The organism is Geomonas sp. RF6, assembly GCF_021044625.1.
Taxonomy (GTDB): Bacteria; Desulfobacterota; Desulfuromonadia; order Geobacterales; family Geobacteraceae; genus RF6.
In genome coordinates this window covers 2,615,001-2,730,343 of sequence record NZ_CP087999.1, presented here as the reverse complement: position 1 = coordinate 2,730,343, position 115,343 = coordinate 2,615,001, and the positions used below count along the sequence as shown (strand labels likewise).

Below are 115,343 nucleotides of genomic sequence, written 5' to 3'. Positions count from 1 at the left end.
CCTTCCCAGGAGCCGGTTGATCGGTCGATGGCGTAGACCTGGACGCCGCTGACGCCTGCTCCGGTACTACCATCCGAAACGGTGCCGGATATCCTCCCCCCCCTGCTGAGGTAGGCATCCACACCCGCGGTCTCGCTCCCCGCTGTTACCGCCACTGTCGCGGCCGCGCCCTCGGTCTCCTCATCCCCAAACCACCGGGAGATGTACCCGGAGGCGTTGAAGTCCACCTTGTAGTTCCCGCTCGGTACGGAAATAATGGTGTAGGCACCCTGGCTGTCGGTGTAGCCTGAAACGACATAGCTGCTGCCGACGCCAATTGCAGTTATCGCCGCACCTGCGAGAGGTTCATTCGTCTCGCGGTCGAAGACCCGGCCGCTGATTACTCCCCCCTGCTCCAGGGCAAAGTCCATCCCGGTGGTCGCATTCGGCGCCACGACCGCCACGCTCCTGGGCGTAGAGGTTCCAGCTTCCGTGTACCACTGGTCGTAGTACCCCTGCCCATTCATGTAGGTCTGTAGCCGGTATGAGCCGCTCGGGAGACTGTCGATGGAGTAGCGGCCGCTGTCGTCTGTGCATGCGGCGCTCGTCCACAACAGCTCCGCCCCCCTGTAGGCGCCGACGCAGATCGACTGGAGTGGTATTCCCGTCTTCTTGTCAACGATCGTTCCGCTTATGGAGCCCCCCGTGGTGAGTGCTCCGTCGACACCGGCGGTTGTTCCCGGCGCGGCTACTGCGATCGAGGTGCCGGTCCCCTGCTCGTCGGTCCCCCCTGCCCACTGCTCGACGTATCCCGGTGCTGAGAACCTGATCAGGTAGGTTCCGGAGGGGAGCCCGGAGAGGCTGTAAGCTCCGGAGCTGTCGGTGTAAGAGCCGGAAAAATACCCGTGCATGGCGATATCGAAAGCGGAGACGTAGGCATTGGCGATGCCGGCGCCGGAGACCTTGTCCCTGACGGTGCCGGTGATGGTCCCCCCCTGCTTGAGGACATAGTCGGTGCCCGACAACGTCTCCGGTGCAGTGACCGACAGTACGGTCGCGCCGCTCGGCGTGGAGCTTGCGGCGTACCAGCCGGTGCCGTATCCGTAAGAGGTAAAGGAGATCTTGTAGTTCCCCGACGGCAGCCCCGCGAGAGTGTACTGCCCGGAACTGTCGGTGTTCGTCGTGGTGAGCTGCCCGCCGGTGATGGCGTCGATGGCGGAAACGTGGACATCGGGCATGGCGGCACCGGTGCTGCTAGTCACCGTGCCGGTTATCGCCCCCCCTCTCTTGAGCCTGCAGTCGATTCCCCCTGCGACAAGCGGAGCAGTCACGGAAACAGTGGCTGTATCACCCTTCAGGTAGGGGGAGTTGTAAGGTGGCTGGAACTGCACGGTGTATTTCCCGGCGGGTAGCCCCGAAATGAGGTATGCACCTGTACTGTCCGTGAAGACGGAGTAGTAATCCAGTATGGTCACGTTGACACCCTCTACCCCCGCGCCGGAGACGGCGTCGGTAACGGTGCCGGCGATGCTCCCTCCCTTTGTCAGTGCCGCGTCAATACCGCTCTTCGTCCCCGGAGCGGCGACCACAACGGTACGTGCACCGGAGGCGCTGAGACTCCCTCCGTACCACATGGTGGCATAGCCGTTGCCGTAGAAACTGAACTTGTAGATCCCGGCGGGCAATCCGCTGATGAGGAATTCTCCCGTGCTGCTTGTCTCGGCGGAGCCGCGGTACATGCCGGTCGCGGCGTCATAGGCGTTAACGCGGACAAGGGGGGTCCCTGCGCCCGTGACGCTGTCTGTTGCCCGCCCGGAGACGGTGGCGGTGAAGTTGTAGCTCGCCGTCGTGATCGATTCAGCGTACCCGAAGGCGTCGTGCGAGTAGTAGCGCAGCGCGGTGGGGGAGTTGACGGCGATCGGTCCTTCGTATCGTGTGTTCGGCACACAGTCGGGACCGAGACAGTACAAGGTCTCCACGCACCCGCTGCCGGTGCCGTCGTCACAGGAAAGGGTCACCGTCTGGCGCTCGTTGAAGGTGCCGCTCCCGGGGATCGCCGTGGTGACGGGGGGGGCATTGTCGATGGTCCAGTGGGCTACCGTGGCGGACTCTACCCGTTGCCTGCCGGTGCGGAAGGCGCCTGCGACGGCGACGGTATGGCTGCCGGGAGAAAGGTTCCCCAGGTTCAGCTGAGGGACGTCAGCCGGGAGGTCCTCGGAGAAGGTACCGTCGTCGACAGCGAAGCGGTAGGAGAGCAGATCGTCGCCGACGACGGTGATGCTGAACGTCTCGGAATCCCGTGAGACGGGGGACGGTATCCCGACCAGTTCCACCCGTGGCTCCGAGGGATCGAATTCGAAGGCACCGGCATCGACCGCTGCCGGGCCGCCGGCGATACCCGCCACGAACCGTGGAGATCCGGTGATGTCGGTGGAGGGGATGCCGGCAATCGTGCTGTCGCCGGCATCGATGGCGGGGGAGCCGGACATAAGGCCGAAATAGCCATACGCGGAAGCGCTCAGGCGAGGATCCGCCGCCACATTCCCCGCCAGGTCATATCCGACGTAGCTGCCGCCAAAGATGGTGTTTGAGGAGGAAAAGAGGACATTTCGCCTCAGTGGGCGGTTTGCCGACGCATCCATCTCGCTGTAGATGACGGTCTGCCCGTTCCCGCCGGTGATTATGTTGTTGGCGATCTCGCCGCTTCCGGGGTTCCTGCCGAAGGAGATCCCTGCGCCGATGTGAGCGTAGTTATCCGTGATAGTGTTGTGCAGCAGGGTCCCGCCGAGGTCGATCAGTACGCCGCCCCCCCTTTCGCTGCTATTTCCGAAGATCACGTTCTGCACCAGGCGGGATTCTTCGGAGGTGATCAGGTAGGCACCGCCGCCCCCCCACCCCGCGCGGTTGTTGCGGATGATGTTGCCGCGGACGGTGTGTTTACCCTCCGGGCGGGCAAGTGAGATCCCCCCTCCGCGCGATTCGGGCATGAGGTTACTGACTATGAGGTTATCCACCACCTCGCCGCTGCCGCCAAGGAGTGCAATGCCACCACCGCCGTTTCCCCCGCTGCACCCTTCCTGCCTGTTGCCTGAGATGGTGTTGTTGCGGATTATCGGGCTCCCCGAGGCGAAGATCCCCGCGCCGTCGCATGCGGAGTTCCCGGTGATGATGTTGTTGGAGATGATCGGCGAGGCATTTTCTATATAGATCCCTCCGCCGCTCAGCAGCCCCGACTGCGGGCCGCCATTTTGAATGGTGAACCCGGTGAGGACCGAGGTATTCCACTCGCCGGAAGAAAGGGTCACGACGGAGCCTTTGTGGGAGCCGTTTATGAAGGTGGTCCGGGGCCCCTCGCTGCTCTTCAAGGTTATTGCCTTACCCTTGAAGTTGATGCGCTCGCGGTAGAGACCAGGCGCCACGACAATGGTGTCGCCATTGCCAGCGGCGTCGATCGCACCCTGTATCGTGGGGAAGTCCGCAGGAACGGCGCGCGTCACTCCCGCACCGGCGGCGCCTGCGCTTCCAGCCGCGGGAAAGGCAGCTGACAGTACCACGGCAGCCGCCATGAGGATCGGTCTTAAGGAGATAAGTGGGAAGAGCCGCCCCCTCGGGGTGTGGTTCCGATGCATCTGTCCTCCTGGGTCTGCATTGCATTAAAGATGTGGTCATGCCACACATGAGGCGATATCCATTATCACAACGATAGCTAATAAACAATGTATAAAACTGAGACAACAGCCCGAGGGGGGCGGATGGTGAAGAACCGATTTTGTTGACGCATGCATCTTCTCGGTACATATTAAGACATATCATAGATGCATACGGAGGAGCCGATGAGGACCACCATGAACATCGATGACGCACTTCTCGACACCGCATCGAGACTAACGGGGGTAACGGAGAAAACAGCGCTGGTGAAGCTGGGGCTGCAGGCGCTCATAGCGAGGGAGAGCGCCCGAAGGCTCGCTGAGCTGGGGGGTAGCGAGAAAGAGCTTGAAGATATCCCACGCAGGAAGTCTCGATGAACATGGTGCTCGTCGACACATCAGTGTGGATTGATCACCTGCGATCCTCCAATGCCGGTCTGGTGGCACTTCTGGAAGAGGGAACGGTACTCTGCCACCCCTTCGTCGTCGGGGAAGTAGCCTGCGGCAACTTGCGCCAGAGGGAAACGGTTCTCGCACTCCTCAATGCACTGCCGGTCGCTGCCGAGGCGCAACATCACGAGGTCCTTCTGTTTCTGGAGCGCCACCAGCTCTTTGGAAAGGGAGTGGGCCTCATTGACATTCATCTCCTGGCCTCAGCCGCCCTCAGCGGCGCACGGATATGGACTCTGGACCAGAGAGTTGCAGAAGCCGCGGAAACGCTGGGACTTTCATGTAGGCCGGAATAAGCGGAGCGTTTCCGGCAGATGCCTCACCCAAGATTTCACCCTTACGGACTATAGAAAGAGGACAGACAACCAGAATGACCGACACATCTCCCGCAGAACGAGTCGAACAGCTGACTGCCGAAGTCACCCGCCACAATCGCCTCTACTACGAGCTGGACGCGCCGGAAATCACCGACGCCGAGTACGACGCCCTTTTCCGTGAACTCCTCGACCTGGAGGAGCGTTTCCCCGAGCTTGCCCGCCCCGACTCCCCGACAAAGCGGGTCGGCGGGCGCCCGCTGGACAAATTCTCCCAGGTGCGGCACCGCACCCCCATGCTTTCCCTGGAGAACGCTTTCGAGGAAGGGGACATCGGCGACTTCGATGACAGGATCAAGCGCTTCCTGGGCCTTCCCGCGACCGAAGCGATCCCGTACGTGTGCGAGCCGAAGATGGACGGGGTCGCAGTGGAGCTGATCTTCGAAGGGGGCTTCTTCTCGCTCGGCTCGACCCGCGGGGACGGATTCGTCGGCGAAGATGTGACGGAAAATCTGAAGACGGTGCGCGACATCCCGCTGCGCCTCTCCGGCGAGACCCCGCCGGACCTCCTTACGGTGCGCGGCGAGGTCTACCTCCCCCTGGCTCCCTTCAGGAAATTCAACACGGAGCGGGAAGAGGCAGGAGAGCCCCCCTTTGCCAACCCGCGAAATGCGGCCGCCGGCTCCCTGCGGCAGCTCGACTCCCGCATCACGGCAAAGAGGCCACTGCACATCTTCTGCTACGCACCCGCCGAGGTGGAGGGGATCGAATTCGGCTCGCAGAGCGACTTCCTGACCCGGGTACAGCTCCTCGGCGTGCCGGTCAACCCGCTGGCGCGGAAGGTATCCGGCGTATCGGAGGTAGTGGCCTACTATCAGGAGATGATGGAGCGGCGCGACGATCTCGACTACGAGATCGACGGCGTGGTGGTGAAGGTGGATCCCTTTTCCATGCAGCGCGACCTCGGTGAGAAGAGCCGCTCGCCGCGCTGGGCGATCGCCTGGAAATTCCCCCCGCGCCAGGCAACGACGGTCGTGGAGGACATCGTCCCGCAGGTCGGGCGCACCGGCGTCATCACCCCGGTGGCGCATCTCGCGCCGGTAAACGTCTCCGGCGTCATCGTTTCCCGCGCCACCCTGCACAACTGGGAGGAAATGGAGCGAAAGGACATCCGCAAAGGAGACACGGTGGTGGTGGAGCGCGCCGGCGACGTCATTCCCGCCGTCGTGAAAGTCATCCTGGAAAAGCGGACCGGCGGCGAAACGCCCCTCGCCATCCCGGAGCAGTGTCCGGAGTGCGGCGGAACGGTCGTGCGTGTCCCCGGAGAGGTTGCCGTCCGCTGCGTGGGGCTTTCCTGTCCGGCGCAGATCAGGGAATCCCTCAAGCACTTCGCCTCGCGCCGCGCGATGGACATCGAAGGGCTCGGCGAGAAGTACCTGGAGCAGCTCCTGCGCCTGCAGCTCATCAGGGACGTCTCCGACATCTACTACCTCACCCGCGCAGACTTCATGCAATTTGAGCGGATGGGGGAAAAGCTCTCCGAAAATCTGCTGAACGCCATCGAGAACAGCAAGAAGCGCGACCTGTCCCGCTTCATCTTCGCCCTCGGCATCCGCAACGTCGGCGAGCACACGGCAAAGCTCCTGGCGACCGCCTTCGGCAGCATCGAGCACCTGGAGAACGCAACGACAGACGAGCTCCTTTCAGTGAGGGAAGTCGGGCCGCAGGTCGCCGAAAGCATCAGCGACTTCTTCAAAAGCGAGCAGAACAAGAAGGTCATCGAGAGAATGCTGGCGGCGGGGGTCTCGCCATCGGTGGAGGAAAAGAGGATAGGAGGGCGCTTCACCGGCAAGACCTTCGTCTTCACCGGCGCGCTCACCCGCTTCACGAGGGATGAAGCCAAGAAGATGGTGGAAGGTGAAGGGGGGCACGCGGCAGGGTCGGTTTCCAAAAAGACAGATTTCGTGATCGCCGGCGCCGAGGCGGGAAGCAAGCTGGAAAAAGCGCAGCAGCTCGGGGTGCGGGTCTTGACCGAAGATGAATTTCTGGAGCTGCTGAAGTGATGATAGGGCGTGTTGTACTGTAGGCCGGAATAAGCGCAGCGTTTCCGGCATCGCCGCAGCAACAGGAAGAGAGTCGGTAGTAGTGGGGGAGGGAGTGCTTGGCGGCACCCCTCCCCTTTCGCTATCAGGCTGCCAGCATCGATACTACCTGGCGCTTCACCCTCGTGGTTTTCAGCTCACTGGCCATGTTCTTGCGGATAACCTTCATAACGCTCCTCCTTCTTTACTGGCACATTTTGACATTGCATTGAATTAAAGGCTGCGGCGTACCTTATAGCAATTCCCAAGCCAACACCGTATACCAATCATAAGCCGTTGAATGACAGCAAGATCTGACATGCTGGCCCGGATTTCCCCCGTCTAAAAGGGTGCCACAAAACAGACATTCTCAACGAAAAAGTTGACACCTACAATAGCAGCAGATTTCGGGGACGGGGATCGCACTTCGGCATGCCGAAGTCGCGGAACCTCCTGATGTAACTACACTAATATCTTCAAAATATCTGCTGCGGACGCAACTTCCCCATTCCACAATCCCGGTGTTTCTGCTATACCTAGCTCGTCCCATTTTCCCCACACATTAGATGCACCGGAGGTCAGCACCCTGATGAAAGGCCGTATCTTTTCCCTTCTTTTCGCAGCATTCCTTACTTTCGCTTCCCTCGCCCAGGCTCAGCAGAGCCAGCCCCAGCCCCAGGCGCAGGGGATCAACGTCCCGATCCTCCTCTACCATCGTTTCGGTCCCACGGTGGCAGACGGCATGACCATAAAGACCTCCGTGTTCGAGGAGCATCTCAAGTTTCTGAAGGAGAACGGCTACAAGGTCATCCCCCTGAAGACGGTGATCGACTACATGCAGAAGAAGGGACCGGCGCCGGGGCCGAAGTCCGTGGTGATCTGCGAGGACGACGCGCACAAGTCCGTGTACAGCGACATGCTCCCGCTGGCCAAGAAGTACAACGTCCCGGTGACCGTCTTTGTCTACCCCTCCGCGATCTCCAACGCGAAGTACGCCATGACGTGGGACCAGTTGAAGTCGCTGCAAAAGACCGGGCTTTTCGACATCCAGTCCCACACCTTCTGGCATCCGAACTTCAAGCGGGACAAGAAGAAGATGTCTCCGACCGAGTACGAAAAGTTCGTCAACATCCAGCTCAAGAAATCGAAAGACCGCCTCGAGCAGCAGCTCGGCACCAAGGTCACGCTCCTCGCGTGGCCCTTCGGGATCTATGACGATTACCTGCTGAAAAAGGCGACCGAAGTCGGATATCAGGGGACCTTCACGATCGAGGCGCACCACGTAGGGCCGCGCGACACGCTGGTGAAACTCCCGCGCTACCTGCTGGTGAATGCCGACCAGGGGAAATCGTTTGCGAGGATCGTGGAAGGAAGCGCGCCGAAGAGAAACATTGTCTTCTAGGAAGAGCAGGATATGGAGGCGCGCCGCCCGGCGCGCCGAACCATAAGGGGGGCGTGGTGACAGAAAATCAGCCGGCAAAAAAGCTCCCCTGCCCCGACTGCACCTTCTGCCAGTGGTGCTCGGATGACCGTTGCAGGATGTGCCGAAAGAAATCGTGCGGAAAGAAGCTCTCCCTGCGAGAGCAGATAGAGCTGTACGAAAGGATCAACAGAGAAAAAGGGCAGAAGTAGGCGCTCTGCGTCGCCGCATTTGCGAAGGGTTCTTCCGGGAATCCGGGGCGGAGATGAATGAGAGCAAGCCGTCGGCACCGCGTCCCTCCCCTTTCAAGGGGGAGGACAGGAGGGGGATGGGTCGGCGCCGCTAACATCTACCCCATCCCCATCCTGTCCCTCCCCTTGAAAGGGAGGGGACGCCTGACCTCGTGCTCTGCTAAAGGCACACGGGGCCGGTGGATTACAGCGATACAAATTTCTAGATCTTTACCCCTTCCCTCAGCTGCACCGGCTTCACCTCCGGGTGCACCTTCACGCCGGTAACCTCCCGGTAAAACCGCATGAGAAACGCGATCGTAGCCCACTTGTGCACGCTGGCCTGCGTCAAGCGATAGAGAAGCCGGCGCGGCAGCGTCGGTGTGGCGCACCCGAGGAGCGCCGGGCGAAAACCGTCCAGTCGCACCGTAACCTTGACCGAATCCTCCATCTCCTCGGTGAACATGGAGAAGAGGCCCCTCCCGCAGGGGCTCTGCACCAGCTTTCCCCCCACCATGTCGAGGTGAACGGCGGTCCGCTTCCGCTCGCACTCGTAGCGAGGCGGTGCAAAGGTAAGGAGTGAAAGGGAAGAGGAGAGAAAACGAAACTCCACCCCGCCGCTCTTCGCCACAGTCGGCCGCACGACGGCGAAAGTCATCGTCCTGATAAAGGCGAAGTATCTCTCCATGACGGAGCGGGCATCCACTCCCGCTGCCACCGGCTTCGGCACATCCACCCACTGCACGGAAAAGACGGTCCCTTCCGGCTGCAGTACCTGCTGGCAATAGACCTCTTTTTTCGTAGCCATCATTTCACCTTACATCGGATCCGACTTCACGCACACCGCGTATTTCAGATAGCGCCCTTCGGGGAAGGTAACGGGATAGGGGAAGTCCTCCGGCTGCCCGGAGAGGGAGATGACCTGCAGGCCGCTCCCCGCCTGCAGCGCGCCGCGCCGCAGCTCCTTCAGGTAATCGGCGAGATCGACCTTCTGGTGGTTCGAGGAGGTGATGAGCATCCCCCCCGGCGCCAGGACCTTCAGCGCGGCCGCCACCAGATCACTCGTTCCCCCTTTGGTTGTGAAGCGGCTTTTGGAGGTGGTGGAGAAGGAAGGTGGGTCCATGAGGACGATGTCGTACTCCTTCTTTTGCCCCGCGAGCTCCCCGAGCACTGCCAGGCAGTCCCCTACCAGAAATTCGTGCCTCTTCGGATTGAGCCGGTTCACGCCGAAGTTTGCCCGAGCAATCTCCATGTAGGAGGGGGAGGCATCGACACTGGTAACGAGGCTCGCGCCAGCCGCCGCAGCCGCCACCGAGAAGGCACCGGTGTAGGAAAAGAGGTTCAGAAAGCGCTTTCCCGCGACCCGCGTCATGAGCTCGGCACGGTTTTTCCGCTGATCGAGGAAGAGTCCGCAGTCGAGGCCGCTCTCCAGCCGCACCTGGAAGTTCAGCCCGTTCTCCTGCACCAGGAGCGGCTCCCCGGCCGGCTCGCCATACAGCAGACGCGCGAATTTCTTCTCCTTCGCCTCGAGCTCGCGGGTGTTTTGAGGGCGCACCTTTTCGTAGATCCCCGCGGGCGCGAGCTGGTCCTGCAGCACCTGGGTAAGAAGCTTCAGATACCTGCGCCATCCGGCGGAGTAAAGCTGCACCATGAGGAAATCGCCGTAGCGGTCCACCGTCACCCCGGGAAGCCCGTCCCCTTCGCCGTTTACCAGCCGGTACGCGGTTGTCTCGGAAAGGGAGGCGTGGCGGGCGCGCAGCTCCACCGCCTGCGCGACGCGCCTGGCGAGCCACTTCTTGTCCAGCGTCATCCGGGAGCGTGACAGGACGCGCGCGACTATGCGCTCCTTCGGGTCCAGGAGGGCAACCGCCAGAAAGCGCCCCCCCTGGTCAACCAGTTCCACCAGGTCGCCCGCCTCTCCAGCGGGCCAGCGCTTCGTGAAGGCGTCGGCGATGATCCAGGGGTGCCCGAGTTCCAGCATGCGAACCGATTCGGGGCCCACGACCCCGGTGTGCTGCGGCATAACTTTCTTCCTCATGTGAAAAGGGGGGCACAAGTTGTGCCCCCCATCGATGGTGCGATTCCTCTTTCGAGAGCAGTCACCTGTTAAGGTTCCTGCACTACCTTTGAAAAGCCTAGTGCGTCGCCTGCGGTTTGACAGCTTCGGAAGCCATAGCCGCTCTTGCCTTCTCCAGCGCCTCCATCTCCTTCAGCTTCTCACCTAGCCAGTAATGCAGTTCCCGCGCGGTCTGGTAGTTCAGCACCACGCCGTTCGTTACGTGGCGCACCAGGCTGCGGTTCAGATCCGACGGTTCGGAGTCGGTCTCGGAGCCGATCGTCCCCTGCTGGGTGATCTCGTGCGTGATGGAGTTGGGCAGCGGCTGGCGCTCCAGGTAAAAGTTCACCACCAGCTCCCCGCGGGGAGAGACCCCTCCGTGTGCACCATTCACATAGACGGGGTTGTAGTCGTAGGTGAAGATGTACTTGAAGGTCATTTCCGGTTTATTGGCCATCTCTATCTCTCCTTTTTCAGAAAAAATTGCACCGCCACGGCGCTGGCTACAGGTCTGGGGGCGACATCGCCGGCGAGGTGAGGCGCTCCTCAAAGTCGCAGTTATAGCACGCCCTAACGCTCAACACAAACAGCAAAGAAAGAAGTCATTCCCCTTCATGCCCTTCGACATGCGGCTGCGCCCCGCGAAGGGTGCCCGGGGAACCGGGGAGACTGCACCCCTAGCAGGCGGCCTGCACCTTGGAAAGGTAGTAGTCGTAATTCCCCTCGTAGTGGCGCATCTCACCGTGGTCGACCTCGATGACGCGGTCCACCAGCTTCCTCAGGAAGTGGCGGTCGTGGCTCACCAGAATGACGGTGCCGGAGAAGTCTTCCAGCGCGTTGAGGAGTACCTCGCGGGAGCGGATATCCAGGTGGTTGGTCGGCTCGTCGAGGATGAGGAAGTTCACCGGCCGCGCCAGGAGGGTCGCCAGCACCACGCGGCTCTTCTCGCCGCCGGAGAGGCTCTCGATCCTTTTATCCACGTCGTCGTTCTGGAAGAGGAACGCCCCGAGGAGGTTGCGGATCACGCCGATCGTTGCCTGCGGCATCACGTCCTGCAGTGTCTCGAACACGGTCTTTTTCGGGTCGAGGATCTCCATGGCGTGCTGGCTGAAGTAGCCGACCTCCACGTTTGCCCCGAGCGTCACCTTCCCGGCGGTCGGCTCCGTTTGCCCTGCCAGCACCTTCAGGAAGGTCGACTTTCCGGCGCCGTTGACGCCGACCACCGCGATCTTCCCGAGGCGCCGGACGATCCCGGAAACGCCGGAGAAGACCGGCACGCTCTGCCCGTCCGGAGTCTCCCAGCTCTTCGCCAGGCCATCCATCACCACCACGTCGTCCCCGCTGCGGGGAGGCTCGCTGAAGTTGAACTTCACCACCCGTTCCTCGGGGGGAATCTCGATCCGCTCCAGCTTCTCCAGCTTCTTCACGCGGGACTGCACCTGCGCCGCGTGGGAGGCGCGGGCGGCGTAGCGGGCGATGAATTCCTCCTCCTTGGCTAGCATCTCCTGCTGGCGCTTGTGGCTCGCCAGGAGCTGCTCACGCCGGATCTCGCGCTCCCTCTCGTAGAAGTCGTAGTTGCCGGAGTAGGTCGTCACAGTCTTGTTCGCCACCTCGATGATGCGCGTGACCACCCGGTTCATGAAGTCGCGGTCGTGGCTCGTCATGAGGAGGGCGCCGTCGAACTCGGTGGCGAGCCACTCCTCGAGCCAGATGATCGATTCCACGTCGAGGTGGTTGGTCGGCTCGTCCAGGAGGAGGACGTCGGGCTTCAGGGTAAGGATGCCGGCGAGCGCGACGCGCATGCGCCACCCGCCGCTGAACGATTCCACCGGATTGTGGAAGCGGTCGGGGCCGATGCCGAGGCCGGTAAGTACCGCCTGCGCGCGGGAGTCGAGGTCGTAGCCGCCGCGGTGCTCGAACTCTTCCATGGCGACGCCGTACCGCTCGAGGAGTGCTGCCATGGCGTCATCGGACATCGGCTGCGACATCTCCTCCTCCATCCGCTTCAGCTCGGCAGCGAGGCGCACCGTCTCCTCCGATACGGACATGACCTCCTGGAGCGCGGAGCGCCCGGCCATTTCGCCTATATTCTGGGAGAAATACCCGATGGTGGTGCGCTTGCCGGCCACCATCTCCCCGCGATCGACTTCCTCTTCACCGGTGATGATCCTGAAGATGGTGGTTTTCCCCGCGCCGTTCGGACCGACAAGGCCCGTTCTGGTCCCGGGGAGTATCTGGAAGCTCGCGTCACGGAAAAGGATCTGCGAGCCGTACTGTTTGCTTATGTTGGACAGATGAATCATGAGCTCTCCATTGTGGCGGTGGTAACCCTCAAGCGTTAACAGAAACGGGGTAGCGCGACAACTTAAACTTTTCCAAGCCTCGTCGCACGATCGTCGGACGCCTGTGCAGCAAAGATCCAGCTGCTCAGGATGAATACAGCCCCCTCCGGCGATACAAGGAGGCGGAGAGAGCAAAGCCCCTGTAAATACTGCCAAAAGAGCTAAAGAAAGATTAATTCGCCGAGGCGTTTTTTGGACCTATTCCTGCTTGGGAAAGCGCTCACCGGAAGGGCACCCGCACACGGGTCCACAACGAAAAGGTTAAGAGAAGATAATGTGCCCCTACCCTTCCCGAGGCACCCTCTTTTAGGTATCGTATACAAAACAGGAGCGAGTTTTATGTCACTGGTAACGGTTCTCATACTAGCCATGACCTTCATCATGACCGTAGTCATGGCGCCTCGCATATACTGGGCCTGGCTCACTGCGGAGATTCTTTTTGCCGAGGGAGAGGCGCGTGCCCTGCGTCTCTTGCAGAGGCAGCAGAATGAATGGGCGGCACTGCACCTGGGGTGCGGGATCCTCGTGGTGCTCATGATCTGGGTCGTCAAGCAGATGGCTCCCGACGCCCCCGAGTCCGTGTGCGCAGTGCTGGCGCTCTATGCCGGCACCTCATTCTTCTATGCCGTGCTGGAATCGATGCTGGCGCTGAAAGTGGAGAAGCTTTCCGCGACGATCCCGATGGCGGCAAAAGCAGAAGGCGGGTAGCAGGCGGATCCTGGGGCGGGGAGCGGATACGGGATTCCGGCTGACCTCTGGCGGCGGCAGATGCCGGAAACGCTGCGCTTATTCCGGCCTACATGGACGACCTGCCCCTCTGCGCCAGCTGAAGTATGTAGGCCGGGATAAGCCGCCAGGCGTTCCCGGCAGTCCACCTTCTACGCCCGCGCGAACTCAGCCCGCTCTTCCCTCCATCCAGTCAAATCGCGGCACATCCCCCGCCCTTTCCACGGAACTACTCCCCCGTGCACTTCAGAGTTACCCCCGACAGCACTTTCCGCGACTCCCTAAGCCCCCGCAATTCCTGAAAGAGCGCGATTAGCCGAAGATAATTTCTTCATGCTGCGGTTTTGGGCCTTTTTATGCTATTGGATACGCCAAGTACCCGAACGGAGAAGGACCGATGACAGTAACTACCGCACTGATGATGACCGTAACTTTTACCATGGCCTTCATGATGCTCCCCAAGATCTACTGGACGTGGATCAAGAGCGAGGAGCTCTTTCTCGAAGGGGAATTGTGGAGGCTTCGCCTGCTGCAGGCCGAAGAAAACGGGTGGGTGAGACGGCACCTCGGGTACGGCGCACTGCTCCTGCTCCTGGCCTGGCTCAGCAAGCATGGCAGCGTCGAGGTGTCGCAAGAGACGACGGCGGTGCTCGGGCTGTACTCGGGGATATCGCTGGCGTACGCAGTGGCGGAGTCGCTGCTGGCGCGGCGCATCGAGGTTCTCTCCCGCATGATCCCTTTCCCCGCAAAGGTCGGGGAAGAAGGGTAGCCCCGCGCGGAATCTACTTCCGCCCCCGCTCCACCACCCTCCGCAGCAGATTCGCGACGTAAATCGTGCAGAACATGATCAGCGCGACGTTCACGAAGCGCAGCCAGACCGGGTCGGGCACCACCAACGGTGCCGCGGCGTGGTGGTAAAGATACCAGCCGGAGAGAGCGGCACCGAAAAGCGCTCCCACAATGACGAAAGGACGCCGCAGGTGCCCTCGTTCCTTACTTTCCTGCATAATCTCTTCCTCTTACCGTTACCGGTACACACGCTCCCCGAAGAGGGCGGAGCCGACACGCACCAGAGTGGCACCTTCCTCTATCGCCACCTCGAAGTCGCCGGACATCCCCATGGACAACTCTTTCATCTCCACCCCGGGGATACCGGCTGCGGCGACCTCGCCTGCAAGCCTTTGGAGCTCACGGAAGTAGGGGCGCGCACCTTCAGGGTCGTCAAAGAAAGGGGGCATCGTCATAAGCCCCTTGATACGTACGTGCGGAAGCTCCGCCACTTGGCGCACCAGGTCCAGAAGGTCCGCAGTGGTCGTGCCGCTCTTCGTCTCTTCCTGCGATATGTTCACCTGGATGAGGACGTCGCACACCTTCCCGATGAGCCCCCACTGCCGGTCGATCTCGCGCGCCAGGGATATGCGGTCGACGGAGTGGATCAGTTCCACCATCCCCGCGATCTGCCGTACCTTGTTGCTCTGCAGGGATCCGATGAAGTGCCAGCGGATCCCCTCACCCAGAAGGCCGGCCTTTTCGGTGAGCTCCTGGACGTAGTTCTCGCCGAAGACCTGCTGCCCGCACCTGAAAGCATCGGCAATCGCCTCTGCCGGCTTCGTCTTCGACACGGCCACCAGGCGCACCTGGTCCGCGGAACGCCCCGACTTCCGGGCGGCCTCCGCCATGCGCTGGTGGATCACTTCAAGGTTATACGCTATAGACACGGCACCCCCCTCAAAGAGCTTCCGGAAAGCTACTCCTGCAATGCGCCCATGCGCCGCAAGGCCTCGACGACCTCGCAAAGCGGCAGCCCCACCACGTTGGTGTAGGACCCTTCGATCCTCTGTACCATATGCGCGGCACCACCCTGGATGGCGTAGGCCCCCGCCTTGTCAAAGGGGCAGCCGGTGGCGATATAGCTGTCGATCTCCTCGTCGCGCAGCGCCTTGAAGAATACCTTCGTCCGCGCCGCTTCAACGACTGCGCCGTCTCTTTCCCGGTCGTAGATCGCAAAGCCGGTCACCACCTCGTGGGCGATGCCGGAGAGTTTCTTCAGCATCCGCTCCGCGTCGGCGGCGTCCTTCGGCTTCCCCATGATCTCGCCATCGCACAGCACGATGGTATCGGCGCCCACAAAAAAGCGTCCCTCCACCAGTGAGGCGGCAGCGCGCGCTTTCCCTTCGGCAAGCCTCATGACATGATCCACCGGATCCTCGTCCGGCAGCGGCGTTTCGTCGATATCGGCGGGTGTCACGGTGAAGGTGATTTCAGCGGACTCGAGGAGCTCGCTGCGGCGCGGCGATGCGGATGCCAATACAATCTTCTTCATTCTTCCCTCTTCTCCATGCACTCGCTGCTGCTACTTCTGCACCATCTCTTGCAGATCTGCCACAGGGCCAGAGCCCCGGCAGTCACCACGGCACCGATCAGGGCTTTTTCCCAGTTGCTGGAAACGATGCCGTACACGGTCGTGACGAACCCCATGAAGATGACCATGAGATCGACGCAACAGAGACGTCCCAATACACTGATTTCCTGTTCTTCCTTTCCCCCCGACATAACCACCTCCCATGGCGGCCTAATCGACAGCGAGTGCACCCTCCGAAAGGGAGGACTGCCACGACTCCAGTGCCGCGAGCGCCCGCCTGCTCAGATGATCGCGCTTCTCCTTCTTTTTCACCTTACCAGAAAGCGCGGGGAATAAACCGTAATTCACGTTCATCGGCTGAAAATGCGCCGCCTCCGCGTTGGTGATGTGGCAGACAAGCGCGCCGATCGCGGTCTCCGGCGGCGGCACCGTGAGAGGAAGGCCGAGCGCCAGGCGGGCGGCGTTGATGCCGGCGAGAAAGCCGCTGGAAGCCGACTCCACGTACCCTTCGACCCCGGTGATCTGGCCGGCGAAGAAGATGCGCCCGTCCTTCTTCAGCTGGCAGGTCCCGTCGAGGAGGCGCGGCGCGTTGATGAAGGTGTTGCGGTGCATGGAGCCCAGGCGCACGAATTCGGCCCCTTCCAGTCCGGGAATGGTGCGGAAGATGCGGCGCTGTTCCGGCCAGGTGAGCTTCGTCTGGAAGCCGACCAGGTTGAACAGCGTCGCGTCCCGGTTCTCCTGGCGCAACTGCACGACTGCGTGCGGTTCCCGCCCCGTCTTCGGGTCAGGCAGCCCCACAGGCTTCATCGGTCCGAAGCGCAGCGTCTCAGGCCCACGGCTCGCCATCTCCTCGATAGGCATGCACCCCTCGAAGTGGACGATCTTTTCGAACCCCTTCGGCTCGACCTTCTCCGCCTGCAGGATCTCGCCAACGAAGGTGTTGTACTCCTCCTCGGAGAAGGGGCAGTTGAGATACTCATTGCCGTCCCCCTTGCCGTAGCGAGACATGGCGAACACCTTTTCGAAGTCGAGGGAGTCCGCCGTCACGATCGGGGCGATGGCATCGTAGAAGTAGAGGTATTCCCCGACGAGCGCGGAGATCTCGTCGGCCAGCCCGGCGCTGGTGAGGGGCCCGGAGGCGACCACCACGATCCCCTCCTCCGGGATCTTGGTGACCTCGCTGCGCTCGATCTCGATCAGCGGATGGGACTCGATCTTTTTCGTGATGTAGGAGGAAAAGAGCTCGCGATCGACCGCCAGCGCGCCTCCCGCGGGGACCTTCGTCTCCTCCGCCCCCTCCATGAAGAGGGAGGAGAGGCGGCGCAGCTCCTCCTTGAGGAGACCGACCGCATTCTCCAGCGAATCGCCCCGCAGGGAGTTGGAGCAGACGAGCTCGCTGAGCCCCGGGAGGTGGTGCGCCTCGCTGTAGCGCTCCGGCTTCATCTCGTAGAGTCGCACCGGCACGCCGAGCTTTGCCGCCTGCCAGGCCGCCTCGCAACCGGCGAGCCCGCCGCCGATGATGGTGATTCTTTCGGTCATGGTTTTCCTTCTATTGTGGTCAGCGAGTCGGACCCGTCAGACCGGTCAGACTGGTCGGACAGGTCCGACAGCACCAACAAAAAAAGGGGTCAAAGACCCCGGTACCTGCAAAAGGGGGCAGTATCCTGCCCCCTCACCGCCTGCGGTCGGGACTACCCCGCCCGCACCTTCTTCCGCTCCACGATATCGGAGTTGCTCTTGTAGTCGCACCCTTCCTTCGGGCACTTCAGGAACTCGCCTTCTCGCTTGTACACCTTTTTCACCAGGATCGGGTAGCCGCACTTCGGGCACGGCTGCTCCACCGGGAGGTCCCAGAGGGCGAACTTGCACTGCGGGTACCGGTTGCAGGAGTAGAAGAGCTTCCCAAAACGGGACTTCTTCTCGATGAGCTCCCCTTCCTTGCACTCGATGCAGGTGATCCCCGTCCCCTTCGGCTTCACCAGCGGCTGGATGTTCTTGCACGCCGGGTACGCGGAGCAGGCGAGATACTTCCCGAAACGCCCGTCCTTCACCAGCATCGCGGAGCCGCACTTGTCGCACTTCTCGTCGGAGACGACCGGCTCCACCGGCTCACCCGCCTCCTTGTCCAGGGGACGGATGTAGCGGCACTCAGGATAGCCGGAGCAGGCAAAGAACTTGCCGAACTTGCCGAGCTTCACCACGAGGGGCTTCGTGCATTCCGGGCACGTCTCGTCGGTTGCCTCGGTGGTGAGCTCCGACTTGCTCACTTCCCCTTCCTTCTGCTTCAGGAGGTCGGTGAAGGGGCCCCAGAACTCCCGCAGGAGCGGGCGCCACTTCTTCTCGCCGCGGGAGACCATGTCCAGGTCCTCCTCGAGGCTCGCGGTGAAGTGGTAATCGACGTAGCGGGTGAAGTGCTTCGTGAGGAGGTCGGAGACGACCATGCCTACGTCTTCCGGGAAGAAGCGCTTCTTGTCCAGCCGCGCATACTTTCGCTCCGTCAGGGTGTTCATGATGGAGGCGTAGGTGGAAGGGCGGCCGATGCCGAACTCTTCCAGCGTCTTCACCAGGGTCGCCTCGGTGTAGCGCGGCGGCGGCTGGGTGAAGTGCTGCTCGGAGAGAAGCTCCAGAAGGTTCAGCGCGTCCCCTTCGTTGAGCGGAGGGAGGAGCCCTTCCTTCTCTTCGTCTTCATCGTCCACACCTTCGATGTACAGCTTCATGAAGCCCGGGAAGCGGATCACGGTGCCGGCGGCACGGAAGCGGTACCCCTCCCCTGCGCTGATGTCGACGGAGGTCTGGTCGAGGAGCGCCTCGGCCATCTGGCAGGCGACTGTCCTCTTCCAGATCAGCTCGTAGAGCTTGTACTGGTCGGAGGAGAGATACTTTTTCACATCCGCAGGGGTCTTCGCGAGATAGGTCGGGCGGACCGCCTCGTGCGCCTCCTGGGCGTTTTTCGACTTGTTCTTGAAGACGCGCGGCTTCTCCAGCGCGTATTCCTTCCCGTACTTCGAGACGATGAGGTTCCTGGCGTCCTCCAGCGCGAGGTTGGAGAGCGCCACACTGTCGGTACGCATGTAGGTGATAAGACCGACCGACCCCTCGCCGACGTCGATACCCTCGTAGAGCTTCTGGGCGACCGACATCGTCTTCTTCGCGGAGAAGCCGAGCTTGCGGGCGGCCTCCTGCTGCAGGGTCGAGGTGGTAAAGGGGGGTGATGGCTGGCGCTTGCGCTCGCTGCGCGTGACCTTTTCGACCTGGTAGCGTGCCTTTTCCAGGTGCTCCTTGATCTTCTGGGCGCTCTCGCCGTCCGGGATGTCGAACTTGCCGAGCTTTTGCCCCGCAGCCTCCACAAGGGACGCGGTCACCGGCTGCTTCTTCTTCCCGACAGTCTCGAGCTTCGCCCCGATCGTCCAGTACTCGCGCTCCTGGAACGCCTGGATCTCCTTCTCCCTCTCGCAGATGAGGCGCAGCGCGACCGACTGGACGCGGCCGGCGGAGAGGCCGTAGCGGATCTTTTTCCAGAGGAAGGGGGAGAGGGTGAAGCCGACGAGGTAGTCGAGGATGGAGCGAGCCTGCTGCGCGTCGACCAGATCGATGAGGATGTCGCGCGGGTTTTGCACCGCGTGGCGAATGGCGTCCTTCGTGATCTCGTGAAAGACCACCCGCTTTATGTCGAAGGGGTTTTTCTTCTTGTCGATCCCGAGCGCCGCCAGGAGATGCCAGGAGATCGCCTCCCCTTCACGGTCGGGGTCTGTCGCGAGGAGGAGGGAGTTTATCCCCTTCATCTCCTTCTTTATGGCGTCCAGATGCTTCTTGCTCTCGGGAAGTACCGCGTACTTCGGCTCGAAGTCATGCTCGACGTCCACCGACCCCTGCTTGCTGGGCAACGCCCGCACATGTCCGAAAGAGGCGAGGACCTTGAAGTCGGGCCCGAGAAATTTCTCGATCGTCCGCGCCTTGGCGGGAGATTCGACGATAACGAGATGCTGGGACATATGATCACCTTAGTGTGCGGATGAACCGCGAGCGAAGGGGCTTTTTCGTACTGATGATGTCAAAAAACCCGGATGTCACGCAATAGCAAAATGCTTGCCGGGAAGTTGCACAATCGCCCCTTTGAGCTCCAGGCGCAGTAAAATAGCGGAAACCTCCCCCACTGTCAACGCACTTTGCACAATGATATCATCGATCTGCAGCGGTGCCTGACGAAGGAGATCGTACAGCTTCCCCTCCTCCGGGGAGAAGGAAAAGGATGGTTCCGACGTTTCGGTGGCGGGGCGGGAGGAGAGATAGGGGAGCTCTTCGAGGATATCCTCCACCCGCTCCACCAGCTTTGCCCCCGCCTTTATGAGGGCGTTCCCCCCCCTGCTGGAGCTCATGTTGACGTTTCCGGGGACGGCGAAGACTTCGCGCCCCTGTTCCAGGGCAAAACGGGCGGTGATGAGGGAGCCGCTCTTTTCCCCCGCCTCCACGACGAGCACGCCGGCGCACAGCGCGCTGATGATCCGGTTGCGCCTCGGGAAGTTCTCAGGGATCGGCTCGCTCCCCATCGAAAACTCGCTGACGATCCCACCGCGGGCCGCGAGCTCGGCGTAGAGGACCGCGTTTTCCAGCGGGTAGACCACGTCGACACCACACCCCAGCACCGCTATGCTGCGCCCTCCACCTTTCAGCGCTCCCCAGTGCGCCGCGGCGTCGATTCCCCGCGCGAGCCCGGAGACGACGGTTATCCCCCGGGCGGCGAGGTCGCGCGCCAGGCGGGTGGTGATGGCGAGCCCGCCGGGGGAGGCCCGGCGGGAGCCGACGATGGCGATGGCTGGCTCGTACCCGGCGATGGTCCCGGCGAGGTAGAGGAAAGGTGGGGGATCGGCGATCTCCAGGAGGGGTTTCGGGTAGTCCGGCGAGAGGATGTCGACGACCGCGACCTTCCCCGCCGCCACCCTGTCGCGCTCCGCCTCGGCGAAGGCGCGCCCGTCGTGGCTTCTGAGGGCGCTGATCGCTCCCTGGTTCATCCCCTTCACCGCCGAGAGCTCCGCCTCGGTCGCCGCAAGCGCCCGCTCCGGCGTGCCGAAGTGGGCGAGCAGTCTGCGAAAGAGCACGTTTCCGATCTGGGGAACCGATTTGAGGGCAAACCAGTGCAGGTGGTCCATGCGGCCCCCCCGGAATCTATCTGCTCTTCTTCAACTCCACGCGGTCGCCACGGTAGACGGTGTCGACACTTTTCACGATCGCGGCGGTGGAAGTGTTCACCCCCGTCTCCAGTACCACGACGGCGCCGACGACCTCGGCTGGCAGCTTCTCTATCTTGTTCAGGGCGTAGCGCTGATCGGGTACCACGTCGCGGACGACGTACAGGAGATTGCCGGGCTTCACCCCATGGGAGCTGCCGAGATCGAGGTAGACGATGTCTCCGCTGGCGAGCGCCCTGTTGCCGGTCTGGGTCTCCGCGATGTAGCCGGTAAGGTCGCGGTCGGCGCCCTTCAGGGGGACGCTGACCCGCTTCTCGCGCCACGGCAGGAGGAAGGCCCCGGCCCCGATCTCCTGGAACGACTTGGTGACGAGACCCTTGGAGACCTTCTCCTCCACCTCGGAGAGCTGCAGCTCGCCAAGAGCGAGGACCCGGTAGCCGAGGATCACATTGGTGACCGGGTGACTGACCGCCGCCATCTTCCTGTAGATCGCGTAGCGGTCGCCGACGTTCGCGCCGTTTCTTCTCCCGATGTCGGTGTAGACGATGTCGTCGGACCCCACCATCACCCTGTTCTGGTTTGTGGAGACGATGTACCCTGAGGGATGGATCTCATCCTCCAGCAGGAACCCCTCCGCCCCGGTGACGGTGAAGCCCTGCGCCTGCGGCGCCTCCTCGGCCGCCTCCTTACTCCCCCCCGGCTCTGCGGGAGCGGGAGTCTCTGCGGAAGCAGGGGGCATGGTCCCTTTTTGCTCCAGCTCGATCCGGTCGCTGTACACCCTGACGCGCTGCCCGGGGTAGATGAAGTGCGGATTCCCGATCGCGGGGTTCACCGCCCACATGTTCGGCCAGTAGTATGGGTCGTGCAGGAAGCGCCGGGACAGCCCCCACAGGGTGTCCCCCTTCTCGATGGTGTAGATCGTGGGGCTCTCGCCAGCGGCCGCATAGGTGGCGGCGGGGAGGGTCAGGGCAAAAAGTAGGGACCAGGGGACGAAGATCTTTCTGTTCATACCGTTCCTCTTCGGGGGCTACAGGTGCCCCAGTTTTTCCTTCGCCTTTACGGCAGCCGGGCTCTTCGGATACTTTTCCACCAGCGATTGCAGCTCGCCGCGGGCGCGGACCGGGTCCTTGAGGCCAATGAGGGAGAAACCGGCTTTCAGCATGGCGTCCGGCACCTTGCGCGCCTTCGGATACTCGCTCACCACTCTCTGGAACGATTTGAGGGCGCTGTCGTACAGCTTCTGGGCGTAGTAGCACTCACCGGCCCAGTACAAGGCGTTCGGCGCGAATTCGCTCTGCGGCTCGGCGCGCACGAACGCTTCGAATGCCTCGATCGCGCGGGGGTAGTTTCCCTGGCTGTACACGGCAAAGGCGCGGGCATACGCCTCCTGCCCCCCCTTCTCGGCGGCGGCCACGGCGACCGGGTGCGCGACGGTGCCATCGGCCTGCGCCTCGACCCGCTGGGGGTGCACCTCTCCCCCCGGGGAGGACGGCTGCTGCTCCGCAAGGCGCTGGTACAGGGCGTCGTTGGAAGCCTTCAGCTGGTCCAGGCCGGGACGGATGGCGTCTACATCGGCCTCCGTCCCCTTCATCCTCTGCTGCAGATCACGCAACTCGCGGGAAAGCTCGGCAATGCGGGCGTCGAGCGCCTTCTCCTGCCGGGTGAGCTGCTCGATCGTCCCCTCCATCTCCACCTGCTTGCGCAGCACCGTCTCGCTCCCGGCGCAACCGGCCGTGACGAGGCAAAAGATACTGATAATTGGCCAAAATCTCCTTCCCATCACCCCTCCCGGTCAAAAATCAACATAATTAAAACTATCCTATTGTCAATGTCAAGGAGAAAGCACCTTTACGGTTCATTACCAGCTGCCGCTGTGCTATGATCCGCTTCTGGCCGCACTTGCCCTGACCCCGCACCTCGCTCCCCCCCTCCAGCGGGATGAGTCCCAGCGCGGCAATTCTATATACGCACAGTCAAAGTCGAAGAGGAACCATTGAAGAAACCGGAACTGCTCGCTCCTGCCGGGAACATGGAAAAGCTCAAGGTCGCGATCCGCTACGGCGCGGACGCGGTGTATCTCGGTCTCAACTCCTTCAGCCTCAGGAATCTCGCCCAGAACTTCTCCATTGAGGAGCTGAAGTACGCACTCGACTACGCCCATGCCCGCGGCGTCAAGGTGTACCTCACCCTCAACTCCTTCCCGGTGAACGATGAATTTGAAAAACTGGAAGGGGTGCTGCGGGAGCTCGATCCCCTCCCCTGCGACGCCTACATCGCCGCCGACCCCGGCGTCATCGCCCTCATCCGGGAGATCTCGCCGCAGCGGGAGATCCACCTCTCCACGCAGGCGAACACCAGGAACTTCCAGAGCGTCCTCTTCTGGGAGCGCTTCGGCGTGGCCCGGGTGAACCTCGCCCGCGAGATGTCGCTGGAGGAGATCCGCCAGACCGCAGCCCGCACGAAGGCGGAGCTGGAGGTCTTCATCCACGGCGCCATGTGCATCTCCTACTCCGGCCGCTGCCTCCTCTCCAGCGCCATGGCCGGGCGCGACGCCAACCGCGGCGAGTGCGCCCACCCCTGCCGCTGGAACTACGCCATCGTGGAGGAGACCAGGCCCGGTGAGTACTTCCCGGTCGAGGAAAAGGAGGGGGGGACCTTCATCTTCAACTCGAAGGACCTCTGCCTCCTCGAGCAGCTCCCCGACATCGTGCAGAGCGGAGTGAGCTCGCTGAAGATCGAGGGGCGCATGAAGGGGATCTACTATGTCGCCTCCGTGGTGCGGGTGTACCGGGAAGCGATCGACTCCTACTGCGAGGACCCTGAAAACTTCCAGGTAAAGCGGGAGTGGCTCGAAGAGCTCAGCAAGATCAGCCATCGCGGCTACAGCACCGGCTTTCTCCTCGGAAAACCGCGCGACCTCGACCACGAGTACCTCTCCCGCTACGTGCGCAACTACGAGTTCGTGGCGCTCGTGCAGGGGCCGGCCCCCGGCGGGAAGACCGAGCTCAAGGTGCGAAACCGCATAGAGCTCGGAGACCGGCTGGAACTCATAGGAAAGGGGTGCTCCTCGACACCCTTCACCCTGACGAGGATGACCGGCGCCGAAGGGGAGGAGCTCGCGACGGCGCACCCGAACCAGACGGTCTTCGTGGAAGGTATCGCGGGGGCGGGGGAGTTCGATCTCATCCGCCGCGAAAAGGGTGCGGCGGCAGCGGAGCGCTGATCCCTCCCGCGGCCGCGGCTCGCACGATGACGGGAAGATGACGAAACCGTCTGTTTACGGCGCAGGCGCCTTTCCCGGCCCGAAAAGGTTTGACCGTGCCGGCCATTCATGCAATATTCACTGCTTTCATCAGAAGGAGGATACGCCGTGCGCGAGACATTTCTGCCATTTTCCATACCGACCATCGGTGATGAGGAGATAAACGAGGTCGTCGACTCCTTGCGCAGCGGGTGGATCACCACCGGCCCGAAGGTGAAGCGCTTCGAGGAGGCCTTCAAGAGCTACACCGGCGCTCCCTTTGCCGTTCCCCTCGCCTCCGCGACCGCGGGGCTGCACCTCGCACTCCTCGCCCTGAAGCTCGCGCCCGGGGACGAAGTCATCACCACCCCGATGACCTTCGCCGCCACCGTGACGATGATCCTGCAAAGCGGCGGCACCCCCGTCCTCGCCGACATCCAGCCAGGCACCCTCAATATCGACCCGGAAAAGATCCGCGCCCGCATCACCCCGCGCACGAAGGCAATCATCCCGGTGCACTTCGCCGGTCAGCCGTGCGACATGGACGCCATCTTCGCCATCGCGGCAGAGCACGGCATCGCAGTCATCGAGGACGCGGCGCACGCCATCGGCACCGAGTACAAGGGGAAGCGCATCGGATCCTTGAATAGCGTCTCCGTCTTCTCCTTCCACCCGATAAAGAACATCACCACCGGAGAGGGGGGGATGGTTGCCACCGCAAACGAGCAGATGGCGGAGGAAATCTCCCTCATGAAGTTCCACGGCATGAACCGCGAGGCGTGGAAGCGCTACGAGGCGAGCGGCACGCCGAACTACGACATCGTGCTCCCCGGGTTCAAGTACAACATGATGGACCTGCAGGCGGCGCTCGGCCTGCACCAGCTCGACAAGCTCGACGGCTTCATCGGAAAGCGCCAGGAGCTCGCGCAGATCTACCAGGACGCCTTTGCGGAGGTACCGGAGATCGCCACCCCCTCGCTCGTCCCCTACCCGCACCGCCACGCCTGGCACCTGTACACCCCGCTGGTACGCATCGAGGAGCTCTCCATCGACCGCGACCGCTTCATGGTGGAGCTGAAGGCCCGCAACATCGGCACCGGACTCCATTTCAAGGCGATCCACCATCACAGCTACTACCAGGAGACGCTGCGCATCCCCGCAGGAGAGCTCCCGGTAGCCGACTACGCCTCCGAGAGGATCCTCTCCCTGCCGCTCTTCCCCCTCATGACGCCGGATGACGCCCGGGACGTGGTTGCCGCCGTGAAGGACGTGATTGCCGCAAACAGACGCTAAAGGGAAGGACCCGAAGCAGTGAACCAGCTCGAAGAAACCCCATATATAAGTATTGTCATCCCCGCCTACAACGAGGAGAAGAACCTCCCTCAGATGATGGACAGGATCCTGCCGGTCCTGCGAGGGATGGATACCCCGTTCGAGATCATCTTCACCGACGACGGCTCCCGCGACGGCACGCTGCGGATCCTCAAGTCCTTCGCCAAAGAGATCCCCGAGGTGCGGGTCATCGAGTTCAACGGCAACTTCGGGCAGCACATGGCCATTCTCGCCGCCTTCGAGCTCAGCCGCGGCGCGATCGTGGTGACGCTGGACGCCGACCTGCAGAACCCGCCGGAAGAGATCCCGAAGCTCGTGGCGCAGATCGAGAAGGGGCACGACGTCGTCGGCACCATCCGCATGAAGAGGCGCGACACCATTTTCCGCAAGGCCGCCTCCCGGATCGTCAACATCACCACCAACAAGATGACCGGCATGCAGATGAGCGACTACGGCTGCATGCTGCGCGCCTACTCCAGAAACGTCGTCGATAACATAAACCGCTGCAGCGAGACGACGACCTTTATCCCGGCGCTCGCCCAGACCTTTGCGGCGAACCCGGTGGAGATCGAGGTCGCCCACGCGGAGCGCAGCGAAGGTGAGAGCAAGTACTCGCTGTACAAGCTGATCCGCCTGAACTTCGACCTGATGACCGGCTTTTCCGTGGTGCCGCTGCAGCTTTTCGCCCTGATGGGGATCTGCACCTCCCTCGCATCGATGGCCTTTGCCATCTTCCTCCTGGTGCGCCGCTTCGTCATCGGGGCGGAGGTGGAAGGGGTCTTCACCCTCTTCGCCATCCTCTTCTTCTTCGTCGGGATCATCATCTTCGGGATCGGCATCGTCGGCGAGTATGTGGGGCGGATCTACCAGGAAGTGCGCAGGAGACCGCGCTACGTGGTGCGCAGGGTGCACGGTTTCGACGCGGCAGAAGCGACGGCGGCGGGACTGAAGGTGACGAGGTGATGATGAAATCGAACGTCCTGGTCGTCTGCGCCTATCACAACGTCGGCTACCGCTGCCTGGAGGAACTGATCCGGCAGGACGCCGAGGTGGCGCTTGTATTTACCCACGACGACGCCCCGAGTGAGGAGATCTGGTTCGCCTCGGTGCGCGAGCTCGCCGAGGAGCACGGCATCCCGGTGCTCACTTCCGACATAAACCTGAGGGAGAACGTGGAACTCCTGCGGGAGATATCCCCCGACTTCCTTTTTTCCTTCTACTACCGCAACATGATCCGCCCCGAGGTGCTGGAGATTCCGGCGCGCGGCGCGCTGAACCTGCACGGCTCCTATCTTCCGAAGTACCGCGGGCGGGTGCCGGTGAACTGGGCGATCATCAACGGCGAGGAAGAGACCGGCGCGACGCTGCACTACATGACGGAGAAGCCGGACGCCGGCGACATCGTCGACCAGGAGAAGGTGCCGATCGCCTTTACCGACACCGCCTTCGACGTCTTCAACAAGGTAACCGACGCCGCCGTGGCGGTCCTCTCCCGCGCCTACCCCCTGCTCGTGCAGGGAACGGCGTCGAGAACGCCGATGGATCTCTCGCAGGGGAGCTACTTCGGGGGGAGGCGCCCCGCCGACGGCCGCATCGACTGGTCGAGAAGCGCCCGGGAGATCTACAACCTGATCCGCGGAGTCACCCACCCCTACCCCGGAGCATTCACCCACCTGGACGGGAAAAAGATCATCATCTGGAGCGCCACCCCGGTGGAGGGGAGCGCCGAGCCCGGGAAGATCGTCAGCGCCTCCCCTTTCCTCGTCGGGACAGGGGACGGGCTCCTGCAGATCGGCGTCTTGCAGGAAGAGGAAGCTCCGGAGGAGCAGGGACCGGTCTACGCCATGCAGCAGGACCTCGTGGGGCGCACCTTTTCCGACGAGGCACCGGCAGTGCAGAGCGCGGCCGCGCAGTAAACCCTTTTTCGCATTCACGAATGAGCCGGGTGATTCCGGCTCTCGCCATTTAGAGGTATTTGCCCCCCTTTCCGCACGGGGCGGCATCAAAAACAGAAGAGACTGGAGATACAAATGAAAGTGCTGATATTGGGCGTGAACGGCTTCATCGGCAACGCCCTCACCAGGAGGATCCTCGATACCACCGATTGGGAAGTGTACGGCCTCGACATGAGCGACGACAAGCTGGAGCACTCCATCGGGCACCCCCGCTTCCACTTCCTCGAAGGTGACATCACCATCAACAAGGAGTGGATCGAGTACAACATCAAGAAGTGCGACGTGGTACTGCCGCTGGTGGCGATCGCCACCCCCGTCACCTACGTGAAGGACCCGCTGCGCGTCTTCGAGCTCGACTTCGAGGAGAACCTGAAGATCATCCGCCAGTGCGTGAAATACAAGAAAAGGGTCATCTTCCCCTCCACCTCCGAGGTGTACGGCATGAGCCCCGACTCCGAGTTCGACGAGGAGAACTCCCCCCTCATGCTCGGCCCGATCAACAAGGAGCGCTGGATCTACTCCTGCGCGAAGCAGATGCTCGACCGCGTGATCTACGCCTACGGTGAGCACGAAGGGCTGCAGTACACCCTTTTCCGCCCCTTCAACTGGATCGGACCGAAGCTCGACTCCATCTCCACCGCGAAGGAAGGGAGCTCCAGGGTCCTTACCCAGTTCCTGTACAACATCGTGGCGGGGGAGCCGATCCTCCTCGTGGACGGCGGCAACCAGCGGCGCTCCTTCACCTTCGTGGAGGACGGCATCGACTGCCTCATGAGGATCATCGAGAACAGGGAGGGCGGCGCGGACAACGGGATCTTCAACATCGGCAATCCCACGAACGATCTCTCCGTGAAGGAGCTGGCACTCAAGCTGCGCGACATGGTGCGGGAATATCCGGAATACCGGGAGAAGGCGGAAAATTGCCAGATCGTGGAGACCACCTCGGACAGCTTCTACGGCAAGGGATACCAGGACATGCTGACCCGCGTCCCTTCGGTGAAGAACGCGAAGGAGCGGCTCGGGTGGGAGCCCGCCACGACGATAGACGACGCGCTGCGCAGCACGCTCGACTTCTACCTCATCGAGCAGCGGGAAAAGATCGAGCACCTGCTGTAAGGGTGGCTGCATGGCGTCAATGGAGTCCATGTAGGCCGGGATAAGCCGCCAGGCGTTCCCGGCGGTCCACAAAGACGAGGTCGCGCGGCAACGAATGCCGGAAACGCTACCGCTTATTCCGGCCTACAAGGGCACGTTTTCGCCCAGGAAAGCACACGATGCACCAATTCACTGTAGCTCTGAAAGTCGACGTCGACACCTACGCCGGAACCCGCGACGGCGTGCCGCGCCTCCTGGAGATCATGGAAAAGGCGGGGGTGAAGGCGACGTACTACTTCTCCATGGGACCGGACAACTCCGGAAAGGCGCTGCGCCGCGTCTTCACGCGGAAGGGGTTCCTGCAGAAGATGCTTCGCACCGGCGCTCCCGGCGCCTACGGTGTGCGCACCATGCTGTACGGGACGCTCCTCCCCGCCCCCCGGATCGCCTCCTCCTTCCCCCACATCCTGAAGGAGACCTCCGCACAGGGGCACGAGACCGGCGTGCACTGCTGGGATCACGTGGACTGGCACGACTACCTGCCGCGCTACGACGAAAAAAAGGTGGCCGCCACACTTGGACGCGCCACCGAACTTTTCAGGGAGATCGTGGGGGAACCGGTGAAAAGCGTCGCCGCCCCCGGCTGGACCGTCTCGGCCCGCTCCCTCGCCTTCCAGGACTCCCTCGCCCTCGACTACTGCAGCGACAGCAGGGGGCACTCCCCCTTCTACCCCCTCTTTGAGGGGCGCCGCTACAACACGCTGCAGATCCCGACGACCTGGCCGACCCTCGACGAGATCCTCGGCACCGGCGGAATCACCGCCGAAAACGTGAACGACTTCTACCTCTCCCGCCTCCTCCCCGGACTGAACGTCCACACCATCCACGCCGAGATGGAAGGTGGGGTCCTCTCCGCCTCCTTTGTCGATCTCCTCAAAAAGCTGCAGGAGAGGGGAGTGCGCTTCGCGACCCTTCGCGAAGTTGCCGCAGAGCACCGTGCAACTGCCCCTGAGGCGCCCCTCTCCATGGGTGAGATACCGGGGCGCGCGGGGCTCGTTGCGGTTCAGGGGTAGCCGACCACCCGGTTCTTCCCGCCGTGTTTTGCCTTGTACAGCCCCTGGTCGGCATACTCCAGGATCGCCGCAGGGTCGTCGCCGTCCTCCGGGAAGCAGGCGACGCCGAGGCTTATGGTGACCCGCCCCAGCGGCTGCGTCGCCCCCCCTGCAAAGTCGTGCGCCTCCACCCTCTGCCGCAGCATCTCGGCGATCTTCAGCGCCGCCTCCTTCGCCGTCTCGGGGAGCATCACCACGAACTCTTCCCCCCCATAGCGCGCCGCCAGATCGGTGCACCTCAGCTGCGAAGTCAGTATCTCCGCCAGCGTGCGCAGGAGCCGGTCCCCCTGCGGGTGCCCGTGGGTGTCGTTGTAGATCTTGAAGTTGTCCACATCGAGGAAGATGACGGAGCACTGGCTCTGGTACCTCTTCGCCCGCGCCACCTCCGCCGCCAGCGCCTCCTGGAAGTGCCGGTGGTTGTGCAGCGCGGTCAGTCCGTCCCGCACCGCGATCTCCTTCAGCACGTCGTTTGCCGCCTGCAGCTCCTCGTTCGCCTTTTTAAGCTGGGCCAGGAGATCCCTGTTCTGCGCCACCAGCCGCGCCTTCTCCGCCGCCCTCCCCGCCACCGCCGAAATGAGGTCGAGACTCTCGAACGGCTTTATGAGGTAGTCGTAGGCGCCGGCTCTCAGACAGGTTATGGCGCTGTCGAGGGAGGCGTGGCTCGTCATGATCACCACCTGGGTGTCCGGGCTCTGCTCCTTGATCTCGGTAAGGAGCTGGATCCCGCTGATCCCCCCCATCCTGATGTCGGTTATCACCAGGGGGTGGGCCTGCTCCCGGAAGGCCTCGAGCGCCTCCTCTCCGCTGGCGGCCTCCGCCACCTTGAAGCCGTCCGCGCTCAGCACCTGCGACACAACGCTTCGTAAGGTTTCCTCATCGTCCACAACCAAAAGGTCCATATCGCCTCCTTTGCTTACGCCACGGCGGCCGCTTCCTCACCCGCTGGGAGTGTGATTACGAAGACCGTTCCGCCTTCTGCGCCGTTCTCGATCCGTATCTCGCCGCCGTGATCCTTCACGATGCCGTAACTTACCGAAAGCCCGAGCCCCGTCCCCTTCCCCGCCGGCTTCGTGGTGAAGAACGGCTCGAAAACCCTCGCCTTCACCTCCTCGGGGATGCCGGGGCCGTTGTCGCACACCGTCAGCTCCACGGTCCCCTCCTCCCCCCTGCGGGCGCACACCCGCACCTTCCCTGCGTTCCCGTCCATTGCCTGCTGGGCATTGATCATCAGGTTCATCAGCACCTGCTGCAGCTGGTTTGCGTTGCCGCGACAGGGAGGGAGCCCCTCCTCCAGATCCTTCTCCACCGTCACGTTGTTTATGCCGAGCTGATGGTCCACGATCGCCAGGGCGTCCGCCACGACCTGGGTGACGTCCACCGGGGTGAATTCCACCTGCTCCTGGCGGGCGAACTTCAGCAGGTTCTCGATGATCGTCTTGCACCGCTTCGTCTCCTTCTCGATGATGAGGAGGTTCTTCTTCAGCGGGTGCCCCTCGTCCACCCCCCGCAGGGAGAGCTGGGTGATCCCCAGTATCCCCGCCAGCGGGTTCTTCACCTCATGCGCGATCCCGGCACCGAGCGCCCCGAAGGCAGCCATCTTCTCCGACTGGATCAGCTGCCCGTACAGCTCCTTCAGCGACTTCTCCCTGCTCATGAGCTCTTTCGCCATGGTGTTGAAGGAAGAGGCGAGGGCCCCTATCTCGTCGCCTGATGAATTTACCAGCTCCACCTGGAAATTCCCCTGCGCCACCACCCGCGTGGCGTCGGAAAGCTCCTCGATGGGGCGGGTGAGCTTGCGGGACCAGACCATGCTCAGAAGCGCCGCGCCGGCAAGAAGAAGGAGCGAGAGAGTCAGCAGGTCGCCGAGGATCTCCCGGGAGGTAAGGTAGGCTGCACTCTTCGGGATCTGTACCACCGCGGTTATCCCCCCGACGCGCACCGGCGCGAACCCTCCGACCATCCCCTTGCCGCGCTCCTCGTACTCCATGGTCATCCCGGGACTCTGGATCTTCTTCAGCCGCTCCCGCCACAGGGGGGGGAGATGCCCGGCGATCTTTCGGGGGTCACTGTGCGCCATGAGGGTACCGGTCCTGTCCAGGAGGAAGGTCTCGAAGACCCGGGAGCGGTGCGCCAGCCGTTGCAGCTTCGCCAGCCGAATGACGGCGGAGACGGTCACCGGGCGCCCCTCCTCCCCATCGAGGACCGTCACGGTAAGGGTCGGGAGCTTCGGCGTCAGGGTGGAGTTTTCCAGGTACGGCTCCCCGGCGCTCAGCCGCGCGGGGAGCGGGTGGGCGGCGCGGTACTTCTGGAGGTCCTCTTTGGTGAGTCCGTATTCGGAGAGAGTGCCGGAGTTGTACACCGTTTCCTCCGCGCCGGAGCCTCTCCGGCTCACCATGATGAATTCCGGGAACTCCTCGAAGAGGGTCCTCAGAACCCGCTCCCGTTCCTCTCCCCCCTCCTGCGCCATGACCCGGGCAAAGAGGCGCACCCTCTCCCGGTACCCCACGAGAAGCGAGTTCGCCTCCTCCGAGATGTGCACAGCCATCGTGGAGGTCAGGTCGTGGATGTAGGCGGTCTTGTCCGTATGGAAGAGCTTCGCCATGGTGAAGGTGATGAGGCTTAGCACCACGGTCACCACCAGGAGCTGGGCCACCAGAATCTTGAACCTGAGCGGAAACTTGAGCTTCTCTCGCATGACAGCTCCCCCTCCTGAAAATCGTCAGGGCTCACGTTCCCCCTCCCTTGACGGGAGGGGGGCAGGGGGTGGGTGAAGCTGCCACCTTCTGAACTTGTGGCACCTGCACCCCCACCCTGCCCCTCCCCCGCAAGGGGGGAGGGGCAGGGTCTCGCGAACCTCACGAAATCTTCCTTGATACTTTAGAACTTCCCGTACACGACCCGCGAGGCGTAGCTGGCGTTCCCGGCCTCGTCGACCGCCTCCACCCGCATGAGGTTGACGCCGCGCTTCAGCGCCACCGTGGCGCTAAAGCTCCCGTCACCGCTCGTCTCGGCTTCGGTGCCGTTCACGTAGATGCGGATCCCCGGGTCAGTGGACCCCGTGACGGTGCACGATTCCGTCTCCATCTGCTTCGGCGGGAACTCGACCTTCAGCGTGGGGCGCGCCGTGCGCTCCTGCAGCTCGATCCGCCCGGTCCGGCCAAAGGGGCCTTCCGCCCCCTGCTCCACCCGGCTCACCCGCCAGAAGTAGACACCCTGCTCCATGAAGCCGACGGTGCACCGGGGATCGTCCACCCGCAGGTCCTTCACGAGCCGCTGGAAGCGCTCGTCCTTCGCGAGCTGGAAATGGTATTCCCCCTTGGCGCCGGTCCAGCTGAATTCGAGCTTGGGGGGAAGCTCGCGGAAGCGGTACAGCGTCCGCCCCGGCCCGGTGGGGAGAGGAGCCCCGGGGATCTGGAAGGTGGTGACACCCCGGCTCCCCGGGGTGAGGAGGACGCCGTGATTCGGGGTCACCCGCACCCCCCCTCGTGCTCCGACGACCTCCGCCTCGCCGGCATATACGGTGAGGGTGGCAGAGCGGCTCGTCTTGTGGGTGATGCGAAAGTCGGCACCCTTCCCCCCGATGCGGGCAACGCGCCCTGCGGCGGACAATTCGAGCGTCACTTTCCCGCTCCCGGAGATCCTTCCCCGCACGTCGCCGCTCACCGCCACCCGGACGGTGCGCGCCCCCTGCTCTTCCGCGTCCCACCCCCCGTTTACCAGGACGAGCGAATTGCTCCCGAGAGTGAGCTGGTCCCTGGAGTTGAAGAGGATGCAGGCCTCGGAGCGGTCGAAGGTCTGCACGGCGTCCTGGGTGAAGAGGGGCATGCCGGTGCGCGCCGCTCCCCACGCCACCGAGTTTCCCCTTCTGCACCGCACGTCCCGCAAGAGAGAAGCAAGGGTCGCCTGCGGCTTCTTTTCCTCCGGGCCAGGTCGCGAAGCACCGGACCCTTCGTCCTCGATGAATTCGCGCAGCGGCGTTCCGGTTGGGAAGAAGTGGTAGAGGATCGCCATGAAGAGGCCGAAGGAGGCAAGGACCATGAAAAGGGAGGCCACCGCCTCGGCGGCGAGCGCCGCCCCCTTTTTCCACCCCCGCAGCCGCGTCATGGCGCGAGCCGGCTCTCCAGCGCCGGAGCCTTCGCGCTGCTGCGCACACGCACGTTGTTGAGGCGCGAGCAGCCGCTGTCGTTTCTGAGGATGAGCCCGAAGACGTTCTCTCCACCCTTCAGCGGGAGGTGCACGGAGAACGATCCGTCAGGGGCTACCGCCACCCCCTCGCCATCCACCTCCACCCTGTTCCCAGGATTGGTGACGCCGGTGAGGATGCAGCTCGCCACCCCAGTCGAATCGACGGAGTAGCCGGCGGTGCTCCCTCCGTACTGCACCTCCGTCTCCCCTGCCGGCGCCCTCAGCGCGAGCGCCGGAACCGGGAGACGCGTCTTCAGTACTCTCCCCTGCGAATCCCCCATCTCCACCTTCAGGAGCGGGAGGTCGGCGGGTACCGCCGTGGCGAAGCGCCCCTGCTCGTCCACATCGAGGCGGCGGTCGTTGATGATGGCGTACGGCTTCGTGCGGTACCGGTCATCCGGCTCCCTCGCCGCCCGCCACGGGAAGTTCGCCTTGATGGCGACACGGCGGTTTTCGCTCCTCCCCTCCTCCGTCTCGTTCGTGGCGATCGGATAGCGCTCGCCGCGCGGATCGCGCTTCAGGCGGCGCGCCGGAATGTTCTCCACCTCCTGCAGGTAGTCTGCAGCTGCATCGCACCTTCTCCAGGAAAGGGCCATGTTGTACCTCTCTGTGCCGATGCTGTCGGTGTGCCCCTCGACGATGACCTTCTCTTTCGGGTGCGCCTTGATATCGACCGCCACCTGGCTCAGGAGCTTCTTCGCTTTCGGGGTCAGCTTGCTGGAGTCGAAGGCGAAGGCGCCCCCCGCCACAGAGAGGACGATGACACTGTCGGTGCCGACGCCGAAGAGATAGCGGGCGCTGGCAAAGGTGGAGCCGTCGGGGTGCTCGAGCTCGATCTGGTACTGGTAGATCTGCCCCGACACCAGTGTGCCGCTCTCCACCTCCCCTTCCCACTTCAAGCTCGCAGGAGGGGCGCCCCCCCCCGCCATCGTGCGCACCGCCTTTCCGGCATCGTCGCTGATGGTGAAGCGCCAGCGCGCGACATTTTGCGCCCCGTCGAGGGATATCCCGAATTCGACCGGGTTCTCCAGCTTCTTTGTCCCCTTCTTCATGTTCACCGACCCCGCGAGCTTTCTCCTCTCCAGTTTGATGGCGCTGGTGGAGAGCCGCGCCGGATCGCCATTGACGAGGAGCGTGAAGAGCTCGGCGCTTCCGGAGAGCTGCAGCGGCTCGTCTTCTCCGGCCGCAGCGAGGTAGAGGACGGGGACGGCTTTTGGCGCCGGAGCCGGTGGGGGCGCCGCGACCGGTGCGGCTGCGGGCGTGGCTGCCGGTGCCGCTGCCGGCGCTGCGGGGGGAGGGGGGGCAGGGAGCGGGACCGCCTGGACGCGGCGCTCACCCGACTGGAAGATCTGCTCGTCGAACTTCACCTTCACCCCCACGAACGGACCCTGGGACTGGAAACTTTCCCCGGTGAGGTCGCGGTCGTCGATGCGGGAGTAGTTGTAGCCGGCAAGGAGGACGACGTCCGGGAGGATGCGGAACCCCGCGCTGCCGACCGCGCCGATGCCGTGGTAACCGGTGTCGTACTGGTTTGTCAGCTTCAGGTAGAGGGAGAGCTCCCACCGCTCGTCGAGGTCGTACGCGCCGCCGGCGAGGAAGAGGTCGGTGTAGGCCTGGAACTCCTCACCGGCGATCCTCTGCCAGCTCACCTTCCCGGCGTACTTCCCCTGGGCGCTCCACCTCCTGTTGATGCGGTAGGTGGGCTCCGAGGAGAGGACGAGGCTTCGCACCCGCTCGCCGCCGGGGACGCTCCCCTTGTCGTCGATCCTGAAGCGGGCGAGGGTCAGGAGCTGCCAGGGATTGTCGTACAGCGGCCGGAAGGAGCCGCCAAGGTAGCTGTCGAGGAGCCGGTCGTGGCCGGCGGAGGCGTCGCGGTCCCAGAAGGTCGCCTTCCCCAGGAGCGTCCAGGAGGGGGTCGCTTTCCAGGCGATCCCCGCCCCGTAGAGGGAATTGGTCTCCCCCGAGCCGTCCTTGATCTCGTAGCGCCCGGTCACTTTGTGCCCTTCCTCCCGCAGGTATTCCCCCGCCACCGTAAAGGCGGTTCCGGTCCCACCCTCCCCGTACACAGTCTCCACCCGCTCGAAAGTGGAGTTTAGAAAGGTCCCTTTGCGGATCTCGTAGCGGCCGCTCAGCCCCAGGATCGCCTGCCCCCTCTCCTCGGACAGGGCGTTTTCCAGCTGGTACCCGGTGCGCGAATTGAGGGTGAATGCCCCCTCCCGGTACAAGGTCGAGTTGACGTCGACGTTGGCGTGGTCGCTCGGCCCCGTGTCGCCGCGCTGCAGCTGGTAGCCGGTGGTAAGGCGCACCCGGTCGGAGAGCCGCGTCTCCATCCCGAAGAGTGTCGACTGGCGCAGGTCGGGAGCCCCCTCCTGGTACTCCTCGGTGAGGAAGGCGTGGGTCCACGCGGAGAGGCGATAGTCGAGCTTCAACTGGCTCTTTGTCTGGTACTCGTGGATCGGGCTGGAGGAGAGGAGCTGCTCGCGCCTCACCGTGGCGTCGAGGGACGGGGTAAGCGCCGTGTGGAACCCTGCGAAGAGAATGTCGGAATGCCCCTTCACCCCCTCCTTCTCCTCCTCGATCCTCTTGAAACCACCTTCGGTGTCGAAGCTGCCGAAGCGCCGCTGCACGCTGATCTCGTTACCAAAGAGGGAGGTGCCGAAAGGATCCTTCTGCACAAAGCTCTCCCCCTTCAGGCGGCTCGCCCCGACTTGCCAGTTGGCCAGCCCGCCGTACTTCTCGGTGCCGATCTCGCTGCCGGTCATGGAGCTGTTGAAGAAGGAGTCGTCGACCTTCCGGTAGTAGGCGCCGAGCTCGAGGGCGTCGAACGGGTTGGCGAGGAGGTCGATCTTCCAGGCGGTGCCGCGCCCGCGCTCGAGACTGTCGCTCTGCGCACCCTCCCCTCGCAGGGAAATCCGCTCCCCGATCTTCAGGGCGCCGTCCACCCCGAAGAGGGTGCTGTTCTTGATATCGGCCTCCTCCACAACCGCCGTCCCGCCGAAAACCGACTCCCACGGCCCCTTCAGGACGCCGCGGCCGCCGTAGACGTAGCGCTCCGTTCCGCCGTTCGCCCCCTGGTAGGTCACCACGATGTACACCGGGTTCAGGTCGCGGTCGAGGGAGGGGATCGGTTCCTTGAAGAGGATCGCGCCGGTGTTGTAGTCGATGGTGTAGTCGCCGAAGCGCAGCTTTTGCGCCGTGGAGAGGACCTGCTCGGAGTGGTAGCGGTCCCGCACCTCGACCCGCACCCGCTCGCTGTTTTCCAGGACCGGCTTCACCGTGAGGAAGAAGTACCCCGAGGTGCCGTTGCCGCGAAACTCCTCCCTGCTGTTTCCCTCGGAGGTCTTGCTCTCAAAGCCGGTCACGCTCGCGTACCTGCCCTTTAGCTCCACCTTGACGCCGTTTAGCGCGCGGTCGTAGCGGGAGAACTCGTTTTCGGAGAGATCGGTGCGGTAGTCCCCCACCAAGGCAGAAGAGCGCCCCGCCTCCAGCTTCACGAAGAAGCGGCTGTTGGACTGCGCCTCGTACCCTATGTCGCTGGCGTCGCCGTACACCGGGTAGTACTTCTCCGGATCGATCTGCTGGAATATGCCGTCCGGGCGGACCTTGTCCGAGTCGTAGGCGGCGGTGAGGAGGTATTTCCCGAGGATCTTCCCTTTGGAAAAGAAGGCGAGCCTTTCATCGTGGTAGATCCCCCTGTCCGGGGGCTCGTCCGGCTCGAGATGGCCGCTCAGCGAGTTCCACCCCGCGTTGAAGGTGCCAAGGCCGACGACGATCCAGTCGCGCAGCTCCGAGGTGAAGTAGAGGTCGACCCGCCCCCGCAGGCGCTCGAGGGCGATCACCATCTCGTCCTGCCCCGATAGCGCGGTGGAGCGCACGTGGAAGAGTGCGGAGCCGTCCCGTGCCAGCACCTGGTACCCCGGAAGCTCGGGAGCCGCGTCACCCTCGATGATCGCCCCCTTGGCAAGGGTCACCGTCACCAGCCGCTCGCCGGCAACCCTCTTCCCGTCGCGGGTGAGGATCTCGACGTGGAAGGGGACGGTGCTCCTGCTGTCGGCCGGGATGTCTACCCTGTCCGGCGTCACCACCAGCCGCGCGGGGGGCCCCACCGCCACCTCGCGCTGTGCAGCCACTCTCTCTTCCTCTTTCGGCAGCAGAGCTCCCCTCCCCGGCGCACCTCCGGCAGGGGGGGCGGCCGGCGCAAGGGGAGGATTTGCCGAGGGGGGCAGCGGCGGGAAGGGGGGCTGAAGGGTAAAGGGATCCATCGGCACCGCGAGGGAAGGTGGCGGAGGCACCAGCGGCGCTACCGGAATCTCCCGCTCGGCGAGGGCGAAGTCGCCGCGGACCGGGCCGCCGAACGGCGGATTGACGAACTGCGACCAGCCGATCCCTGCAAACGCGGTGTTGTAGGGGACCGGGACGTAGACCCCGGGGAGGGTGGTGGAATCGATCTTCACCACGTGGAGCCCCGCAGAGACTCCGGTGAAGGAGTACTGCCCTGCCTCGTCGGTGAAGACGAAGGAGCCGTCTTCGAGATAGATGCGGACTCCCGCGACCCCACCCTCACCCGCGTCCGGGACGCCGTTCCCGTTGCGGTCCGCAAAGACGCGCCCGAGGATGACCACCTTGTCCCCGAGGATGCTGGAGCGGATCTTCACAGTCGCGCTCGCCGGGGTGGCGGTGGCTGTCGATCCGGCGGGCATCGTGCCGCTGCCGCGGACCCAGTTCGTCCCATACCCTGTAGGGGCATCGACGGAGATTACCGTTCGGTAGGAGAGGAGGCGCACCTCGCCGGGCCCCACGCTCCCGATGTCCCAGATGAGCTCGCGCCCGGAGATCTGCGGATCGGGGAGGCTGGCGCCGTTTAAGGTGCTGGAGCCCTTCAGGTAACGGAAACCGCTCGGGAGGACGTCGGAGATCGTTACGTGGGAGACCGGGGCGACGCCGACATTTTCCACCCGCACCGTGTAGGAGACGATGTCCCCGGCCTCGGCAGCCGCAGCGGTGGAGGTCTTGGTGATACGCAGGATTTCCGAGGTCACCGGGTTCTCCACCCGGTTCGAGGGGACCTGCTGGTCGGAGAGCTCGCTTCCCATGAATGCACTGTTGGCGATCGTGTAGCCGGCGGTGTCGCCGCTCACCCGCGCCTGGAAGGTGACGCTCCCCTCGTACCCCGCCGGCACCGCCGGGATCTGGAAGGTGACGGTGCGGGAGGCGCCGTCGAAGGAGGCGGTCCCCCCGAGGCCGGCCGGGAACGCAGCGGAGTTCGCCACGTATGCGAGGTGCGGGTCGAGAGTATCGGTGATGACCACCGAGTTCACCGGCGAGGTGTTGTGGTTGGCAAAGGAGACCGTGTAGGTAAGGAGCGCGCCGGGAAGGACCGTTCCGGTGGGGGAGACCGATTTCACCGGCGGATCCCAGGCCCCTGCCTGGAGGACCGTGAGCTGGTCCCGCACGGTGGAACTTGCCGAAGAGAGCTGCAGCGACACGGCGGTGACGGTAAAGGACTCCACCACCCCTTCGCTCCCTGCCGCCGGGGTGACCCTCAGCACCACGTCGAGGGAGCCACCCGGCGCCACGAACGCGGTTTCCGGGTACCCGTCGCCATCGCCGTCCACCAGTGCGGTCTTCCGGTCGGCGGAGTAGAAGGCGGTCCTGCAGGGGGGGACGCCGGTAGCCGCCTGCGCGCGCTGGCTCGCCACCTTCAGCAGGAAGCGGTCCGGGAAGTTTGCACGGTTCGTTATGGTGTGCAGGAAGTCGATCGGGACCCCTGTGGGAGAGGCGGCGCTGCGTGGCGGGACTATGGTGGGGTCGGAGAGCCCCTTCACCGTGACGACGCTCGCGTTGGAGAGGGCCGTTTGCGCAGGGGAGGTGTAACTGCCGCGAAAAGAGTGGTAAATCAGCGTTCCCGCAGGGGTGAGGGGGGAAGCGGACGGTGGAAAGGAGAGGAGGAGGAGCAGGCCCCACCACACTCTCCTGCCGAGGCTCGATAACCTGTGCGCCCCACGCAGCATACCGTCGTCCCTCCATGATCACATAACGGAAGGGCCCGACGCCCCTCCGACCCTCCTCTTCCGGTCACCGTCACTGCAGTATCAGAGAACCTGCACACGGAAGTACACATACAGCGTCTTCCCCACCGGCAGGGTACCTCCCGACCCCGCCGTGGCCCCTTCCCCGAGGAAGGCGGCGATCGTGCCGGACGATTCCGCCGCCTCCCCGCAGGCCGGAGAGCAGCCGCCAATCGCGCTGGAGGGGGCGTTGCTGACCAGAAGGGAGCCGCTGAGAAATTTGGTGTTCGCAGGTACATCGCTTCTCACCACCACGTCGGTGGCGTCGAAGCTGCCGCTGCTGGTTACCGCGAGCCGGTACTCCAGGGTGTCCCCCGGAGCCGCCTCCGCCGTCGTGCCGTACACGCCACCGCGGGTGAGGTTGCGCACGGTGTCGGCGAGAGAGAGGGCCGGGGCGATCGCCGCGGTGGTGACCCGGTCCGACACGCTCGCTCCGGTGCCGCTGACGGTGAGGATGTGCTCGCTGTAGGTGCTGTTCACCGCATCGGCCGGGATGGTAACGGCCAGGAAGAGGCGGTAGCTCCCCCCCGGCTCCAGCACCCCGGTGGAGAGCGCAAGGCTCCCCTCCCCCGGCTGCCGCGTGCCGTCCCCGGCCACCCCGCCGCCGGCGCCGTCGTCGGCGTAAAGGGTCCCCTGCCACCTGCCGGCGGCGTTCAGGGTGAAAGAGTTCGCGCTGTTACCGGTGTTGGTAACGGTATAGGGGTAGACGACGACAGTACCTGGGCGAGAGGTCTGGTCCGGCGGGGAGCTTACCACCACCGCGGCAACATTCCCGGTGGAGCAGGTGGCGCTCTTCACAGTGTCCGCCTTCGTGGCGTCGGCGACGGAGAGGGCGCGGACCGGCACCTCGAAGTTGAGGGCCAGCGGCTGGGCCGACGGCGTGACCTTGAGGGTAAGGTAGGTGCTGCCGCCGGCGGGAAGGGGCGCGGTGGTCATCCCTGCGCCGATCTCGGCGCTGCGGTCCGCGCCGCTTTCATCGAGATACTGCACCGTATAGCCGCTGCTGCTCCCGGCGCCGGTGATCCTGAAGGTGTCCTCCGCATCTCCGGCATTTCTGATCTTTATCCGGTACTGCGCCGCCACACCCTGTGCCGCTCCCTGGGACTTTACCTGGACGACGGCGACGTTGTGCTCGTACACTCCCTCGTCCAGATAGGTGGAGTCCGGCTCCGTCGCGATTTTAATGGAAAGGTCCGGCTGAAAGGCGGCGAGCGCCGCATCGACGCCTCCGAAACAGACGGTGCAAAAGCCCGCCAGCGCCGCCGTCACGGGCGCAACCCTCCGAAAAATAGAGACAAATAGTTTATTAATTATATCTAATGGCATACCACAAAAGATATCAGATCGCCCTCTCCAGGCAACGCGTCAAAGAAAAATTGTCTTTTCACCTGCCAAGTGGTATCAAGAAATCTGGGGCGGCTTGAGGCCGCCGTCAGGGAGGATATGATGGAGTGCTGCAGCAGGTTGTACCGGGTCGCACCGAAGGATCTGGTCTATCTGAAGTTCATACTGGAAGGGTACGAGGGGATGTGCACCATGAGCACGGTCGACCCGAAGGGAGCGATCGTGCGGGTGGAGACACCCGTTCCGTTTGCCGGGGACGTCGCGGCACTGATAGGCGCCATTTCCGGGGAGATAGCGGTCAGCGAGGTGACCGAGGGAGGTCAGTAGTGCTGGATAGATTCGACATCGAGCGGATCCTGCGCCGGGCCCTCTCCGCAGGGGGGGACTTCGCCGACATCTACTTCGAGGACTCCTCCTACAACGCGGTCCTGTGCGACGACGGGAAGGTGGAGCGTGTTCTCTCCGCCGCTGACCGGGGGATCGGCATCAGGGTCGTCAGCGACCTCTCCACCGCGTACGCCTACACGAACCAGCTCACCGAGGAGGCGCTCCTCGCCCTGGCCGACACCCTCAGCAGAGGGGTGCGGGGCGGGGCCTTCGGCGGCTCCATCGATCTCACCGAGAAAAGGGTCAGCGCCGGCTTCCCCGTGGAGATCGCGCCGGACGGTATCCCCCTCCAGGAGAAGGTGGCGCTGGTAACCCGCGCCGACCGCGCGGCCCGCGGCTACGACCGCCGGGTGCGGCAGGTCATGGCGATGTACCGCGACAACCGGGTGCGGACGCAGTGCGCCAATTCGCTCGGCGAGTTCAGCGAGGACCACGCCACCTCCACCCTCTTCACGGTGCAGGTCGTGGCGCAGGACGGCGAGATCGTGCAGACCGGGTACGAGCCTCTCGGGGCGCTGCGCGGCTTCGAGCTCTTCAATGGCGCCTCCCCTGAGGAGCAGGCGCTGAAGGCGGCGGCACGCGGCGTCATGATGCTGGGCGCCCGCAAGTCCCCCGGCGGCACCTTCCCGGTCGTCCTCTCCTCCGAGGCGGGGGGGACGATGGTGCACGAGGCGATCGGGCACGGACTGGAAGCGGATCTCGTGCAGGCGGGGACATCCGTGTACGCGGGGAGGATCGGAGAAGAGGTGGCGAGCCCCCTTGTCACCGTCGTCGACGACGCCACCATCGCCAACGCGCGCGGCTCCTTCTTCTTCGACAGCGAAGGGACGGCGGGGCAGCGCACCATCCTCGTGGAAAACGGCATCCTGAAGGGGTACATGTACGACCGGCTCTCCGCCATGAAGGACGGCTGCGCCTCCACCGGGAACGGGAGGAGAGAGTCGTACCGCATGAGGCCGATCGTGAGGATGAGCAACACCCTCATCGCCCCCGGAAGCTCCGCACCGGACGAGATCGTGAAAACGGTGCAGCAGGGGCTTTTCGTGCGGCGCATGGGGGGGGGCCAGGTGAACACCACCAACGGCAACTTCGTCTTCGAGGTCTCCGAAGGGTACCTCATCGAAAACGGGATCATAGGTGAACCGGTGCGCGGGGCGACCCTTACGGGGAACGGTCCGGAGGTGCTGAAGGCGATCACCATGGTGGGGAGCGACCTCGGCTTTGGCATAGGAACCTGCGGCAAGGACGGGCAAGGGGTGCCGGTCGCGGACGCCCAGCCAACGCTCCTTATCTCCGGGATCACCGTCGGCGGCGCCGCCTGATCCTCAGCAGGCGGCCCCACAGGAGACGCCATGGCGAAGAAGAGCGCGGGGCTTCTGATGTTCCGGTACGGGGCGTCCGGTATCGAGCTCTTTCTGGTGCACCCCGGAGGGCCCTTCTGGAGAGGGAAGGATCTCGGAGCGTGGACGATACCGAAGGGGGAGTGCCTCGAGGGGGAAGAGTCGCTGCAGGCCGCAAAGCGGGAATTTGAAGAGGAAACCGGTGTGCAGCCGCGGGAGCCGTACCGCAAGCTCACACCGCTGAAGCAGCCGGGGGGGAAGACGATCAGCGCCTGGGCGTTCGAGGGTGACTGCGACCCCGCGAAGGCGCACAGCAACACATTTACCATGGAGTGGCCGCCAAAATCGGGTCTGCAGTCGGAGTTTCCCGAGGTGGACAAGGCAGATTGGTTTCCGCTTCAGTTGGCCCGGGAGAAGATAATCAAGGGGCAGGCAGGTTTCATAGACGAGTTGTGTGCACTCCTCGACGCGCCGTAGCGGCCGGTGGAAAGCAGGCTTTCACGTGCAGATCAAGACACCGTACGGTGTCCTTTTTATAAGAAGGAGCGCTAGTGTCATCCCAGAGCTTGATGTGGATTATTTTTGTAGCCGTTGTTTCCGTTATGTTTGTGATCGATCTCTGGGTCAACCGCCATAGCCACGAAATAAAGTTTCGTGAGGCGCTTTTGTGGACCACCGTCTGGGTATCCCTGGCCCTTCTCTTCAACGGCGCCGTCTGGTATTTCCTCGGCAAGGTGAAGGCGCTGGAGTTTTTCACCGGCTACGTCATCGAGGAATCTCTCTCCGTAGACAACCTCTTTGTCTTCATCATGATCTTCTCCTACTTCAAGGTAAGCCGCGCCCACCAGCCGAAGATCCTCAAGTGGGGCATCCTCGGCGCTCTCGTGATGAGGGCGGTCTTCATCGTCATGGGGATCGGGCTCATGGAGAAGTTTCACTGGATGGTCTACCTTTTCGGCGGGATCCTTGTGGTGACGGGGATCAAGATGTGCTTCGGCGGAGACGACGAGATTGAGCCGGAGAAAAATCTCCTCGTGCGACTGGTGCGCACCCGCTTCCCGGTGACGAAGAGGCAGCATGGCGACCGCTTCTTCGTCCGAAGAAATGGAGTCACCGCGGTAACCCCTCTATTCCTGACACTTCTGGTGGTCGAGTCGAGCGACGTCATCTTCGCGGTCGATTCGATCCCGGCGGTCCTTGCGGTCACACGAGATCCCTTCATCGTGTACAGCTCCAACGTCTTCGCCATCATGGGACTGCGCTCCCTGTACTACCTCCTCGCCCATGTGGTGGACATGTTCAGGTACCTGAAGCTCGGGGTCTCCTTCATCCTCGCTTTTGTCGGGGTGAAGATGATCGTGAGCGACCTGTACCCCATCGCGCTGCACGTCTCCCTCGGCGTGATCATCGGGACGCTCGTTCTTTCGATCGTTGTGTCACTCGTGGCGGACAAGATGCATGGCAAGCACGGGCACGCCCCGAAGGGGAAGTGAGAAGGGAGGAGCCATGAAGATCGGGGTGATATCCGACACGCACAAGGTGATGCGCCCCGCCGCGCTGGAGGCGTTGCGCGGCAGCGACCTCATCGTGCACGGAGGGGACGTCTGTTCCCAGGCCGTGCTGGAGGCGCTGCGGGAAATGGCGCCACTTGTGGCCATACGGGGTAACTGCGACAAGGGAGCCTGGTCGGAGAAACTGAAGGATGTAGAGGAGTTTGAGGCGGGAGGAGCACGCTTCCTGGTGATACACAACGTGCACGATCTGGAGGCGCTGCCGGAGGGGGTCCGGTGCGTCATCAGCGGGCACTCCCACAAGGCGGCTGTCACCAGGAAGGAGGGGGTGCTCTACCTGAACCCCGGCAGCGCCGGCCCCCGAAGGTTCCACCTCCCCGTCACCGTCGCGCGGGTGGAGGTGGTCGACGGAAAGGTCGACGCGGAGATTGTGCGGATCGAGGAGTAGGCTCGCACGTCCCCTCCCCCCTTGCGGGGGAGGGACAGGGTGGGGGGGAAGGCGCCACCATTTCAGCAGATGGCAGCTTCACCCACCCCCTGTCCCCCTCCCGTCAAGGGAGGGGGATCTTGCGGTCCGACCTGTCCGACTCACCCCGCAACCACCTGTGCCATCAGCCTCTCGCGTATGGCGCACGCCTCGCGGGCGCTCTGCCCGGAGACGCTCCCTTCACCCATGTCGGCGCGCTTTATCTCGTCACTGTAGGAGATGAAGCCCAGCAGCTCGTGCTCCGGGAGCGCCGCCTCTATAAACTCCCTGTCCTTCTCGTTCTGGACCTTGCTCCCCACCACGAACACTTTCCTGATCCCGATGTCGGAGGCAAGGCGGGTGATCTGCTGAGCGGTCTGTACGCTGCGCTGCCCAGGTTCGACTACGACGATGACGCCGTCCACCGACTCGGCCGTTCCACGCCCGAGATGCTCGATACCCGCCTCCATGTCCATGATGACGACGTCGTCACGCTCCAGAAGAAGATGCTTCATCAACCGCTTCACCAGGGTGTGTTCCGGGCAGACGCACCCCGTCCCCCCCTGCTCCACCGTCCCCATCTGCAAGAGGCGGACTCCGTCGTGCTCGACGCTGAAGGTGTCGGGGAGATCGTTCACCTGCGGGTTCAGCTTGAAAAAGGACCCGTACCCTTCCTGGGCGCCGGTGCGCTCCTTCGCGAGATCCTTCATCCGCGAGATCGGCTGCACCTCGGTAAGAGCGGCTGCGGAGATCCCGAGCGCAGTGGCGAGATTGGCGTCGGGATCGGCGTCCACCGCCAGCACCCGCCCGCCGTGATCGGCAAAGGAGCGCGCCAAAAGCGCCGCAAGCGTCGTTTTCCCCACCCCGCCCTTCCCGGTGATCGCTATCTTTACCCCTTTCCCGGAGGAGCTGCAGCTCTCCTCGTGGTGATGGTGATGATGGTGCTCATGATCGTGATCGTGCCCTTGACACATCGTGCTTGTTCTCCCTGGGGATTGCCCCCATCCCCACCCTGTCCCTCCCCTTGAAGGGGAGGGAACGTGAGGCCGGTTGTTGCTGATTCCTGCGTCCTTCAGGGTGTTTCCTAAATCCTGTTCCTAGATCCCCAGCGCCTTGCGCCGCCCCTGGATCACCTGCAGCAGCTTGTCGGCGGCTGCCTCCGGATCGAGCTCGACGAGGAAGTACCCGCCGAAAAGATCCTTCGCGGTCGCGGTGAGGAGCTCGGTTACCACCGGGGAGCCGGTTACCTGCGGCATGGTCCCGAGGTGAGTCGGGATGCCGAGCGCCACGCTCCAGGTGCCGATCGCCACTGCCTTCTCGCTCATCGCCTCGGAGGCGGATGCCACCAGCGGCAGGGCGTCGAGATCGACCCCCAGCTTGTTGGCGACGGCGACCGCAACCTCGACCGCACGGCTGTTGTCTACGCAGGAGCCCATGTGCAGCACCAGCGGCAGAGGGCCGTTCAGGCCGGCGGCGTTGCCGACGGCGGTAAGGACCGCTTTCAGCCCTTCACCGGCAAACTTCTCCGTCGCCTCCTGGTTCATCAGGCCGTGCTTGGCAAGCGCCCCCGCGCCGCACCCGGTGGCGAGGAGAAGGACGTTGTTCGCCGCGAGCTTCTTCGCGATGGTGACGAAGGCGCTGTCCTGCGGCACCTGCGGGTTGTTGCAACCTGCGAAGAGGGCGACCCCCTGGATGTTGCCGTTCACGATGTTGTCGATGAGGGGCTTCAGCGGGTCCTCCGCGTTGACAAGGCTCAGCGCACCGACAATCGCCTCCGTGCTGAAGCCGGCAACGGCGGTTGTCTTCGTGTCCGGAATGTGCACCCTTGCCGGGTTGCGCCGCTTGAACGCCTGGATCGCCGTGTCCACGATCTGCCGGGCGCTCTCCGTCGCGGTCTCGGTGCGCAGCGGAATGTGCGTCGCGCCCGGCATCTTGTTCTCATCCAGCGTGGTGATGACCTGGGTGTGGAAGCAGGAGGCAATTCCCGCCACCGACGGCATGATGCACTGCACGTCTACGACCATGGCATCGACCGCGCCGGTCACCAGCGCAAGCTCCTGGGAGAGGTAGTTGGCGGCCAGCGGGACGCCGTGGCGCACCATCACCTCGTTTCCGGTGCAGCAGATCCCCACGATGTTGATCCCCCCCGGGGCCCCCGCCTTGATCGCCTCGTCGTTCATGAGGGCGGCGACGTCACAGACGACTTCGCTCAGGAGCGGGTTGTGGCCGTGCACCGCGATGTTCACCGCGTCCTCACGGAGCACGCCGAGGTTCGCTGTGGTGACCACCGGCTGCGGCGTCCCGAAAAGGGCGTCGGAGAGCTCGGTGGCGAGGCACATGCCATCGTAGTCGGCGAGCGCCCCTTTCACCCCCCCGAGGATCAGGTTTGCCGGATCCGCATCGCAGCCGACCAGGGTCCGTCCCATGATGTTGGTGATGGTAGCGTCGATGTTGTGCGGCAGTACGTGCAGCGCGCCGAGTTTTTCCAGGCGCTTTTCCGTGAGGGTGGAGGAGAGCCAGGTAAGGCACTGGTCGTGGTCCTGGTTCTGGAAGTCAAAGAGGGTCACGAGCGCGATTTCCTTCGCGATCTCGGCTATCTCCTTCCCTTCCGTCTCGATCTTCAGCTTCGCAGCGATGGAGCGCAGCTTCGCCTCGTCGCGGATCTGGTAGGCGGGGAGCTTACCCTCGGCGACTCCGAGGAGGGCGATCGTTATGTGCCGGCCGTGCTCCGAGTGTCCCGCGGCACCGGCGGCGATCATGCGGATCACGTTGCGCGCCACGATGGTGTCGGCATCGGCGCCGCAGATCCCGCGCTGCGGGCCGTCGCCGAAGGGGTCGACCCTGCAGGGGCCTTTCCAGCAGATGCGGCAGCAGACGCCAAGCTGGCCGTAGCCGCATTGCGGCTGCATCGCCTTGTAGCGGTCCCACACCGTTTCGATCCCCTGTTTTTTCGCCAGGGGGAGAAGCTCGGCTGCGGACGGATCGGTCGATTTGTTGAGGCTCATAGCGTTTCCTTCCTTTTCTTGAGGTATTTATGAGATTGAGCGAGCTCCGCCACCCTGGCCTCGCGCAGTGTCTGGCGGTATTCCTCGAGATCGATGAGGCTGAGCGCCTTCCTGGGGCACCCCTCCACGCAGGCGGGGGTTTCCCTGCCGGTGCCGGCGCACAGGTCACATTTGTGGGCGACACCGCGGTTGGTGCGGGTGCGGGCAGGACCACCGTCGCCGCTCCCCTTCACGCTGATGGCGCCGAAGGGACAGACCATGACGCACGCCTTGCACCCCATGCACGTCTGCTGCTGGATGGTGACCAGCCCTTCTTCCTGCCGGATCGACCCGCTGGGGCAGGCGAAGGCGCACGGCGCGTCCTCGCATTGCCGGCACTGTACCGGCATCATGATGTCGGCGACTGCGACGACCTTCGTGCGGGGGCGCAGCGTCATCCCCAAGAGCGCCGAGGTGTGCAGATCCTTGCCACCGTGGGCGACCGCGCATGCCAGCTCACAGCTGTGGCATCCGAGGCACTTCTCCGCATCGCAGAAAACGATGGCATTTTCCCGCTGCTGAATTTTCTGGTTCATTGACCTCTCCTTTGCAATTTCACTGCTCCCTTTTCTGTCTCCGCTCCGGATGACTCGCCCGCGGTGCCATCGGCGCTCACGCTGCCGAGAGAGCTTCCAGCCTGTCAAGCCTCAGCTCCCTTCCGGTCAGGAGCTCCGTATCGCCGCTGCCGCACACCGGGCAGCGGAAGTCGTACCTCTCCACCCGGTAGATCTTCGTGCACTCCCGGCAGGAGCAACTCACCGGCACCTCTTCGATGACGAGATCCGCCCCCTGTGCCGCCGTCCCCTCCGAGAGCGCCTCGAAGCAGGCGCGCAGCGTCATCGGCTCCACCGCGGCCATTCTCCCCGCCTTCAGAAAGACCCGTCCCACGCGCTGTACGTCGTGGCGTTGCACGGTGTCTTCGATCAGCTCCATCAGGCTTGCCACCAGCGACATCTCGTGCATGCGCCCTCCGTCAGCGGTCCGTGCAGGAGATGCACGGATCGATGCTGTTAACGATGAGAGGGATATCGGCGAGCCGCTCCCCCCTGAGCATGAAACCGAGGGCATCCCAGTTCATGAAGCTCGGCACCCGCCACTTCAGGCGCACCGGGAGCTGGGAGCCGTCCGTCACGAGGTAGTACAGAAGCTCCCCGCGCGGCGCCTCCGATTTCGCGATCGCCTCCCCTGCCGGGACCTCCGGCAGAACCTCCGGCGCTACCGGGCCGCCCGGCATCCTCTCCACGCACCGCTCGATGATCCCCACCGACTCCCGCGCTTCCCGCAGCCTCACCAGGGCCCGGGCCCGCACATCCCCCCCCTCCTCCACAACGACCTCGAAGGGGAGATCGGGGTAGGCGAAGTAGGGGCTCTTGCGCCGCGTGTCGTACCCGATGCCGCAGGCGCGCGCCACCGGCCCCACCACGCCGCACGCCTTCGCCTGCTCCGGGGAGAGGACCCCCACCCCTTCCATCCGGGCGCGCAGCCCGGCGTCCGAGCCGAAGAGGGAGAGAAGCGTTTCCAGCGGCTGCTTCATCTTTTCCATCTGCCCCTTCAGGTAGGAGAGGGCTTCGGGGGAGGGATCGTAGCGCACGCCGCCGAGGCAGTTCGCCGCGAGGTCCATGCGGTTGCCGTAGATCGCCTCCTTGGTGTCCTGCATGATCTCGCGCAGCTCCATGATCTCCTTGAAGAGGGCGTCGCGCCCCGCGATGTGGGCAAGGAGTGCGCAGTTGAAGAGGTGCGAGGCGATCCGCTTGATCTCGTCGGCGATGACGCGCAGGTACTCCGCTCGCTCGGGGATCGCGATACCCGCGATCTCCTCCAGGGCCATGCAGAAGGTGGAGGGGTGGCTGTTGGAGCAGAGCGAGCAGAGGCGCTCAAGGAGCGTGATGTTCTGGTAGAAGTTGCGCTTGAGGACGAGCGTCTCCAGTCCGCGGTGGCTCTGCCCCGCCACCACGTCCACCGTGGCGACCCTGTCACCGTCCATCTCGAGGTTGAAGTACATCGGCTCTTCGAGCTGGAGCTGGCGGGAGTCGAGGGTAATGATGGAAGCCGTCATCGTGCCCCCTCCTTTCCCTGATCGAGGAGGACCTTCTCAAAGAGGGTCTTCGGGCTCGCCGCATTGATAAAGGAGGAGTAGGGGATCAGCCGCTCCAGCGCGGCAGGCTCCAGCGACTCGTCCAAAAAGAGGCGGCGCGGGTCGGGGTGACCTGCGACCTCGACCTCGTAGAGCTCCATGAGCTCCCGCTCGTTCCAGTCGGCGCTGCGAAAGATCGGGGTGAGGGATGGAACGGTGGCACCGTGCAGCGGCAGGGGGACAGTGACGGTGAGGGTGGCGCCGTCGAGGTCGAAGTGGTAGGCGAGTTGGCGGGCACCCTCGTCAGCTTTTCCCGCGCAGAGATACCCGGTGATTGCGGAGAGCCTGCCGTCGAGCTCCTGCACCCCCTGAGCGACGGGGAAGAGATCTGCGGCGGCGACCGTGCACCAGCCGGTCTGCACTCCTTTGCCGGAGGCGCGCCAGGAAATCTCCACCTCCTTGCCGGCGCTCGACCGAAGCCGCGCCGCTACCTTTTCCTGAAATTCGTTCATCGTCTGACTCCTAGAAGCGTCTCCGCCTGTCGGCACTCGGGGCAGAGGTTCTGCAGGCGGACCAGGTCCCGGTTCACGCCGCGGAAGGCGAGCCGGATCAGGTCAGTCGGCACCGGGAGGATCGGCTCACCGCAAACCGCGCAGGGGCGGTACGGGATGGAGGCGCTCTCCACGAAATCCGCCTTCTCCTCCCGGGAGTGCGCCGTGTGCCAGTTTCCGGTCTGCTTCAGCGCGCCGGTCTTGCAGTAGTGCGTGCACAAGCCGCAAAAGGCGCAGGCATTGTGCTGCAGGGAAAAGTGCACGCCGTCGCCGTCCTCGGTGAAGGTGATCGCCCCTCCGGCGCAGACGTGCTCGCACATGCGGCACGCGGCACAGGCGGCTGGGTCGTAGGAGAGCTTGCCGCGAACGGCGACGCCGGGCCCCTCCGGCGCAGGCGCTGCGGGGGCGTCCTCGGCGGCAGCGGGGGAGAAGGAGGGGAGACCTGTTTTCTGGCGCCAGAGCGCGGCCGCTCCCTGCATCCCCTCCATGATCGCCTGGGGGCGCGGAGGGCAGCCCGGCACATTGACCTCGACGGGGAGGTAGCGCTCGACGGGGCCCGCGATCGCGTAGCTGTCGCGGAAGACGCCCCCTGAAGCGGGGCAGACGCCGACGGCGACGGTGACGTGCGGCTCCGGGACCTCGGCATAAAGCTGAAGAACCTGTTCCTTCACCCGGACAGTCAGCGGACCGGTAATGAGGACGATCTGGGCCTCGGCGGGATCTTCGGTGAGGACGAAGCCTGCGCGTTCGAAGGAAAAACGGGAGAGGCAGGCGGTGGCGGTGAGTTCGACGTCACAGCCGTTGCACGAGCCTGCGTTTATGCGCAGCAGCCTCAGAGGGTGGTTTGCTTCCTGTCGCTCCGCTGTCATGGAGACTCCAATGTGCAACTAATTGCGTGAAGCAGCGTAGTGTGGGGTGTGGGATGCAGGACGACTATAGGAGAAAAGAGGAGGGAAGATCTGTCAGGTCACCGACAGTTTCGCAAAAAAGACGGTGACTTAGTGTTTACATTAAAACAGGACAAGCTGGTTTTCGCCATTGGTCCCGGGAGCGGAAGCGGGGAGAGGAATCTTTTCCGATAGAGAAAAAAGCAGCCTGGGGGAGCGTGGGTACATTGCCACGAAGCACTGCAGGAGAACTAACGTTCCCCCCTTTGCGAAGGGGGGGACGCGAGGCCCCCTGCGGCCCTTCATTGGAACATGTTACGGCTTCCCCGGAACTCTCGGATGAGCCTTTGCGAGCGTCCTTTTGCTACTTCTCGGAATCCTTCCACGTCCTCAGCGCCTCGAGGTCGCGGATGATGAGGGTGCGACGGTCCTTCTTTTCGATGATGCCGCGCTTGATGAGTCCGTTCAGGAAGGTGGAGATCGTCTGCCTCGTCGATCCGACGAGAAGCGCGATGTCTTCGGTGGAGAGGCCGAGTTCCACCAGGATCCCACCCTCGACCGCCTGGCCGCGCTGCACGGCGGACTCCACCAGGAAGTCCACCAGACGCAGGTGCACGTCCTTGAAGGCGAGCCCCTCTATGATGGAGATGGAACTGCGGAAGAGGGATCCGAGAATCCTCATCATCCCGAGGGAAATGGCGGGAATTTCTGTGGCTTTCTGCTGGAAGCGCGCAGTGCTCACCTCGAGGATCTCGGTATCCTCCAGCGACTGCACAAAAGCCCGCGTGTGCGTGCTGAAGAAATCGCCGGGCTCCAGGAAGGCGAGGGTGAATTCCTTGTCCTCAAAGGCGAGGTACACCCGCAGCCGCCCCTTCTTCACCATGAAGACGACGTCTATTTCGTCGGTGGGAGAGAAGATGATCGTCTTGCGGGGGAGGCGCCTCGGCTTGAACTCCTTGGTGAACTCGGCGAGGTCCGGCGACTGGTGCATCTTTCCGTGCATGAGCTTCCCTTTGCCTGGTGCTGCGCTACGCCCTTAGCGGGCCGAGGCGATGCTGAAGCGGCCGATCTCCTCACGCAGCATGTCGATCTGGCCGGCGAGGTTCCCCAGGCTGTCCACGAGGACGATGACGCCGTCCAGGTTGCTTTCCGTGGCGGTGGTGATGTTCTCCACCGCGGGGAGAATCATGTCGCTGCCGCGGCTCTGCTCGTCGCACGCCTGCTTGATCGCCTGAATCATCTCGGTGATGTTCTCGGTCGATTTGGCGATGAAGTGGCCGGTGTGACTCTGCTCCCGCGTCGAATTCTTCAGCTGCATCGTGAGGGTATTCATCTTCTCCACCTCGGCCATGATGAAGGCGCTCCCCTTCCCCTGCTCGCTGGTGGCCGACGCTATCTGCCGCACCATCTCCGCGACCTGCGCCATCGCCTCGCGAATCATCTGGCTCCCCTTCGCCTGCTCCATGGTAGCCCGTGCGATGCTTTCCACCTGGGCCGTCGCCATCTGCACGCCGGAGACGATCTTTACCAGCGCCTCCCCCGATTTCTGCGAGAGCGACTCCCCTTCGTTGATGCTGCGCTCCGCCTGCCCTATCGCCTGCACCGCGCGGCGCGTCTCCTCCTGAACCCCCTTGATGACCTCGGCGATCTCCCTGGTGGAGCGGCTGGTGCGCTCGGCGAGCTGCTTTATCTCGTCGGCGACGACCGCGAATCCCTTGCCGTGCTCGCCGGCCTGCGCCGCGATGATCGCCGCGTTGAGGGCGAGAAGGTTCGTCTGCCCCGCCACGTCATCGATGACGGAGAGCATCGCGCCGATGTCGCCGGTGCGCTGGGAAAGGTTGCTGATGACCTCAGCGGTGATGTGGGAGGCGCTCTTGATCGCCTGCATACCGGCGATTGCCGCGTCGACCGCCTCTTTCCCCATTTCCGCGTCGCCGCGCACCGCCTCGGAGATGGCGGCCGTCTCGCGGGCGTTTCTTTCCACCTGCTTGATGGAGCTGTCCATCTCCATGATGGAGGAGGAGGTCACGTTGGCGGTGTCCATGAGGCTGGAGGCGCTGTCTTTCACCTGCTTGATGGAGGCGGTCATCTCGCCGACGGAAGAGCTCACCTCCTCCACCGACTGGGCGAGGCTCTCCGCGTTCAGCGCCACTTCCTCCACGCTGGCGGCGAGCTCGAGGATCGAGGAGGTGCTTTCCGCCGCGGACTGGGAGAGCCCGTCGACGCCGCGGGTGACCTCTTCGATCGATTCCCTGATCTGGCCGATGGCGGTGGAGGTCTCGGTGACGGCACCGGCCTGCCGTTCGGCGGCCCCGGCTACCTGTCCGGAGACCCCCTGGATGGTGGAGCAGACCCCGCTCAGCTCCTGGCTGGAGGCGTTGATCTTTCCGACCATGGCGGCGAGCTTCTCCGTCATGACGTTGAATTCCCGCGCCAGCTCCCCTATCTCGTCGTTTGTGTCTATCTCCAGTCGACGGCTGAGGTCCCAGGTGGAGGTGACGCCGGCGATGTGTTCCCTCAGCGACTCCAGGAGCAGGATTCTTTTGCGCAGGGAGAGGTAGAGGAAACCGATGGCGGCGGTGAGCATGACGGAGAGGATCAGGATGTCGGCACTGAGGGTGCGCCAGCGTTCCAGGCCGCTGCTTTTCCAGATGAAGGCGAGAACACCGAGGAGGACGATACTGAAACCGCCGAGGGAAATGATGGTGGCGGTGATCTTCTGACGGATGGTGGTAACTTTGCGCATTAAACCTCTCTCCTGAGAAATCTGCTGCCGTCCTGCCGAAAGATCCGCGTTGATCTGTTGCAATGGTCACCGAAGCGAAAGGGACAATTGCAGACGGTACCGGGATCTTTAGGTGTATGCACAATAGATAAAAGAAGGGGCAAAAGTCAATAAAATCATTGTGAAAGGCGGAGAAAAAGGGTGCAGCGGAAGGAGTGAAGGAGGGGCGCGACCCGGCGGGGTGGAGTCTTCGGTCGGGGGGCGCTGTAGCGGGCGCTGCCGGGTGATAGTGGAGGGAGCGCGACACCGGCGACGGGGGGAATAGCGGTAGCGTTTTCGAGGTGCACGTTTATGAGGTGCGACTCAGGGGACGCCGAGATGCCGGGAACGCCTGCGGCTTATCCCGGCCTACATGGAGATGCGTGCATACGGTGAAGTCGCCCCCTCCCGTGACGGGAGGGGGGTCGATCGCCTCGACTGAAGATTTACTGCGGCCCCACCAGCACCTCGGGGAGGAAGACGCCGGGGCGGCTGGGGTCCTGGAAAAGGATGCTCGGGCCGTCCTGGATGGCGATGTCCAGCCGCAGATCCCGGTTGAAATCACCGAGCGCCACGTACTCGGGGGTGAAACCGTCCGGGTAGCTCGCGGAGAAGAAGAAATTTCCCGGTGCTGCGCCGTTTTGCAGGAAGACGGAGACGGTCCCGGCATTGGTCGACAAGATGACGGTGGAGGCGGCGGCTATGTCGGGGAAGGTGTCGCCGTTCAGATCCCCCAGCGCGACGTTTCTGGTGCCCCCCGGCGCTGCAATGTTGCGCGCGGCAAGGAAATTGCCGACAACGTCGGGGTCCTGCAGGAGAACCGAGACGGTGGAGTTTGACCCGTCGGCGGGAGATCCTATGTTCGCCACGACGATGTCGTCGAGCCCGTCAAGGTCCATGTCCGCCACCGCTATGCCGTTTGGTTCCACCCCTGCGACAAAGGAGGCAGGAGCCCTGAAGGCACCTGGCGTGGTGGGGCTCTGGAAGAATACGACCACCGAGGTGGTGCCGGAGCAGGCGATATCGGTGAGGCCGTCGCCGTCGAGATCGCCCGTCGCTACAGAGAAGGCGCCCCCGGCCAGAGCAAGTGTCGTCGGGGAGAGGAACTGCCCCCGGGCGTTCGGATTTTGCAGCAGGACGTCGACGCCGTCCGCCACGGCGACGACAAGATCGGGGAGAGTGTCGCGGTTCACGTCCGCAACCGCCACGGCAAGGGGCTGCGGTCCGCAGGGGTAGCCGGCGGCCTGGAGAAAGGCGCCCGGCCGCCCCGGCTGGTTCAAGAGGACGGAGACGGAGTCGGACGTTTCATTGGCGGTGACGAGGTCGGGGAGGCCGTCGCCGTTCAGATCAGCACTCGCGACATGGGCAGGATCGAGGCCGACCGGATAGGTCTGTGCCGCCGCGTAGACGCCGGGGGTGGCTGTCTGCAGGAAAACATCCACCTCCCCCGGGAACGATTCCTGATCGGTGAAAAAGGAGGTGCTCACCGCGAGGTCGAGGAAGCCGTCGCGGTTGAAATCCGCCACCGTCACTGCACTCTGCCGCACCGACGGCTCCGGCGGCGGTGCCGCCTGGTTGCTGTGATCGTCGCCGCCCCCGCAGCCGTAAAGAGCCGCTATCGCCACGACTATGAGCAGTGCGAGCGCGAGAAACCGCCCCCTCCCCTTCGAACCCGCAGATCGAGCCGGGACGGCGGCTTTTTCTTCATCCGGGTCGAAACATTCTCTCTTCATGACAACCTCCACCTGTTGGCTTGAGAATGGCTTCTTCTAAGACTCCTCATCACTACCCCGTCGCCGCCTTCAATCACTCTCTTCATCCCCGCGCCCCTCGCGCCACCAGGAGGGGCGCGCACTGCGCTTGTGCAAATGCGGCTTTGCCGAGACCTCCGGCCCGACCGGCGGCCACAGGGTCCTCCCCCACCACTTTGGCGCGCCGCTCAGGTAGAGGGAGGGAGGGAGCGAGCGTCCCCGCGTCCCGTACCACAACACCTTTTTGTGCACGCTGTCCCAGTTGGCATGACGGAACGCGGACGATTTCACCACCGGATCGGCCATGTTGTAGATGGCGCTGTCGCACTTTCCCTTCTCCCTTTCGAAGCGCTCCTCGTCTCCCGGTGCGCCGAGGATGTTCCCCACCACGTTGTACTGCTGCTGGTTGGCGTGGAGGTTCACCGCCCATGCCTGGCAGGTGTAGCTGCTCTCGTTGATGATGCGGTTGCGGAAGATGGTGTTGGTGCTGGAAGAGCCCCAGTAGTTGTCGGCGACGATAGCCCCTTCGCTGTAATTCCCCTCGATGAGGTTCATCATCGGGTGCGCGCCGTGAAAGGAGATGGCGGCTCCCGCATTGGCCGTGTTGAGGTGATAGAGGTCGTGGATGTAGTTGTAGGAAAAGACGTTGCCGGAGGCTGTGCCGTTGGCGGTGATCGCCAGTGCGAGGTGGTAGAACTCGTTGTGTTCGATGAGGCACGCCGATGCGCCCGGATTGATCCAGATGCCGTAACCGCGGCTCGGGCCGAATGCGGTTCCGGAGGTGGCGGTCACCGGGATCCCTTCGTGGAAGGTGCAGCCGCGGACCGTGATGCGGTACCCGTTCCAGATCCTCATGAGCTCCTTGCTGGAGCCTATCATCTCCACCCGGTGCACCCAGCTGTTGCTGACGTTGTTCATCTGCAGGGCGGCCTCCCGCGCGCCGCTGTCGCCGTTATCGAGCGTCAGATCCTCCAGCCCGAACCCTTCCACCTGCCCCGTCACTTTCACAAGCTCGGGCATGAGTGACTTCTTGAAGCTCCAGTAGAGAGGAATCTCCAGCTCCACGGTGGTAGAGTCCGGTGTCGATTTCACCATCACCAGCTGGCCGAGGGGGCGGGCACCGTTTTCCCTGCCGCACCAGGTGCACACTCCGCCGTCCCCCTTGCTGTCCACCGCCGGAATGCCGTCCGGATCCTTCATCTGGTCGATCAGGATCACGTCCCCCTCGCGCAGGCGATGCTCGGAAATGGTGGTAATGGTGGTGGAACCCTTCCGGTACCCGCTTTCCAGCGAGACTGCAGGGGGGCGGGAGAGGTTGTACGACCAGCTTCGCGGCTCCACCAGCATGAGCTGGTCTCCTTTGAAGTCGGAGGTCCCCTTGATGACGGTCTTCTTCGCCCCCGCGCCGCGGATCACGATGCCGCTTTTTACCGACAGGAGGCGCGAGATCTTGAACGTCCCTCCCTTCAGTTCCAGCACCTGCCCGGGAGTGCACCTGTTTATCTCCCCCTGCAGTTGCAGCGTATCGTCGGCGCCGGAGGGGGAAAGGGTGGAAAAGACCTTATTCTTCACCGGTATATCGCCGAGGACGCCGACATTCCCCTGCCACTTCACGATACGGTCCGGGGGAAGGGGCGTATCGCGCGCAGCGGCACTACCTCCGGTCATCAGCAACAGCAGGAGTGCCACCAAAGTCTGATAGAGACCCTCCACCTGCCGGGAATGAATCTGCCGGTAAATCGCACTCATGCACGTCCCTCCTTCTCTTGCCGCGCCCTGCGCCGTCGACACAAATTAAACATTCAAAATGTATCTTAGCAGCGGGGCAAGTCAAAGAAGGAACTCCACTCCCTACCGTGCCTGCCGGAGGGTACGCATCTGTTACACTTTCCGCGAAAGGCTCACTACTTACTGCACACCGAGAGGAAACATGGCATGAGAGATGTAAATGACGATGAAATAAAGCGCGTACTATGCCTGGCATGAGAAAGGCGGTGACAACGATGTTGTCCCGCCGCAGCGAGTTGTGTCATAGGGCGTTCACGTGCACGCGGGGGTTAATGGAGCCATAATGCTTGGGGGCTCCGCCATATCGCTGGAACGACCGTTTGCGCGGGCTATTTTTACTGCTGCAAGGCAAGAAGTTACGGGAGGTTACGAGGCAGGACCTCTGTGGCATGCTAGTTGAAATGCGGGGCCAGAAGGCAGTGTGAAGGAGGGAACGATGTTCAGGGATTCCGAAAAAGGAAGAGAGAAGCAGGAAAGGGTCATGTGCGAGATGGAAGAGCACGCGGAATCGCTGGCATCGGCAGGTGAGGTTGCAGCACCCCCCGGCACCGCGGGGGCGAAGGTCATAAACTTCAAGGAGCGTGCCAGCGAGATGCGCATCAAGAGCACCTTCAGCGGCGCGGTACACGCCTCCGATGCGGCCGCTGCAGCGGCTCTCGGCGAGATGTTTCTGAACGGCGAGGGGGTAACGCCCGACCCTGTCAAGGCTGCCCGTTTCCTGGCCATTGCCGCGAAAGGGGAGATCGCCCAGTCGATGCATCAGCTGGCGCTCCTGCATCTGGACGGTGTTCACGTCGCATACGACGCGGAGTATGCCATCGCCCTCCTCCAGGGGGCCCGCGCCCAGGAGCACCTGCCGAGCATCACCTCACTCGCGGAGCTCTATATCTTCGCCCAGCACTGCGAAAGGGACATCGAGCAGGCACTCGAGCTCCTGTACGCGGTTGTCTTCGAGAACGACCCCTCCGTCTTTTACTACCTCGCCTACATCTACGACAAGTTTCCGATGCACCGCGACCCGCACGAGGCCGCCTACTGGTACCGCCGAGCCGCCGAGTTCGGGCACTACAAGTCGCAGATCAGGCTCGCCGCTCTTTACGCCACCGGTCTCGGCGTCCCCCGCTGCCAGGAGACGGCGGAGGCTTTCCTCGAGGTCGCACTGGAGTCGGGAACTCCGCAGGACCCGAAGCTCCTGTATTGGCAGGGGGAGCGGATGGCCCTTCAGCCGGAAACCCGCTTCATCGCGCGGGCCCTCATGAAGGCCGCCGCCGAGATGCACTTCGCCCCGGCACAGCGGATGCTCCTGCAGCAGGGGTGGAGGTAGAGGCTAGATCACCTGCTGCGATCGATGTAGGGAAAGCTGTCTCCTTTGAGTTTGGTTTTCCGGCTGCTTTGGCTATAATGCCCGGATGTCCAACCTCGCATTCACCCTGATCGTTATTTCAGCCGTCATGCACGCCAGCTGGAACCTTCTCGTCAAAAAGAGCCGGCACAAGACGGTCTTCATCTGGTGGATGTTCGCCATCTCCAGCGCCCTCTTCACCGCCGTCCTCCCCATAGTGCCGGAAGAATTCCACTGGCCCGGGCACGAAACGCTCTTTCTGGCCGTCGGGGGGGCGTTTTGCTTTGTCATTTACCACCTCCTGAACGGCCGGGCCTACCAGCACGGCGACCTCTCCGTCATTTACCCTCTCTCCCAGACCTCCATGGTGTACGTCCCTATCTGGGGGGCGCTCCTCCTTGGCGAACGCTTCTCGCTGCGGGGACTGTGCGGCATCCTCATGGTGATATTCGGGACCTTCTGCCTCCAGATGCAGCGCGTCTCTTTCGCCGAGCTGGCACGTCCCTTCCGCGACCTGAAGAGCGCACCTGTGCAGGCGGCACTGTGGGCGGGATTTGTCTACTCCATCGGAGCGATCACCGAAAAGACCGGCGTGCGTCACTACCCGCCGGTGTACTTCACCTACTTCATGGTCGTCTCCATGCTCCTGCTGATGACACTGAACCTGGCGCGTCCGAAGTACTGGCCGCAGGTAGCAGAAGAGCTGCGCGTCAACTGGCGCCGCATCCTCGCCAGCGGCCCCGTCGTCATGACCTCGTTTCTTACCTATCGCTACGGCCTCAACATGGCGCCGGTAGGGTACGCCGTGCCGGTGCGGCAGGTGAGCATCGTGGTCGGTGTGCTGATCGGGATCCTCTTTTTGCGCGAATCGTTCGGGAGGATCAGGCTGGGAGCCGCCCTTGTCATCCTTGCGGGAACGGTACTTATCCGGCTGGGGTAGATCCACTCCGCAGCAGCGGATAGCCAACTAAGCGTCAACAAAAAGCAAATCCCCCCTGTCCCCCCTTCGCAAAGGGGGGAACGTGATGGCATGCTCCACCCCAAGGTCCACCTCGATGCTCCTCCCCAAGGTCACCTCGATGCTCCTCCCCAAGGTCACCTCGATGCTCCTCCCCAAGGTCCACCTCCACGCTCGTTCCCAAGGTCCACCTTGGGAACGGGATTGGGAGCAAAGCTCCAGCTTTGCATCCGCGGGAGCGGGCATGCGTGGCCTAAGCGGCGCCGAGCCTCCCCGAGTTCACTCTAACGCAATACACAAAAGAAAAGCCCGCCGGTTCCATCGTGGCGGGCCTTTCTGCTGTGTACTATCCGGGGACAGGTCACGATGCGGCTACCGCTCTACGCGGCGCCGCATGGGGATCACCAATGCCGCCTCCTGTGGGCGACCGCATCGGCGAAATCGATCACATTGTCGGCGAGCTTTCGCATCGCCAGATCACTCTTTCTCCCTACCGTCCTACTGAAACGGGCAATGTCCTTGCGGCTCTTCTGGCCGGATTGCGGCGCAAAGAGCAGAGCCAGTCCGGCCCCGAGCACGCCCCCCCCGAGGAGGATCAGGGCATCGACCATGGTCTCGTTCGTTTTGCGATCCATGATAGCGTCTCCATTCAGCGTTCCGAGGTAAATCCTTCGGCTGTCTTCATTCTATCCCAGCACCTTCCGACAAATCTATGCAGAAGTACTACGGGGTAGAGGGCCATCACGCCCGGCCGCGAGTGCGGATTTCCATGCGGAACAATACGATACGGCGCCGGCAATAGGAGTATCCTGAAAGGAGAGCCGATGCGAGTAGTGGCCGCTGCCAATGGGCGGGGAAAGAAGTTCATTAATTGACAGAGCCGCTTTTGGTGTAAGAATAGTACCCGTCGATTTCGAAGGAGCGCAGCGCCATTGACACTCGCATTCATAAAGGAGGGCTGGACATGACCGCATCGCTGGAGCCGTTGACCAAAGTGAGCAGTGAGTTGCAAGACATGCTGAACCGGGCCATCGCCAGGGAGATCCAGGTGAGCATCCAGTACATGTGGCAACATGTCCAGGTGCGCGGGGCTCTCGGCATCGCCGTGCGAGACAAGTTCAAGGAGACTTCCATCGTCGAGATGAAGCACGCGGAAAAGATCGCCGAAAGGCTCTGGTATCTCGGCGGGACTCCGACCACAAAGCCCTCCCCCATTGAGGTCGGCCTGAACCTGAGGGAGTTCCTCGAGCTGGACGTCGTGGCAGAGGTCGAGGCGGTGGAGATGTACAAGCAGATCGTGGAGATGGCGCAGAGAGAAGGGGACGTGACGACTGCGCACATGTTCAGGGAGATCCTGGAAGAGGAAGAGGAGCACCACGACCTCTTCACCACCATGCTCGAAGAGCTGTAAAAAAGCACCCTCGGGGGCGGCGCCCAGTCGCCCCCTTCTGGACTCCTCGCAAAGAAGGGACAGGCCACTTTTTCCGATTCCGCCGGAAAAGTTGCCTGTCCCTTTTCTTCTTCCGGGGGAACCGTGCCGTCACCTCCATTGACATCGCGCGCCGGATATATTAAGAGATGTCCCTGGTTTATCCTGAACAACTTCTTAACTCCCACCGTGCTAGACTTTTCTATGGGCTCACCTTCGGCCGGAGGAACAGATGCCGCACCGCCGCATATACCTGGATTACAATGCCACCACCCCCATTCATCCGGAAGTTCTCGAGGAGATGCTCCCGTACTACACCGAATACTTCGGCAACCCCTCCAGCATCCACTGGGCCGGGCGACGCGCGAAAGAAGCGGTGGAGCGCGCCCGCGCGCAGGTCGCGCTCCTCCTGAACTGCCACGAGGAGGAGGTGATCTTCACCTCCTGCGCCACGGAGTCGAACAACTGGGCGATAAAGGGGGTGGCTGCGGCGCTGCGCAACAAGGGGAATCACATCATCACCACCCAGGTGGAGCACCCCTCTGTCCTCTCGCCGGCGCTGTACCTCGAGAAGTTCGGGTACCAGGTGACCACCATCCCCGTGGACAGCGAGGGTATGCTCGACCTGCAGCAGCTGGAAGAGGCGATAACGGAGAGGACGATTCTCATCTCCACCATGCTCGCCAACAACGAGACCGGCACCATCTTCCCCATCGACACGATCGGTGAGATCGCGGCGCGCCACAACGTGCTCCTGCACACCGATGCGGTGCAGGGGGTCGGAAAGATCCCCATCGACTGGAAGGAGCTCCAGGTGAACCTCCTTTCCCTCTCGGGACACAAGCTGTACGCGCCGAAGGGTGTGGGCGCCATGATCATGCGCAAGGGGAAGATTTACTCATACTTCCACGGCGGGCGCCAGGAACGGAACAGGCGTGCGGGGACGGAGAACGTCGCCGGCATCGTCGCCCTCGGGAAAGCGTGCGAGATCGCCCAGGATACCATGGAGAGCGAGGGGAGGAGACTGGCCCGCCTGCGCGACAGGCTTGAGGCGGGGATCGTGCAACTTGGCCAGGTGAGGCGAAACGGACATCCGGAGCTGCGGCTCTCCCACACCTCCAACGTCACCTTTCTGGACATGGAACCGGGGCCTCTCCTTTTCCTCCTCGACCAGGAGGGGATCGCCGTCTCCTCCGGCTCGGCCTGCTGCTCCGGCGCGCTGCACGCCGCTTCACCGGAAGAGGGTTGCGGACCTGTCACCCATGTGCGCTTCTCCCTCGGAAGGCTCACCACCGACGAGGATATCGACCGCGTGCTGGAGGTCCTGCCACGAGCGGTACAGGAAGTACGTGACGCGCAGAAGGGAAAAGCTGCGGTCGCCGCGGGAGCCGAGTTCGCCCCGGACTGCGAATGACAAACTCCCCGGCCTGAGGAGAAAGAATGGACAAGAAGATAGTCGTAAGCATGGTTATCGCCCTGGTTATTGCGGCGATGGCGGCCTTTATCATACTCCTCTCCCTTCCGCTGGCCGAGCCGCTGCTCTGGGCCATGCTCATCGGGATCTCCACGTACCCGCACTACGAGCGGCTGGCGCGGAGGAACCCGGACCGCCCGGGGAGGGCGGCGGCGATCATGGTTGTAATCGTCACCCTCTGCATCATCCTCCCCATCGCCTGGCTCCTTTTCGCCATCGCCCAGAACGCCACGACTCTCTACCACCAGAGCCAGGAGTTCATCCAGCAGGCGGGCACTTCCGGGACCGCGGCGCTCAGCAAGATTCCGTACGTCGACCGCCTGATGCAGATGGCGGACCGCTACGGCGTCGACATCACCGGGCACGCCTCCCAGATCGCCACCCGAGCCTCGCACTTTCTCCTCGCCGCAACGAGCGGAGCGGTGAAGAACGTGGCACATTTTGCCCTTACCCTCGGAATGGCGATCTTCATCCTGTACTTCGTCTACCGGGACGGCGAGTACATCGTGGAAGCCAGCGTCAGGCGCTTTGCGAGCAATGTGGCGACCGGCCGCCGCTATGTCACCCAGATAAGGGAGGCAACAACCGCGGTCATGATCGGCACGGTGCTCACCGCCCTCGCGCAAGGGTTTCTTGCCGGCCTCGGGTACTTTGTGGCAGACCTCCCCGCCTACATTCTCTTTGGCAGCCTCACCGCTGTGGGGGCCCTCGTCCCCGTGGTGGGGGCCGCGCTCGTGTGGGTTCCGCTCGCGGCCTACCTGGCGATCACCGGCGCGTATCTGAAGGCGGGGCTTTTGACCGGCTGGTGCGCGATCTTTGTCGGCCTCGCGGACAATGCCATCCGCCCCCTCGCCATCGGCTCCAAGAGCGACATTCCGGTCATGGCCATAGTCTTTGGCGCGGTCGGCGGAGCGCAGATGTTCGGGCTCGTGGGCCTTATCGCGGGACCGATCATCTTCGCAGTTGTGGTCATCATCTGGCGTGATCTGACAGGACAAAGCGCGGAGGCCGCTCCCTGAAGCCGGATACGGCGCGCCGATCCTTCGCCACCTAATGGTCTGAACCGAAAAGCCCCTCCGCATGTGCGGCGGGGCTTTTTATTTGTACAGATATAACTGAGCGCAGTGCAGGGCAAGTTCGCGGGCACGACCCGGCGCTGCTATTACATAGGCACAATTATTACACTATCCACATAATTCAACCGCCTGTTTTCGTAAATCGTATACTAAATTTATTTATATTTTGCATAAGCCCGTAAACAAGAAGACAAAACAAGGAAGGGACTCTATTTCAATACCATACCCAAAAGACACATTTTTATAAAATTGTTCAATTAATTTGTATACCATCAAGGGTCAAAATTAGAGCTTTGAAAGAGTCTGCTAATTTGATAAAAGCCTATCGAAATGCTGTTGACCCCTCCGGGACTGGATGCTAATTTGATAAAACTTTATCGGATGGCACCCGCCGTCCAATCCTCTCGGAGAAGGAGAACAGGTACCGTTGAAAATGGACAAGTTACCAACCATCAGACGACTGCCAACCTACCTGCACCTGGTGCGCGAACTCATGCAAGAGGGGAGCGAGTTCGTGTCGTCGAGCCACCTCGGGGGGATCATGGGGGTTGACGCCATCCTCGTCCGCAAGGACCTGGAGATCACCGGCATCAGCGGGACCCCCCGGCTCGGGTACCGTACGGGCGAACTGAAGCGCGCCATCGAGGACTTCCTCGGCTGGAGCGACTCCTGGGACGCGTTCCTCGTCGGCGTGGGGAACCTGGGCTCGGCGCTCCTCGGATACCAGGGGCTCGACAACTACGGCATCAATGTCGTCGCGGCCTTCGACAGCAATCCGGACAAGGTCGGCAGATCGGTCCGGGGGATCCCGATCTACGGACTGGAGCGGCTCCCGGGGCTCGTCGCGGACCGGAAGGTCCGTCTGGCGATCCTCACCATCCCTCCGCAGCATGCCCAGGAGGTGACGGATCTTCTGGTCAGAAACGGCATAACGGGGATCTGGAACTTCACCACGGCCCACCTGGAGGTCCCGCCGGGGATCATCACCCACAAGGAGGATATCTTTTCCGGACTGGCCGTCCTCTCGGCAAAAATGGCACGCACCGTTGCCGCACTACCAAAGGAGGGGAGTCATGAAAGCTAGAATCCGGATCTGTATGGGAAGCTCCTGTTTCCGTCGTGGCAACAGGCAAAACCTGGAGTACATCGAAAGCTACCTCGAGGAAAACGGCTATCACGCCGAAGTGGATCTGGTGGGGAGCAGGTGCGAGGAGGAGTGTCGCAAGGGCCCCAACCTGCAGATAAACGGCCAGATTTTCCACGAGGTGAACCAGGAAATGCTGCGCGAGCTGCTGCAGCGTTACGTTGCCGGGACGGAGGAGGAGTAGCATGGAAGAAAGAAAGCCGGTCTATACCGAGAAAACCGAGTGCCAGGACTGTTACAAATGCGTGCGCAAATGTCCGGTGAAGGCGATTGAAATAGAAGAGGGGCGTGCGTCCATCGCCTCGGAGCTGTGCATCTTTTGCGGCCACTGCGTCGACGTCTGCTCCGTGAAGGCAAAGAAGGTGCGCGACGACCTGCGCCGCGCGAAGATGCTCCTGAAGGAAAAGAAGCAGGTCATCGCGGCGATCGCACCCTCCTACGTAGGGGAGTTCGCGGACCTGCCGACGCAGCACCTCATTGCCGCGCTGAAGAGGCTCGGCTTCTGGGCCGCCAGCGAGACCGCACTCGGCGCACAGCAGGTGTCGGCTCGTGTGGCCCAGGAACTGGAGCACGGCGACGCCAAGCTCACCATCTCCTCGGCCTGCCCCGCGGCAGTCGATTTCGTACAGAAGTACCTGCCGGAGCAGGCGGACTACATCACCCCGGTGCTCTCCCCCCTGCTCTCCCACTGCCGCCTCCTGAGAAAGACCTTTGGCGACGACATAGGGATCGTCTTCATCGGCCCGTGTGCCGCGAAGAAGCGGGAGGCTGACCGTCACCCCGACCTTCTCGACGTAGCCCTCACCTTCCAGGACCTGCACCGCTGGTTCGACGAGGCGGGGATCGATCCGACCTGGGTGACCCCCCGCGAGGGTGACTGCTTCGTCCCCGAAGTATCGAACGAAGGGGCGCTCTACCCGGTGGAAGGGGGGATGAACCAGACCATCAACCTCTACGGCGACTTCGAGGACGTCCGCTTCATGACGCTGGCCGGCGTGTACAGCATCAACAGGGCGCTTTCGGGGGTGAAGACGGAGGACCTCAACACCCGCGTCTTCGTGGAGATCCTCGCCTGCCAGGGGAGCTGCGTGCACGGCCCGTGCACCAGCAAGAAGAGGCCGTACCTCCTGGACGAGCTGGAGGTGTACTCCCGCGCTCGGATCCCCGACGGCCGCATCGAGCGAAATGTCCTCGTGGAGATAGACGGCCTGCACCGCGAGGCGCCGCTGCCGGTACCGCACCACAGCGAGGAGCAGATCAGGAAGGCGCTGCAGCAGGTGGGGAGCCTGAAGGAGGAGGACGAGCTCAACTGCGGCGGCTGCGGCTACGACACCTGCCGCACCCTGGCCGCGGCGCTTCTCACCGGGCGCGCGGAGCCGTCGATGTGCCTGTCGCACTTAAGAAAACTCGCCCAGAAGAAGGCGAACGCGCTATTGCGCTGCATCCCCATGAGCGTGGTGATCGTCGGCGCAGACCTTCGGGTCATCGAGTGCAACGACAACTTCATCGGCATGTTCGACGAGGAAGGGATTTTCGCCGGCGACGACGCGCCGGGGCTGGAGGGTGCGTGCCTGGAGAAGCTCGTCCCCTTCGCGGACCTCTTCGAGCGGGTGCTGGACGACGGCAACGACATCCAGTGCGACGCGCTGCACATAGACAACAAGATCTACAACGTGACGATCTTCACCATCGAGACGAATCTCGTCGTCGGCGGGGTCATCCTCGACGTCACCGACACCGAGATGCACCGCGAACAGATCGCCCAGCGCGCAAAGCAGGTTATCAGGAAGAACCTGGAGACCGTGCAGGAGATCGCCTTCAGGCTCGGGGAGAACATGGCGGACACCGAGATCCTGCTCCGTTCCCTTGCCTACGGCTTCTCATCGAAGGAGGCGAAGGTACGGGAGAAGGAGGAGCCTCATGTTTCCTAGACGAGGGGCACTGGCATACTCCGAGCCGGCACCGGAACCGCAGCGCGACGATATCTTCATCGAGATAGAGTTCTGCCAGAAGAACAAGCACGGCCAGGACATCTGCGGCGACTTCTTCCGCACCGAGAAGTTCCTGGACCAGGACCGGCTCATCTCCGTCCTCTCCGACGGGCTGGGGCACGGGCTGAAGGCGAACATCCTTTCCACCATGACGGCGACGATGGCGCTGAAGTTCACCGCCAGCGACGCGGACCTCCTCAGCTCCGCGGAGACGATCATGAACGCGCTCCCGGTCTGCCGGGTGAGGAACATAAGCTACGCGACGTACACCATCGTCGATATCAGGAAGCAGACCGACATCTCCATCGTGGAGATGGACAACCCCCCCTTCCTCCTGATCCGCAATGGCGAGGCGCTCACCGTCCCCTTCCAGGTGGTGGAATCCCCCGCGCTGGACGGCAGGAGGATGAAGACCTACACCCTGGAGGCGTGCCCGGAGGACCGGCTGGTGGTGATCTCCGACGGGATCTCCCAGTCCGGGATCGGCTCTCCCGAGATGAAGCTCGGCTGGCGCGTCGAGGGGTGCAAGCGCTTCGTGCTGGAGCAGGTGGCGGCGGACCGGACCATTTCGGCGCGGGCCCTGGCCGCCAACATCCTCGAGGAGGCGCTGAAGAAGGAAGTGGACCGCAGGGCATACGACGACATGACGGTGGGGGTCTTCTACTTCCGCCAGCCGCGCCGCATGCTCGTCCTCACCGGCCCTCCCTTCCACGAGAGCCGCGACAGCCACTTTGTCAATGTCTTTGAGAACTTCAAGGGGCGCAAGGTAGTGTGCGGCGGTACGACCTCGAAGATCGTGGCGCGCGAGCTGAAGCGAAACATCGTCGACCACCTGGAGACGACCGACGGGGATATCCCGCCGATTGCCACCATGCCGGGAGCGGACATGGTGACCGAGGGGCTCCTTACCCTCACCCGCGTGGCCCAGCTCCTGGAGAGGGGGGAGAAGTCGCCGCGGCGAAACGCCGCCACCATGCTTCTCGATCTCCTGCTGGAGAGCGACTCCATCATGTTTCTGGTGGGGACGAAGATCAACGAGGCGCACCAGGACCCGACGCACCCGATGGACCTGGAGATCCGGCGTAACCTCATAAAGAGGATCGCCGACTCCCTGGAGCGCAAGCACCTGAAGGACGTGCTCGTCCGCTACGTCTGACGATCCACCCGCACAAATCCCCCCTCCCACGCGGAGGGGGGTGAAGATCGGAGGGGGACTGGCTCCGCAGGTGCCTGTCCCCTTGGGCCGGTAAAAGAGGCGCCCCTTCCTCCACCAGGGGAAAAGGACGCCCGGCGGACCCGCAGCGACGCCCGCTGCGGACCGTTTGCAGCGCCCCTCGCGACCTCTCTCTTGAGGGGAAGAAGCCGGGGATTCCCTCTGCTTTTCAGGCAGTGGTGCGCCCGCGCGTTCCTTCCTTCCAGGGGGGAGGCGCGTCCGCGCCCCGCCTGGCGCCACAAGGGCGAAAGCGGTTGTCATAACAGATAGTTACACATGAGCACCACCGCGGCGTATACAAAACGCTCGCGCCAAATACAGAGAAAGGGGGGGAATTTATGGCGGTTTGCATGTGTAGCGGCGAATATGTCGACTCGCCCCAGGATGTTCGACTGCGGGAAGTTTTGGACCATTACCGGGGGTACGAGGGGGCGCTCATACCGGTACTTCAGGAGGCTCAGGGGATCTACGGCTATCTCCCGTCGGGCGTCCTGGAGAAGATCGCCCAGGAGCTGGAGATCCCCTTCAGCGAGGTCTTCGGCGTCGTCACCTTCTACGCCCAGTTCCACCTGAAGCAGCGCGGCCGCAACATCATCCGCGTCTGCCTCGGCACCGCCTGCCACGTGCAGGGGGGCGCGAAGATCTTCGACGCGCTGAAGGACACTCTCGGGGTCGAGAACGGCGGCACGACCGACGATCTGCGCTACACGCTGGAGTCCGTGGCGTGCATCGGCGCCTGCGGCCTCGCGCCGTGCATCATGATCAACGACGACACCCACGGCCGCTTGAAGCCGGAGGACCTGAAAAACATCCTGGAACAGTACGCCTAAAAGGGGGTGACCAAGCATGAGCAATCTCGAGGCAGCGCGCTCCGAGGCGAGCGCGCGCTATGAACAGAAGCTGAACCGCCCCCGCATCGTGGTGGGGCTCGGCACCTGCGGCGTCGCCGCAGGGGGCGAAAAGGTCATGACGGCGCTGAAAAAGGAAGTGGAGAGCCGCGGGCTGGACGTCGATCTCGACTTTACCAGCTGTATCGGCATGTGCTTCGCGGAGCCGACCGTGGAGGTCGCCCTCCCGGGGGCCCCGAGCGTCGTGTACCGCGACATCTACCCTGACAAGGTGGCACGTCTCATCGACACCCACGTGGTGGGGCAGGCCCCGGTGGTGGAGTACGCCGCCATGCAGATCCCGGGGGAGGCGACGCCGTACGACGGGATCAACATCATGGAGGAGGCCCCCTACTACGCGAAGCAGCGCCGCATGGTGACTGCGCGGCTCGGGCGCACCAATCCGGAGAGCATCGACGACTACCTCGCCACCGGCGGCTACCTCGGGCTGGAGAAGGCCCTCTCCATGGACCGGCTCGCGGTCATCGAGGAGATGAAGAAGTCCGGCCTGCGCGGGCGCGGCGGCGGCGGTTTCAGCACCGGGATGAAGTGGCAGTTCGTGCACGACGCCGCCGGCGACAAGAAGTACATCGTGTGCAATGCCGACGAAGGGGACCCGGGTGCCTTCATGGACCGCTCCGTGCTGGAGGGTGACCCGCACGCAGTCATGGAAGGGATGATGATCGCGGCGTACGCCATCGGCGCCGACGAGGGGGTCATCTACTGCCGTGCCGAGTACCCCCTGGCGATCCGCCGGCTGAATCTCGCCATCAAGGTGGCCGAGGAGCTGGGGATCATGGGGCAGAACATCATGGGGACCGGCTTCAACTTCAAGATGCGCATCAAGGCGGGGGCGGGGGCTTTTGTCTGCGGCGAGGAGACGGCGCTCATCAACTCCATCGAAGGGAAGCGCGGCATGCCGCGGGTGCGCCCCCCCTTCCCGGCGCACAAGGGGCTCTGGCAGAAGCCGACCTGCCTGAACAATGTGGAGACCTTTGCAAACGTCCCGCACATCATCAGAAACGGCGGCGACTGGTACGCCTCCATGGGGACCGAGAAGAGCAAAGGGAGCAAGGTCTTCTGCCTCACCGGCAAGATCAACAAGACGGGCCTTGCCGAGGTGCCGATGGGGATCACCCTGCGCGAGATCGTCTTTGACATCGCGGGGGGGATCGCCAACGGGAAGAAATTCAAGGCGGTGCAAAGCGGTGGCCCTTCCGGGGGGTGCCTCCCCACGGAGCAGCTCGACCTCCCCATCGACTACGATTCGCTCATCGGAGCTGGGGCCATGATGGGCTCCGGCGGCCTCGTCGTCATGGACGAGACGACGTGCATGGTGGACGTCGCCCGCTTCTTTTTGAACTTCACCCAGCTCGAGTCGTGCGGCAAATGCACCCCCTGCCGGGAAGGGACGAAGCGCCTCCTGGAGATCCTCACCCGTATCTGCGACGGCAAAGGGGAGCTCGAGGATATCGACACGCTGCAGCGCCTCGGCAAGGTCATCAAGGCGACCGCGCTCTGTGGGCTCGGGCAGACCGCTCCGAATCCTGTCCTCACCACGCTGCGCTACTTCAGGAACGAGTACGAGGCGCACATCGTGGACAAGCGCTGCCCGGCGGGGCTCTGTCCGCGGCTCCTGACCTACGAGATCGAGCCGACAAGGTGCGTCGGCTGCGGCCTTTGCCTGAAGACGTGCCCGGTAGGCGCCATCACCGGGGAGAAGAAGGCACCGCACGTCATCGATCCGAAAAAGTGCGTGAAGTGCGGCGCGTGCGAGCCGAAATGCAAGTTCGAGGCGATCGCCAAGGCGTGAGGTAGTCTCGCGAAACCGAAAGTCTTTGATGCGAACATAAAATTTACGGTCCCTTCAGGGGCCAGAAGGAGGTAAGCCATTGTCTAAGGTCACCCTTACCATAAACGGTCAGGAGATCACGGTCCCGGCTGGCACGACATTGCTCGATGCCGCCACGGGAGCGGGCTTCTTCATTCCCACCTTTTGCCACAACCCAGCCGATCCCGGCTTCGGCGCCTGCCGCATCTGCATCGTCGAGGTGAAGGGGGCACGCACGCTGCTCGCTTCCTGCGTGACGGCGGCCGCCAACGGGATGGTCGTGGAGACGGACTCCCCCGCAGTCATGGAGGCACGCCGCACCATCCTCGAGCTCATGCTCGCCAACCACCCGGCGGACTGCCTCACCTGCGACAAAAATGGAGAATGCAAGCTGCAGGATTACGCATTCCGCTACGACGTGAAGACCTCCAGCTTCTCCGGAGACAAGCACTCCTACCCGCTCGACGAGTCGAACCCCTACATCGTGCGCGACATGAACAAGTGCATCCTCTGCGGCAAGTGCGTGCGCACCTGCGCCGAGGTGGAGGAGAGGGCGGTCATCAACTTCGCCTACCGCGGCTTCAGGACGAAGGTGGCCCCCGCGCTCGACACCCCACTTGCCGAGTCCGATTGCGCCTCCTGCTCCCGCTGCGTTGCGCTATGCCCCGTCGGCGCCCTGAACTACAAGTCTATGATCGGCAAAGGGAGGACCTGGGAGCTCCAGAAGGAAGAAACGAGCTGCACCTTCTGCGACGCGGGGTGCCATTTTGACCTCGTGAAGAAGGAAGGGAAGGTCGTAGGGGTGGCAGCAAAGGCCCCGGCAGAGGGGAGGCCGCTCTGCCTGAAGGGAAGGCTCGGCCTCGAGCTGCGCCACAACCCCGCCCCCCCTCCCCCGATGCTGAAGAAAGGGAAGGAGTTCGTGGAAGTCCCCTGGGGCGAGGCGCTCGGGCTGGAAGATATCGTCGACAAGCTGAAATAGAACCGGACCACATACAAATTCAATGAAAGGAGTGGCCATAACAATGAGCCTAGCCAAACTCACCATCGACGGCATCAGGGTCGAAGTCCCCCCCGGGACGCCGCTCATCGATGCCGCCAAGGAAGCAGGGATCACCATCCCTACCTTGTGCTACCTCGATCTGCACAAGGCGATCAGCGGGCAAAACGCCTCCTGCCGTATCTGCATGGTTGAAGTGGAAGGAAGGCGCAACCTTGCTCCCGCCTGCACCACCCCGGTAACCGAGGGGATGATCGTGCACACCGACACGGAGAGGATCCGCACATCCCGCAAGGTCATGCTCGATCTTATCCTCTCGGACCACCCGTCGGACTGCATGACGTGCAGCAAGGCGGGGGGGTGCAAGCTGCAGGACCTCTGCTACGCCAACGACGTGGAGAAGACGACCTACGACGGTCTCACCACGACCGCCCCGATCGACGAGAGCAACGAGTTCTACGTCCGCGACATGAACAAGTGCGTAAAGTGCCGCCGCTGCGTCAACGCCTGCAGCACGTTCCAGGGGACCGAGGCGATCGACTTTGCAGGGCGCGGGTTCTTCAACAGGGTCGCGGTCCCCTTCGACCTCACCATGAAGGATTCCGGCTGCGTCTCCTGCGGCAACTGCGTCTCGGTCTGCCCGGTCGGGGCGCTCATGCCGAAGACGAAGGAAAAGTTCCGCTACTGGGAAGTGCAGGAGGTAAAGACCACCTGTTCCTACTGCGGGGTCGGCTGCGAGCTGAAGCTGCAGGTGAAGGGCGGCAAGGTCGTGGGGGCGCAGCCGTCCGACGGAGCCGCCAACAACGGGATCCTCTGCGTGAAGGGGAAATTTGCCTACAACTTCATAAACCACCCGGACCGCCTGAAAAAGCCCCTCGTGCGCAAGGACGGCGAGCTGGTGGAGTCGAGCTGGGAAGAGGCGTACGGCATCATCGCCTCCAAGGTGAAGCAGGTGAAGGAGGAGTTCGGCCCGCAGGCGCTCGGCGGCCTCTCCTCGGCAAGGACCACCAACGAAGAGAACTACCTCTTCCAGAAAATGGTGCGCGCGGGGTTCGGCAGCAACAATGTCGATCACTGCGCCCGACTTTGACACGCTACAACGGTTGCCGGTCTGGCAACCACGCTTGGCAGTGGCGCAATGACGAACAGCATCAACGAGGTGCTCGGCAGTGACGTGATCTTCATCACCGGGTCGAACACCACGGAGGGGCACCCGGTCATCGGGGCGAAGATAAAGCAGGCAAAGGCGAAGGGGGCGAAGATCATCGTGGCGGAGCCGCGCAGGATCGAGCTCGCCGACTACGCCGAGGTCTTCCTGCAGATCACCCCCGGCACGAACGTGGCGCTGTACAACGGCCTCATGCACGTGATCCTCGAGGAAGGGCTGCAGGACGACCCCTTCATCGCGGAGCGCACCGAAAAGATCGAGGATCTCAAAGAGGTGGTGAAGGAGTACACCCCTGAGAAGGTCGCGGCGATCTGCGGCATCGACGCGGAAGACATCCGGAAGGCGGCGCGCCTGTACGGCAGCGCGGGGAAAGCGTCGATCTTCTACTCCATGGGTGTTACCCAGCATTCCACCGGGACCGACGGCGTCATGTCCCTCTCCAACCTCGCGCTTCTTACCGGCAACATCGGGAAGGAATCGGCAGGGGTGAACCCCTTGAGGGGGCAGAACAACGTGCAGGGTGCCTGCGACATGGGGGCCCTGCCGAACGTGTACACCGGGTACCAGCAGGTGGCGAACCCGGATGTGCGCAAGAAGTTCGAGAGCGCCTGGGGGGTCCCCCTCCCCGAGGCGCCGGGGCTCACGCTGTGCGAGATCGTGCACGGCGCCGGGCACGGCGACATCAAGGTCCTCTACATCATGGGTGAGAACCCCATGGTCTCCGACCCCGATCTCGGGCACGTGGAAGAGGCGCTCAAAAAGGTCGATTTCCTGGTCGTCCAGGACATCTTCCTCACCGAGACGGCGCTCCTTGCCGACGTCGTTCTGCCGGCAGCCTCCTTTGCCGAGAAGGACGGCACATTCTCCAACACGGAAAGGCGCGTGCAACGGGTGCGCAAGGCGATCGAGCCGGTCGGCGGGTCGAAGCCGGACTGGGTCATCCTCATGGAACTCCTGAACCGGCTCGGGCTAGAGAAGAAGTACTCCCACCCCTCCGAGATCATGGAGGAGATCGCGAGCCTCACACCGTCGTACGCCGGGATCGACTACCAGCGACTGGATCAGGGTGGGCTGCAGTGGCCCTGCCCCACGAAGGACCACCCGGGCACACCGGTCCTGCACAAGGCGGGGGTCGCCAGGGGGAAAGGGCTCTTCAAGCCGGCGCACTACAAGCCGGCGGCGGAGCTCCCGGACAAGGAGTACCCGTACCTCCTCACCACCGGGCGCATCCTCTTCCACTACCACACCCGCACCATGACCGGCAGGAACGAGGGTATCAACAAGCTCTTCCCCGAGTCGTACATCGAGATCAGCCCGGTCACCGCAGCCGCGCTCGACGTCGCACACGGCGAGAAGCTGGAAGTCGCCTCGCGGCGCGGCACGATCGTCACCACCGCAAAGGTATCGGAGAGGATCAAGGACAACGTGGTCTTCATGCCGTTCCACTTTGCGGAAGGGGCGGCGAACGCCCTCACCAACTCCGCCCTCGACCCGGTAGCGAAGGAGCCGGAATACAAGGTCTGTGCAGTAAGGATCAGCAGCAAGAAGTTGGAGGAGAGAATAAGCGACTACCAGTGACACCAGGAGCAGGATGCACACGAGCCCCCCGCCTCGAGCGGGGCGGAGGGCTCACCCTGATCCTGTAGCAGCTGCAGATTTGCAAAGGCACCATCAACGAAGGCCATTTCAACTAAAGGAGGTTATCAGCATGACCACGTCTCAGAAGCTTCCAAACCGCTGGCTTGTCGCAATTATGGGGACCCTGCTGCAGTTGGCCCTGGGCACCGTGTACGCCTGGAGCTACTTCCAGAAACCGATGATGGCGAAATATGGCTGGAGCAACACCCAGGCCGCCTGGGTATTCAGCCTCGCCATCCTCTTCCTGAGCTTCGCCGCCACCTGGGGGGGGATCAACCTGCCGAAGTTCGGCCCGCGCAAGCTCGCGGTCACCGGCGGTCTTCTCTTCAGTGCCGGCTACTTCATCGGGGCCTACGCCCTCTCCATCGCGAACCTTCCGCTCCTCTACCTGGGGTACGGCGTGATCGGCGGGATCGGCCTCGGCCTCGGCTACGTCACCCCCGTGGCGACGGCCGCAAAATGGTTCCCGGACAAGAAGGGTCTGGTAACCGGCATGGTGGTCATGGGTTTCGGCTTCGGAGCGCTCATCATGAGCAAGGTGCTCGGACCGCAGTTCATGAAGATGACCAACGACAACCTGGTGCTGGTCTTCATGTACAGCGGCGTCATCCTCCTCGTCGTCACACAGATCGCCGCGGCCTTCCTGACTAATCCCCCCGCGGGGTACGTGCCTGAAGGGTACACTCCCCCGGCAGTATCGAAGTCCGATGCCGGCGCGCAGGACAGCATGACCGCCTCGCAGTGCCTCCTCTCCGGCAAGTTTGCCATGATGTGGACGATCTTCTTCTTCAACATCATCGCCGGGATCATGTTCATCTCCTTCCAGTCCCCGCTCCTGCAGGACCTGATCAAGGCCGGCATGCCCGCCTCCACGAACTTCACTGACCCGGCGGTTGTGAAGGCGCTCGCCGCCTCCGGCGCCACCCTCATCGCCATCAGCTCCATCTTCAACGGACTCGGGCGTATGTTCTGGGGTGGGCTCGCCGACAAGATCGGGCGCATCCAGGCCTTCCGTCTCATCATCGGGAGCCAGGTCGTGGTCTTCGTCGCGCTCCTCTTCGTGAAGAGCCCGCTGATCTTCAGCGTCCTCGTGTGCTACGTCCTCCTTTGCTACGGCGGCGGCTTCGGCTCCATGCCCGGCTACATCGCGGACGTCTTCGGTCCTAAGCTCATGGCGACCGTGTACGGCACCGTCCTCACCGCATGGGGCTTCGGCGGCGTCGTCGGTCCGCAGATCGTGGCCTACTTCAAGGACAACTACCCGCAGCAGGCGGCGCAGTACACCTTCAGCGTGGCGGCAGGGATCCTCTTCGTCGGCCTCCTCATCTCGCTGGCACTGAACAACAAGAAGTTCATCCCGGCCGGGGCTGAAGAGAAGGTCCTCGCGACCGCGAAGTAACTGGCACAGGCAGGGTCCCCCGGGACCACCTCTCCTCTCGGGGACCCCAGGATGGCGGAGCGGAACCTTCGCTCCGCCATCCTCTTTCACAATGCCGACACCTCCGGAGGCGTCACCATGTCAGAGAGATCCGCAGGGAAAAAAGGGGCGGGCGAGGTATTCCGCTACGATGGTGGAAAGCTCGTCCCCTTCCAGCACGAGCCGGTACAGGAATACCCTCTGAAGCTCATCGTGAACGGCCGGGAACTCGCCACGCTCATCACCTCGCCCCACGACCTGCGCTTCCTGGTCGCCGGATTCCTCCGCCTGCAGGGATTCGTGCACTCCGCTGACGATTTCCATCTGCTGAGCGTCTGCGACGACTACGGCGTCGCCAACGTGAAGCTGAAGGGTGAACTTCCCGGGGGGCTGAAACCGGTCGTCACCTCCGGGTGCGGCGGCGGAATCACCTTCAACCTCGACGAGGAGCTCGCCCCCTCACCGTCCAGCACCGGGGGAAAGGACGTCTACCCCGACGACATCTTCGATCTCATGGAGCAGCTCGCCAGGCTCGCGGGGGCATACCGCACCTCCGGCGGCATCCATTCCGCCGCTGTAGCGGACGGCCGCACCATCATCCTCTACAGCGAGGATATCGGCAGGCACAATACGCTCGATCGCATCGCCGGTGAGGCGCTTCTGAAGGGGATCGACCTCGCGGGGAAGGTCCTCTTGACCTCCGGGCGCGTGTCGGCGGAAATGGTGGCGAAGGCGATTCGCCTCGGCATCACCCTGATCGCCTCGCGGACCTCTCCGACCGACCTCGCGGTGCGACTCGCTCGCGACGCGGGGATCACCGTTGTCGGCTACCTGCGCGGCGGCAAGTTCAACGTCTACTCCCACCCGGAGCGCCTGAGCCTCGCGCAGCGAAGGGATGTGCTGCCGCTGGTCACCGGAGTTATCCTTGCGGGGGGAAAGTCGAGCCGGATGGAGAGCAACAAGGCCCTCCTGCCGATCAAGGGGGAGCGTTTCATCGAGCGCCTCTATCGCCAGCTTTCGGAAGTTTGTGCGGAAGTTCTCGTGGTGACCAACACACCGGAGGTCTATCACTTTCTCCCCTGCCGAAAGGTACCGGATCACTTCCCCGGTGCCGGCTCTCTCGCCGGGATCCACGCCGGCCTCAGGCACTCGGCCACACCGTTCATCTTTGCGGTCGCCTGCGATATGCCGTACCTGAACACCGAACTGGTGCGCCACTTAGCCGTTGCGGCGCCGGGACACGAGGTGGTGCTGCCCCGGAGCGCCCACGGCTACGAACCGCTGCACGCGATTTACGCAAGGAGCTGCGCCGAGCGGATGGAAGAAGCACTAGCCGCCGGAGAGAGAAAGATCATAAAGGCTTTCGACTGGTCGAGGGTGCAGGTAGTGGGGGAAGAAGAGATACGGGAGATCGACCCGCATTTCCAGTCCTTCCGCAATGTGAACACCCCCGAGGAGTACCACTCCCTGCGCCGCGACGAGCGCGAGGCGTCCGTGACGGAGAGGGAGGAGCGCCAGGTGACACACAGATAGGGACGCGAGGGTGCGTCTTAACGGTTGACCTCGCCCCGCGTTAGGGCTTAAATGTCCCGATGGAAAAGAGAGCACCCGTTTCTTCTGGAACCGCCACCTTCTGGCTTATCGTCACCACCTTCCTGTGGGGTGGCAGCTTCGTCTTCAACAAGATCGGCTTCCGTGATATCCCCCCTGTCACCTTCCTCTTCCTTCGTTTCGCCCTCGCCACCCTCTTCATGGCCCTCTTCAGCCTGAAGCGTCTCCGGGGGCTCGACCCCCGCATCATCCGGAAGGGGGTCCTGGTCGGCTGCGCCCTCGCCTCCGCCAACCTCTCCTTTGTCATGGGAGTGAGCGGCACCTCCGTGACCAGGGCGGGGTTTCTGAACAACCTCTTTGTCCTCATCGTCCCCCTTCTCTGCTACCTCCTGTGGCGCGACAAGGTCGACAGGCTCACCGGGGTCGGGATCTGCCTCGCCACAGGAGGGCTCGCACTCCTCGCCGGGGGTACCGGCTTCTCCCGCGGCGACCTCTTCTCCACAGTCTGTGCCCTCTTCATCGCTATCCACATCATCACGGTCTCCAAGGTGCTGAAGAACGAGGACGTGTACCTGGTATCGCTGGTGCAGTTTGCCACCGTCACCGTCATCGGCGCTGTGCTGACCGCTCTCCTGCCGCACCGGCCGATCACGGTGGGGACCGCAGCGGCGGGAGCGCTCCTCTACTGCGCCATCTTCCCCACCGTCATCTGTTTCACGCTTCAAAACACCTACCAGCGCTACACCACCCCCACCCGCGCCTGCCTCATCTACACCCTCGACCCGGTGTGGAGCATGCTCGGGGGGTATGTCATCCTCGGGGAGCGTCTGAACATGTGGGAGGGGCTCGGCTGCCTTCTCATCTTCGCCGCGGTGGCGGTCCCGCTCGCCATCAGGGTGGTGCTGGAGCGCAGGGGGCACAAGAAATACGATGTGGAAGAGGGGATGGAGAAGAGGCTGGAGGAGGGCGCTCCGGCAGGGCAGGAAGGTCTCGGAGCGCCTCCGGGGTAGGTTTGGGGAAAAGGAGCAGAAGTGCCGGCAACTGCCGGGAACGCCTTTGGCTTATCCCGGCCTACAGTACACCCCACGGCCACCCTTCAGCGCACCCGGCAGCTGCCGTGGATTGCGTCGCACGCTTCGCCGAAGAGCTTCTCCAGCCAGTCCTCCCTTCTTGTTTCCGCGGTCATCGGCATGCCGCAGGCGGGACAGGTATTCAGCCGCGCGCTGCGGCGGATCATCCGCTGGATCGTAGAGATGAAGGTGGCATGGCTCCAGGTGAGAGGTGACACGGAGAGGGGGGCGCCTGTTGCGGGGTGGAGTTGCTCCGGGAGGACCCCGGAGGGAAGCGCGTGCTGCACCACCCACTCGATGATCTCGTGCACCTCTCCCATTTCCCCTTCGCTCGCCGCCCTCGCCACGAGATAATCTGCGTACCACAGGGTCGCCACGAACCACGGATTTCCCGGCACGCTGCTGTCGACGCTATAGAAGGAGTCCCCTTCGTAGCGGGCCATCCCCCCTATCGTCTCCACCAAGAGCCGCTCCCGCACGACGGCATAGGTCGCGACGACCTTCGGGTCTGAAGCCTCGAACATGCCGAAGGCAAAAAGCCCCCAGAGGCTCGCGTCACAGCTGTCGTCCACCACCAGCTCCCCATCCCCGGCGCACGACAACATCCTGCAGAAGCGCCCAAGCTCCGGCCGCCAGAGGTGCGTAGACGCGGCGTCACGAATCTCTGCCGCCGCCTTCCGGTAGCGCTCGGCCCGCTCCGTCTCGCCAAAGACGGTGCAAAAGAGGGAGGCCGCGGTGAGCCCGCCGAAGACCGCCCCGACGGTGAAGGTGAGGATGCCGCGCCGCTCCTCCCAGAGATCGTACGAGGGGGCCGGCAGGCCGGTCCCTTTGTCGCGGAAGCCGGCCATGAAGTCGGCAGCGTTCTTGATGAGAGGCTTGTAGAGCGGCTTGATGAACTCGATGTCGCGGGAGAGCACGAAATGCTGCCACAGCCCCCACACCACCAAGGCGGTCTCGTCCTCCTGGATCGGCAGCTGGTGCTCTCCGTTGCTGAACCAGGGGTGCCACGAGGAGGCGGGGGTGCCGTCGGGGTTGTACTTGTGCAGCAGGTATCCCCCCGGCTCCACGATCCGTGCTATGAAGCGGTAGAAGTCGCGTACGACGCCGGGGTAGCCGGCGAGGTCGAGGGCATAGGCGGTGAGGGCGCCATCCCGGGGCCAGATGTAGGAGTAGGTGTCGCGGTTGTACTGGATGACGTCCGAATCATTCGCGGCAAGAATCCCGCCACCCGCATCGATCTGCGTCTGCAGGACCAGGAGGCTGCGCCGGTAGAGTTCCGCCACCCGGTCCGACACCCCCTCGAGCGCCGGGGTCTCCTTGCGCACCCAGAGGCTCCAGTAGTCGCCAGTGCGGGTAATGAGCGTCTGCGCACCTTTCTGCTTCACCCGGCCATCGAGGCGGCGCACCTCCTGCCAACTCTTCCCCGCCGCGATCCAGTAATGGCACACACTGCGCGATACCCCCCCCACGACAAGGGCGAGGGAGATGACGGAATCGACCGACCCCTGGGAGATGGAGTTGCAGGAGAGGATGCCGTCCTCGGCGTCGCGGAACGCTCCCTCCAAGGACCCCTTCTCCTTTTGCCCCACCGCATATTGAAAGAGAGGAGCGCCCTCCGCTGTGAGGGCGTTGGCCAGAAAGTAGCGCGCCCCTTTGTAGTGCACGACCCCGCCGCTCTCCGGGTCGAAGGCGGCAGTGTCGCCGACGCTGTTCCCGGAGATGGAAAAATCCTGGCAAAAAAAGAGCCGCACCTCTCTCAGGCGCGGCTGCATGTTTTCTATGGCTATCTCGCGAAGGTAGATATTTTCGTGGAAATCGACCGCATCGCGGCAAATCAGCAGGATCTCCATCTCGCGGTTATACAGCGTGACACTCGTGACCAGCGTGTCCTTCTCGTAGCGCAGCTCCTTCTCCCACCCCGCCCCGATCCAGCTGAAGACCCCGTCCACCCAGATGCCGAAGCGGGCGCGGCGCCCTCCGATATGATCCTCCTGCCCCACATGCGGGTAGTAGAGGTCCCGGATGTGGTAGTCACTGTCGAAGCAGACAAGCAGCGTCCCGTTTCCTACCGGCAGATCACGCGGCATCACGTCCTCCCCTTCCGGCCTGTGAATTAGGCCGGATCACATCGAGGATTGTACCGCGAACGCCCCCTTCTTTCTAATCGATCCTTCTTTTGTGCACGAAAGAGTAGTGGCGCAGCTTCCCGGGCATGTGACTGCCGACCACGCCGAAGATCACCACGAGGAAAAGAACGGGCACAGCAACGGTTTTGCTGAGGTGCACCAGCGCAAGGAGAGCCACATGGCACTCCGCCATGACGCCGTTCCCCTGGTAGAGCCAGTGGCGGCTCTTGTACATGCCGTGGGCGACGAGACAGGCGCCGGAAACGATGGTGAGGACATGCCACACGACGAGGCCGGCGAAAGGGACGCCCCAGAACATGCCCCCGAAAAGTACGCCCATGACGGCGATATGCCAGCAGCGCAACATGATGTCGATAGCCTTCAGGTAACTGGAACCCGGCTGCTTTTCCTTCGGGATTCTTCGAGTTGCTTCACTCTCCATCGCACTCCTCACTTCTCGAACTCGGCAAAGCCGGTCCCTGCTCCGTTTCATGAGCAAAGAGAGAGTAGTGTACCGGTCCCACGAAGTCAAAGGATAATGACGCCTTTTGACTCCCGTCAAGGCATGGTCGCGTATACAGCCCTATAAGAGAGCACAAGGAATGTCCGCCCCTGGAAGGAGGTCTGTCATGACCATTGTCGTCGCCGCTGTTGCACTCTCCTGGTGCCTTTTCGCCGCCCTCGCCCTCTGCCCCGTCAGGGCGTATGCCCGCGAGCGGGACGAGGAGTAAGCTGTATATGTTGTACTGTAGGTACTGTAGGCCGGGATAAGCCGCAGGCGTTCCCGGCATTTGCAGGAACCTCCCCTCGGATGAGCGGGAGCCCGAGCGTCCCCTCCCTTTCAAGGGGAGGGACAGAACCAAATCCCCCCTGCCCCCCCTTCGCAAAGGGGGGAACGTTAGGCCTTCTGCAGTGCTTCGTGGCAATGTCCCCCCGCTTCCCCGGAATTCCCGGATCAACGTTCGCAAAGGGGGGAACGCGGAGGGCCTCGCGTGGCGCTTCATCGAAACACACTTCTGCTTCCCCGGAATTGGAGGATAAAAAAAGGCGCCCCCGTCACCAGGAGCGCCTCTTTTCTTGCCATTGTCTTGCAGACTACATCTTGTTCAGCAGCGGAACGATGAGAAGCGAGACGATGTTGATGATCTTGATCATCGGGTTGACCGCCGGGCCGGCGGTGTCCTTGTACGGGTCGCCGACGGTGTCGCCGGTAACTGCTGCCTTGTGGGCATCGCTACCTTTGCCGCCGTGGAAGCCGTCCTCGATGTACTTCTTCGCGTTGTCCCATGCGCCGCCGCCGGTGGTCATGGAGATAGCGACGAAGATACCGGTGACGATGGAGCCGACGATGACGCCGCCCAGAGCCTTCGGCCCGAGCGCGAAGCCGACGACGATCGGTGCGAGAATCGGGATGAGCCCCGGGATGACCATCTCTTTCAGAGCGGTCTTCGTCACGATGTCGACGCACGCTGCGTAGTCCGGCTTGCCGGTGCCTTCCATGATCCCCTTGATGGTGCGGAACTGGCGACGGACCTCGTCAACGACGGAGCCGCCCGCCTTGCCGACAGCTTCCATGCACAGCGCTGCGAAGTAGTACGGAAGGAGACCGCCCAGGAAGAGACCGACGATGATGTACGGATCGGAGAGGGAGAAGGTCTTGTCCGCGATCGTCAGCTCCTGCACGTAGGAGGTGAAGAGGATGATCGCTGCAAGCCCTGCGGAACCGATGGCGTACCCTTTGGTAACTGCCTTCGTGGTGTTGCCGACTGCGTCGAGCGGGTCGGTTACCGCGCGGACGGACTCGTCAAGCTCTGCCATCTCAGCGATACCGCCGGCGTTGTCGGTGATCGGACCGTATGCGTCCATGGCGACGACGATGCCGGTGAGGGAGAGCATGGAGACCGCGGCGATGGCGATGCCGTACACGCCGGCGCACTGGAATGCCACGATGATGCCTGCGGCGATGACGATGACCGGAGCCGCGGTCGATTTCATGGAGACGCCGAGACCGGCGATGATGTTCGTCGCGTGGCCGGTTTTGGATGCTTCAGCAATGTGCTTCACCGGTGCGTACTCGGTCGCGGTGTAGTACTCGGTGATCCAGAAGATCGCACCGGTTACCACGAGGCCGACGATGGCTGAGATGAAGAGGTTGTTCGGGGAGATCACCGCACCGGCGGCGTCCTGGAGACCCTGCGGGAACATCTGGACGGTCACTGCATAGAATGCGATGCAGGCCAGGACGCCGGAAGCGATGAGACCCTTGTAGAGTGCGCCCATGATCTTGCCGCTGCCGCCGAGCTTCACGAAGAAGGTACCGATGATGGAGGCGATGATGGAGATGCCGCCGAGGATCAGCGGGTAGCTGACCGCGGCGTTGCTGCTGAAGGAGATCGCGCCGAGGAGCATTGCTGCGATGAGGGTAACGGCGTACGTCTCGAAGAGGTCGGCAGCCATGCCGGCGCAGTCGCCGACGTTGTCACCGACGTTGTCGGCGATAACTGCGGGGTTGCGCGGGTCGTCTTCCGGAATCCCTGCCTCAACCTTGCCGACCAGGTCGGCGCCGACGTCAGCACCTTTGGTGAAGATACCGCCGCCCAGACGGGCGAAGATGGAGATGAGGGACCCGCCGAAGCCGAGGCCTACCAGCTGGCTCACCACGTCTTTTACCGGAGCCTCCGGCATGAGCTTCTGCAGCACGAGGTAGTAGCCGGCCACGCCGAGGAGTCCGAGACCGACGACCAGCATGCCGGTGATGGCGCCCCCTCTGAACGCGACGTTCAGGGCCTTGTGGATGCCGGACTTCGCAGCTTCGGTCGTCCTCACGTTGGCGCGCACCGAGACGAACATCCCGATGAAGCCGGTGAGGCCGGAGAAGATCGCGCCGACTGCGAAGCCGACCGCGGTCTTCGCGCCGAGGAAAGCAAAGAGTGCCACGAACATCACTGCCCCAACGCCGGCGATGATGGTGTACTGACGCTTCATGTAGGCGCCTGCGCCCTCCTGAATCGCCGCGGAGATCTGGCGCATCCGCTCGTTACCCTGGGGCAGCCCCAGAATCCACTGGGCCGACACGAGGCCGTAGACCACTGCCGCCGCAGCACAAGCCAAGGCGAAGACTACTGCATACTGTTCCATTAAAATCATCCTCCTATTGTTTATGCCTCACGAAAGGCTTCCTATATAACAGGGGCAGACAAATTAACGCTCATTGAAACGGGTGATTGTTATAGGAAAGGTGCGTTTTTGTCAACCTCTTTTGCTCCCTTCTGAGGGCTCGATCCTGTATTCGGTGTAAATGGTTGCGCATCGCCGGGCGAAAATGTATCATGAGGGCCACGGTACAGAGTAGCTCATACTTTTCCGACCAACGGATCAAGAGACGCCCCGGCAGGGAGGCCACACGCCCCGCGGAGGCGTCTCTACTGCTTTCTGGGCCACAATATAGTATACGGAGTCACACCTTGTGCTGGGAAGGGGTTTTCACCCCCGGCCCCAATGAAGGAAGGATTAATCGATGCTCGACCGCCAGATCCTGGAAAAGATAAAAGCCATCGTCGGTGATGACAATGTTGCCACCTCCACGCAAGACCTCATCTGCTACGGGTACGACGCAACGCAGATGGAGTTTCTCCCCGATGCGGTGGTGCACCCCGGCTGTAGCGACGAGGTGGCGAGCCTTGTGAAGCTGGCGAACCAGGAAGGCTTTCCCGTCTTCCCGCGCGGCGCCGGCAGCGGTTTCACCGGCGGGGCGCTTCCCAAGGGTGGCGGCATCGTGCTGGTGACGACCAGGATGAACAAGGTAGTAAGGATTGATACCGACAACCTGATCGCGGAAGTAGAGCCGGGAGTCGTGACGGAAACCTTCCAGATCGAGGTGGAGAAGCTCGGCCTCTTCTACCCGCCAGATCCGGCATCTCTTAAATTCTCCACCCTCGGCGGCAACGTGGCGGAGTGCGCCGGAGGACCGCGGGCGGTGAAGTACGGCGTGACGAAAGACTTCGTGATGGGGCTGGAGGTAGTTCTCCCCACCGGCGAGATCATCCGCACCGGAGGAGAGACGGTAAAGGGAGTCGTCGGCTACGACCTCACAAAGCTCATGTGCGGCTCCGAAGGGACGCTGGGGATCATCACCTCCATCATCCTGCGGCTCCTTCCCTACCCCGACGCGAAGAAGACGATGCTCGCGGTCTTTGACTCCATAGACGGCGCGGCTCGGGCGGTCTCCACCATCATCAAGGGAAAGATCATCCCGACCACCCTCGAATTTCTGGACCACGCGACGCTGGTGTGCGTCGAGCGGCGCTTCAAGCTCGGCCTTCCGGAAGAGGGGCGGGCGGTGCTCCTTATCGAGGTTGACGGGGACCGCGACCTCATCGAGAAGCAGGCGGGGCAGATCCGGGAGCTCATCGAGCCGCTCGGCGTCGTGCAGTTCAGGGTGGCGCAGACGGCGGCGGAAAGCGACGAGCTGTGGCGGGTACGCAGGCTGGTATCCCCTTCGCTGCGGGACGTGAATCCGGACAAGTTCAACGAAGACATCGTCGTGCCGCGCAGCAAGGTACCGGACGTGATCAGGAAGATCGAGGCGATACAGAACCGCTACGACATCCCGATCGTCAACTTCGGCCATGCCGGCGACGGTAACATCCACGTGAACATAATGGTGGACCGCTCGAAAGAAGGTCAGGAGGAAAAGGCGCACCTGGCGATCAAAGAGGTGTTCCAGGCAGCGCTCGATCTCGGCGGCACCATGTCCGGCGAGCACGGCGTAGGGCTTTCCAAGCAGCCCTTCCTCCCGCTGGAGCTGAACACCGCCCAGATCGCGGCGATGCGCGCCATCAAGCGCGCCCTCGACCCGAAGAACATCATGAACCCCGGAAAGATGCTGCCGCTGGAGTAGCCTTTCCACGAGATCCGCAACGACCACCAGGTCCACCTGGTCCACATAAAAGAGAGCACCATGAGCACCACCCAAAAGCAGGACGCGATGAAGCGGATCGAAGCCGAGCTGAAGAAGTGCGTAAAGTGCGGCGCATGCCGGGCGCACTGCCCCGCCTTCACCGCCTTTCAAAGAGAGCCCGCCGTCGCCCGCGGCAAGGTCGCGCTGGCGCAGCACATCCTCAAGGGAAACATCACCCTCGACAACGAGACGTACTCCGCGATGTCCAAGTGCCTCCTGTGCGGCAGTTGCGTGGACAAGTGCCCGAACGACGTCCCCACCGACGAGATCGTCATCGCCGCCCGTGAGGCACTTGCGAAGCAGCGAGGGCTCACGACCTTTCACAAGGCCGTCGGGCAGGTCATCAAAAACCGCAAGGTGATGAATATGGGAGCGTTCGCAGGCGCCATCCTCGGCCCTCTTTTCTTCAGGAAGGTCCCCGCCACCTCCGGGCTCAGGGCCCGGTTCCCCCTCCCCTTCGTGGGGGCGGCGAGGCATTTTCCGCAGATCGCGAAGAAGCCGTTCATGGACCGTCACCCCGAGATCATCCACGGGGAGCCGGGGAAGCCGCGGGTACTTTTCTTTGTCGGCTGCATGACCAATTTTGTGTACACCGAGATCGGCGAGGCCGCGCTGGCGCTCTTTCGTCACCTCGGGTGCACCGTCATCATCCCGAAGGGGCAGCAGTGCTGCGGTCTGCCGGCAATGAGCGGTGGGGACCTCGACACCGTGCGGCAGCTCGCCGAGGAAAACCTGAAGGCGCTCGAAGCGCACGAGGCCGACTACATCATGACCGGCTGCGCCACCTGCGGCGGCGCATTGCACAAGCTCTATCCGCAAGTGGTGGGGAAGAGAAACCCGGAGCTGGCGGCACGGCTAAAGGCAGTGGCGGATAAGACCGTCGACGCCGCCGTGCTGCTGCAGAAGCTCGGGCTGAAGCCTGAGGAGACCGGTGCAGCAGATCCGCTGAAGGTAACGTACCACGATCCGTGTCACCACAGGACGGCGGGGATAGCGAAGCAGCCGCGCGCGCTTCTGAAGGGCACGTCGGGAGTGGAATTGGTGGAGATGGAAGGAGCCGACAAGTGCTGTGGGCTGGGAGGCACCTTCAACGTGTACCACTACGAAAGCTCCATGAAGATCAATGCAGGAAAGAGCGCGGCGATCCGTGCGACCGGTGCCGACGCGGTGGTGACGGGATGCCCGGGATGCATCATGCAACTCTCCGACGGCCTCAAGCAGGCAGGCGACGCCACAAAGGTGCTGCACACCCTGCAGATACTGGCTAGAAAGATCGCGAAGGAGAAGTAGCGACTTAGGTGGCGTGCGGTGCATCAACCGCACGCCCAGCCCCCCAGCCACACCGAGCCCCCTGCCCCGCTCCGCCGCACCCAGTCCGCACCCAGTCCGCACCCAGTCCGCACCCAGTCCGCCCCAGTCCGCCCCAGTCCGCCCCAGTCCGCCCCAGTCCACCACGTCCACCACGTCCACCACGTCCACCACCGCCTGTATACTGCATGCACCACCCGCCTCCCCTCCATCGCCCCCAACCCACCGCATTTCCGTCGCATCCGCGTCGTGCGCCGCCCCCTCCGCCCCCGTCCCTTCATGATTTCTGTTGACATTTTTAGAACAATTGTTTACAGGAATTACCCTAATTAGAGCCAGCAGCTCTTTCGTTTCGTGCGGCCGGAGAGCCGCGATTCCCCTCCCATAATCCCTGCGACCGCGATCGCGCCCTTTGAAAATAGAAGAGCCTTCTGCCCCCCGGAAAGCTGCCACGCCTGAAACCCATCCAGGGGCACGTCGGCCATCAATGACCACTCGGCCGTATCATCAATACAAGGTGACCCACTATGTCCAGCACCCCGATCAGACCATCGCTCAAGAACCCCTTCGACAAGGCGGAGAAGGTGGAGTTCAACATTCCGGGCGAGATCTCCCGCGCCACAGGCGGCTACGAGGAGGCGATGAAGGCAGGCTACGACCTGATCCAGCGCCCCACCAGATCCGTCAGCATCGAACAGATCGAGAAACAGCACTTCAAGAAACGGATGACGGTCTGGGAGAGGATCAAGGTCCTCACCGAGGCGGAGCCTAACATCCTGTACCAGAACTGGGGAAAGAACCTGGACGGCGCCTCCCTCGTCACCGGGATCCTCAACATCCACGGGCGCGACATCGCGGTGTACGGACACGACTTCACCGTGCGGGCCGGCTCCATGGACGCCACCAACGGCCGGAAGCTCGCAAACCTCTTCCAGCTCGCCGGAGAGAAGGGGATCCCCCTCATCGGCATGAACGACTCCGCCGGCGCCTTCGTCCCGGCCGGTGTCGGCGGGCTTGACGGCTACGCCGAGGCGTTCACCGCGCTTCGCAAGATCAGCGGGGTGGTGCCGAGCATCATGCTCATGTTCGGCTTCAACGCCGGAGGGGGTAGCTATCTCCCGCGCCAGGGGAGCTTCGTGATCCAGCCGAAAAATACCTTCTTCGGCCTCACCGGCCCCGGCGTGGTCAAGTCGGTGCTCGGCGAGGACGTCTCCCCCGACGACCTCGGCGGACCGAAGGTGCACGGACAGAGCGGCGTGGCGGACCTCACCACCGAGGACGAGGTGATGGCGCTGAGGACCGCGATCCAGCTTCTCAACTACCTGCCGGACAACAACTCCGTCATGGCCCGCCACCAGAAGACGAGCGACCCGCTGGACCGCAAGACGTGGGAGATCAACACGCTCCTCAAGAAGGCGTTCAACTCCCCCACCGGCTTCAACACCCCCTTCGACGTCTCCATCATCATCCAGCAGATCTGCGACCACGGCGACTACTTCGAGATGCAGCGCGACCGGGCCCGCAACGCCATCACCGCCTTCGGGCGCCTCGGCGGCAACGTCGTCGGCTTCGTGGCCAACAACTCGGCGGTCGACTCCGGCCAGATCGACTGCGACGCCGCCTACAAGATCGCCCGCTTCAACCGCTTCTGCAATATCTACAACATCCCCATGATCTTCATGGAGGACACCACCGGCTTCCTCCCCGGCCGCGAGCAGGAAGCCCGCGGCATCGTCCAGGCGGGCCGCGCCCTCCTCGACTCTATCGTGGACATCCGCACCCCGCGCATCCTCCTCATCCTCAGGAACGCCTACGGCGGCGCCTACGCCTCCTACAACAACTACCCCACCGGCGCCGACCTCGTCCTCGCGCTCCCCACCACCCGCCTCGCGGTCATGGGACCCGCCGGGAAGGAGTTCGTGTACAAGGACGAGCTGAGAAAGATCAAGGCCGCCGCCGCGGACCGCATCAAGCGCGGCACCGCGGAGCGGATCGAGGCGGGAGTGAAGGAGGACCTGGCAAAGCTCGATGCGGAGAAGGAAGTCGCGGAGTGGCTGAAGATCCAGGACCAGGAGCTCAGCCTGCGCTACGAGCGGGAGCTCATGAACCCGAAGGAGGCGCTCAGCCTCGGCTCCATCTCCTCGCTGGTCATGCCGACCGACCTGAGGAAGGTGCTGGGGGAAAACCTCAACTTCTTCCTGCGCCACTACAAGCCCGGGCCGATGCAGTCGGTACAGAGGGAGTTCCACTAGTTCCTTTTCCTCGCGGCGCGCCCCGAGGGGCCAGACTCCCAGGTCGTCACCCCTCCGTCAGCCGCCTTTACTGGAGAAAGCCACCATGGCCAAGTACTCTGACAACTACATGCACAACCCCCTGATCCACCGGGACCGCCGGCTCGCCAGGTCGACCTCTCCGTGGGTGCGGTCCTTCTCCTGCGAGGACCTCAAACCGCTCATCGTGTGCCGCGGCCCGATCCGCAAGGAGGCTATGGACGTCTACGAGGAGATGGGGATGCGCCACTACGGCATACTCCTCTCCGAGAAGGACTCCATCGTCTACCCGATGGCGCTCGCCCCGGAGCTGCGCCAGCTCACCGACCCGAAGCGGGTGCACCGGGTGCCTGATTACACCGGCGCCTCCAAGGAGGAGCGCACCGAGCGGATCCACCAGATCATCGGGATCGCGCTGGACAACGGCTACAACGCCATCTTCGCAGGCTACGGCTTCATGGCGGAGGACGCGGACTTCGTCTCCGCCATAGAGGAGGCGGGACTGAGCTTCATCGGCCCCTGCTCCGCCACCCAGCTTGGCGCGGGCAAGAAGGACGAGGCGAAGCGCACCGCCCTCTCGGTGGATGTGAGCGTCACCCCCGGTATCGACAACGTCACGGCGCGGACACTGGTGAAGAAGCACCCCACCCGCGAGAGCCTGCACGCCCTGGTGGAATCGTTCGGGCTCGACTGCGACGAGAAGAAGTGCCTCTCCGCCGATGCGCCGCTGGAGGAGCTCGCCGACCACATCCTCAACGCCTCCTATGCGAAGGGGATCGACCTCATCTCCATCGAGGAGCTCTGCGCCCAGGTGCAGCTCGAGGTCGCGGGGATGCTGCGCAGGTACCCGAAGAGCCGCGTCCGCCTGAAGGCAATCGGCGGCGGCGGCGGAAAGGGGCAGCGCCTTCTCGGCGCGGAGCTTCTCACTGCCCCCGCGGCAGACGACGCCCTCATCGCGCGCGTCGCCGCCGAGGCCCCGACGCTCGTGCGGGAGATCCTCGGCGAGGTGAAGGCAAACGGCGTGGGGGACAACAAGAACGTCCTCATCGAGCTCAACATAGAGCAGACCCGCCACAACGAGATCCAGCTCCTCGGCAACGGCCAGTGGTGCATCGCCCTCGGCGGGCGCGACTGCTCGCTGCAGATGCACGAGCAGAAGCTCCTGGAAGTCTCCGTCACCCAGGAAGGGCTCGCCGCAGCGATCGCCAAGGCAGAGGCTGCCGGGCGCAGCGCGGAGGTAAAGGCGCTGAAGAGCGACCTCGCGGTGCTCGTCCGCATGGAGGAGCAGGCGGAGCGCTTCGGCCTCGCCGTCGGCCTCGACTCCGCCTCCACCTTCGAGTGCATCGTGGACCGCGACCGGCACTACTTCATGGAGGTGAACACGAGGATTCAGGTGGAGCACCGGGTAACCGAGCTCTGCTACACCCTGAAGTTCGTCAATCCGGAGGACCCGGAGGATTTCTTCATCGTGGAGAGCCTGGTGGAGGCGATGGCGCTTCTCGCCCGCCACAAGGAGCGCCTCCCGAAGCCGCAGCGCGTGGTGCGCTTCAACGCAGCGGTGGAGGCGCGCCTCAACGCCACCGACGCATCGCTGTCGCCGCACGCAGGGGGCATGATCCGCTATTGGTCGAAGCCGATCGACGGCGAGATAAGGGACGACCAGGGGATCTGCCTCCTGAACCCCGACACCGGCGTCTTCATGAAATACCGCCTCACCGGTGCCTACGACTCGAACATCGCGCTCCTCCTCACCAAGGGGGAGGACCGGCTCGACTCCTTCCGGAGAATGTCCGACGTCATCTGCGCCACCACGCTTAACGGCAATGACCTCGCCACCAACCTCGATTTCCACTATGGCCTGGTGAACTGGTTCATCGGGAACAACGTCATGGCGAAGCCGACGACCCGCTTCGTGGTCCCCTACCTCACCCTCGTCGGAACCCTGAAGGAGGTGGCGAACAAGATCGACCCGGTGTACGCCTTCCTGCAGATGAAGAAGAGTTACGCGCAGCGCATGGCGCGGGAGTTCCCGGGAGACGCGCAGGTGGCAAAGGAGATGAGCAGCGTCCTCGACAGGAAAGGGACGCTCGTCACCCGCCCCATCGAGAGGCTCCTCGGTGACCCGCACCTACTCTCCGGCTGGCTCTCCATCAACCGGAGGAACTTCCGCTTCGACAACGGGAAGGTGGTGTGGCTCAGGAACCCGCTCGGGGTGCTGAAGGAGACGTACGAGTACCTGCACATGAACCTGCGCCCCCACAAGCCGGCGGCGGAGATCATCTGGGGGCACGACAACGAGCTCCTGCAGCAGTCTCTCCGCTTCTACAAGGCGCTGCGTGAGCACTTCGGGCTCGCCAAGGAGGAGTACTTCACGCTGTGCGAGATCCTTTCCCACGAGGAGCCGCAGGGTGGGCTCGACGCGAAGACCTGGTCGCAGGTCCGCTCCTCCCACTTCGGCTACGAGGCAGGGGTGGAGCTTCTGGGAATGCTCTTCCTGATCGGGGAGAACACCCGTTTCTGGGACCTGCGCGTGGAGGAGGACCTGGAGATCACGATCCCTGACTACCTGCACGACCCGGAACTGCAGGCCCGCATGAAGAAGGTCCTCGTCCCCCCCCCTGCCACGAAGGCGGACGAGATCGTCGCCGTCTGCGGCGGCATGTACTACGGACAGGAGGCGCCGGGGATGCCGGTCTTCGCCGAGGAAGGGATGCACTTCGAGGTGGGGCAGCCCCTCTACATCATCGAGGTGATGAAGATGTTCAACAAGGTCTGCGCCACCTTCTCCGGCACGATCGACAAGATCCTCATCAGCTCCGGCGACGGCACCATCGTCTCTAAGGGACAGCCCCTCTTCAAGGTCACCCCGGACGAGCGCTTCGTGGAGGTGGACGAAGAGGCGGTAGAGCGCGAGCGTCGTGCGGTGACGAGCGAGTATCTGCGAGCGGTGCTGGAGACGAGACCGGTCCGCTCCTCGCACAGCGTACCGGCAGCGCAGGCGGTCCCCGCCTGATCACCACTGTCTGAGTGGCGTGATGAAATTCAATGAAGGTAATGAAGGGAGATATGCGATGAGCATTAGCGATAAGAAACGCGCCTGGGAGGAAGGGGCGGTCCAGAAGAGCCTTGCGAAGGCACCGGAGAGACGGGAGACCTTCAGCACCGGCTCCGCGATCGAAGTTCAGCGCTGCGCCACCCCCGACTACGACTACCCGGACTTCCAGGAGAAGCTCGGCTTCCCGGGGGAGTTCCCCTTCACCCGTGGCGTGCAGCCCACCATGTATCGCGGCAGGTTCTGGACCATGCGCCAGTATGCCGGCTTCGGCAACGCCGCCGAGTCGAACGAGCGCTACAAGTACCTCCTCTCCCAGGGGCAGACCGGGCTTTCCATCGCTTTCGACCTCCCCACCCAGATGGGGTACGACTCAGACGCCGCCATGAGCCGCGGCGAGGTCGGCAAGGTCGGGGTAGCCATCGACACCCTCGCCGACATGGAGACCCTCTTCGACGGCATCCCGCTGGACAAGGTCTCCACCTCCATGACCATCAACTCCACCGCGGCTATTCTCCTCGCCATGTACATCGCGGTGGCGGAAAAGCAGGGGGTCGACGCCACCCGCATCTCCGGGACGATCCAGAACGACATCCTGAAGGAGTACATGGCGCGCGGCACCTACATCTACCCGCCGCGCGAGTCGATGCGCCTCATCACCGACATCTTCGCCTACTGCAAGGACCAGGTGCCGAAGTGGAACACCATCAGCATCTCCGGATACCACATCCGCGAGGCCGGCTCCAGCGCCGTCCAGGAAGTCGCCTTCACCCTCGCCGACGGCATCGCCTACGTGGAGGCGGCGATCAAGGCGGGGCTCGACGTGGACGAGTTCGCGCCGCGACTCGCCTTCTTCTTCAATTCCCACAACAACCTCCTGGAGGAGGTGGCCAAATTCCGGGCGGCCCGCCGCATGTGGGCCCGCATCATGCGCGACCGCTTTAAGGCCCGCGACCCGCGCTCCCAGATGCTGCGCTTCCACACCCAGACGGCAGGCTCTACCCTCACGGCACAGCAGCCGGACAACAACATCATGCGCGTCACCCTGCAGGCGCTCGCCGCCGTTCTCGGCGGGACCCAGTCGCTGCACACCAATTCCCGCGATGAGGCGCTGGCGCTCCCGACGGAGGAGTCGGTGCGCATAGCGCTGAGGACCCAGCAGGTCATCGCGCACGAGTCCGGCGTCGCCGACACTGTCGATCCCCTGGCGGGAAGCTTCTTCGTGGAGGAGCTGACGGACAGCATCGAGCGGGAGGCATTGGCCTATATAGAGAAGATCGACTCTCTCGGGGGCGCCGTCGAGGCGATTTCCATGGGATTCCAGCAGAAGGAGATCCAGGATTCGGCCTATGCCTACCAGCGCGCGGTGGAGAAAAACGACGCCATCATCGTCGGGGTGAACCGCTTTACGGTGGAGGAGGCTCCGCCGCAGGGGCTTTTGAAGGTAAAGGAAGAGGTGGAGCTAAGTCAGAAGGCGGGGCTCGCCAGGGTGCGCGCGGCCCGCGACGGCGCCGCGGTGGAGACGAAGCTCAAAGCGCTGGAGGAGGCGGCGAGAGGAACGGAAAACCTGATGCCTTTCATTCTCGACGCCGTAAAGAGCTACGCCACCCTCGGGGAAATTTCCGACGTCCTGCGTGGGGTGTTCGGCGTGCACCGCGAGACGGTCGTCCTGTAGATTCCGTCACCTGTAACCATCCCGTAACAGGCACGTAACATCGTGCTGCTACTGTGCAGCCATTCCTCCTCCCGCAAGAGGCGGGGGGGCGAGAGACCGCGAGGTTCAGATGCTCAGCAAGATCGCCCATATCGGTGTCGCCGTCCACTCCATCGAGGAGTCGCTCCCTTTCTACCGTGACGCGCTTCAGATGACCTGCTCCGGTTGCGAGGAGGTGGCATCACAGAAGGTGAAGGTCGCCTTCCTGGAAATAGGAGGCTCCCGGATCGAGCTCCTGGAGCCGACTTCTCCGGAAAGCCCGGTCGCCAAGTTCCTGGAAAAGAACGGCCCGGGGATGCACCACGTGGCGTACGAGGTGGCGGATCTGGCAGGGGCGCTGGCGCAGCTGAAGGCGGCGGGGACCAGGCTCATCGACGAGACCCCCCGCGAGGGCGCTCACGGCAGCAGGATCGCCTTCATTCACCCGAAAAGCTCCGGGGGAGTCCTTACCGAACTGTGCCAGTACCCGGGAGGGGGAAAGCACAGTTAGATTTTTAATATTGACTTTTCATCGGAAATACATATAGTAACGCCTGCTTTATATCCGAGCCTACATAACGCGTCGCTGGATCTATTTCACCGGCAGACGGAAAATACTGTATACGAGGGGCAGATAAGCGGGCATAAAGGTTAAATTTTCTTGACTAGAATTAGTCACTGATGCAGTATTTCTCGTCGAAACTTTCACCTGACACAATCATGCATTTTTTTTGAATCGGGTAGTACAACCATTAACAGGAGGGAAACCAATGAGCTTTAAAAAGCAGATACTCGCGATCGCCGCAGTAGGCGCGCTGAGTGCCGCAACCGCAGTGCCCGCCATGGCGCTGGAAAACGAGTTCCACGGTATGTACCGCGCCTTCGGCTTCATGTCCAACGCATACAACGGCACTTCCGCCATCACCCTGGCTCCGGGTGCCCACACCAACGCCTTCGCAGAGCAGCGTGCCCGTATCCAGTATATTGCCAAAGCCAACGACAACCTTAAATTGATCACCCACTTCGAGCTCGACAGCCGCTTCGGTGGCGCGAGCTACGGCACCTCCGGCAAGTACGCCGGGTCTGGCGATGCCGGCCAGCTCGATGCCGACTCCGTCTCCCTCGAGACCAAAAACGTCTTCCTCGATTTCAACGAGCCGTTCTCCGGCACGAACTTCAAGGTCGGTGTGCAGCCGTGGGCTGACGCCTACGGCTCCACCTTCGCCCTCTTCGACGGCGCTGGTATCCAGGTCAGCAGGAAGTTTGGGGCATTCACCCCGACCTTCGGCTGGTTCCGCGTCAACGACACCTCCCTGAACGGCGGCAGCGCGTTCGGTGGCCAGTCCGCCGGCGTGGTTGGCAAGAAGACCACCGACATCGTCGTCGTGGACGGCAAATTTGCCGTCAACAAGGACCTGACCGTCGGCGCGTCCTACTACGGCGTGTACAACGACGCATTCACAGGCACGACCTTCGACTCGGCAACCGCCTCCGCAGCCGTCAACTTCCGCGAGCTGCACATGATCGGCGCCAACGCGTCGGCCAAGTTCGGTCCGGCAGCAGTGAACGTCTTCGGTGCGTACCAGGTCGGCGAGCAGACTCCAGGCCGCAACATCAGCGCATTCGGCGCCGGTGCTACCGGCAAGGTGAAGGTCGGTCCGGGCAACGCGAACCTCGCGTTCCTCTACCTCTCCGGCGACAAGGATGCCACTACCGGCGACAACGAGCAGAGCGGCTGGCAGTCCCTCTCCGCCAACACCACCTACTTCGCACCGGCGAACATGTGGCTGATGATCCGCTCCCCGCAGAGCATCAACTCCAGCGAAGGGCTCGGCGGCAACTTCCTGAACAAGGGTGGCCGCGGCTTCATGGGCTTCTTCGGCGGGTATGAGTACGCTGCAGGGAAATTCTTCGCCAACGCCAACGCCGGCGCAGGCTTCGTCCCCAACCCCGGCAAGACTGGCGGCGTGGAGCAGGACGACTACCTCGGCACCGAGGCGAACATCCAGATCGGTTACAAGGTCTATGACAGCCTCAGCGTCAGCCTGATCGGCGCCTACCTCTTCCTCGGCGATGCCGTCAACAGCCCGACGGACGCGAAGCGACTCTCCGGCACCGGCGCCTCCAACTTCACTGCCTACGCCGACGATCCGTACCTGACCGCAGTACAGTTCAACTACGTTTTCTAGGAACCTCCAGTATCACGAGCGCTCTGACAAGGGCAGGGCGTTCGTGATATGCTAAAGTAGTTAGTAATGGATTTACTAACTACAGGAGGTGCACCATGAAGAGGCTCGTCGTACTGATTTTCTCCGCAATCATGATGACAGCAGCGGTTCCGGTTCTTGCCCAAGAGACGGCACAGCAAAAAGACGAATGCCTGCTTACATCGAAGAAATGCGCGAACCAGGTAGACACGATTCAGCAAAAGATCCGGAAGTTGAACAAAGAAATTTCCAAAGGTACCAAGGTGTACACTCCGGAGGAGCTGAAGAAACTGCAGGCGAAGCTGGACGAGACGAACATGATGCTGGACGACCTCCTCCAGCCGTAAACCCGGTACTACCGTTGCAGAATGAGGGGGGCGAGTCGAAACGGCTCGCCCCCTTTTTTGTTTGTAATTCCGCCGAGGCAGCACGCAGGCGATTTCCAGGAAGGCTTTGAGGTACGCAATGAAACACTTTTTTTTGGCCGTGGTTGTTGCCTTTTCTCTGCTTGTGCCGGGGTTTGCGGCAGCAGAGGGGGCAAAGGTATTTGTGGAGCCCTTCTCGGTTGCCGGAGGGGGTGATCCCTCCCTCGCCGGCGCCCTGCAAAATCTCCTCGCCAGCCGTCTCAGCGGGAAGGATCTCCAGGTACAGCAGAGCCCGGCAGGGGCGCAGCTCCTGGTGAAAGGAAGCCTCACCCAGTTCGGCAAGAGCTTCAGCATCGATGTGGCGGCGATGGAGCCGGCCGGCACCGTAGTGACCCGTGCCTACGAGCAGGGTGAAGGACAGGAAGGAATACTCCCTGCGCTGAACAAGTTGGCTGAAAAGCTCTCCTCCCAGATGAGCACCGCACTCGCTCGCCGTCCTGCGGCCGCTCCTCTGCCGGAGCCGGCGGCGGTTGCCGCACCCGCACCGGTTGTGCGACCCGTCCCCGTCGAACAGGGCGCAGTGGTGCGTCCCGCCCCTGTCGAGCAAGGGCAGGTCCTGCGCTCAGCGAAGCCCCTCACCCAGCATCAGCGCATCGAAGGCGTGTTCATTGCCATGGCTCCGATCAGGAACCTCCCGGAGGGGAATCGCGAGGTTTACCTCGCCCGCCAGGAGAGCCTCTACTATTACCGCGTCGGGAAGAAGGTAGAGAAAGTCGCGGAGGCAACACTGTCGACCGGGAATAAGATCATCGCTCTCGACAGCGCCGATCTCGATGGCGACGGCACCCCTGAGGCGTATGTCACGGTGCTGCAGTCAGGGGAGCTGGCATCGCAGGTCTGGACGATCAAGGAGGGGAAACTGACGAAGGTCGTTGAAAACCTCCCCTACTTCTTCCGCTCACTCTCCGGTCCGGGGCAGGGCGGCAAGATCTTCGCACAGCAGATGGGGCGTACCACGGACTTCTATGGCCCTGTCTTCGAAGTAAAAAGGACCGGCAGCAAGATCGAGCTGAAGAATCCGGTGACCCTCCCCGACAACGGCAACATCTACAACTTCACCAGCTTCACCGACATCAACGGGACGTGCTACACCGTCATCCTCAACGAGGACGGGATCCTTGTCGTCTACTCCGCAGACGGAAGCGAGCTCTGGCGCAGCAACGACAAGTACGGCGGGGTCGATGTGTACATCAGCAGGGACGACCAGCAGAACCAGCCGATCACCGGCAGCGCAGTGAGAAAGGTCTTCCTGCAGCCGCGCATGGAGGTGAGCAAAACCGGCGAAATAGTGGTGGCACAGAATACCGGGACCTTCGTGGTCGGCAACAACCGCGCCTACTCCAAGCACTCCATCTACTCCTTCGCCTGGAACGGAGCAAGCATGGAAGAGCGCTGGCACACACGTCCGGTCGACACCTACCTCCCGGACTTCCGATTCGATGAAGCCCGCGGCGAGCTTCTCCTTCTTGAAGTTGTGAAAAAGGAAGGAATCATCAACAAGGGCGCCTCCACGGTGACAGTAAAACAGGTGAACTAGAGGTTCATTTGACGCGCGGCAAAAAGAGGGGGCGCTCCTTGAGGGGGGCGCCCTTTTTGCGTATTCCCCTTTTGCGAAGAGGCGCCGAAAAGTAGGCCGGGATAAGCCGAAGGCGTTCCCGGCAGTCCACCTTCACGTCCGCCGCGACGGTTACCTTGACACCGCACCCGCAGCCGCCGGAAACGCTTCGCTTATTCCGGCCTACATGGCCCACCCCTGCCGGCCGGAGCCCGCCCCGAAATCACCACACCCTCCCCACTTCTCTGCGCAACACCTTTCCCAGAGCGGGTTTAATCGTTGACATCACCGGTGGGTACTGCTAGGATTTCAGGCTTGCATGCCGCCCGCCCTCGGGCCCTCACAGAACTCTCTCTTACCATGGAAAAGCCTTGACCAATCCTCTTTGCATAGAAGCGCCCCTCCCCAAGGGAGTAACAGATTTTCTTCCAGAGCAGGCAGACAAGATCGCCCACATCGAAGGGAAGATCAGCAAGGTCTTCGAACTCTGGGGCTTCAGACGTATCATCACCCCCCTTCTCGAATTCCAGGACGTCATGAGCCGCGGCATGGGCGAAGCGCTGAAGGAAAAAGCCTTCCGCTTCGACGACCGTCAGACCGGGAAGCTCCTCGCCATCCCCCCCGACATCACGCCGCAGATCGCCCGCATCGTGGCGACGCGCATGCACGCCTACCCGCTGCCGCACCGCATCTACTACAACGGCCGCGTCCTGCGTCATGCCGAGCAGCAGTCCGGCCGCAGCAGGGAGGTTTTCCAGTCCGGTGTCGAGCTCATAGGTCTCAGCTCCCCCGAGGCGGATGCCGAGATGGTGGCGATGGCGGTCGAGGCGCTGCGCGCGCTCGGTTTCGACAATTTCAAGATCGACCTGGGCCAGGTCGATTTCTTCCGCGGCATCATGCTCTCCTCCGGGCTCCCCGCTGCCACGCAGAACCTCCTTTCCATCGCCATCGCGAAGAAGGACGTTTCGGCAGTGCGCGAGATCCTGGAAAAGGAAGAGGCTTCCGACGCGGTGAAGGAGAGTATCGCAGCACTGCCGCGCCTCTACGGCGGGCGCGAGGTGCTCGAGACGGCGCGGCGGGTGGCCAACAACGAGCGCTCCCTGAAGGCCCTGGACAACATCGCCCAAGTCCTGGAGATTCTCGACATCCACGGCGTCTCCGACTATCTCACCATAGACCTCGGCGAGATCCGCGGGCTCGACTACCACTCGGGGCTCACCTTTGAGGGGTTCGTGGCGGGGCTTGGCGAGGCGGTCTGCGGCGGGGGACGCTACGACGACCTCACCGGCAAGTACGGTTTCCCGGCGCCTGCCACCGGTTTTGCCTTCAACATCCTGGCGCTTCTCAACGCCCTGGGACACCGCCCGGAGGTTGAGGCGAGCAAGACGCGGGACTTCCTCCTCTTCAACCAGAAGGAGGACCGTCGCGAGGTGCTGCAGATCGCGCAGACACTGCGCCGGAAAGGGTACACCACCGCCCGCGACATCATCCGTCGCGATCTGGAAAACTCCCTTGCCTACGCAAAGAGGATGCATTTCAAGCAGATGCTGGTACTGGGCGGCGAGCAGTGCGGCGAAGACGAAGTATTTATTGTGCGGGTCGCTGACCGGCGCGGGGTAGCGGTAAAGAAGGAAGCACTCTTCAGGGATGACTTTTCCCCGAAATTTGAGCCGTAAGGAGACGGGTAATGGCTAACGTCGTCATCATCGGCGCCCAGTGGGGCGACGAGGGTAAAGGTAAGGTAGTTGACATCTATACGCAGTTCGCGGACGACGTCGTTCGCTTCCAGGGGGGGAACAACGCGGGTCACACGCTTGTGGTGGGAGACGAAAAAGTCATCCTGCACCTCATCCCTTCCGGCATACTGCACGCAGGCAAGCGCTGCGTCATCGGCAACGGCGTGGTACTTGACCCGGAGGTATTCATCCGGGAGATCACCAACCTGAAGGCAGCGGGTTACCTGAAGGACGACTCCGCCCTCATCCTTTCCGAGTCGCTGCACCTCATCATGCCGTACCACAAGCGCATCGACCTGGCGCGCGAGGCGAAAAGCGGCCACAAGAAGATCGGCACCACCGGCAGGGGGATCGGCCCCGCCTACGAGGACAAGACCGGCCGCCGCGGTATCCGCCTCATGGACCTCCTCGACCCGAAGGCGTTCGCCCGGAAGCTGAAGGACGCCCTGGAGGAAAAGAACCTTATCCTGGAGCACCTCCTGGGGGACAAGCCGTTCACCTTCGAGGAGATCTACGACGAGTACATGGTGTACGCCGAAACGCTGCGCATCTACGCCGCCGACACCTCTCTCCTGCTGCACCAGGACATGAAGGCGGGGAAGAAGCTCCTCTTTGAAGGCGCCCAGGGGACCCTGCTGGACATCGACCACGGGACCTACCCGTTTGTCACCTCCTCGTCGACCTGCGCCGGCGGCGCCTGCACCGGCACCGGTGTCAGCCCGAGGGAGATCCACGAAGTCATCGGCATCTCCAAGGCGTACGCCACCAGGGTCGGCAGCGGCCCCTTCCCCACCGAACTGGAGGATGAGACCGGCGACGCGCTGCGCAACGCCGGGCGCGAGTTCGGCTCCACCACCGGACGGCCGCGGCGCTGCGGCTGGTTCGACGCCGTCGTGGCGCGCTACGCCGTGCGCGTGAACGGCCTCTCCGGCATCGCCCTCACGAAGCTCGACGTCCTTTCCGGCCTCGAGGCGGTGAAGATCTGCACCGGCTACACCTTCGAAGGGAAGGTTCTGGACGAGATCCCGGCGCAGCTCGAGGTTATCGAGAAGTGCCGCCCGATCTACGAGGAGATGCCCGGCTGGGAGGGGGACATCACCACCGCGAAGAGCCTCGACGAGCTGCCGGAAAACGCGCGCAACTACATCAACCGCGTCGAGGAGCTGTGCGGTGCGCCGATCGTCCTCGTATCCGTCGGCCCGCGCCGCGACGAGACGATCATCCTGCGCAACCCGTTCGAAGGATAAAGATCGGCAGGGGCAGACACCGGGGTAACATCTGGTAAAATCTGGAATGTCGCGCAGATTTTGGCGGATATGCAGCGTCGGCAGAGTCTTTAATTTTTGTCGGCGACCCTGAAAAAAGTGTTGACCTCCAGAGATCCATTTGCTATAAAGTGGGTCTCTTGACTGGCAGTATTAATGAGCCGCTAGCTCAGTCGGTAGAGCACCTGACTTTTAATCAGGTGGTCGTTGGTTCGACCCCAACGCGGCTCACCATTTTAGTCCCCATCGTCTAGCCCGGCCCAGGACACCGCCCTTTCACGGCGGCGACGCCGGTTCAAATCCGGCTGGGGACGCCATATTGGAAAGGCCCGCATCACGGGCCTTTTTGATGACAATTTAAGAGCCGCTAGCTCAGTCGGTAGAGCACCTGACTTTTAATCAGGTGGTCGTTGGTTCGACCCCAACGCGGCTCACCATCCTCAGGGGGACAGGCACCCTCTTCACAAGGTGCCTGTCCCCCTCTTTTTTTCTTCAGCATATTTGGCCGTTTTAGTCCCCATCGTCTAGCCCGGCCCAGGACACCGCCCTTTCACGGCGGCGACGCCGGTTCAAATCCGGCTGGGGACGCCATAAAGAAAAGCCCTGTCACCTCACGGTGACAGGGCTTTTTTTCGTTCTTCCCCGGAAACTCCTACCAGCGGTCCCGGCGGTGCTCCCACCTTTCATGGTCGCCGTACCACCTGCCGCGGTACTCGCGCCGATCGTCGCGATGATGGCACTCCCTGTCGCGGTAGTAGCTTATCTCCCGGTACGAGAAGCGACGCAGCTCCGGCGGGAGGGCGCGGCCACGTGCCGCCATCCACGGTCCGTTGCAGGTGGGGGCGGCATACCAGTAGCCCCCGCGGTACAGGTAGTAACTCTGCCCTATGTACGCGATGTCATACGGGTTGTCGGAGACGTAAAAGCCGAGGTCCGGCGAGTAGACAAAACGCGGGGCGGCCCGCGGCACAGGGGGTGGAGGCGGAGCTTCATATACCACGGCCGGCGGCGGAGCCACCACCACCGGAGGGGGAGCGTAGAAACCTACGCTCACGTTCATACCTGCATGAGCCGCCGCGGAATGGGCAAGCACGACTGCAAAGAGTGCTACAGCTACCTTTTTCATGACTTTCTCCGTTTCCCCCTGCGCATCAGGCCATCCCGGCATGTCGCGCGGTCCCTCTTTTAGAATCCTTCATGCCCGCCGTGGCGCGGCCCCTCGTGATGACGGTTTTTCATCTTCTGCTCCCACTCGCCCTGCAGCGTTTTGAACTTCTTCTGCTGCTCGGGCGTGAGGATGGACATCAGCTCTTTCGCCCCCTGCCCCTTCAGGACGGCAAGGTCCGCCTCTACCGCCGCAACCCTCGCGCTCTGGGCGCGGATGGCCTTCTCGTCGGCATTCCCCGAGTGGATAAGGGTACGAAGCTGCTGCCTCTCGTTTCGCAGGTTGTCCAGGAGCGGCTTCATGGTCGCATGTTTCTTCTCGAACGCTCCCTTCACCTGTGCGGCTTGCTTCTCGTTGAGGTTCAGCTCCTTTGTGAGGCGCTTCAGGAAATGCTCTCCCCCCTTTCCTTTCTCGAAGCGGCAGTCACCAAAGCGTCCCCCTTCTTCCGGCCCGTGCGCGGGTCGTGCAGCCGGCTCATTGGCCGAGGCAACTCCTCCGAGCGCGATCATGGAAGAAAACCCTGCAGCAACGATCATGGTAGCGACTGATCTTTTCATCTCTTTCTCCTTCCGGTCCTGTGTGTGAACTTCGATGATTGAAGAGTAGTCGGGGAATGAGGAGAAAATGTGGAAGAATTGCGGAAAGAGGAGAGAGTACCGGAAGAGGAAGAGGTAAGGTGCCTACCGCCCTTTTCTGTCAAAGGTATTGCCTGCCGCCGGCTGAGGATGTATAGGAGAGGAGGTAGAAAAAGGAGGAGTCACTATGAATGACAGTGCGAAGGTCGCGGTGGTCACAGGCGCAGGTCAGGGCATAGGAAAAGGGATCGCGATGCACCTTGTCGGCGACGGCTACCGCGTGGTCATTGCCGACATAGACGCGGAAGCCGCCGAAGAGGCTGCAGCGCAGGTCGGCGCCGCCGCTCTTCCCGTCATTGTGGACGTCGCAGACGAAGGGAGCGTGCAGGCGCTTTTCCAGGCCACCATTTCCCGTTTCGGACGTCTCGATGCCCTCGTCAACAACGCGGCTTTCGCCGGCGCACATCTCGGCCCTGTGGAGCAGTTGGAACTCTCCACCTGGAACAGGCTGATTGCCACCAATCTCACCGGCGTCTTTCTCTGCAGCAAACATTCGGCAGCCCTGCTGCGCGCCAGCCGCGGGTCGATCGTCAACATTGCCTCGACACGGGCTCTGCAATCCGAAGCCGACACTGAAGCCTACTCCGCCAGCAAAGGGGGTGTGGTCGCACTCACCCACGCTCTGGCAATGAGCCTCGGGCCTGAGGTGCGGGTCAACTGCATAAGTCCCGGCTGGATCGCTGTGGAGGACTGGAAAAAGCAATCACGACGCAAGGAGCCGCAGCTTCGCCCGGAGGATCATGCCCAGCATCCAACCGGGAGGGTGGGGAAACCGGGGGATATCGCGTCGCTCGCTGCGTACCTTTTATCCGACAGTGCCAGCTTCATCACCGGCCAGAATTTTGTGGTAGACGGCGGCATGACGCGAAAGATGATTTACCTCGACTGAGCTCACTCTTTTGCCCATACACCACAAAGAAGAAGCCCCCGCCATGTCAGTTGCGGGGGCTTCTCACTTTGTGCTCTCTGCAAAACCTACATCCCGTCCATGATGTGCCACATCCCCATCATCCCTATGTCTTCATGCTCGATGATGTGACAGTGGAACATGGACATCCCTTCCCAGTCCATGACCGGCATCAGAACGGTCGCACTTCCCATCTTCGGTATATTCACCACGTCCTTCCACGCCGGGATCTTCGTGTACAGGTCGGCATAGTCCCTGTCCCCGCCGGTGGTGGAGAGGACCTGGCAGGCGTTCACATGCTGGTGGAACGGGTGGTCCATGCCGCTCTGGTTGAGGATCTCCCATACCTCGTACTCCCCGAGCTTGGACATTACGGTATAGGAATGATCCATGTCCACGAAGCTCTGGCCGTTTATGTACCCCTTCCCCATCATCATGCTGAGGGTCAACTGCCTGCGCTCCAGAGGAGCCAGGTCGAAAGCCGGGCGGACGGCGTCCCGGTTGATGGCCGAGGGGATCACATCACTTGCGGAAGGGCCCTTACCATACTTCAGTGTAAGAAGCGTGACCTGCTGCAGCGCGTTCATGCCGCGATCGTACGGGAGGGAGAGAAGCTTGAAGGTCCCCGTCCCCTGCGTCCCCTGGACCAGCACGTCGATCCGCTCCCCTGGAGCCACCAGAATCTGGGTCAGCGGGTACGACTGATCCACAAGGCCGCCGTCGGTCCCGATGACGTGCATGGTGTGCTTGTCCAGGGACAGCTTCAGGTAGCGCGCGTTGCAGGCATTGACGATCTGCCAGCGCTGCACCTGACCGGGGGCAATCTGCAGCACCGGGTTCACCTGCCCGTTCACCGTGACGATGTTACCCTCCTTGCCGCGCATGTAGTCCGACATCGTGCTGTACGCTGCCGGCGCGGAACCGCTGAGGGTGATGTCCTTCACCATCATGATGTGGGTCTGGAACCCGCTCAGCGGGCTGTCTGCACCATCACCGATGACGAGCGGCCCCGCCAGCCCTCCCCAGTACTGCTCCGCTACCGTGCCATGAACATGGGGATGATAGAAGTTCAGGTGCCCGGCGCTTTCGTACCTCAGGTCGTAGCTGTAGTGATATTCCTCACCCGGGCGCAACTGCACCATCACGTTGTCCCCCGGCGAGTTTGGCGTGACGTGCAATCCGTGGGTGTGGAGGTTGGTAATGTTTCGCTGATGTCCCAGCAGGTTCGTCGCACTCGTCTTCGGGAGGTTGTTTTTCAGGCACACCTCCAGCGTCCCGTTCTTTTCCGCGCGCATTACCGGGCCGGGGTACATGCCGTTGTAGGTAAGGAGATTTGCATTGGTGCTCCCCAGCCGAACGCTCGACTGCTGTACCGTTATCTCGTACTCCGTTCCCGATTTCGGTGCCTCAGGCAGATCGGCGAATGCCGGGCCAGGGGAAGGGTCTATGACCGTGACACTCCCCGACATGCCACCCCCGCCCATGCCCCCTCCAGCCATGCCGCCACCCATCATGGCTCGGGCTGCCGCACCGGAAAGCTCGAGATACGTCGCTGCCGTACCGGCTGAAGCCAGAACCATAAACTTCCTGCGGTTAATCCCCTTCATCTTCATGTCGACCTCCTGTGTATCACGGAACGCCAATGCGATTATGGTGCGCGCTGCTTTGGGTGCTTCATTTATAGCAGGCGCGCGAGCGGGGACAACAGTTGGCATGCTTATTTCCCCGCAGATTGTGCGGGAATGGAGTGGCAGCGGGTGCCGAGGGGGGGGAGCTAAAAGAGGAGAAACGCGTGGCGCCAGAAAAAGAACCGTGCTGGCGAGCAGAAAGGCGCTGTGCAGGCCTAGAAGATCAAGCCCTCCTGCTCACCTTTTTCGCCCTTCTCCTGCATGCAAAGGGCAAGCTCGTGAAGCGGCGGCGGCAGAGGTAGAGCAAGAAGGCGGTTCAAACGGAGCAGGTCGTCCGGAGAGAGCGGTTTTTTGGTCGCGAGAGCATCAAGCGCAGCGGGATCCATCCGCCACGGGTCCCACGCCACGTTGGCTGCGGTGCAGAGGGCGCCGATGTCGAGGGCGATCTCCAGTCCCGCAGGATCAGGATCGCAGGCCACCAGGACCGGAGCCGGGGAAAGCGCCAGAAGCCTCGCCACTGATTCTTTCCACCACGAAGGGGCAAAACCCGGTACCCAGAGAACCCCGTCCACACCGCCTCGTTCGCGGGCCACACGCTCGAAAACGGTGCGGTTCTCGAGGATCCGCCAGCACGGGACGTGACCTTCGATAGAAGTGACCGCCTTGATCGTTCCCGGCGAAAGACCGAGGAAATCGGGAACGGTCTGCAAATCGAGGATACCGCCGACCCCTTCCAGCGCCAGGGGGGCGCGAAGCCACAGCGCCGGCGTGTGCCTCGAAATTCCTTCCCCCTCCAGATCGAGGGAGCTTTCCAGCCAGCTCCATTCGGCGCCGGAGATCCCCTTAGTGTCACCGACCGCGAAAAGTGAGAAGTCGCGGCGGGTGCCACACTGTCCGGCACTTATCCAGCGGTCAAGGGCGCAGAGAATGCCGTGACGACGCACCCCCCGTTCCGGAGGGAAGTTCAGCAAGGAGCGCTGCAACTCCTCGAGACGGACATTCTCCAGCGGCATCTCAAGCCGTTCATCCCGCAGCTGCCGCATCTCCTCGCGGTTGGTGAGCCCCACCGCCTGCCGCGTCTCTTCAAGAGCCAGAAACTCCACCCAGACCGTCTGCCACGGCCCGCCGTCCCGCTTCTCCTCCACTTCGACGATCCCTGATTTCAGCAGGGCATCAAAGAGCGCAAAGGCGTCCTGCACCCGCCTGCTTCCTGCGGCGCCGAGCATGGACTTCCAGCTCCGCCTGCCCCCCTCGTTTTTCAGCCACGTCCTCAGGAGCTCGCGCCAGTCCTCAGGCCAGAGGGCTATGTCGGAAAGGCGCAGATGTAGCGCCTTCCTCTTTCGCCTGCCGCGCAGTGTACTGACTGCGCCGCCCCCGAGGCGGCAGGTCACGATCCCGTCGGCATCGGGAGCGGACCATTTGACAGGCGCGACGGCGGTCATTTCTTCGCCTCCGGCCGGTGACGCATGAGAAAAGCAACGGGGGGTGCCCACTTTTCAGGATGGCGCCGTTTCTGGGTCACCAGGGTGAGGTCCGAGGTCTTGAAGACGTTCACGTTGTGCGTGTTCGGTGTGGTGAGCACGTACTGGGCGCGGGTCGCCTCGAGGAAGGCACCTACCTTGTCGATGTTGAACACGTCAAGGTGCGCGAACGGCTCGTCGATGAAGACAAACCCTCCGGTGCGGCTCTCGTCCATGAGGAGGCCGATCAGGAGGATCAGGGACTTCATGACCTGCTGTCCGCCAGAAGCCTCGCCGTCGTTGAGGCCGATCATCCCTTTCTGGTCAAAGTTGAACTTTACGTTCAGCCCCGCCTGGGCGAGCGAGAGGTCCTCGTTCACCAGGTGGGGCGGTTCCACCTCGACCCCTATGGCGGCAAGCTCGCCGAGCGAGCGCACGTTGCGGGTGTAGCGCCGGACCGTGGCGCGCAGGACGTTTATGTAACTTTCCCGCGCCTCCTCCGTGACGGTGATGTGCCGGTGGTGGTGAATACGGCGCACCTTGATCGTTTCCTCCAGGTGGCCGTAGTCTACCGAGAGCTTCTCCCTGACCGCCTCCACCTGCTCGTCGGTGACCCAGCTCCCCTCCCCGAGGCGGTCCCTGAGGCGCTTGATGTCCCTGCGCACCGCCTCTGCCGAGTCATACTGCTCCCGCAGCTCGTCGAGCGCCGCGCGCGAGTACCAGCGCGGCGGCATGGGACGGCGCCTCTCGCGATAGTCCTTGATGCGCTCCACCTGCTGCCGCTGCAGGTTCTGGAAATCCTTGGTATCCCACTGGAGAGAGCGCTCCTCCGTCTCGATCTTGTCGTTGAGGCCGCTGCGGCCGCTCTGGAGAGCGACTCGCTCCTCGCGAGCGGCCTTCAGGCGCTCGGTACGCTCGGCGAGAGCCTGTGCGGCTTCCCCCCTCTGCCGCGCGAGCTCGGGAAGCTCCTTCTCCGCTGTGGTGAACGCCTCTGTGCGGGCGGCAAGTTGCTGCGCCGCGTCGACGCCGGAAAGGAGCGACTGGATCTCATCGATCCGGCGCGACACCTTGTCAATCTCGGCTGCAAGTCTCTTTTCTCGCCCCTGCAGCGTCTGTAGCTCCGTCTCGAGCTCGATGATGAGGCTTTTCCTCGCGGACTCCCCGAAGAGGAATTTGTCGACCCCGATGTAGCGTCCCCCGCGACGTTCCCGATGGTACCCTTCCGGGGTGATCCAGGAGATGTCGGAGGAAAAGATGCTTCCTTCCTGCACAGACTCGACACGCCTGATGCGGGAAAGCTGCTCCACAAGCCATCCGGGGGGATGTTCGTCGAACTCCACCACCTGCAAAAGGGATCCCGCAGGTGCGGCGGGGACGGGGGCGCGGTCCGCGACCACGAAGTTGCGGTATCGGAGTTTCTCTCCGAGCTCCCAGGCGCGCTGCCTGTCGGCCGGGTTCTTCAGGAGCACGATATGCGCGTAAGGGGCAAGGACTCCCTCCAGCGCCTTCTGCCAGGAGGGGTCGGAGATCTCCACGATCTCGGTGAGAAGCCGGTGCGGAATCAGGGCCTTGTTGAGCTGCTGGCGGAACTCCTGGACGTGCGCCGGCTCCAGCTTCTCCCCAGCAAGGAGAGCCGGAATGCGAGCCCGTATCTCGCGGATCTGGTGGCGCACCTGCTTCAGATCGTAGTTTTTGTCGGAGAGCGACTCCCGCGCGGCGCGCTGCTCCGCGGCAAGGGCCGGCGCGTCGAACCCGGCCTCCTGCTGCCTGCAGAGCGCCTCCAGCCCTTCGCGGTCCTTGAGCACCCGCTCGGCATCACGCTCGGCGTCGCGGCGAGTGGTAAATTCCTCGCGAGCGAGAGACTCTGACTCCTCAAGCTCCTTCTCGGCACCCCGCGCCACTTCCAGCTCCTGGGAGAGGGATGCCTTTCTCTGCTGCAGCTCCTGGAGCGATCTGCGCCGCGCCTTCAGTTCGACCCGTTTTTTTCGAAGCCCCGGGGCATTACCCGCTATGCGCCCCAGGAGGTCCGAGAGCTCGGCACATGGGAGGGTTTGCAGGGAAAGCTTTTCCACCTCCCTGGTGAGGCTTTGCCATTCCCGGAAGGAGTTCACGTTCGCCTCGGCCTCGCGCAGGCGCACCCCGAGACGCGCCAGTTCCTCCTCCAGCTTGTCGAGTTCCCGCCCCAGCTCAGCCTGCTCATGCTTTGCCTGCTGGTAGTTGTCGAGCACCTCCTGATCGCCGAAGACGCTGAAGACGAGCTCCAGAAGCTGCCGCGGCGAGTATTCGCACAGCTTGTCCGTGTCCCCCTGCTCCAGGGAAAGGACGTGGCAGATGGCATGGGTGAGGCCTGCCTGCTCCAGCCGCTGCCGGTAGTCCCGCACCCCGATCCAGCTCCCCTGTTCCTCCAGCTTTTCGATCGGAACGTCACCTTCCGCGATGAGGTACTGGCGCTGCCAATCGCCCCCTTTCTTCCGGATTTGGCAGGCGAGGGTCACCTGGTCGGTGAGGAGAGGGAAAAAGGGGCGGAATCCGGATTCTTGGCGCTCGTTGTCCACCACCGCGCGCAGCCAGCTGAACGGCTTGTCAGAGCGGCGCACGTAGCGCTTGTAATCGCGGCCGGAGGAGCAGTCGATGCACAGCAGGGTGCGGAGCACGTCGAGCAGGGTCGTCTTCCCGGAGCCGTTGGGGCCGACGATGGTGATGACATTGGCCTCCATCGGCAGGGTGAAGCGCTCCCAGAAGTCCCAGTGGACGACTTCAACCTTCAGGAACCTAAACATCCTCATCCTCCTCGTCCCACTGCGAATCGTGCGACGGCTTCACCCCGTCCAGGTGGCGCCCCAGGAGATCGAAGAGGGCACCGTCGATGACGCGCCCGGCGAGCTGGTGGTAATCGAGCACCAGATCGAGCAGTGGTCCCTCATAGATCTCCTCCTGGCGCTGTACGATAAACCCGAGGCGTGCGAGGGTGCCTAGGTTCATCTTTATCTTCGTCGACTTGCCGAGCTTCTCTCCGAAGTCGGCTATGAGAGCGGAACGGCTGATCGGCGCGGAGACGGTGCGTCCGGTTTCCAGAGGTTTTTCATCCGCAAAAAGCTCGGTCTGGTCCTCCGCCTCGCCAAGCTCCTTCCGCTCGATCTGGCGCTGACGCTTGGGGAGGATGATGAGGGACCAGAGGACCATCAGCAGCGCGATGGCGCTGCGGTCCAGGTTCATGGTATTTGAAAGCCAGCTCTCCTGCTCGCCGAGCACCGACTGCTCCATGTCCCGCGCCAGTACGAGGGTCACGTGCCCTGAGTACGGGTTGTCCAGGAATTTGAGGCCGCAGGAGTGCAGGCGAGTGTCCAGCTCCTGGCGGAACGCGTCATCCGTCAGCGCCTTTCGAACCAGCTTATCCTGCCTCGGGAGATGCTGATGCGCCAAAAGCTTCGCCACCAACTCCCGTATCTGCTTCTCCATCTTCGTCTCCGTATTTCTTGTCGGTATCTTTTGGTGTCATCGATCCAGCACTCATGGAGTGAATCTCGAAATCCCCCACCGGGACGCTCTCCCCTGTCAGTCGCATGAGGAGAGGAAGCCTCGCGAGCTCCGCGACGCCCCCCTCAATCGCACCCGACTCAGGGTTGCCGATCAGGGCAGCGAGCGAGAGTCGATAGGAGCTGACGGCAAAACTTTCTGCAGGAATGGCAAGGTGAAGGGGAGTCTCCTCCTCAAGGTCGCCGAGGGAATCGAGGAAGTTATGGAGGCGGCTCAGGTCCTCGGCGGCGAGTTCTAGCTCCCCCGCCGTGGGAGCTTCCCGCGCCGGCGGGAGAACGGCAATCTCCTCCTCGGCACGCAGGCGGTCGACCAGTTCGAACTCCGCCACGTCGAGTGCCACGTCCCCCAGCAGGCAACCCAGTTGGGCCGGGAAGGCCACGGCGTCTGTCGCGAGCGCACAGAGCTTGTCGTAATCAAGCATGCGCAGCCACCGGTGTATGTCTGTGGTGGAAAGTCCGCTCTGCCCCAGGTGCACCTTCTGTCTTTCCAGCTGGTTCAACGTGCGCTGAAAGACTGAGCTCATGCGCAGCATGCGGCTTTGCACCTGGCCGATCTTCTGAGCTACCCGGTGGGTGCCGATGTCGAGGTCAGGGTCCGCCGCAATGACTTTCATGATCTCCGTCCCCTTCTCGACCCACTTGAGGACGGAATCGAGCTTTTTCTCCGCCTGGTGAATACGGAGCTCGGATCCGGAAAGGACGGCGCGGTTGAACTCGTCCTCCAGTTCGTTTAGTCGGGAAAGAAGGTGCTGCAGGTCATCAGTGGCGACGTTTCCGAGTGAATGGCTGGCGGCAAGCTGCGAGGTGATGTAGCCGATCTCACCACCATCCTCATCAGAAAAGCGCAGCAGGACGGAAAGCGCGGAAAGGGCCATGCGTCCGTAGGTACTGACCTGGTAGAGAGAAGATTCGGGGTTCCACATCAGGAGACCGGTGTCGCGCAGGCGGTGCAGCACCGTGTGGAATTTCGTCTCCTCGAGGTAGGAGAAGTGAGCACGGAGTTCTTGCGGGCTCCAAAGCGGCTGCTCGCCGCGGTGGCCGATCTCGCGCAATACAAGGAGGCGGATGAGCACATCCTCGTCGGTACCGCGGAAGAGCGCAGTGAACGCACTCAGCGACTCCTGTGCGCGCAGGAGCGGAAAGAGTGCAGGCAAGTCCTCAGGCTCTATCCCGGCTCGGAAATATTCTTGAGATAACATGAAACTACCAACCTCGGCGGGAGTAGGAAGTGGAAATCAAGCGTGCAAGTTTATAGCACGAAAAGAAGGGAAAACGTGAAAGGAAGTGAAGAGCCGAAAGGAGTTCCGAGCAACGTCCACAACGTCCACAACGTCCACAACGTCCACAACGTCCACAACGTCCACAACGTCCACAACGTCCACAACGTCCACAACGTCCACAACGTCCACAACGTCCACAACGTCCACAACGTCCACAAGGTCCGTCGGTCCCGCGCCAGCGCCAGCCATGAAGCATCAGACGCAGAAAAGCCCCACCTCTTTCGGGGTGGGGCTTTTCAATTAAATTCCCTGCGGCGACCTACTCTCCCACACAGCTTCCCGTGCAGTACCATCGGCCCAGAGAGGCTTAACTTCCGTGTTCGGGATGGGAACGGGTGTGACCCTCTCGGCATTGCCACAGAGAAACTTTTCGCTTTCGACCTTTCGGCCTCAAGCACTTCGTTTCTCCAATCGCATAGTCTTCTGATCTGTCGGCAGTCGCAGCATATAATCGGGGGGTGGAGGTCCACCCCCCTTCAATAATTTTTTATGGTCAAGCCTCACGGCCGATTAGTACCGGTAAGCTGAGTACATTACTGTACTTACACACCCGGCCTATCAACGTTGTGGTCTACAACGGGCCTTCAGGGGATTGCTCCCGGGGATACCTAATCTTGAAGGAGGCTTCCCGCTTAGATGCTTTCAGCGGTTATCCTTTCCGTACATAGCTACCCAGCGACTGCTCCTGGCGGAACAACTGGCACACCAGAGGTACGTTCAACCCGGTCCTCTCGTACTAAGGTCAACTCTTCTCAAGTATCCTACGCCCACGGTAGATAGGGACCAAACTGTCTCACGACGTTTTAAACCCAGCTCGCGTACCGCTTTAATTGGCGAACAGCCAAACCCTTGGGACCTACTTCAGCCCCAGGATGCGATGAGCCGACATCGAGGTGCCAAACCTCCCCGTCGATGTGAACTCTTGGGGGAGATCAGCCTGTTATCCCCGGCGTACCTTTTATCCGTTGAGCGACGGCCCTTCCATACAGAACCGCCGGATCACTAAGACCTACTTTCGTACCTGCTCGACTTGTGGGTCTCGCAGTCAAGCTCCCTTATGCCTTTACACTCTACGGCTGGTTTCCAATCAGCCTGAGGGAACCTTCGCGCGCCTCCGTTACTCTTTGGGAGGCGACCGCCCCAGTCAAACTACCCATCAGACAGTGTCCCCGATCCGGATGACGGACCTGGGTTAGACACCCAAACCAACCAGGGTGGTATTTCAAGGATGGCTCCACCGAAACTGGCGTCCCGGATTCACAGCCTCCCACCTATCCTACACAAGCTAATTCGAATGTCACTGTCAAACTGTAGTAAAGGTGCACGGGGTCTTTCCGTCTTACCGCGGGTACTCGGCATCTTCACCGAGAATTCAATTTCGCTGAGCCACTGGTTGAGACAGCGCGGAAATCGTTACGCCATTCGTGCAGGTCGGAACTTACCCGACAAGGAATTTCGCTACCTTAGGACCGTTATAGTTACGGCCGCCGTTTACCGGGGCTTCGGTTCAAAGCTTCACCTTGCGGCTAACAAATCCCCTTAACCTTCCGGCACCGGGCAGGCGTCAGACCCTATACGTCGTCTTGCGACTTTGCAGAGTCCTATGTTTTTAGTAAACAGTCGCTACCGCCATTTCTCTGCGACCCTCCTCAGCTAGGCGAGCGAATCGCTTTCACCAAAAAGGGCATACCTTCTCCCGAAGTTACGGTATCATTTTGCCGAGTTCCTTAACCAGTGTTCTCTCAAGCACCTTAGGACATTTATCCTCACCCACCTGAGTCGGTTTACGGTACGGTCACCTGCTGTCTGAAGCTTAGAGGCTTTTCTTGGAAGCATGGGATCGACGACTTTACGGGGATACCCCCTCGTCATCAGCTCTCAGCGTTGAATAGAGAAAGGGATTTGCCTCCTTCTCCCGCCTACAGCCTTAAACCAGGACAACCAGCGCCTGGATCGCCTACCCTTCTCCGTCCCCCCATCGCAACAACAGGTGGTACAGGAATATTAACCTGTTTCCCATCAACTACGCCTTTCGGCCTCGCCTTAGGGACCGACTAACCCTACGCAGATTACCTTTACGTAGGAAACCTTGGGTTTTCGGTGACAAGGTTTCTCACCTTGTTTTTCGCTACTCATGTCAGCATAATCTCTTGTGATACCTCCAGCCGTCCTCGCGGTCGACCTTCACAGGCTTACACAATGCTCCCCTACCACTCGCTCCTTAAGAAGCGAATCCGCAGCTTCGGTACTACGCTTGAGCCCCGTTACATTTTCCGCGCAGACCCACTCGACCAGTGAGCTATTACGCTTTCTTTAAAGGATGGCTGCTTCTAAGCCAACCTCCTGGTTGTCTGGGCATTTCCACATCGTTTTCCACTTAGCGTAGATTTTGGGACCTTAGCTGGCGGTCTGGGCTGTTTCCCTTTCGACCGCGGATCTTATCACCCGCGGTCTGACTCCCACAGTAACAGTTAACGGTATTCGGAGTTTGGTTAGGTTTGGTAATCCGGTAAGACCCCTAGCCCATCCAGTGCTCTACCCCCGTTACTTACTCTGTGAGGCTATACCTAAATATATTTCGGGGAGAACCAGCTATCTCCGAGTTTGATTAGCCTTTCACTCCTATCCACACCTCATCCCCTGGCTTTTCAACGCCAGTGGGTTCGGGCCTCCACGAAGTGTTACCTTCCTTTCACCCTGGACATGGATAGATCACCCGGTTTCGGGTCTACTCCCAGCAACTATGGCGCCCTGTTCAGACTCGCTTTCGCTGCGGCTCCGTTCTATGAACTTAACCTCGCTGCTGAGAGTAACTCGCTGACTCATTATGCAAAAGGCACGCGGTCACACTGGATTGCTCCATAGTGCTCCCACTGCTTGTAGGCATACGGTTTCAGGTTCTATTTCACCCTCCTCATTGGAGTACTTTTCACCTTTCCCTCACGGTACTAGTGCACTATCGGTCAGAGAGTAGTATTTAGCCTTGGGAGATGGTCCTCCCGGATTCCCACCCGGTTCCACGTGCCGGGCGGTACTCGGGGACACCCTAGGGTGAATCATGGTTTCGGATACGGGGCTATCACCCACTATGGCCGGACTTTCCATTCCGTTTTCCTACCAATCATCAATCCCACGTCGGGGCCCCACAACCCCCTAAGTACCGAAGTACTTAAGGTTTGGGCTGGTCCGCGTTCGCTCGCCGCTACTGACGGAATCACTATTGTTTTCTCTTCCTGGGGGTACTTAGATGTTTCAGTTCCC

At 62.7% G+C, this 115,343-nt stretch carries 88 protein-coding genes, 4 tRNA genes and 2 rRNA genes (2 of these 94 cut by a window edge); 50 read left to right on the top strand and 44 right to left on the bottom strand.

The features are described 5' to 3' along the window. Positions 1-3,608, bottom strand: the 5' portion of a protein-coding gene (locus tag LPW11_RS11745) for a carboxypeptidase regulatory-like domain-containing protein (RefSeq protein WP_230994080.1). The gene continues 1,867 nt to the left of window position 1, outside the view; 3,608 of the gene's 5,475 nt are visible here — the first part of the coding sequence; it begins with the start codon at positions 3,606-3,608; the stop codon falls past the left edge of the window. Positions 3,609-3,812: 204 nt separating this feature from the next. Here LPW11_RS11745 and LPW11_RS11740 point away from each other — a divergent pair, with 204 nt between their 5' ends. The 5 genes from LPW11_RS11740 (at position 3,813) to LPW11_RS11720 (ending at position 8,103) form a co-directional block, all read left to right on the top strand. Further along, a complete protein-coding gene (locus tag LPW11_RS11740) occupies positions 3,813-4,004 on the top strand; it encodes a type II toxin-antitoxin system VapB family antitoxin (RefSeq protein WP_230994079.1) in 192 nt (63 codons plus the stop codon). Further along, complete coding sequence (locus tag LPW11_RS11735; RefSeq protein ID WP_331001566.1) at positions 4,001-4,372, top strand: type II toxin-antitoxin system VapC family toxin; 372 nt, start codon at positions 4,001-4,003, stop codon at positions 4,370-4,372. Before LPW11_RS11740 ends, LPW11_RS11735 begins: the two co-directional genes overlap by 4 nt. 74 nt (positions 4,373-4,446) lie before the next feature. Further along, the gene (gene ligA / locus LPW11_RS11730) at positions 4,447-6,453 is read left to right on the top strand and encodes an NAD-dependent DNA ligase LigA (RefSeq protein ID WP_230994078.1); all 2,007 of its coding nucleotides are present in this window, start codon (positions 4,447-4,449) and stop codon (positions 6,451-6,453) included. A gap of 607 nt (positions 6,454-7,060) precedes the next feature. Beyond that, complete coding sequence (locus tag LPW11_RS11725; RefSeq protein ID WP_230994077.1) at positions 7,061-7,873, top strand: polysaccharide deacetylase family protein; 813 nt, start codon at positions 7,061-7,063, stop codon at positions 7,871-7,873. Between the two features lie 56 nt (positions 7,874-7,929). Next, the gene (locus LPW11_RS11720) at positions 7,930-8,103 is read left to right on the top strand and encodes a hypothetical protein (RefSeq protein ID WP_230994076.1); all 174 of its coding nucleotides are present in this window, start codon (positions 7,930-7,932) and stop codon (positions 8,101-8,103) included. A 241-nt stretch (positions 8,104-8,344) separates the two neighbouring features. On the opposite strand, the gene LPW11_RS11715 is transcribed toward LPW11_RS11720, so the two are convergent. The 4 genes from LPW11_RS11715 to LPW11_RS11700 all read right to left on the bottom strand — a co-directional run bounded on the left by LPW11_RS11715 (position 8,345) and on the right by LPW11_RS11700 (position 12,480). Then, a complete protein-coding gene (locus tag LPW11_RS11715) occupies positions 8,345-8,929 on the bottom strand; it encodes a hypothetical protein (RefSeq protein ID WP_230994075.1) in 585 nt (194 codons plus the stop codon). A 9-nt stretch (positions 8,930-8,938) separates the two neighbouring features. After that, positions 8,939-10,144: a class I SAM-dependent rRNA methyltransferase gene (locus tag LPW11_RS11710; protein ID WP_230994074.1), complete on the bottom strand. Its 1,206-nt coding sequence runs from the start codon at positions 10,142-10,144 to the stop codon at positions 8,939-8,941. Between the two features lie 112 nt (positions 10,145-10,256). Then, on the bottom strand, positions 10,257-10,634 hold the full coding sequence (locus LPW11_RS11705) for a hypothetical protein (RefSeq protein ID WP_230994073.1): 378 nt from the start codon (positions 10,632-10,634) through the stop codon (positions 10,257-10,259). Between the two features lie 220 nt (positions 10,635-10,854). Next, the gene (locus tag LPW11_RS11700) at positions 10,855-12,480 is read right to left on the bottom strand and encodes an ABC-F family ATP-binding cassette domain-containing protein (RefSeq protein ID WP_230994072.1); all 1,626 of its coding nucleotides are present in this window, start codon (positions 12,478-12,480) and stop codon (positions 10,855-10,857) included. Positions 12,481-12,858: 378 nt separating this feature from the next. On the opposite strand from LPW11_RS11700, the gene LPW11_RS11695 reads away from it, so the two are divergent. Further along, the gene (locus tag LPW11_RS11695; RefSeq protein WP_230994071.1) at positions 12,859-13,227 is read left to right on the top strand and encodes a hypothetical protein; all 369 of its coding nucleotides are present in this window, start codon (positions 12,859-12,861) and stop codon (positions 13,225-13,227) included. Positions 13,228-13,642: 415 nt separating this feature from the next. Continuing rightward, positions 13,643-14,014, top strand: coding sequence for a hypothetical protein (locus LPW11_RS11690; protein ID WP_230994070.1), 372 nt, complete (start codon positions 13,643-13,645; stop codon positions 14,012-14,014). 13 nt (positions 14,015-14,027) lie between these two features. Here the strand turns inward: LPW11_RS11690 and LPW11_RS11685 are convergent, their stop codons facing one another. From LPW11_RS11685 to ybgF, 9 genes are all read right to left on the bottom strand, one after another. Next, on the bottom strand, positions 14,028-14,252 hold the full coding sequence (locus tag LPW11_RS11685; protein WP_230994069.1) for a hypothetical protein: 225 nt from the start codon (positions 14,250-14,252) through the stop codon (positions 14,028-14,030). Between the two features lie 18 nt (positions 14,253-14,270). Beyond that, positions 14,271-14,963: a YggS family pyridoxal phosphate-dependent enzyme gene (locus tag LPW11_RS11680; RefSeq protein ID WP_230994068.1), complete on the bottom strand. Its 693-nt coding sequence runs from the start codon at positions 14,961-14,963 to the stop codon at positions 14,271-14,273. Positions 14,964-14,992: 29 nt separating this feature from the next. Continuing rightward, on the bottom strand, positions 14,993-15,568 hold the full coding sequence (locus LPW11_RS11675) for a Maf family nucleotide pyrophosphatase (protein WP_230994067.1): 576 nt from the start codon (positions 15,566-15,568) through the stop codon (positions 14,993-14,995). Beyond that, entirely contained in the window at positions 15,565-15,798 is a 234-nt protein-coding gene (locus tag LPW11_RS11670) for a hypothetical protein (protein ID WP_230994066.1), read from the bottom strand. Before LPW11_RS11670 ends, LPW11_RS11675 begins: the two co-directional genes overlap by 4 nt. Positions 15,799-15,817: 19 nt before the next feature. Then, positions 15,818-17,146, bottom strand: coding sequence for a methylenetetrahydrofolate--tRNA-(uracil(54)-C(5))-methyltransferase (FADH(2)-oxidizing) TrmFO (gene trmFO, locus LPW11_RS11665; RefSeq protein ID WP_230994065.1), 1,329 nt, complete (start codon positions 17,144-17,146; stop codon positions 15,818-15,820). Between the two features lie 152 nt (positions 17,147-17,298). Then, positions 17,299-19,599, bottom strand: a complete 2,301-nt coding sequence (gene topA / locus LPW11_RS11660) for a type I DNA topoisomerase (RefSeq protein ID WP_230994064.1) — start codon at positions 19,597-19,599, stop codon at positions 17,299-17,301. Between the two features lie 75 nt (positions 19,600-19,674). Beyond that, a complete protein-coding gene (dprA, locus tag LPW11_RS11655) occupies positions 19,675-20,754 on the bottom strand; it encodes a DNA-processing protein DprA (RefSeq protein ID WP_230994063.1) in 1,080 nt (359 codons plus the stop codon). A 16-nt stretch (positions 20,755-20,770) separates the two neighbouring features. Then, positions 20,771-21,802: a LysM peptidoglycan-binding domain-containing protein gene (locus LPW11_RS11650; RefSeq protein WP_230994062.1), complete on the bottom strand. Its 1,032-nt coding sequence runs from the start codon at positions 21,800-21,802 to the stop codon at positions 20,771-20,773. An 18-nt stretch (positions 21,803-21,820) separates the two neighbouring features. Beyond that, on the bottom strand, positions 21,821-22,573 hold the full coding sequence (gene ybgF, locus LPW11_RS11645; protein ID WP_230994061.1) for a tol-pal system protein YbgF: 753 nt from the start codon (positions 22,571-22,573) through the stop codon (positions 21,821-21,823). A gap of 213 nt (positions 22,574-22,786) precedes the next feature. On the opposite strand from ybgF, the gene LPW11_RS11640 reads away from it, so the two are divergent. The 6 genes from LPW11_RS11640 to LPW11_RS11615 all read left to right on the top strand — a co-directional run bounded on the left by LPW11_RS11640 (position 22,787) and on the right by LPW11_RS11615 (position 29,489). Then, positions 22,787-24,016, top strand: coding sequence for a peptidase U32 family protein (locus LPW11_RS11640; RefSeq protein ID WP_230994060.1), 1,230 nt, complete (start codon positions 22,787-22,789; stop codon positions 24,014-24,016). A gap of 147 nt (positions 24,017-24,163) precedes the next feature. Beyond that, entirely contained in the window at positions 24,164-25,327 is a 1,164-nt protein-coding gene (locus LPW11_RS11635) for a DegT/DnrJ/EryC1/StrS family aminotransferase (RefSeq protein WP_230994059.1), read from the top strand. 18 nt (positions 25,328-25,345) lie between these two features. Then, the gene (locus LPW11_RS11630) at positions 25,346-26,329 is read left to right on the top strand and encodes a glycosyltransferase (protein WP_269145333.1); all 984 of its coding nucleotides are present in this window, start codon (positions 25,346-25,348) and stop codon (positions 26,327-26,329) included. Between the two features lie 2 nt (positions 26,330-26,331). Beyond that, on the top strand, positions 26,332-27,282 hold the full coding sequence (locus tag LPW11_RS11625; protein ID WP_230994058.1) for a formyltransferase: 951 nt from the start codon (positions 26,332-26,334) through the stop codon (positions 27,280-27,282). 114 nt (positions 27,283-27,396) lie between these two features. Beyond that, complete coding sequence (locus LPW11_RS11620) at positions 27,397-28,437, top strand: bifunctional UDP-4-keto-pentose/UDP-xylose synthase (protein ID WP_230994057.1); 1,041 nt, start codon at positions 27,397-27,399, stop codon at positions 28,435-28,437. Positions 28,438-28,595: 158 nt separating this feature from the next. Continuing rightward, a complete protein-coding gene (locus LPW11_RS11615; protein WP_230994056.1) occupies positions 28,596-29,489 on the top strand; it encodes a polysaccharide deacetylase family protein in 894 nt (297 codons plus the stop codon). Here LPW11_RS11615 and LPW11_RS11610 read toward each other — a convergent pair. The 5 genes from LPW11_RS11610 to LPW11_RS11590 form a co-directional block, all read right to left on the bottom strand. Next, a complete protein-coding gene (locus tag LPW11_RS11610) occupies positions 29,480-30,427 on the bottom strand; it encodes a GGDEF domain-containing response regulator (protein ID WP_230994055.1) in 948 nt (315 codons plus the stop codon). The genes LPW11_RS11615 and LPW11_RS11610 overlap by 10 nt on opposite strands. Positions 30,428-30,441: 14 nt before the next feature. Continuing rightward, positions 30,442-32,223 (bottom strand): ATP-binding protein, encoded by a 1,782-nt coding sequence (locus LPW11_RS11605; RefSeq protein ID WP_230994054.1) that lies wholly within the window; start codon positions 32,221-32,223, stop codon positions 30,442-30,444. A 182-nt stretch (positions 32,224-32,405) separates the two neighbouring features. Next, positions 32,406-33,632: a hypothetical protein gene (locus LPW11_RS11600; RefSeq protein ID WP_230994053.1), complete on the bottom strand. Its 1,227-nt coding sequence runs from the start codon at positions 33,630-33,632 to the stop codon at positions 32,406-32,408. Beyond that, positions 33,629-39,724, bottom strand: coding sequence for an OmpA family protein (locus LPW11_RS11595; protein ID WP_230994052.1), 6,096 nt, complete (start codon positions 39,722-39,724; stop codon positions 33,629-33,631). Before LPW11_RS11595 ends, LPW11_RS11600 begins: the two co-directional genes overlap by 4 nt. A gap of 81 nt (positions 39,725-39,805) precedes the next feature. Continuing rightward, a complete protein-coding gene (locus LPW11_RS11590) occupies positions 39,806-41,050 on the bottom strand; it encodes a COG1470 family protein (RefSeq protein WP_230994051.1) in 1,245 nt (414 codons plus the stop codon). Between the two features lie 177 nt (positions 41,051-41,227). Here LPW11_RS11590 and LPW11_RS11585 point away from each other — a divergent pair, with 177 nt between their 5' ends. The 5 genes from LPW11_RS11585 to LPW11_RS11565 all read left to right on the top strand — a co-directional run bounded on the left by LPW11_RS11585 (position 41,228) and on the right by LPW11_RS11565 (position 44,811). After that, on the top strand, positions 41,228-41,452 hold the full coding sequence (locus tag LPW11_RS11585; RefSeq protein WP_230994050.1) for a DUF4911 domain-containing protein: 225 nt from the start codon (positions 41,228-41,230) through the stop codon (positions 41,450-41,452). Then, positions 41,452-42,834 carry a TldD/PmbA family protein gene (locus LPW11_RS11580; RefSeq protein WP_230994049.1) on the top strand — a complete coding sequence of 461 codons (1,383 nt, stop codon included), beginning with the start codon at positions 41,452-41,454 and terminating at the stop codon, positions 42,832-42,834. The genes LPW11_RS11585 and LPW11_RS11580 overlap by 1 nt, the downstream gene beginning before the upstream one ends. Before the next feature lie 30 nt (positions 42,835-42,864). Continuing rightward, a complete protein-coding gene (locus LPW11_RS11575) occupies positions 42,865-43,329 on the top strand; it encodes an NUDIX domain-containing protein (RefSeq protein WP_230994048.1) in 465 nt (154 codons plus the stop codon). A 74-nt stretch (positions 43,330-43,403) separates the two neighbouring features. Continuing rightward, positions 43,404-44,345, top strand: a complete 942-nt coding sequence (locus LPW11_RS11570) for a TerC family protein (RefSeq protein WP_230994047.1) — start codon at positions 43,404-43,406, stop codon at positions 44,343-44,345. A 13-nt stretch (positions 44,346-44,358) separates the two neighbouring features. Next, a complete protein-coding gene (locus tag LPW11_RS11565; RefSeq protein WP_230994046.1) occupies positions 44,359-44,811 on the top strand; it encodes a metallophosphoesterase family protein in 453 nt (150 codons plus the stop codon). 140 nt (positions 44,812-44,951) lie between these two features. Here LPW11_RS11565 and LPW11_RS11560 read toward each other — a convergent pair whose 3' ends face one another. The 11 genes from LPW11_RS11560 to LPW11_RS11510 all read right to left on the bottom strand — a co-directional run bounded on the left by LPW11_RS11560 (position 44,952) and on the right by LPW11_RS11510 (position 57,649). Continuing rightward, positions 44,952-45,803, bottom strand: a complete 852-nt coding sequence (locus LPW11_RS11560; protein WP_230994045.1) for an ATP-binding protein — start codon at positions 45,801-45,803, stop codon at positions 44,952-44,954. Between the two features lie 123 nt (positions 45,804-45,926). Beyond that, positions 45,927-47,834 (bottom strand): anaerobic carbon-monoxide dehydrogenase catalytic subunit, encoded by a 1,908-nt coding sequence (gene cooS / locus LPW11_RS11555; protein ID WP_230994044.1) that lies wholly within the window; start codon positions 47,832-47,834, stop codon positions 45,927-45,929. Beyond that, entirely contained in the window at positions 47,831-48,409 is a 579-nt protein-coding gene (locus LPW11_RS11550) for a 4Fe-4S dicluster domain-containing protein (protein ID WP_230994043.1), read from the bottom strand. Before LPW11_RS11550 ends, cooS begins: the two co-directional genes overlap by 4 nt. A 76-nt stretch (positions 48,410-48,485) precedes the next feature. Further along, the gene (gene hypA, locus LPW11_RS11545) at positions 48,486-48,836 is read right to left on the bottom strand and encodes a hydrogenase maturation nickel metallochaperone HypA (protein WP_230994042.1); all 351 of its coding nucleotides are present in this window, start codon (positions 48,834-48,836) and stop codon (positions 48,486-48,488) included. 10 nt (positions 48,837-48,846) lie between these two features. Then, positions 48,847-49,929, bottom strand: a complete 1,083-nt coding sequence (locus LPW11_RS11540; protein WP_230994041.1) for a hydrogenase large subunit — start codon at positions 49,927-49,929, stop codon at positions 48,847-48,849. Further along, positions 49,926-50,459, bottom strand: coding sequence for an NADH-quinone oxidoreductase subunit C (locus tag LPW11_RS11535; protein ID WP_230994040.1), 534 nt, complete (start codon positions 50,457-50,459; stop codon positions 49,926-49,928). The genes LPW11_RS11540 and LPW11_RS11535 overlap by 4 nt, the downstream gene beginning before the upstream one ends. Then, complete coding sequence (locus LPW11_RS11530) at positions 50,456-51,367, bottom strand: hypothetical protein (protein ID WP_230994039.1); 912 nt, start codon at positions 51,365-51,367, stop codon at positions 50,456-50,458. Before LPW11_RS11530 ends, LPW11_RS11535 begins: the two co-directional genes overlap by 4 nt. Positions 51,368-51,749: 382 nt before the next feature. After that, positions 51,750-52,388, bottom strand: coding sequence for a Crp/Fnr family transcriptional regulator (locus LPW11_RS11525; RefSeq protein WP_230994038.1), 639 nt, complete (start codon positions 52,386-52,388; stop codon positions 51,750-51,752). Between the two features lie 33 nt (positions 52,389-52,421). Further along, positions 52,422-54,131 (bottom strand): methyl-accepting chemotaxis protein, encoded by a 1,710-nt coding sequence (locus LPW11_RS11520; RefSeq protein ID WP_331001565.1) that lies wholly within the window; start codon positions 54,129-54,131, stop codon positions 52,422-52,424. Positions 54,132-54,595: 464 nt separating this feature from the next. Continuing rightward, complete coding sequence (locus LPW11_RS11515) at positions 54,596-55,882, bottom strand: FG-GAP repeat domain-containing protein (RefSeq protein WP_230994037.1); 1,287 nt, start codon at positions 55,880-55,882, stop codon at positions 54,596-54,598. 69 nt (positions 55,883-55,951) lie between these two features. Further along, on the bottom strand, positions 55,952-57,649 hold the full coding sequence (locus LPW11_RS11510; RefSeq protein WP_230994036.1) for a right-handed parallel beta-helix repeat-containing protein: 1,698 nt from the start codon (positions 57,647-57,649) through the stop codon (positions 55,952-55,954). Between the two features lie 475 nt (positions 57,650-58,124). Here LPW11_RS11510 and LPW11_RS11505 point away from each other — a divergent pair, with 475 nt between their 5' ends. After that, positions 58,125-59,012 carry a tetratricopeptide repeat protein gene (locus LPW11_RS11505; protein WP_230994035.1) on the top strand — a complete coding sequence of 296 codons (888 nt, stop codon included), beginning with the start codon at positions 58,125-58,127 and terminating at the stop codon, positions 59,010-59,012. Between the two features lie 85 nt (positions 59,013-59,097). Beyond that, positions 59,098-59,970 carry an EamA family transporter gene (locus LPW11_RS11500; RefSeq protein WP_230994034.1) on the top strand — a complete coding sequence of 291 codons (873 nt, stop codon included), beginning with the start codon at positions 59,098-59,100 and terminating at the stop codon, positions 59,968-59,970. A gap of 419 nt (positions 59,971-60,389) precedes the next feature. Here LPW11_RS11500 and LPW11_RS11495 read toward each other — a convergent pair whose 3' ends face one another. After that, entirely contained in the window at positions 60,390-60,623 is a 234-nt protein-coding gene (locus tag LPW11_RS11495) for a YtxH domain-containing protein (protein WP_230994033.1), read from the bottom strand. 329 nt (positions 60,624-60,952) lie between these two features. On the opposite strand from LPW11_RS11495, the gene LPW11_RS11490 reads away from it, so the two are divergent. The 14 genes from LPW11_RS11490 (at position 60,953) to LPW11_RS11425 (ending at position 78,814) form a co-directional block, all read left to right on the top strand. Then, on the top strand, positions 60,953-61,399 hold the full coding sequence (locus LPW11_RS11490) for a ferritin-like domain-containing protein (protein WP_230994032.1): 447 nt from the start codon (positions 60,953-60,955) through the stop codon (positions 61,397-61,399). Positions 61,400-61,649: 250 nt separating this feature from the next. Continuing rightward, on the top strand, positions 61,650-62,831 hold the full coding sequence (locus LPW11_RS11485) for a cysteine desulfurase family protein (protein WP_230994031.1): 1,182 nt from the start codon (positions 61,650-61,652) through the stop codon (positions 62,829-62,831). Between the two features lie 26 nt (positions 62,832-62,857). Further along, complete coding sequence (locus LPW11_RS11480; RefSeq protein ID WP_230994030.1) at positions 62,858-63,910, top strand: AI-2E family transporter; 1,053 nt, start codon at positions 62,858-62,860, stop codon at positions 63,908-63,910. 490 nt (positions 63,911-64,400) lie between these two features. Next, positions 64,401-65,051 (top strand): redox-sensing transcriptional repressor Rex, encoded by a 651-nt coding sequence (locus LPW11_RS11475; RefSeq protein WP_230998278.1) that lies wholly within the window; start codon positions 64,401-64,403, stop codon positions 65,049-65,051. Next, positions 65,041-65,295, top strand: coding sequence for a (2Fe-2S) ferredoxin domain-containing protein (locus LPW11_RS11470; RefSeq protein WP_230994029.1), 255 nt, complete (start codon positions 65,041-65,043; stop codon positions 65,293-65,295). Before LPW11_RS11475 ends, LPW11_RS11470 begins: the two co-directional genes overlap by 11 nt. 1 nt (position 65,296) lies before the next feature. Continuing rightward, positions 65,297-67,042 (top strand): [Fe-Fe] hydrogenase large subunit C-terminal domain-containing protein, encoded by a 1,746-nt coding sequence (locus LPW11_RS11465; protein WP_230994028.1) that lies wholly within the window; start codon positions 65,297-65,299, stop codon positions 67,040-67,042. Then, positions 67,032-68,258 carry a SpoIIE family protein phosphatase gene (locus LPW11_RS11460; RefSeq protein WP_230994027.1) on the top strand — a complete coding sequence of 409 codons (1,227 nt, stop codon included), beginning with the start codon at positions 67,032-67,034 and terminating at the stop codon, positions 68,256-68,258. Before LPW11_RS11465 ends, LPW11_RS11460 begins: the two co-directional genes overlap by 11 nt. A 395-nt stretch (positions 68,259-68,653) precedes the next feature. Further along, positions 68,654-69,145 carry an NADH-quinone oxidoreductase subunit NuoE gene (gene nuoE / locus LPW11_RS11455; RefSeq protein WP_230994026.1) on the top strand — a complete coding sequence of 164 codons (492 nt, stop codon included), beginning with the start codon at positions 68,654-68,656 and terminating at the stop codon, positions 69,143-69,145. A 16-nt stretch (positions 69,146-69,161) separates the two neighbouring features. Next, positions 69,162-71,015 (top strand): NADH-quinone oxidoreductase subunit NuoF, encoded by a 1,854-nt coding sequence (gene nuoF / locus LPW11_RS11450; RefSeq protein WP_230994025.1) that lies wholly within the window; start codon positions 69,162-69,164, stop codon positions 71,013-71,015. A gap of 79 nt (positions 71,016-71,094) precedes the next feature. Continuing rightward, a complete protein-coding gene (locus LPW11_RS11445) occupies positions 71,095-72,012 on the top strand; it encodes a 2Fe-2S iron-sulfur cluster-binding protein (RefSeq protein WP_230994024.1) in 918 nt (305 codons plus the stop codon). A gap of 43 nt (positions 72,013-72,055) precedes the next feature. Beyond that, positions 72,056-74,776 carry a formate dehydrogenase subunit alpha gene (gene fdhF / locus LPW11_RS11440; RefSeq protein WP_230998277.1) on the top strand — a complete coding sequence of 907 codons (2,721 nt, stop codon included), beginning with the start codon at positions 72,056-72,058 and terminating at the stop codon, positions 74,774-74,776. Positions 74,777-74,906: 130 nt separating this feature from the next. Beyond that, on the top strand, positions 74,907-76,235 hold the full coding sequence (locus tag LPW11_RS11435; RefSeq protein WP_230994023.1) for an L-lactate MFS transporter: 1,329 nt from the start codon (positions 74,907-74,909) through the stop codon (positions 76,233-76,235). 117 nt (positions 76,236-76,352) lie between these two features. Further along, a complete protein-coding gene (gene fdhD / locus LPW11_RS11430) occupies positions 76,353-77,786 on the top strand; it encodes a formate dehydrogenase accessory sulfurtransferase FdhD (protein ID WP_230994022.1) in 1,434 nt (477 codons plus the stop codon). Positions 77,787-77,845: 59 nt separating this feature from the next. Next, positions 77,846-78,814 (top strand): DMT family transporter, encoded by a 969-nt coding sequence (locus LPW11_RS11425; RefSeq protein WP_230994021.1) that lies wholly within the window; start codon positions 77,846-77,848, stop codon positions 78,812-78,814. Between the two features lie 86 nt (positions 78,815-78,900). On the opposite strand, the gene LPW11_RS11420 is transcribed toward LPW11_RS11425, so the two are convergent. The 3 genes from LPW11_RS11420 to LPW11_RS11410 form a co-directional block, all read right to left on the bottom strand. After that, on the bottom strand, positions 78,901-80,961 hold the full coding sequence (locus LPW11_RS11420; RefSeq protein WP_230994020.1) for a glycoside hydrolase family 15 protein: 2,061 nt from the start codon (positions 80,959-80,961) through the stop codon (positions 78,901-78,903). A 73-nt stretch (positions 80,962-81,034) separates the two neighbouring features. After that, positions 81,035-81,442: a hypothetical protein gene (locus LPW11_RS11415; RefSeq protein ID WP_230994019.1), complete on the bottom strand. Its 408-nt coding sequence runs from the start codon at positions 81,440-81,442 to the stop codon at positions 81,035-81,037. 653 nt (positions 81,443-82,095) lie between these two features. Next, positions 82,096-84,138, bottom strand: coding sequence for a sodium-translocating pyrophosphatase (locus tag LPW11_RS11410; RefSeq protein ID WP_230994018.1), 2,043 nt, complete (start codon positions 84,136-84,138; stop codon positions 82,096-82,098). 379 nt (positions 84,139-84,517) lie between these two features. Here LPW11_RS11410 and LPW11_RS11405 point away from each other — a divergent pair, with 379 nt between their 5' ends. From LPW11_RS11405 to LPW11_RS11335, 15 genes are all read left to right on the top strand, one after another. Next, a complete protein-coding gene (locus LPW11_RS11405) occupies positions 84,518-85,900 on the top strand; it encodes an FAD-binding oxidoreductase (RefSeq protein WP_230994017.1) in 1,383 nt (460 codons plus the stop codon). Positions 85,901-85,960: 60 nt separating this feature from the next. Further along, positions 85,961-87,250 (top strand): (Fe-S)-binding protein, encoded by a 1,290-nt coding sequence (locus tag LPW11_RS11400; RefSeq protein WP_230994016.1) that lies wholly within the window; start codon positions 85,961-85,963, stop codon positions 87,248-87,250. A gap of 545 nt (positions 87,251-87,795) precedes the next feature. Further along, positions 87,796-89,520, top strand: a complete 1,725-nt coding sequence (locus LPW11_RS11395) for an acyl-CoA carboxylase subunit beta (RefSeq protein WP_230994015.1) — start codon at positions 87,796-87,798, stop codon at positions 89,518-89,520. 85 nt (positions 89,521-89,605) lie between these two features. Next, on the top strand, positions 89,606-92,551 hold the full coding sequence (locus LPW11_RS11390) for an ATP-binding protein (protein ID WP_230994014.1): 2,946 nt from the start codon (positions 89,606-89,608) through the stop codon (positions 92,549-92,551). Positions 92,552-92,609: 58 nt separating this feature from the next. Continuing rightward, complete coding sequence (locus LPW11_RS11385; RefSeq protein WP_230994013.1) at positions 92,610-94,265, top strand: acyl-CoA mutase large subunit family protein; 1,656 nt, start codon at positions 92,610-92,612, stop codon at positions 94,263-94,265. A 109-nt stretch (positions 94,266-94,374) separates the two neighbouring features. Beyond that, on the top strand, positions 94,375-94,794 hold the full coding sequence (gene mce / locus LPW11_RS11380; protein ID WP_230994012.1) for a methylmalonyl-CoA epimerase: 420 nt from the start codon (positions 94,375-94,377) through the stop codon (positions 94,792-94,794). Positions 94,795-95,053: 259 nt separating this feature from the next. Further along, positions 95,054-96,472 carry a porin gene (locus LPW11_RS11375; protein WP_230994011.1) on the top strand — a complete coding sequence of 473 codons (1,419 nt, stop codon included), beginning with the start codon at positions 95,054-95,056 and terminating at the stop codon, positions 96,470-96,472. A 95-nt stretch (positions 96,473-96,567) separates the two neighbouring features. Continuing rightward, entirely contained in the window at positions 96,568-96,837 is a 270-nt protein-coding gene (locus LPW11_RS11370) for a hypothetical protein (RefSeq protein WP_230994010.1), read from the top strand. Between the two features lie 118 nt (positions 96,838-96,955). Continuing rightward, complete coding sequence (locus LPW11_RS11365) at positions 96,956-98,452, top strand: VCBS repeat-containing protein (protein ID WP_230994009.1); 1,497 nt, start codon at positions 96,956-96,958, stop codon at positions 98,450-98,452. 389 nt (positions 98,453-98,841) lie between these two features. Beyond that, positions 98,842-100,146 (top strand): ATP phosphoribosyltransferase regulatory subunit, encoded by a 1,305-nt coding sequence (locus LPW11_RS11360; RefSeq protein ID WP_230994008.1) that lies wholly within the window; start codon positions 98,842-98,844, stop codon positions 100,144-100,146. An 11-nt stretch (positions 100,147-100,157) separates the two neighbouring features. Further along, positions 100,158-101,453, top strand: a complete 1,296-nt coding sequence (locus LPW11_RS11355; RefSeq protein WP_230998231.1) for an adenylosuccinate synthase — start codon at positions 100,158-100,160, stop codon at positions 101,451-101,453. Positions 101,454-101,629: 176 nt separating this feature from the next. Next, a tRNA-Lys gene (locus tag LPW11_RS11350) sits at positions 101,630-101,705 on the top strand. A 5-nt stretch (positions 101,706-101,710) separates the two neighbouring features. Further along, positions 101,711-101,788 (top strand) — tRNA-Glu (locus LPW11_RS11345). Positions 101,789-101,832: 44 nt separating this feature from the next. Further along, positions 101,833-101,908, top strand: a tRNA-Lys gene (locus LPW11_RS11340). A gap of 76 nt (positions 101,909-101,984) precedes the next feature. Then, positions 101,985-102,062: transfer RNA gene (locus LPW11_RS11335), tRNA-Glu, on the top strand. Positions 102,063-102,123: 61 nt separating this feature from the next. Here LPW11_RS11335 and LPW11_RS11330 read toward each other — a convergent pair. After that, positions 102,124-102,597 carry a hypothetical protein gene (locus LPW11_RS11330; protein ID WP_230998230.1) on the bottom strand — a complete coding sequence of 158 codons (474 nt, stop codon included), beginning with the start codon at positions 102,595-102,597 and terminating at the stop codon, positions 102,124-102,126. Between the two features lie 59 nt (positions 102,598-102,656). Further along, a complete protein-coding gene (locus tag LPW11_RS11325; protein ID WP_230998229.1) occupies positions 102,657-103,193 on the bottom strand; it encodes a Spy/CpxP family protein refolding chaperone in 537 nt (178 codons plus the stop codon). A 205-nt stretch (positions 103,194-103,398) separates the two neighbouring features. Between LPW11_RS11325 and LPW11_RS11320 the strand changes: the two genes are divergently transcribed. Further along, complete coding sequence (locus LPW11_RS11320; RefSeq protein ID WP_230998228.1) at positions 103,399-104,160, top strand: glucose 1-dehydrogenase; 762 nt, start codon at positions 103,399-103,401, stop codon at positions 104,158-104,160. An 86-nt stretch (positions 104,161-104,246) separates the two neighbouring features. Here LPW11_RS11320 and LPW11_RS11315 read toward each other — a convergent pair whose 3' ends face one another. The 8 genes from LPW11_RS11315 to LPW11_RS11280 form a co-directional block, all read right to left on the bottom strand. Further along, positions 104,247-105,791: a multicopper oxidase family protein gene (locus tag LPW11_RS11315; protein ID WP_230998227.1), complete on the bottom strand. Its 1,545-nt coding sequence runs from the start codon at positions 105,789-105,791 to the stop codon at positions 104,247-104,249. 230 nt (positions 105,792-106,021) lie between these two features. Continuing rightward, entirely contained in the window at positions 106,022-107,248 is a 1,227-nt protein-coding gene (locus LPW11_RS11310; protein ID WP_230998226.1) for a DUF2399 domain-containing protein, read from the bottom strand. After that, positions 107,245-110,046, bottom strand: coding sequence for an ATP-binding protein (locus LPW11_RS11305; RefSeq protein WP_230998225.1), 2,802 nt, complete (start codon positions 110,044-110,046; stop codon positions 107,245-107,247). The genes LPW11_RS11310 and LPW11_RS11305 overlap by 4 nt, the downstream gene beginning before the upstream one ends. After that, the gene (locus LPW11_RS11300; RefSeq protein WP_230998224.1) at positions 110,039-110,725 is read right to left on the bottom strand and encodes a hypothetical protein; all 687 of its coding nucleotides are present in this window, start codon (positions 110,723-110,725) and stop codon (positions 110,039-110,041) included. Before LPW11_RS11300 ends, LPW11_RS11305 begins: the two co-directional genes overlap by 8 nt. Continuing rightward, positions 110,658-111,956, bottom strand: coding sequence for a hypothetical protein (locus LPW11_RS11295; protein WP_230998223.1), 1,299 nt, complete (start codon positions 111,954-111,956; stop codon positions 110,658-110,660). The genes LPW11_RS11300 and LPW11_RS11295 overlap by 68 nt, the downstream gene beginning before the upstream one ends. Positions 111,957-112,037: 81 nt before the next feature. Then, complete coding sequence (locus tag LPW11_RS11290; protein WP_230998222.1) at positions 112,038-112,271, bottom strand: hypothetical protein; 234 nt, start codon at positions 112,269-112,271, stop codon at positions 112,038-112,040. Positions 112,272-112,328: 57 nt separating this feature from the next. Further along, positions 112,329-112,445, bottom strand: a 5S ribosomal RNA gene (gene rrf / locus LPW11_RS11285). Positions 112,446-112,571: 126 nt separating this feature from the next. After that, positions 112,572-115,343, bottom strand: a 23S ribosomal RNA gene (locus LPW11_RS11280) (it continues 188 nt past the right edge of the window).

What these genes read in the sequence shown, in the direction of transcription:
- fdhD (WP_230994022.1), top strand. Translation starts at nt 76,353, where the DNA reads ATGTCAGAGAGATCCGCAGGGAAAAAAGGGGCGGGCGAGGTATTCCGC.
- LPW11_RS11605 (WP_230994054.1), bottom strand. Translation starts at nt 32,223, where the DNA reads ATGCGAGAGAAGCTCAAGTTTCCGCTCAGGTTCAAGATTCTGGTGGCC.
- LPW11_RS11620 (WP_230994057.1), top strand. Translation starts at nt 27,397, where the DNA reads ATGAAAGTGCTGATATTGGGCGTGAACGGCTTCATCGGCAACGCCCTC.
- LPW11_RS11675 (WP_230994067.1), bottom strand. Translation starts at nt 15,568, where the DNA reads ATGAAGAAGATTGTATTGGCATCCGCATCGCCGCGCCGCAGCGAGCTC.
- LPW11_RS11330 (WP_230998230.1), bottom strand. Translation starts at nt 102,597, where the DNA reads ATGAAAAAGGTAGCTGTAGCACTCTTTGCAGTCGTGCTTGCCCATTCC.
- LPW11_RS11325 (WP_230998229.1), bottom strand. Translation starts at nt 103,193, where the DNA reads ATGAAAAGATCAGTCGCTACCATGATCGTTGCTGCAGGGTTTTCTTCC.
- LPW11_RS11405 (WP_230994017.1), top strand. Translation starts at nt 84,518, where the DNA reads ATGCTCGACCGCCAGATCCTGGAAAAGATAAAAGCCATCGTCGGTGAT.
- topA (WP_230994064.1), bottom strand. Translation starts at nt 19,599, where the DNA reads ATGTCCCAGCATCTCGTTATCGTCGAATCTCCCGCCAAGGCGCGGACG.
- LPW11_RS11370 (WP_230994010.1), top strand. Translation starts at nt 96,568, where the DNA reads ATGAAGAGGCTCGTCGTACTGATTTTCTCCGCAATCATGATGACAGCA.
- nuoF (WP_230994025.1), top strand. Translation starts at nt 69,162, where the DNA reads ATGAGCAATCTCGAGGCAGCGCGCTCCGAGGCGAGCGCGCGCTATGAA.
- LPW11_RS11290 (WP_230998222.1), bottom strand. Translation starts at nt 112,271, where the DNA reads ATGGCTGGCGCTGGCGCGGGACCGACGGACCTTGTGGACGTTGTGGAC.
- LPW11_RS11565 (WP_230994046.1), top strand. Translation starts at nt 44,359, where the DNA reads ATGAAGATCGGGGTGATATCCGACACGCACAAGGTGATGCGCCCCGCC.
- LPW11_RS11490 (WP_230994032.1), top strand. Translation starts at nt 60,953, where the DNA reads ATGACCGCATCGCTGGAGCCGTTGACCAAAGTGAGCAGTGAGTTGCAA.
- LPW11_RS11320 (WP_230998228.1), top strand. Translation starts at nt 103,399, where the DNA reads ATGAATGACAGTGCGAAGGTCGCGGTGGTCACAGGCGCAGGTCAGGGC.
- LPW11_RS11695 (WP_230994071.1), top strand. Translation starts at nt 12,859, where the DNA reads ATGTCACTGGTAACGGTTCTCATACTAGCCATGACCTTCATCATGACC.
- LPW11_RS11690 (WP_230994070.1), top strand. Translation starts at nt 13,643, where the DNA reads ATGACAGTAACTACCGCACTGATGATGACCGTAACTTTTACCATGGCC.
- LPW11_RS11355 (WP_230998231.1), top strand. Translation starts at nt 100,158, where the DNA reads ATGGCTAACGTCGTCATCATCGGCGCCCAGTGGGGCGACGAGGGTAAA.
- LPW11_RS11375 (WP_230994011.1), top strand. Translation starts at nt 95,054, where the DNA reads ATGAGCTTTAAAAAGCAGATACTCGCGATCGCCGCAGTAGGCGCGCTG.
- LPW11_RS11650 (WP_230994062.1), bottom strand. Translation starts at nt 21,802, where the DNA reads ATGAACAGAAAGATCTTCGTCCCCTGGTCCCTACTTTTTGCCCTGACC.
- hypA (WP_230994042.1), bottom strand. Translation starts at nt 48,836, where the DNA reads ATGCACGAGATGTCGCTGGTGGCAAGCCTGATGGAGCTGATCGAAGAC.
- mce (WP_230994012.1), top strand. Translation starts at nt 94,375, where the DNA reads ATGCTCAGCAAGATCGCCCATATCGGTGTCGCCGTCCACTCCATCGAG.
- LPW11_RS11460 (WP_230994027.1), top strand. Translation starts at nt 67,032, where the DNA reads ATGTTTCCTAGACGAGGGGCACTGGCATACTCCGAGCCGGCACCGGAA.
- dprA (WP_230994063.1), bottom strand. Translation starts at nt 20,754, where the DNA reads ATGGACCACCTGCACTGGTTTGCCCTCAAATCGGTTCCCCAGATCGGA.
- cooS (WP_230994044.1), bottom strand. Translation starts at nt 47,834, where the DNA reads ATGAGCCTCAACAAATCGACCGATCCGTCCGCAGCCGAGCTTCTCCCC.
- LPW11_RS11485 (WP_230994031.1), top strand. Translation starts at nt 61,650, where the DNA reads ATGCCGCACCGCCGCATATACCTGGATTACAATGCCACCACCCCCATT.
- ligA (WP_230994078.1), top strand. Translation starts at nt 4,447, where the DNA reads ATGACCGACACATCTCCCGCAGAACGAGTCGAACAGCTGACTGCCGAA.
- LPW11_RS11585 (WP_230994050.1), top strand. Translation starts at nt 41,228, where the DNA reads ATGGAGTGCTGCAGCAGGTTGTACCGGGTCGCACCGAAGGATCTGGTC.
- LPW11_RS11305 (WP_230998225.1), bottom strand. Translation starts at nt 110,046, where the DNA reads ATGTTTAGGTTCCTGAAGGTTGAAGTCGTCCACTGGGACTTCTGGGAG.
- LPW11_RS11615 (WP_230994056.1), top strand. Translation starts at nt 28,596, where the DNA reads ATGCACCAATTCACTGTAGCTCTGAAAGTCGACGTCGACACCTACGCC.
- LPW11_RS11410 (WP_230994018.1), bottom strand. Translation starts at nt 84,138, where the DNA reads ATGGAACAGTATGCAGTAGTCTTCGCCTTGGCTTGTGCTGCGGCGGCA.
- LPW11_RS11705 (WP_230994073.1), bottom strand. Translation starts at nt 10,634, where the DNA reads ATGGCCAATAAACCGGAAATGACCTTCAAGTACATCTTCACCTACGAC.
- LPW11_RS11310 (WP_230998226.1), bottom strand. Translation starts at nt 107,248, where the DNA reads ATGACCGCCGTCGCGCCTGTCAAATGGTCCGCTCCCGATGCCGACGGG.
- LPW11_RS11735 (WP_331001566.1), top strand. Translation starts at nt 4,001, where the DNA reads ATGAACATGGTGCTCGTCGACACATCAGTGTGGATTGATCACCTGCGA.
- ybgF (WP_230994061.1), bottom strand. Translation starts at nt 22,573, where the DNA reads ATGGGAAGGAGATTTTGGCCAATTATCAGTATCTTTTGCCTCGTCACG.
- LPW11_RS11575 (WP_230994048.1), top strand. Translation starts at nt 42,865, where the DNA reads ATGGCGAAGAAGAGCGCGGGGCTTCTGATGTTCCGGTACGGGGCGTCC.
- LPW11_RS11385 (WP_230994013.1), top strand. Translation starts at nt 92,610, where the DNA reads ATGAGCATTAGCGATAAGAAACGCGCCTGGGAGGAAGGGGCGGTCCAG.
- LPW11_RS11315 (WP_230998227.1), bottom strand. Translation starts at nt 105,791, where the DNA reads ATGAAGATGAAGGGGATTAACCGCAGGAAGTTTATGGTTCTGGCTTCA.
- LPW11_RS11470 (WP_230994029.1), top strand. Translation starts at nt 65,041, where the DNA reads ATGAAAGCTAGAATCCGGATCTGTATGGGAAGCTCCTGTTTCCGTCGT.
- LPW11_RS11435 (WP_230994023.1), top strand. Translation starts at nt 74,907, where the DNA reads ATGACCACGTCTCAGAAGCTTCCAAACCGCTGGCTTGTCGCAATTATG.
- LPW11_RS11510 (WP_230994036.1), bottom strand. Translation starts at nt 57,649, where the DNA reads ATGAGTGCGATTTACCGGCAGATTCATTCCCGGCAGGTGGAGGGTCTC.
- LPW11_RS11300 (WP_230998224.1), bottom strand. Translation starts at nt 110,725, where the DNA reads ATGGAGAAGCAGATACGGGAGTTGGTGGCGAAGCTTTTGGCGCATCAG.
- LPW11_RS11535 (WP_230994040.1), bottom strand. Translation starts at nt 50,459, where the DNA reads ATGAACGAATTTCAGGAAAAGGTAGCGGCGCGGCTTCGGTCGAGCGCC.
- LPW11_RS11525 (WP_230994038.1), bottom strand. Translation starts at nt 52,388, where the DNA reads ATGCACGGAAAGATGCACCAGTCGCCGGACCTCGCCGAGTTCACCAAG.
- LPW11_RS11725 (WP_230994077.1), top strand. Translation starts at nt 7,061, where the DNA reads ATGAAAGGCCGTATCTTTTCCCTTCTTTTCGCAGCATTCCTTACTTTC.
- LPW11_RS11395 (WP_230994015.1), top strand. Translation starts at nt 87,796, where the DNA reads ATGTCCAGCACCCCGATCAGACCATCGCTCAAGAACCCCTTCGACAAG.
- LPW11_RS11390 (WP_230994014.1), top strand. Translation starts at nt 89,606, where the DNA reads ATGGCCAAGTACTCTGACAACTACATGCACAACCCCCTGATCCACCGG.
- LPW11_RS11465 (WP_230994028.1), top strand. Translation starts at nt 65,297, where the DNA reads ATGGAAGAAAGAAAGCCGGTCTATACCGAGAAAACCGAGTGCCAGGAC.
- LPW11_RS11400 (WP_230994016.1), top strand. Translation starts at nt 85,961, where the DNA reads ATGAGCACCACCCAAAAGCAGGACGCGATGAAGCGGATCGAAGCCGAG.
- LPW11_RS11500 (WP_230994034.1), top strand. Translation starts at nt 59,098, where the DNA reads ATGTCCAACCTCGCATTCACCCTGATCGTTATTTCAGCCGTCATGCAC.
- LPW11_RS11610 (WP_230994055.1), bottom strand. Translation starts at nt 30,427, where the DNA reads ATGGACCTTTTGGTTGTGGACGATGAGGAAACCTTACGAAGCGTTGTG.
- LPW11_RS11425 (WP_230994021.1), top strand. Translation starts at nt 77,846, where the DNA reads ATGGAAAAGAGAGCACCCGTTTCTTCTGGAACCGCCACCTTCTGGCTT.
- LPW11_RS11715 (WP_230994075.1), bottom strand. Translation starts at nt 8,929, where the DNA reads ATGGCTACGAAAAAAGAGGTCTATTGCCAGCAGGTACTGCAGCCGGAA.
- LPW11_RS11700 (WP_230994072.1), bottom strand. Translation starts at nt 12,480, where the DNA reads ATGATTCATCTGTCCAACATAAGCAAACAGTACGGCTCGCAGATCCTT.
- LPW11_RS11560 (WP_230994045.1), bottom strand. Translation starts at nt 45,803, where the DNA reads ATGTGTCAAGGGCACGATCACGATCATGAGCACCATCATCACCATCAC.
- LPW11_RS11540 (WP_230994041.1), bottom strand. Translation starts at nt 49,929, where the DNA reads ATGACGGCTTCCATCATTACCCTCGACTCCCGCCAGCTCCAGCTCGAA.
- LPW11_RS11520 (WP_331001565.1), bottom strand. Translation starts at nt 54,131, where the DNA reads ATGCGCAAAGTTACCACCATCCGTCAGAAGATCACCGCCACCATCATT.
- LPW11_RS11415 (WP_230994019.1), bottom strand. Translation starts at nt 81,442, where the DNA reads ATGGAGAGTGAAGCAACTCGAAGAATCCCGAAGGAAAAGCAGCCGGGT.
- LPW11_RS11365 (WP_230994009.1), top strand. Translation starts at nt 96,956, where the DNA reads ATGAAACACTTTTTTTTGGCCGTGGTTGTTGCCTTTTCTCTGCTTGTG.
- LPW11_RS11670 (WP_230994066.1), bottom strand. Translation starts at nt 15,798, where the DNA reads ATGTCGGGGGGAAAGGAAGAACAGGAAATCAGTGTATTGGGACGTCTC.
- LPW11_RS11420 (WP_230994020.1), bottom strand. Translation starts at nt 80,961, where the DNA reads ATGCCGCGTGATCTGCCGGTAGGAAACGGGACGCTGCTTGTCTGCTTC.
- LPW11_RS11480 (WP_230994030.1), top strand. Translation starts at nt 62,858, where the DNA reads ATGGACAAGAAGATAGTCGTAAGCATGGTTATCGCCCTGGTTATTGCG.
- LPW11_RS11495 (WP_230994033.1), bottom strand. Translation starts at nt 60,623, where the DNA reads ATGGATCGCAAAACGAACGAGACCATGGTCGATGCCCTGATCCTCCTC.
- LPW11_RS11625 (WP_230994058.1), top strand. Translation starts at nt 26,332, where the DNA reads ATGAAATCGAACGTCCTGGTCGTCTGCGCCTATCACAACGTCGGCTAC.
- trmFO (WP_230994065.1), bottom strand. Translation starts at nt 17,146, where the DNA reads ATGACCGAAAGAATCACCATCATCGGCGGCGGGCTCGCCGGTTGCGAG.
- LPW11_RS11710 (WP_230994074.1), bottom strand. Translation starts at nt 10,144, where the DNA reads ATGCCGCAGCACACCGGGGTCGTGGGCCCCGAATCGGTTCGCATGCTG.
- LPW11_RS11685 (WP_230994069.1), bottom strand. Translation starts at nt 14,252, where the DNA reads ATGCAGGAAAGTAAGGAACGAGGGCACCTGCGGCGTCCTTTCGTCATT.
- nuoE (WP_230994026.1), top strand. Translation starts at nt 68,654, where the DNA reads ATGGCGGTTTGCATGTGTAGCGGCGAATATGTCGACTCGCCCCAGGAT.
- LPW11_RS11600 (WP_230994053.1), bottom strand. Translation starts at nt 33,632, where the DNA reads ATGACGCGGCTGCGGGGGTGGAAAAAGGGGGCGGCGCTCGCCGCCGAG.
- LPW11_RS11740 (WP_230994079.1), top strand. Translation starts at nt 3,813, where the DNA reads ATGAGGACCACCATGAACATCGATGACGCACTTCTCGACACCGCATCG.
- LPW11_RS11515 (WP_230994037.1), bottom strand. Translation starts at nt 55,882, where the DNA reads ATGAAGAGAGAATGTTTCGACCCGGATGAAGAAAAAGCCGCCGTCCCG.
- LPW11_RS11530 (WP_230994039.1), bottom strand. Translation starts at nt 51,367, where the DNA reads ATGACAGCGGAGCGACAGGAAGCAAACCACCCTCTGAGGCTGCTGCGC.
- LPW11_RS11595 (WP_230994052.1), bottom strand. Translation starts at nt 39,724, where the DNA reads ATGCTGCGTGGGGCGCACAGGTTATCGAGCCTCGGCAGGAGAGTGTGG.
- LPW11_RS11505 (WP_230994035.1), top strand. Translation starts at nt 58,125, where the DNA reads ATGTTCAGGGATTCCGAAAAAGGAAGAGAGAAGCAGGAAAGGGTCATG.
- LPW11_RS11475 (WP_230998278.1), top strand. Translation starts at nt 64,401, where the DNA reads ATGGACAAGTTACCAACCATCAGACGACTGCCAACCTACCTGCACCTG.
- LPW11_RS11550 (WP_230994043.1), bottom strand. Translation starts at nt 48,409, where the DNA reads ATGAACCAGAAAATTCAGCAGCGGGAAAATGCCATCGTTTTCTGCGAT.